Annotated in this window: 113 protein-coding genes, 4 tRNA genes and 5 pseudogenes (1 of these 122 only partly in view); 71 read left to right on the forward strand and 51 right to left on the reverse strand. The window is 37.9% G+C overall.

The features are described from left to right. Window positions 1–151 precede the first annotated feature (151 nt). Entirely contained in the window at window positions 152–1,231 is a 1,080-nt protein-coding gene (gene serC / locus FW754_RS02465) for a 3-phosphoserine/phosphohydroxythreonine transaminase (RefSeq protein ID WP_446323755.1), read from the forward strand. A 766-nt stretch (window positions 1,232–1,997) separates the two neighbouring features. Here the strand turns inward: serC and FW754_RS02470 are convergent. The 4 genes from FW754_RS02470 to pyrC all read right to left on the reverse strand — a co-directional run bounded on the left by FW754_RS02470 (window position 1,998) and on the right by pyrC (window position 4,925). Next, window positions 1,998–2,933, reverse strand: coding sequence for a hypothetical protein (locus FW754_RS02470; protein WP_446323756.1), 936 nt, complete (start codon window positions 2,931–2,933; stop codon window positions 1,998–2,000). 217 nt (window positions 2,934–3,150) lie between these two features. Next, a tRNA-Glu gene (locus tag FW754_RS02475) sits at window positions 3,151–3,226 on the reverse strand. Window positions 3,227–3,246: 20 nt separating this feature from the next. Further along, window positions 3,247–3,906 (reverse strand): ribonuclease T, encoded by a 660-nt coding sequence (gene rnt / locus FW754_RS02480; RefSeq protein WP_409512141.1) that lies wholly within the window; start codon window positions 3,904–3,906, stop codon window positions 3,247–3,249. Next, window positions 3,891–4,925: a dihydroorotase gene (pyrC, locus tag FW754_RS02485; RefSeq protein WP_446323880.1), complete on the reverse strand. Its 1,035-nt coding sequence runs from the start codon at window positions 4,923–4,925 to the stop codon at window positions 3,891–3,893. The genes rnt and pyrC overlap by 16 nt, the downstream gene beginning before the upstream one ends. Window positions 4,926–5,475: 550 nt before the next feature. On the opposite strand from pyrC, the gene FW754_RS02490 reads away from it, so the two are divergent. Then, window positions 5,476–6,537: a L,D-transpeptidase family protein gene (locus tag FW754_RS02490; RefSeq protein WP_446323757.1), complete on the forward strand. Its 1,062-nt coding sequence runs from the start codon at window positions 5,476–5,478 to the stop codon at window positions 6,535–6,537. A 360-nt stretch (window positions 6,538–6,897) separates the two neighbouring features. Here the strand turns inward: FW754_RS02490 and argG are convergent, their stop codons facing one another. From argG to lipA, 9 genes are all read right to left on the reverse strand, one after another. Then, window positions 6,898–8,238, reverse strand: a complete 1,341-nt coding sequence (argG, locus tag FW754_RS02495) for an argininosuccinate synthase (RefSeq protein ID WP_409512142.1) — start codon at window positions 8,236–8,238, stop codon at window positions 6,898–6,900. Between the two features lie 256 nt (window positions 8,239–8,494). After that, a complete protein-coding gene (locus FW754_RS02500; RefSeq protein ID WP_446323758.1) occupies window positions 8,495–8,842 on the reverse strand; it encodes a hypothetical protein in 348 nt (115 codons plus the stop codon). Window positions 8,843–9,206: 364 nt separating this feature from the next. Next, a complete protein-coding gene (locus FW754_RS02505; RefSeq protein WP_446323759.1) occupies window positions 9,207–9,722 on the reverse strand; it encodes a tetratricopeptide repeat protein in 516 nt (171 codons plus the stop codon). 122 nt (window positions 9,723–9,844) lie between these two features. Then, on the reverse strand, window positions 9,845–10,198 hold the full coding sequence (locus FW754_RS02510; RefSeq protein ID WP_409512145.1) for a DUF3325 domain-containing protein: 354 nt from the start codon (window positions 10,196–10,198) through the stop codon (window positions 9,845–9,847). Next, on the reverse strand, window positions 10,195–11,907 hold the full coding sequence (locus FW754_RS02515) for a PepSY-associated TM helix domain-containing protein (protein ID WP_446323760.1): 1,713 nt from the start codon (window positions 11,905–11,907) through the stop codon (window positions 10,195–10,197). The genes FW754_RS02510 and FW754_RS02515 overlap by 4 nt, the downstream gene beginning before the upstream one ends. A gap of 1 nt (window position 11,908) precedes the next feature. After that, window positions 11,909–12,247 (reverse strand): hypothetical protein, encoded by a 339-nt coding sequence (locus FW754_RS02520; protein ID WP_419345950.1) that lies wholly within the window; start codon window positions 12,245–12,247, stop codon window positions 11,909–11,911. A 220-nt stretch (window positions 12,248–12,467) separates the two neighbouring features. After that, window positions 12,468–13,718: an acetamidase/formamidase family protein gene (locus FW754_RS02525; RefSeq protein WP_446323761.1), complete on the reverse strand. Its 1,251-nt coding sequence runs from the start codon at window positions 13,716–13,718 to the stop codon at window positions 12,468–12,470. A 273-nt stretch (window positions 13,719–13,991) separates the two neighbouring features. After that, window positions 13,992–14,378, reverse strand: coding sequence for a carboxymuconolactone decarboxylase family protein (locus FW754_RS02530; protein ID WP_419345952.1), 387 nt, complete (start codon window positions 14,376–14,378; stop codon window positions 13,992–13,994). A gap of 196 nt (window positions 14,379–14,574) precedes the next feature. Beyond that, window positions 14,575–15,588, reverse strand: a complete 1,014-nt coding sequence (gene lipA / locus FW754_RS02535; RefSeq protein WP_409512150.1) for a lipoyl synthase — start codon at window positions 15,586–15,588, stop codon at window positions 14,575–14,577. 196 nt (window positions 15,589–15,784) lie between these two features. Between lipA and sthA the strand changes: the two genes are divergently transcribed. Next, complete coding sequence (gene sthA, locus FW754_RS02540) at window positions 15,785–17,200, forward strand: Si-specific NAD(P)(+) transhydrogenase (RefSeq protein ID WP_446323762.1); 1,416 nt, start codon at window positions 15,785–15,787, stop codon at window positions 17,198–17,200. A gap of 112 nt (window positions 17,201–17,312) precedes the next feature. On the opposite strand, the gene FW754_RS02545 is transcribed toward sthA, so the two are convergent. The 3 genes from FW754_RS02545 to map form a co-directional block, all read right to left on the reverse strand. After that, window positions 17,313–17,447, reverse strand: coding sequence for a hypothetical protein (locus FW754_RS02545; RefSeq protein ID WP_446323763.1), 135 nt, complete (start codon window positions 17,445–17,447; stop codon window positions 17,313–17,315). Then, entirely contained in the window at window positions 17,440–18,666 is a 1,227-nt protein-coding gene (locus FW754_RS02550; RefSeq protein ID WP_446323764.1) for an MFS transporter, read from the reverse strand. The genes FW754_RS02545 and FW754_RS02550 overlap by 8 nt, the downstream gene beginning before the upstream one ends. Window positions 18,667–18,906: 240 nt before the next feature. Next, window positions 18,907–19,734, reverse strand: a complete 828-nt coding sequence (gene map, locus FW754_RS02555) for a type I methionyl aminopeptidase (RefSeq protein ID WP_409512154.1) — start codon at window positions 19,732–19,734, stop codon at window positions 18,907–18,909. 223 nt (window positions 19,735–19,957) lie between these two features. On the opposite strand from map, the gene rpsB reads away from it, so the two are divergent. The 6 genes from rpsB (at window position 19,958) to FW754_RS02585 (ending at window position 24,675) form a co-directional block, all read left to right on the forward strand. After that, window positions 19,958–20,710, forward strand: coding sequence for a 30S ribosomal protein S2 (rpsB, locus tag FW754_RS02560; RefSeq protein WP_409512155.1), 753 nt, complete (start codon window positions 19,958–19,960; stop codon window positions 20,708–20,710). A 142-nt stretch (window positions 20,711–20,852) separates the two neighbouring features. Then, window positions 20,853–21,731 (forward strand): translation elongation factor Ts, encoded by an 879-nt coding sequence (gene tsf, locus FW754_RS02565; protein ID WP_409512156.1) that lies wholly within the window; start codon window positions 20,853–20,855, stop codon window positions 21,729–21,731. Window positions 21,732–21,880: 149 nt separating this feature from the next. After that, entirely contained in the window at window positions 21,881–22,480 is a 600-nt protein-coding gene (locus FW754_RS02570; protein WP_446323765.1) for a DUF3465 domain-containing protein, read from the forward strand. 118 nt (window positions 22,481–22,598) lie between these two features. Next, window positions 22,599–23,429, forward strand: a complete 831-nt coding sequence (locus tag FW754_RS02575) for an AraC family transcriptional regulator (protein ID WP_446323766.1) — start codon at window positions 22,599–22,601, stop codon at window positions 23,427–23,429. 149 nt (window positions 23,430–23,578) lie between these two features. Continuing rightward, complete coding sequence (locus tag FW754_RS02580) at window positions 23,579–24,367, forward strand: AzlC family ABC transporter permease (protein ID WP_446323767.1); 789 nt, start codon at window positions 23,579–23,581, stop codon at window positions 24,365–24,367. After that, window positions 24,364–24,675: an AzlD domain-containing protein gene (locus FW754_RS02585; RefSeq protein ID WP_419345958.1), complete on the forward strand. Its 312-nt coding sequence runs from the start codon at window positions 24,364–24,366 to the stop codon at window positions 24,673–24,675. Before FW754_RS02580 ends, FW754_RS02585 begins: the two co-directional genes overlap by 4 nt. A 53-nt stretch (window positions 24,676–24,728) precedes the next feature. Here FW754_RS02585 and FW754_RS02590 read toward each other — a convergent pair whose 3' ends face one another. The 10 genes and pseudogenes from FW754_RS02590 to FW754_RS02635 form a co-directional block, all read right to left on the reverse strand. Continuing rightward, window positions 24,729–25,175, reverse strand: a complete 447-nt coding sequence (locus tag FW754_RS02590; RefSeq protein WP_409512161.1) for an Mpo1 family 2-hydroxy fatty acid dioxygenase — start codon at window positions 25,173–25,175, stop codon at window positions 24,729–24,731. A gap of 99 nt (window positions 25,176–25,274) precedes the next feature. Continuing rightward, window positions 25,275–27,080, reverse strand: coding sequence for an amidohydrolase (locus FW754_RS02595; protein WP_446323768.1), 1,806 nt, complete (start codon window positions 27,078–27,080; stop codon window positions 25,275–25,277). Window positions 27,081–27,229: 149 nt separating this feature from the next. Then, window positions 27,230–27,475 (reverse strand): hypothetical protein, encoded by a 246-nt coding sequence (locus tag FW754_RS02600; protein WP_446323769.1) that lies wholly within the window; start codon window positions 27,473–27,475, stop codon window positions 27,230–27,232. Between the two features lie 489 nt (window positions 27,476–27,964). Next, window positions 27,965–28,576: a septal ring lytic transglycosylase RlpA family protein gene (locus tag FW754_RS02605; RefSeq protein WP_409512163.1), complete on the reverse strand. Its 612-nt coding sequence runs from the start codon at window positions 28,574–28,576 to the stop codon at window positions 27,965–27,967. A 284-nt stretch (window positions 28,577–28,860) separates the two neighbouring features. Further along, a complete protein-coding gene (gene mltB / locus FW754_RS02610; RefSeq protein WP_409512164.1) occupies window positions 28,861–29,862 on the reverse strand; it encodes a lytic murein transglycosylase B in 1,002 nt (333 codons plus the stop codon). Between the two features lie 65 nt (window positions 29,863–29,927). Beyond that, window positions 29,928–30,156: pseudogene (locus tag FW754_RS02615) on the reverse strand (FtsW/RodA/SpoVE family cell cycle protein); the annotation flags it as partial. A 348-nt stretch (window positions 30,157–30,504) separates the two neighbouring features. Then, window positions 30,505–31,155 (reverse strand): hypothetical protein, encoded by a 651-nt coding sequence (locus tag FW754_RS02620; RefSeq protein ID WP_409512165.1) that lies wholly within the window; start codon window positions 31,153–31,155, stop codon window positions 30,505–30,507. Between the two features lie 18 nt (window positions 31,156–31,173). Next, window positions 31,174–32,004 (reverse strand): NADPH-dependent 7-cyano-7-deazaguanine reductase QueF, encoded by an 831-nt coding sequence (gene queF, locus FW754_RS02625; RefSeq protein WP_419345962.1) that lies wholly within the window; start codon window positions 32,002–32,004, stop codon window positions 31,174–31,176. Then, window positions 32,004–32,777, reverse strand: a complete 774-nt coding sequence (locus FW754_RS02630) for an ABC transporter permease (protein WP_446323770.1) — start codon at window positions 32,775–32,777, stop codon at window positions 32,004–32,006. The genes queF and FW754_RS02630 overlap by 1 nt, the downstream gene beginning before the upstream one ends. Beyond that, entirely contained in the window at window positions 32,774–33,709 is a 936-nt protein-coding gene (locus tag FW754_RS02635) for an ABC transporter ATP-binding protein (protein ID WP_446323771.1), read from the reverse strand. The genes FW754_RS02630 and FW754_RS02635 overlap by 4 nt, the downstream gene beginning before the upstream one ends. Before the next feature lie 197 nt (window positions 33,710–33,906). Here FW754_RS02635 and FW754_RS02640 point away from each other — a divergent pair. After that, window positions 33,907–33,982 (forward strand) — tRNA-Arg (locus FW754_RS02640). Between the two features lie 81 nt (window positions 33,983–34,063). Here the strand turns inward: FW754_RS02640 and FW754_RS02645 are convergent. The 10 genes from FW754_RS02645 to FW754_RS02690 all read right to left on the reverse strand — a co-directional run bounded on the left by FW754_RS02645 (window position 34,064) and on the right by FW754_RS02690 (window position 40,589). Continuing rightward, window positions 34,064–34,330 (reverse strand): hypothetical protein, encoded by a 267-nt coding sequence (locus tag FW754_RS02645; RefSeq protein ID WP_446323772.1) that lies wholly within the window; start codon window positions 34,328–34,330, stop codon window positions 34,064–34,066. Between the two features lie 282 nt (window positions 34,331–34,612). Further along, complete coding sequence (locus tag FW754_RS02650) at window positions 34,613–35,845, reverse strand: hypothetical protein (protein WP_446323773.1); 1,233 nt, start codon at window positions 35,843–35,845, stop codon at window positions 34,613–34,615. Continuing rightward, window positions 35,842–36,993 (reverse strand): ATP-binding protein, encoded by a 1,152-nt coding sequence (locus tag FW754_RS02655; protein WP_446323774.1) that lies wholly within the window; start codon window positions 36,991–36,993, stop codon window positions 35,842–35,844. The genes FW754_RS02650 and FW754_RS02655 overlap by 4 nt, the downstream gene beginning before the upstream one ends. 4 nt (window positions 36,994–36,997) lie before the next feature. Then, on the reverse strand, window positions 36,998–37,279 hold the full coding sequence (locus tag FW754_RS02660) for a putative quorum-sensing-regulated virulence factor (protein WP_446323775.1): 282 nt from the start codon (window positions 37,277–37,279) through the stop codon (window positions 36,998–37,000). Beyond that, entirely contained in the window at window positions 37,280–37,738 is a 459-nt protein-coding gene (locus FW754_RS02665; RefSeq protein ID WP_446323776.1) for a hypothetical protein, read from the reverse strand. 458 nt (window positions 37,739–38,196) lie between these two features. Next, window positions 38,197–38,466 carry a hypothetical protein gene (locus FW754_RS02670; protein WP_446323777.1) on the reverse strand — a complete coding sequence of 90 codons (270 nt, stop codon included), beginning with the start codon at window positions 38,464–38,466 and terminating at the stop codon, window positions 38,197–38,199. Window positions 38,467–38,725: 259 nt separating this feature from the next. Continuing rightward, complete coding sequence (locus FW754_RS02675; protein WP_446323778.1) at window positions 38,726–39,061, reverse strand: hypothetical protein; 336 nt, start codon at window positions 39,059–39,061, stop codon at window positions 38,726–38,728. A gap of 143 nt (window positions 39,062–39,204) precedes the next feature. Next, window positions 39,205–39,420: a hypothetical protein gene (locus tag FW754_RS02680; protein ID WP_446323779.1), complete on the reverse strand. Its 216-nt coding sequence runs from the start codon at window positions 39,418–39,420 to the stop codon at window positions 39,205–39,207. 113 nt (window positions 39,421–39,533) lie between these two features. Next, entirely contained in the window at window positions 39,534–39,836 is a 303-nt protein-coding gene (locus tag FW754_RS02685) for a hypothetical protein (protein ID WP_446323780.1), read from the reverse strand. Between the two features lie 84 nt (window positions 39,837–39,920). Continuing rightward, the gene (locus FW754_RS02690) at window positions 39,921–40,589 is read right to left on the reverse strand and encodes a LexA family protein (protein WP_446323781.1); all 669 of its coding nucleotides are present in this window, start codon (window positions 40,587–40,589) and stop codon (window positions 39,921–39,923) included. Between the two features lie 104 nt (window positions 40,590–40,693). On the opposite strand from FW754_RS02690, the gene FW754_RS02695 reads away from it, so the two are divergent. The 9 genes from FW754_RS02695 (at window position 40,694) to FW754_RS02735 (ending at window position 44,437) form a co-directional block, all read left to right on the forward strand. Continuing rightward, the gene (locus tag FW754_RS02695) at window positions 40,694–40,882 is read left to right on the forward strand and encodes a hypothetical protein (RefSeq protein ID WP_446323782.1); all 189 of its coding nucleotides are present in this window, start codon (window positions 40,694–40,696) and stop codon (window positions 40,880–40,882) included. Window positions 40,883–40,892: 10 nt separating this feature from the next. Continuing rightward, the gene (locus FW754_RS02700) at window positions 40,893–41,249 is read left to right on the forward strand and encodes a transcriptional regulator (RefSeq protein WP_409510956.1); all 357 of its coding nucleotides are present in this window, start codon (window positions 40,893–40,895) and stop codon (window positions 41,247–41,249) included. Between the two features lie 59 nt (window positions 41,250–41,308). Beyond that, window positions 41,309–41,572 carry a hypothetical protein gene (locus tag FW754_RS02705; RefSeq protein WP_446323783.1) on the forward strand — a complete coding sequence of 88 codons (264 nt, stop codon included), beginning with the start codon at window positions 41,309–41,311 and terminating at the stop codon, window positions 41,570–41,572. Next, window positions 41,569–42,522, forward strand: a complete 954-nt coding sequence (locus FW754_RS02710; RefSeq protein WP_446323784.1) for a helix-turn-helix domain-containing protein — start codon at window positions 41,569–41,571, stop codon at window positions 42,520–42,522. Before FW754_RS02705 ends, FW754_RS02710 begins: the two co-directional genes overlap by 4 nt. Continuing rightward, on the forward strand, window positions 42,519–42,779 hold the full coding sequence (locus FW754_RS02715; RefSeq protein WP_446323785.1) for a hypothetical protein: 261 nt from the start codon (window positions 42,519–42,521) through the stop codon (window positions 42,777–42,779). The genes FW754_RS02710 and FW754_RS02715 overlap by 4 nt, the downstream gene beginning before the upstream one ends. Further along, on the forward strand, window positions 42,776–43,168 hold the full coding sequence (locus FW754_RS02720) for a hypothetical protein (protein WP_446323786.1): 393 nt from the start codon (window positions 42,776–42,778) through the stop codon (window positions 43,166–43,168). Before FW754_RS02715 ends, FW754_RS02720 begins: the two co-directional genes overlap by 4 nt. Window positions 43,169–43,172: 4 nt before the next feature. Beyond that, entirely contained in the window at window positions 43,173–43,607 is a 435-nt protein-coding gene (locus tag FW754_RS02725; RefSeq protein WP_446323787.1) for a hypothetical protein, read from the forward strand. 379 nt (window positions 43,608–43,986) lie between these two features. Then, window positions 43,987–44,277, forward strand: coding sequence for a hypothetical protein (locus FW754_RS02730; protein WP_419349803.1), 291 nt, complete (start codon window positions 43,987–43,989; stop codon window positions 44,275–44,277). Between the two features lie 83 nt (window positions 44,278–44,360). After that, window positions 44,361–44,437, forward strand: a tRNA-Met gene (locus FW754_RS02735). Window positions 44,438–44,605: 168 nt separating this feature from the next. On the opposite strand, the gene FW754_RS02740 is transcribed toward FW754_RS02735, so the two are convergent. Further along, window positions 44,606–44,767: a hypothetical protein gene (locus tag FW754_RS02740; protein WP_446323788.1), complete on the reverse strand. Its 162-nt coding sequence runs from the start codon at window positions 44,765–44,767 to the stop codon at window positions 44,606–44,608. Window positions 44,768–45,372: 605 nt separating this feature from the next. Here FW754_RS02740 and FW754_RS02745 point away from each other — a divergent pair. The 18 genes from FW754_RS02745 to FW754_RS02830 all read left to right on the forward strand — a co-directional run bounded on the left by FW754_RS02745 (window position 45,373) and on the right by FW754_RS02830 (window position 61,596). Further along, window positions 45,373–45,594 carry a hypothetical protein gene (locus tag FW754_RS02745; protein WP_446323789.1) on the forward strand — a complete coding sequence of 74 codons (222 nt, stop codon included), beginning with the start codon at window positions 45,373–45,375 and terminating at the stop codon, window positions 45,592–45,594. A 405-nt stretch (window positions 45,595–45,999) separates the two neighbouring features. Further along, complete coding sequence (locus FW754_RS02750; protein WP_446323790.1) at window positions 46,000–46,629, forward strand: putative metallopeptidase; 630 nt, start codon at window positions 46,000–46,002, stop codon at window positions 46,627–46,629. Between the two features lie 46 nt (window positions 46,630–46,675). Continuing rightward, the gene (locus FW754_RS02755; RefSeq protein ID WP_419348447.1) at window positions 46,676–47,140 is read left to right on the forward strand and encodes a DUF2280 domain-containing protein; all 465 of its coding nucleotides are present in this window, start codon (window positions 46,676–46,678) and stop codon (window positions 47,138–47,140) included. Then, entirely contained in the window at window positions 47,137–48,591 is a 1,455-nt protein-coding gene (locus tag FW754_RS02760) for a phage terminase large subunit family protein (protein ID WP_446323791.1), read from the forward strand. Before FW754_RS02755 ends, FW754_RS02760 begins: the two co-directional genes overlap by 4 nt. Further along, complete coding sequence (locus FW754_RS02765) at window positions 48,588–50,753, forward strand: portal protein (protein WP_446323792.1); 2,166 nt, start codon at window positions 48,588–48,590, stop codon at window positions 50,751–50,753. Before FW754_RS02760 ends, FW754_RS02765 begins: the two co-directional genes overlap by 4 nt. A 4-nt stretch (window positions 50,754–50,757) precedes the next feature. After that, entirely contained in the window at window positions 50,758–51,573 is an 816-nt protein-coding gene (locus FW754_RS02770) for a hypothetical protein (RefSeq protein ID WP_446323793.1), read from the forward strand. A gap of 7 nt (window positions 51,574–51,580) precedes the next feature. After that, window positions 51,581–52,810, forward strand: a complete 1,230-nt coding sequence (locus FW754_RS02775; RefSeq protein WP_446323794.1) for a P22 phage major capsid protein family protein — start codon at window positions 51,581–51,583, stop codon at window positions 52,808–52,810. A 67-nt stretch (window positions 52,811–52,877) separates the two neighbouring features. Beyond that, window positions 52,878–53,405 (forward strand): hypothetical protein, encoded by a 528-nt coding sequence (locus FW754_RS02780; protein ID WP_446323795.1) that lies wholly within the window; start codon window positions 52,878–52,880, stop codon window positions 53,403–53,405. 5 nt (window positions 53,406–53,410) lie between these two features. Next, window positions 53,411–54,028, forward strand: a complete 618-nt coding sequence (locus tag FW754_RS02785) for a hypothetical protein (protein ID WP_446323796.1) — start codon at window positions 53,411–53,413, stop codon at window positions 54,026–54,028. Next, entirely contained in the window at window positions 54,021–55,619 is a 1,599-nt protein-coding gene (locus FW754_RS02790; RefSeq protein ID WP_446323797.1) for a packaged DNA stabilization protein, read from the forward strand. The genes FW754_RS02785 and FW754_RS02790 overlap by 8 nt, the downstream gene beginning before the upstream one ends. A 9-nt stretch (window positions 55,620–55,628) precedes the next feature. Continuing rightward, on the forward strand, window positions 55,629–55,829 hold the full coding sequence (locus FW754_RS02795) for a hypothetical protein (protein ID WP_409510976.1): 201 nt from the start codon (window positions 55,629–55,631) through the stop codon (window positions 55,827–55,829). Further along, a complete protein-coding gene (locus FW754_RS02800) occupies window positions 55,826–56,467 on the forward strand; it encodes a hypothetical protein (RefSeq protein ID WP_446323798.1) in 642 nt (213 codons plus the stop codon). Before FW754_RS02795 ends, FW754_RS02800 begins: the two co-directional genes overlap by 4 nt. Then, window positions 56,464–57,369 (forward strand): hypothetical protein, encoded by a 906-nt coding sequence (locus tag FW754_RS02805; protein WP_446323799.1) that lies wholly within the window; start codon window positions 56,464–56,466, stop codon window positions 57,367–57,369. The genes FW754_RS02800 and FW754_RS02805 overlap by 4 nt, the downstream gene beginning before the upstream one ends. Window positions 57,370–57,378: 9 nt before the next feature. Then, a complete protein-coding gene (locus FW754_RS02810; RefSeq protein ID WP_446323800.1) occupies window positions 57,379–58,314 on the forward strand; it encodes a hypothetical protein in 936 nt (311 codons plus the stop codon). 35 nt (window positions 58,315–58,349) lie between these two features. Next, entirely contained in the window at window positions 58,350–59,480 is a 1,131-nt protein-coding gene (locus FW754_RS02815; RefSeq protein WP_446323801.1) for a hypothetical protein, read from the forward strand. A 36-nt stretch (window positions 59,481–59,516) separates the two neighbouring features. Beyond that, window positions 59,517–60,440: a phage baseplate protein gene (locus FW754_RS02820; RefSeq protein WP_446323802.1), complete on the forward strand. Its 924-nt coding sequence runs from the start codon at window positions 59,517–59,519 to the stop codon at window positions 60,438–60,440. A 44-nt stretch (window positions 60,441–60,484) separates the two neighbouring features. Continuing rightward, entirely contained in the window at window positions 60,485–60,799 is a 315-nt protein-coding gene (locus FW754_RS02825) for a hypothetical protein (RefSeq protein WP_409512515.1), read from the forward strand. 245 nt (window positions 60,800–61,044) lie between these two features. Beyond that, complete coding sequence (locus FW754_RS02830) at window positions 61,045–61,596, forward strand: lysozyme (protein ID WP_446323881.1); 552 nt, start codon at window positions 61,045–61,047, stop codon at window positions 61,594–61,596. 23 nt (window positions 61,597–61,619) lie between these two features. Here FW754_RS02830 and FW754_RS02835 read toward each other — a convergent pair whose 3' ends face one another. Both FW754_RS02835 and FW754_RS02840 read right to left on the reverse strand, forming a co-directional pair. After that, a complete protein-coding gene (locus tag FW754_RS02835; RefSeq protein ID WP_446323803.1) occupies window positions 61,620–61,961 on the reverse strand; it encodes a GrlR family regulatory protein in 342 nt (113 codons plus the stop codon). 87 nt (window positions 61,962–62,048) lie between these two features. Next, window positions 62,049–62,177, reverse strand: coding sequence for a hypothetical protein (locus FW754_RS02840; RefSeq protein WP_446323804.1), 129 nt, complete (start codon window positions 62,175–62,177; stop codon window positions 62,049–62,051). A 259-nt stretch (window positions 62,178–62,436) separates the two neighbouring features. On the opposite strand from FW754_RS02840, the gene FW754_RS02845 reads away from it, so the two are divergent. From FW754_RS02845 to FW754_RS02865, 5 genes and pseudogenes are all read left to right on the forward strand, one after another. Further along, entirely contained in the window at window positions 62,437–62,574 is a 138-nt protein-coding gene (locus FW754_RS02845; RefSeq protein ID WP_446323805.1) for a hypothetical protein, read from the forward strand. A 788-nt stretch (window positions 62,575–63,362) separates the two neighbouring features. Beyond that, window positions 63,363–63,834: pseudogene (locus tag FW754_RS02850) on the forward strand (lysozyme). Window positions 63,835–64,282: 448 nt separating this feature from the next. Next, the gene (locus tag FW754_RS02855; protein ID WP_004649268.1) at window positions 64,283–64,498 is read left to right on the forward strand and encodes a cold-shock protein; all 216 of its coding nucleotides are present in this window, start codon (window positions 64,283–64,285) and stop codon (window positions 64,496–64,498) included. Between the two features lie 94 nt (window positions 64,499–64,592). Beyond that, window positions 64,593–64,820, forward strand: a complete 228-nt coding sequence (locus FW754_RS02860; RefSeq protein WP_446323806.1) for a hypothetical protein — start codon at window positions 64,593–64,595, stop codon at window positions 64,818–64,820. 63 nt (window positions 64,821–64,883) lie between these two features. Further along, window positions 64,884–65,081: a hypothetical protein gene (locus FW754_RS02865; RefSeq protein ID WP_446323807.1), complete on the forward strand. Its 198-nt coding sequence runs from the start codon at window positions 64,884–64,886 to the stop codon at window positions 65,079–65,081. Between the two features lie 514 nt (window positions 65,082–65,595). On the opposite strand, the gene FW754_RS02870 is transcribed toward FW754_RS02865, so the two are convergent. Beyond that, complete coding sequence (locus FW754_RS02870; RefSeq protein ID WP_446323808.1) at window positions 65,596–66,582, reverse strand: site-specific integrase; 987 nt, start codon at window positions 66,580–66,582, stop codon at window positions 65,596–65,598. A 351-nt stretch (window positions 66,583–66,933) separates the two neighbouring features. Between FW754_RS02870 and FW754_RS02875 the strand changes: the two genes are divergently transcribed. Continuing rightward, a complete protein-coding gene (locus FW754_RS02875; protein WP_446323809.1) occupies window positions 66,934–67,098 on the forward strand; it encodes a hypothetical protein in 165 nt (54 codons plus the stop codon). Window positions 67,099–67,947: 849 nt separating this feature from the next. Here FW754_RS02875 and FW754_RS02880 read toward each other — a convergent pair. Then, window positions 67,948–69,429, reverse strand: a complete 1,482-nt coding sequence (locus FW754_RS02880; RefSeq protein ID WP_446323810.1) for an MFS transporter — start codon at window positions 69,427–69,429, stop codon at window positions 67,948–67,950. 112 nt (window positions 69,430–69,541) lie between these two features. Between FW754_RS02880 and FW754_RS02885 the strand changes: the two genes are divergently transcribed. The 8 genes from FW754_RS02885 to FW754_RS02920 all read left to right on the forward strand — a co-directional run bounded on the left by FW754_RS02885 (window position 69,542) and on the right by FW754_RS02920 (window position 80,428). Beyond that, entirely contained in the window at window positions 69,542–70,120 is a 579-nt protein-coding gene (locus FW754_RS02885) for a TetR family transcriptional regulator (RefSeq protein WP_446323811.1), read from the forward strand. Between the two features lie 73 nt (window positions 70,121–70,193). Then, entirely contained in the window at window positions 70,194–71,513 is a 1,320-nt protein-coding gene (locus FW754_RS02890; protein WP_446323812.1) for an NAD(P)/FAD-dependent oxidoreductase, read from the forward strand. 629 nt (window positions 71,514–72,142) lie between these two features. Further along, the gene (lldP, locus tag FW754_RS02895; RefSeq protein ID WP_409511687.1) at window positions 72,143–73,813 is read left to right on the forward strand and encodes an L-lactate permease; all 1,671 of its coding nucleotides are present in this window, start codon (window positions 72,143–72,145) and stop codon (window positions 73,811–73,813) included. A 59-nt stretch (window positions 73,814–73,872) separates the two neighbouring features. After that, on the forward strand, window positions 73,873–74,616 hold the full coding sequence (gene lldR / locus FW754_RS02900) for a transcriptional regulator LldR (protein WP_409511688.1): 744 nt from the start codon (window positions 73,873–73,875) through the stop codon (window positions 74,614–74,616). Window positions 74,617–74,619: 3 nt separating this feature from the next. Continuing rightward, window positions 74,620–75,774 (forward strand): FMN-dependent L-lactate dehydrogenase LldD, encoded by a 1,155-nt coding sequence (gene lldD, locus FW754_RS02905; RefSeq protein WP_409511689.1) that lies wholly within the window; start codon window positions 74,620–74,622, stop codon window positions 75,772–75,774. Between the two features lie 210 nt (window positions 75,775–75,984). After that, window positions 75,985–77,676: a D-lactate dehydrogenase gene (dld, locus tag FW754_RS02910; RefSeq protein WP_446323813.1), complete on the forward strand. Its 1,692-nt coding sequence runs from the start codon at window positions 75,985–75,987 to the stop codon at window positions 77,674–77,676. Between the two features lie 529 nt (window positions 77,677–78,205). Beyond that, complete coding sequence (locus FW754_RS02915) at window positions 78,206–80,242, forward strand: FAD-dependent oxidoreductase (protein ID WP_446323814.1); 2,037 nt, start codon at window positions 78,206–78,208, stop codon at window positions 80,240–80,242. Window positions 80,243–80,338: 96 nt separating this feature from the next. Further along, a tRNA-Ser gene (locus FW754_RS02920) sits at window positions 80,339–80,428 on the forward strand. Between the two features lie 764 nt (window positions 80,429–81,192). Here FW754_RS02920 and FW754_RS02925 read toward each other — a convergent pair. Continuing rightward, window positions 81,193–81,436, reverse strand: a pseudogene (locus FW754_RS02925) (IS1 family transposase); the annotation flags it as partial. 16 nt (window positions 81,437–81,452) lie between these two features. Here FW754_RS02925 and FW754_RS02930 point away from each other — a divergent pair. Next, window positions 81,453–81,630 (forward strand): annotated as a pseudogene (locus tag FW754_RS02930) (IS5/IS1182 family transposase); the annotation flags it as partial. An 83-nt stretch (window positions 81,631–81,713) separates the two neighbouring features. Here the strand turns inward: FW754_RS02930 and FW754_RS02935 are convergent. Together FW754_RS02935 and FW754_RS02940 are read right to left on the reverse strand one after the other, a co-directional pair. Continuing rightward, window positions 81,714–82,712, reverse strand: a complete 999-nt coding sequence (locus FW754_RS02935; RefSeq protein WP_446323815.1) for an ABC transporter substrate-binding protein — start codon at window positions 82,710–82,712, stop codon at window positions 81,714–81,716. 3 nt (window positions 82,713–82,715) lie between these two features. Beyond that, window positions 82,716–83,303: an ANTAR domain-containing response regulator gene (locus FW754_RS02940; protein ID WP_446323816.1), complete on the reverse strand. Its 588-nt coding sequence runs from the start codon at window positions 83,301–83,303 to the stop codon at window positions 82,716–82,718. A 522-nt stretch (window positions 83,304–83,825) separates the two neighbouring features. On the opposite strand from FW754_RS02940, the gene FW754_RS02945 reads away from it, so the two are divergent. The 13 genes from FW754_RS02945 to FW754_RS03005 all read left to right on the forward strand — a co-directional run bounded on the left by FW754_RS02945 (window position 83,826) and on the right by FW754_RS03005 (window position 99,809). Next, window positions 83,826–85,205, forward strand: coding sequence for an MFS transporter (locus tag FW754_RS02945; RefSeq protein ID WP_446323817.1), 1,380 nt, complete (start codon window positions 83,826–83,828; stop codon window positions 85,203–85,205). Window positions 85,206–85,240: 35 nt separating this feature from the next. Continuing rightward, entirely contained in the window at window positions 85,241–87,787 is a 2,547-nt protein-coding gene (gene nirB, locus FW754_RS02950) for a nitrite reductase large subunit NirB (RefSeq protein ID WP_446323818.1), read from the forward strand. 50 nt (window positions 87,788–87,837) lie between these two features. Beyond that, window positions 87,838–89,472, forward strand: a complete 1,635-nt coding sequence (gene nirD, locus FW754_RS02955; protein ID WP_446323819.1) for a nitrite reductase small subunit NirD — start codon at window positions 87,838–87,840, stop codon at window positions 89,470–89,472. A gap of 273 nt (window positions 89,473–89,745) precedes the next feature. Continuing rightward, window positions 89,746–92,538, forward strand: coding sequence for a molybdopterin-dependent oxidoreductase (locus tag FW754_RS02960; RefSeq protein WP_446323820.1), 2,793 nt, complete (start codon window positions 89,746–89,748; stop codon window positions 92,536–92,538). Window positions 92,539–92,585: 47 nt separating this feature from the next. Next, window positions 92,586–93,266: an NTP transferase domain-containing protein gene (locus FW754_RS02965; RefSeq protein ID WP_446323821.1), complete on the forward strand. Its 681-nt coding sequence runs from the start codon at window positions 92,586–92,588 to the stop codon at window positions 93,264–93,266. A 146-nt stretch (window positions 93,267–93,412) separates the two neighbouring features. Next, complete coding sequence (gene moaA / locus FW754_RS02970) at window positions 93,413–94,525, forward strand: GTP 3',8-cyclase MoaA (RefSeq protein WP_446323822.1); 1,113 nt, start codon at window positions 93,413–93,415, stop codon at window positions 94,523–94,525. A 2-nt stretch (window positions 94,526–94,527) separates the two neighbouring features. Next, the gene (locus FW754_RS02975) at window positions 94,528–94,779 is read left to right on the forward strand and encodes a MoaD/ThiS family protein (protein ID WP_409511700.1); all 252 of its coding nucleotides are present in this window, start codon (window positions 94,528–94,530) and stop codon (window positions 94,777–94,779) included. 2 nt (window positions 94,780–94,781) lie between these two features. Continuing rightward, on the forward strand, window positions 94,782–95,300 hold the full coding sequence (locus FW754_RS02980) for a molybdenum cofactor biosynthesis protein MoaE (protein ID WP_446323823.1): 519 nt from the start codon (window positions 94,782–94,784) through the stop codon (window positions 95,298–95,300). Window positions 95,301–95,396: 96 nt separating this feature from the next. After that, window positions 95,397–96,320 (forward strand): bifunctional molybdenum cofactor biosynthesis protein MoaC/MoaB, encoded by a 924-nt coding sequence (gene moaCB, locus FW754_RS02985; protein ID WP_446323824.1) that lies wholly within the window; start codon window positions 95,397–95,399, stop codon window positions 96,318–96,320. Further along, window positions 96,317–97,618, forward strand: a complete 1,302-nt coding sequence (locus FW754_RS02990; protein ID WP_446323825.1) for a molybdopterin molybdotransferase MoeA — start codon at window positions 96,317–96,319, stop codon at window positions 97,616–97,618. Before moaCB ends, FW754_RS02990 begins: the two co-directional genes overlap by 4 nt. Window positions 97,619–97,668: 50 nt before the next feature. Next, window positions 97,669–98,427: a molybdate ABC transporter substrate-binding protein gene (modA, locus tag FW754_RS02995; protein WP_446323826.1), complete on the forward strand. Its 759-nt coding sequence runs from the start codon at window positions 97,669–97,671 to the stop codon at window positions 98,425–98,427. Between the two features lie 46 nt (window positions 98,428–98,473). After that, the gene (gene modB, locus FW754_RS03000) at window positions 98,474–99,157 is read left to right on the forward strand and encodes a molybdate ABC transporter permease subunit (RefSeq protein WP_419345984.1); all 684 of its coding nucleotides are present in this window, start codon (window positions 98,474–98,476) and stop codon (window positions 99,155–99,157) included. A 4-nt stretch (window positions 99,158–99,161) separates the two neighbouring features. After that, entirely contained in the window at window positions 99,162–99,809 is a 648-nt protein-coding gene (locus tag FW754_RS03005) for an ATP-binding cassette domain-containing protein (RefSeq protein ID WP_409511706.1), read from the forward strand. 206 nt (window positions 99,810–100,015) lie between these two features. Here FW754_RS03005 and FW754_RS03010 read toward each other — a convergent pair. Together FW754_RS03010 and FW754_RS03015 are read right to left on the reverse strand one after the other, a co-directional pair. Further along, a pseudogene (locus tag FW754_RS03010) lies at window positions 100,016–100,616 on the reverse strand (IS1 family transposase). Window positions 100,617–100,687: 71 nt separating this feature from the next. After that, window positions 100,688–101,497 (reverse strand): undecaprenyl-diphosphate phosphatase, encoded by an 810-nt coding sequence (locus FW754_RS03015; RefSeq protein WP_446323882.1) that lies wholly within the window; start codon window positions 101,495–101,497, stop codon window positions 100,688–100,690. A gap of 315 nt (window positions 101,498–101,812) precedes the next feature. On the opposite strand from FW754_RS03015, the gene kdpA reads away from it, so the two are divergent. From kdpA to FW754_RS03040, 5 genes are all read left to right on the forward strand, one after another. Beyond that, on the forward strand, window positions 101,813–103,537 hold the full coding sequence (gene kdpA / locus FW754_RS03020) for a potassium-transporting ATPase subunit KdpA (protein ID WP_446323827.1): 1,725 nt from the start codon (window positions 101,813–101,815) through the stop codon (window positions 103,535–103,537). 11 nt (window positions 103,538–103,548) lie between these two features. Then, window positions 103,549–105,591: a potassium-transporting ATPase subunit KdpB gene (gene kdpB / locus FW754_RS03025; protein ID WP_446323828.1), complete on the forward strand. Its 2,043-nt coding sequence runs from the start codon at window positions 103,549–103,551 to the stop codon at window positions 105,589–105,591. Between the two features lie 73 nt (window positions 105,592–105,664). Next, entirely contained in the window at window positions 105,665–106,243 is a 579-nt protein-coding gene (gene kdpC / locus FW754_RS03030; protein ID WP_446323883.1) for a potassium-transporting ATPase subunit KdpC, read from the forward strand. Between the two features lie 164 nt (window positions 106,244–106,407). Next, window positions 106,408–109,074 (forward strand): ATP-binding protein, encoded by a 2,667-nt coding sequence (locus FW754_RS03035; RefSeq protein ID WP_446323829.1) that lies wholly within the window; start codon window positions 106,408–106,410, stop codon window positions 109,072–109,074. 31 nt (window positions 109,075–109,105) lie between these two features. Continuing rightward, on the forward strand, window positions 109,106–109,828 hold the full coding sequence (locus FW754_RS03040; RefSeq protein ID WP_419345989.1) for a response regulator: 723 nt from the start codon (window positions 109,106–109,108) through the stop codon (window positions 109,826–109,828). A gap of 148 nt (window positions 109,829–109,976) precedes the next feature. Here FW754_RS03040 and FW754_RS03045 read toward each other — a convergent pair whose 3' ends face one another. Then, window positions 109,977–110,168 carry a pirin family protein gene (locus FW754_RS03045; RefSeq protein ID WP_409511759.1) on the reverse strand — a complete coding sequence of 64 codons (192 nt, stop codon included), beginning with the start codon at window positions 110,166–110,168 and terminating at the stop codon, window positions 109,977–109,979. A 239-nt stretch (window positions 110,169–110,407) separates the two neighbouring features. Next, entirely contained in the window at window positions 110,408–110,566 is a 159-nt protein-coding gene (locus FW754_RS03050) for a pirin family protein (protein ID WP_446323830.1), read from the reverse strand. Between the two features lie 60 nt (window positions 110,567–110,626). Between FW754_RS03050 and FW754_RS03055 the strand changes: the two genes are divergently transcribed. Further along, window positions 110,627–112,384, forward strand: a complete 1,758-nt coding sequence (locus tag FW754_RS03055; protein ID WP_409511712.1) for a GspE/PulE family protein — start codon at window positions 110,627–110,629, stop codon at window positions 112,382–112,384. Window positions 112,385–112,490: 106 nt separating this feature from the next. Here the strand turns inward: FW754_RS03055 and ruvB are convergent, their stop codons facing one another. The 3 genes from ruvB to FW754_RS03070 all read right to left on the reverse strand — a co-directional run. Further along, window positions 112,491–113,495 (reverse strand): Holliday junction branch migration DNA helicase RuvB, encoded by a 1,005-nt coding sequence (gene ruvB / locus FW754_RS03060; protein ID WP_409511713.1) that lies wholly within the window; start codon window positions 113,493–113,495, stop codon window positions 112,491–112,493. A 46-nt stretch (window positions 113,496–113,541) separates the two neighbouring features. Beyond that, complete coding sequence (ruvA, locus tag FW754_RS03065; RefSeq protein ID WP_446323831.1) at window positions 113,542–114,144, reverse strand: Holliday junction branch migration protein RuvA; 603 nt, start codon at window positions 114,142–114,144, stop codon at window positions 113,542–113,544. Window positions 114,145–114,308: 164 nt separating this feature from the next. Then, window positions 114,309–115,343, reverse strand: partial view of a deoxyguanosinetriphosphate triphosphohydrolase gene (locus FW754_RS03070; RefSeq protein ID WP_409511715.1) — the 3' portion only. 306 nt of this gene lie beyond the right edge of the window; the window shows 1,035 of its 1,341 coding nt (coding positions 307–1,341); the start codon falls outside the window, past its right edge; it ends in the stop codon at window positions 114,309–114,311.

The following is a 115,343-nucleotide window of genomic DNA, read 5'->3' on the forward strand; positions in this document are numbered from 1 at the left end:
GTAGGCAGATGTAGTTAAATTTTTTTATTGAAATATCAATTCTAAATCTTTAAACACATTGAAAGTTTGACTGACAAAGCTACTGCAAGAAAAGCCAAATTGTGGTTAAATGCGCCTATTTCATTCGTTTCACTTTAAAAAGGGAAAAATCATGCGCGCGTACAATTTTTGTGCTGGTCCTGCTGCATTACCTACTGCCGTTTTAGAAAAAGCTCAGTCAGAGTTATTAGATTGGCGTGGTAAAGGCTTATCCATCATGGAAATGAGCCATCGTAGTGCAGACTATGTTGCTGTCGCTGAAAAAGCCGAGGCTGATTTACGTAAGTTGATGAATATTCCTGAGAATTATAAAGTTCTGTTCTTACAGGGTGGCGCATCGCTACAATTTTCTGCAATTCCACTTAATTTATTGGGCAAGAATAATAAAGCAGATTATATCCATACGGGTATCTGGTCAGAAAAAGCGACTCAAGAAGCACAGCGCTATGGTGAAATCAATATTATTGAAGCGGGTACAAGCATTAACGGAAAGTTGGCTATTTCAGATCAAAGCCAATGGAACTTGTCAAATGATGCTGCCTACGTACATTACGCCGATAATGAAACGATTGGTGGTATTCAATTTGCCAATATGCCTGTAACTGACAAACCATTGGTTTCAGACTTGTCTTCAAGTATTTTATCTGCACCGATTGATGTCTCTAAATTTGGTCTGATTTATGCGGGTGCGCAGAAAAATATCGGTCCTGCTGGATTAACATTAGTCATTGTACGTGATGATTTGCTTGATCAAGCGAAACCTGAAATTCCAAGTTTGTTGAAATATAGTTCACAAGCGAAAAATGAATCTATGGTAAATACACCTGCAACTTATGCATGGTATTTATCAGGTTTAGTATTTGAATGGTTACTTGAGCAAGGTGGTGTGGACGCAATGCATCAAGTGAACTTGGCAAAATCACAATTATTGTATGGTTATATCGATTCTAGTGATTTCTATGCAAATCCGATTGCAACACCAAACCGTTCAATTATGAATGTACCATTTACATTGGCAAATGCTGATTTAGATAAGTTATTCTTGAAAGAAGCGGAAGAAAATCATTTACTCAATCTTGCTGGGCACCGTTCAGTCGGTGGTATGCGTGCAAGTATTTATAATGCTGTACCACTTGAAGGTGTGCAAGCATTAGTTAACTTTATGGATGATTTTGCTAAGCGAAATGGCTAAGTCAGTCTAATTGAAAATGCATTAAAAAACCCTCTTTATGAGGGTTTTTTAATGCAAAATCGAGTGATTAGTGAAGTGATGGAAAAATACCAAGATAATTAAATATCATTGCAGTAAGAAACATCCCTAAAATAAAAAAGCAGAAACCACCCCTATCAATACGTAGCACAAATGTACGAGGGGAATGTATTAAATCGGTCGTTTGTTCTGATGTGATTTTCATTGCTAAGCCTGGATTTTGAAATTATTGTTCAATCCTGTGTTGTCACATTTTTAACATATTTCTTTGATCAATTAAAGTACAAACTTAAATAAATAACAATAATTTAAATATTTTATTAAACTGCATTAAATATATGAGGGGTGTCTTGAATTGAGAATCTAATTTTTTAGACAAAAGATTTAGGTGATTTATATACAGTAATGTTTTTAAGTTACTGATTAAATTATTTTAAGATATTATTCATTATGAATTATTGATATTTTTACTATTTTTATTTTTTAATATGTAGCTAATTATATGCTCAATAAAAATAAATAAGTGATAACAATCAGCAGAATTTTTTAAGTTAAAGAATTAAATTTATCATCTATTTTATAATCATAATGGGCAGGTGTTTCTGCTTTGATTGAAAGAGATCATTATTAAAGAGGGAAATATGCCATTATGTTCGGTGAGAATAAACATTCAAAATTCTGATTAAAAAGAGGATAAAAAATGGTATTTTATCCTCTTTCTTATTTATATCACTCAAAATTTGGCTGTTTAGGCTTTGGCTTCTGCATAGATATTCGCTTGAATCCAAAGATTGCCACGAATATATTGTCCAATTTCAAAATCTTTAAAAGCTGGATTTTGTGTGGCAATACGAATTAGTGTTGCAGGCTGATCTTCTTCTAAAATTAGTGTGACATCATAGAGTGTAAATTCAGATTGTTGAAATTCAGTCTGTGTTTTGCCGACAATTTTGCCTTGGAACCATGCTTCATCTTCCTGCCCAAGGGTTTCGCCATACAAATAAGCCACCATTTTGGAAAAATCGACAGTGACGGGTGCTTTATCATCTTCAGATTTTGGCTCCCATGCATCAATAAGTTCTTGTAAATTGGCAGGTGCAACCCCGTTATTTTCTGACAAAATTTCATTTAAAGCACGATGATGTTTAATTGAAGCTGGATCATCGACAATGATTTGCTCATGATCAGATACTTTTTCCAATTCATAAGTAAAAGCATTGAGTTGAACTTTATAGGTTTGATTTTTTTTATAATTGGCATGATTGACACTATATAAGCTGTCAAAAGCATACACTGTACTATTGGCATTGAGCTTGAGGCTTAAAACAGCTTGCGTATTTGATTTGCAGGTAATAATGCGTTCAATCTCTGCATGCATCGTATAAGGGCTTTCAAAAAATGGGAATGCTGTTTTAACCGCTTTCGGTTTCCCATCTTCAACGGCAATCACTTGTGCAATTTGAATGGTTTCCTGTTGTGGCCCTTGAATGAGCCAAATGGCTTGATCCATATCACATTCTTGTGAGCAGATGCCCATAGGCATAACAGGGGAATTGAGAGCTTCACCCATCCACTTAGGTACATCAGTTGAGGGGTGTTCTGTTAGCAGCGACCAGTGTTCTACATGGCTGCCAAAATTCTGATCTTCAATGATTATAATTTCAGGGCTGTTGTGATTATTCATGTGCACAGAGTCAATTGGGTGAACTTACATTATTAAATCGTGGGTGTTTGGTTTTTTTCAAGTGTAAATGTAAAAATTAAGCCATATAGGCTAATATTTATATATGGTTTGTTGATTAATTGAACATTAAATAAAAAAGTCGTCCAAAATCTATTCTAAGATAAGTAGAAAAAATAATAAGATAAGAGAGGTGATATTTTTACAGCGAAAAAATAGATGGCGTCCCTACGGGGATTCGAACCCCGGTTACCGCCGTGAAAGGGCGATGTCCTAGGCCTCTAGACGATAGGGACGTTTAGAAGATGACGGTATCTTAGTGATCCGTCATCAAGGTGTCAAGTAAGTGAGGTGCGAGTTTGTTCAAAATATAGCAAAACAGTTCAGCAGTCTTTTGAGTATCGTATAAAGCAGAGTGTGCTTCTTTACCATCGAACTCAATTCCAGCTTGAATGCATGATTTTGCGAGTACCGTTTGTCCAAACATCACAGCACTTAAGGTCACAGTATCAAAAACAGAAAAGCTATGAAAAGGATTCTGATTTTTAGTGCCTGTACGTGCAATTGCGGCTTTGACAAAGCCGAGGTCGAAATGAGCGTTATGACCAACAAGTACGGCATGCGTACAGTGTTGCTGTTTACGAACTTCATTGACGGCTTTGAACATGCGTTTAAGCGCTGTTTTTTCGTCTTCTGCCATTGCCATGCGCATCGGGTTAAATGGATCGACACCAATAAAATCAAGCGATCTACGATCTAGATTTGCACCTTCAAATGGATTGATATGTGCATGATGTGCTTGACCTGGAACAAATTTTCCTTCTGCATCATAAACAATAGGAATGCATGCAATTTCCAGCAATGCATCCGTATCAGAATTAAAACCTGCAGTTTCAACATCAACAACGACGGGTAAAAAACCACGGAAGCGTTGACCAATTACAGGTTGTATTTCAGTTGTCACACCTTTCTCCAATGGATGGTTTTTCCTGCATAGAGCGGGATAATTTTTTCACCATCCAAGTAGTCTAAACTTTCAGGAATTACCTGATCTTCTTTCACGAGGGTAATTGTACTCGTATTTCGTGGCAAACCATAGAAGTCTGCACCAAAGTGACTTGCAAAGCCTTCTAAACGCTCAATACGACCCATTTGATCAAATGCTTGTGCATAAAGCTCAATCGCGGTTGGTGCGCTGTAGCAACCTGCACAACCACAGGCATTTTCTTTAGCATCTTTAGAATGTGGCGCGCTGTCAGTGCCTAAGAAAAATTTAGGATTACCACTGGTTGCCACTTCAAGCAAAGTTTGCTGATGTGTTTGGCGTTTTAAAATAGGTAAACAGTAAAAATGAGGTTTTACGCCACCAACCAACATATCATTACGGTTAAATAATAAATGCTGTGGGGTAATGGTTGCTGCAACATTACGATCTTGCTCAAGAACGAAGTTTGCTGCTTCACTTGTGGTGATGTGTTCAAGTACCAATTTTAATTTCGGAAATTGTCTTAAAAGTGGGGCAAGTACTTCATCGATAAAACGTTTTTCACGGTCAAAAATATCGACATGATTATGTGTGACTTCACCATGTAATAACAATGGAACTTGATGCTCTTCAAGTTGCTCAATGACGCTATATACTTTACGAATATCGCTCACGCCATTGTCTGAATTCGTGGTTGCACCGGCAGGGTATAATTTAATTGCATTTACAAATGCAGACTCTTTGATTTTTTTGACTTCATCAGGTGTTGTGTGGTCTGTAAAATACAACACCATACGCGGGTCAAAGTGAACGCCTTCAGGGACATGTGCCATGATTCGTTCACGATAGGTATTTGCTTCTTCAACAGTTTTTACAGGAGGAACTGTATTTGGCATACAGATAGCACGGGAGAATTGACGCGCTAAGTCAGGAACAGTACGTTGCAAAGCAAGTCCATCACGGAGGTGAGCATGCCAGTCATCTGGCTGAAGCAGAGTAATCGTGTTCAAGGCAATTATTACATCAAAAAATAAAATAGATAATAATCGATTCAACACAAAAAGATAACCGCAATTTGTATTATTCGAGCCGTTTTTTTAATTTTAACCAACTGTTTTATTATGGATAATGCTTCTAATATTTATTTAGATATAAAGTATTTTATGGTTGGAAAAATTTCATATTAAAGTACGAATAATATTTGTAAAATCAATGAAATTCAGGCAGATTGAGCAAAATGTGAGTTTTATAGGATAAAAATCACTAATTATCTAAAATAATATTAAAAAAGTGTGAAATTATTCATGTTTGTGACTATAATTTTGTCAAAGGACAAGGAATGTTCTCTTGTTTAATATAAATAGCCATCTGAAATAATATCAGCCTATTCATGTGTTTTGGTATTTGAAATGCTGAATTTCTATGTTTGAGGAAAATCATCTTCTGTATAGGTGAGACAGATTTTTGAAGTCATATTGAATAAATTGTGAATGTAGGTATTTAATTTTTTAAAATTTAATTTAAGAGATACGTATTCTTTTAAATCATTAGAGAAGTTTTATGGGTATTTTTGAGTCAAAGATTAAACGATTAACAATGTGCATTATTTTTATGGCATTGCCTGTACATTCTTTTGCAAGTGTGAAAAATGAAGTAACGAAAACAGTTGTGCAAAGTATAACAACACAAAGTGCTGAAAAAGTTGCTCCGCCTGTTGCAAAGGTCAATTGGACGTTAGAGAGTATAAATAACGCTACTTGGGGTAATTTGGGGCGTGGTCAATTTCCAACCTATGCACGTGCACAAGTAATGTTGAATAATTTACATGCTTCACCTGGTGCAATCGATGCAAAAAGCGGTAAGAATTTTCTAAAAGCACTTTCAGCTTATCAGCAGATGAATGGTTTTCCTGTAACGGGCGAGTTAACTAAACAAACATGGGATAGTTTAGTTTCAAAACAAAAGACTGCGGCGTATGGAACATACACGATTACAGCACAGGATTTGAAAGGCCCTTATGCGAAAAGTATTCCACGTAATTATGCATTACAAGCCAAAATGCCAGGTTTGTATTACACCCGTGTCACCGAAATGTTAGGTGAAAAATTTCATATTGATGAAGAGTTTTTACGTCAATTAAACCCGAAAGTAAGTTTTAAAACTGTCGGTGAAAAAATTATTGTCCCGAATGTACGCAATGATTTACCTGCCGATGTGAGCCTCATTGTTGCGCATAAAGGGGCAAGACAACTTTATTTATTTAATACTCAGAACCATTTGATCGCATCATTTCCAGCGACCATTGGCGGATCAGATACGCCATCGCCAAAAGGAACGCATAAAGTCGTAAAAGTTGCACCGAATCCTTATTATGGTTATTCGCCGAAAAACTTTGTGCAAGGTGGCAATAAAAAACCGCTGACTTTACCACCAGGACCAAATGGACCTGTTGGTAATATTTGGATTGCACTGAGCAAGCCCTCTTTTGGTATTCATGGTACCCCCAATCCATCATTGATTTCAAAAACAGCATCGCATGGTTGTATTCGCTTGACGAATTGGGATGCAAATGATCTTGGTCGTAAAGTACAATCGGGCGTTGTGGTTAAATTTCTTGAATAATTCATATGCAAAGGCATCTTTTGTTGCGACATCCTTGATATGGTGGAACGCACTTGTTTTTAAAAGACTTTAAAATAATTGGAAATATCTGATACAGAATCCTAAATGAGTCATATTTATTTTTAATATTTTAAAAAAACAGCACCAGAATTATGAGGGTGTTTTAAATCAGATTCTCATCTTGATTAGAACGATCAGTCTGAGTTACTTGTATTTTGGAAAAATAAGTTAGTCAGAGGTTATGGAGTGCACGAGTTTGATGATGTGGCTTAATTAATTTTTAACGTATTATTATAAAAATGAGACATCAAAAAACCGCCATTTTGGCGGTTTTTTGTTTAATCAATTAGATTAAATGTATTAGTTTTTATCTTTAAGTTGTGGTACAGCAGAACCTGAACCAACAGCCAATAGACCAGTATTTGTATAAATACCTAATTTTGCACGAGTATCTGTAATATCCAAGTTGCGCATAGTCAATTGACCAATACGATCCATAGGAGAGAACATAGAATCGCCTTTTTCCATCGTCAAACGCTCAGCTTCATAAGTAAGGTTTTCAGATTCAGTGTTCATAATCGTATAGTCATTACCACGACGAAGTTCTAAAGTCACAGTACCAGAGATTGCTTTTGCAACCCAGCGCTGTGCAGTTTCACGAAGCATAAGCGCTTGAGAATCGAACCAACGACCTTGATAAAGTAGGCGACCTAAACGTAAACCGTTGATACGGTATTGTTCAATAGTATCTTCGTTATGAATACCTGTTACAAGACGTTCATAAGCAATATGAAGAAGCGCCATACCTGGAGCTTCATAAATACCACGAGATTTTGCTTCGATGATACGGTTTTCGATTTGATCCGACATACCTAGACCATGACGACCACCAATACGGTTGGCTTCAAGAATGAATTCAACTGGATCTTCAATGCGTTTGCCATTTAATGCAACAGGGAAGCCTTCTTCGAAAGTGATTGAAACTTCTTCAGCTTCAATTTTTACATCTTCTTTCCAAAATGCAACGCCCATGATTGGATCAACGATTTTGATACCAGCATCGAGGTATTCTAGATCTTTTGCTTCATGTGTTGCACCCAACATGTTTGAATCTGTTGAGTAGGCTTTTTCTTTTGACATTTTATAGTCAAAGCCATTATCGATAAGGAATTGTGACATTTCCGCACGACCGCCAAGCTCATCAATAAAGGTCTGGTCTAACCAAGGCTTATAGATTTTAAGTGCAGGGTTGGTCAATAAACCGTAACGGTAGAAACGCTCAATATCGTTACCTTTATAAGTAGAACCGTCACCCCAAATGTTAACGTCATCTTCTTTCATTGCAGTTACAAGCATTGTACCTGTAACAGCACGACCCAATGGAGTCGTATTGAAATAAGGTACGCCACCTGTAGAGATGTGGAATGCGCCACATTGAATTGCAGCAATACCTTCTAATGCAAGTTGTAAACGGCAATCGACTAAACGTGCAAGAACAGCACCATAAGCCTCTGCTTTACGTGGAATTGCATCATAGTCATCTTCATCAGGTTGACCTAAATTTGCTGTATAAGCATAAGGTTCTGCGCCTTTTTGTTTCATCCACAATAAAGCTGCTGAAGTATCTAGACCACCAGAAAAGGCGATACCGACTTTTTTGCCTACTGGTACATTCTGCAAAATCGTTGCATTATCAGTCATTGCTAATCCTAACTATTTCGAAATAGGCACCACACATGGGAGCCGGAGAGAATTTTATATATTCGGTATTGTAGCACTTTTAAAAGTAGATGTTTTCTTAAAAAGCTGGCGAAAACTTAAAAAATGATATTTTTGACGACCGATAAAAACGATAAATCGTGTTTTTTTGATAGCTCATCGGAGAATCTAAGATATAAAAAAACCACCGAGGCGGGTAAGGCGCTTGAACAAATTATTTTTTTTAAAATGCTATGTTTTAACTCAGTAGTTGAATATCAACATCGTAGCGTTTGAATTCGACGATAATTGTTTCTACAATTTTCAGCATCATCTCGTGTTGAAATTTAATCGTATGAAATTGCTGATTATGACTATTAAAAAAAGCTGCATTTTCAACATGCCATATGTTTTCATCGTTTGATTGATAGATTTCAATAGAGCGTGGTTGAATACTCTCTGAGAGTTGAATAGGCAATACTGAGCGAATGCTTAGTCGGATGGGTTGAGTTTTATTTTGTTCGACTGAATTTAAAAAAGTGATCACCCAATTGCCGACTTTTTTCAGGTACATAGGGTTGTCAAAAGCATCAAATTGAAGAGACAAAGACATAGCTTTTAGATGTGTAAAAGAGGTATAGAGATAGATATAAAGTGTTCTTTGTCTCTTGTGGATACATCCAAAGTCACAAAAGATTTTTAGGTAAATCAAACTTGGTTTAGAGTAAAACCATAAAATAATGATTTTTAATTAATTTTTATTTTATGATTGATTTGATCATGCGTTCTTTAAGTTTTTAAAACGATAAAAACCAATAAAATTACTCTAAATTTGGCAGCATATTTTAGAAGGTTAGGTAGAGATATCTATATCAGGATCAACTTTTTTACGATTTTAAATCAGCCTTTTGTCTCACGGTAGTGCTTTGAGATATATTTGGAGAGAGAAGGCTGATTGTATTAGGCAGAATTTATTGCAGATCAACTTGTTGAGCTTGGTCTGCCCAAAAATCAGCTTTTTCATCATCAATATCGACACCTAAACCATGTTCATAAATCGCAACAAGATCACGCATGGCTTGCACTTCACCGAGTTTTGCAGCTTGTTCGAGCATTTCGATTGATTTAGCAATGTCTTTTTCAACCACATCACCACGACGGTAAAAATTGGCTAGCTCAAAAATTGCAGCAGGGTGTTGCTGTTTGACCGCTTGCTCTAGCCAGCGATGTGCATGTTCAAAATAAGTTTTTGCTTCAGCAGGATCTTCTTCTAATAAATCTTTGGCATAGGCTGTATAGCCTTCGCCTAACCAATACATTGCCTCAACATGTCCCAATTGTGCAGCTTTTAGTGCCCATTCTTCAGCTAATTCTATGTGGTCATCATTTTCACTTTGCATATAAATTTCTGCGAGTTCAAATTGAGCTTCACGGTTGCCCGCCATTGCACGGTTATAAAGCTCGGGAGAAATTGGAAGATCAGACATAATAAAATCACAACAATAGAATCGCTATAGCGTAATGCTTTGTATAAAAAAAGCCAATCCGAAGATTGGCTTTAATGCGTAAAAATAAAAATACTTAAAATTTAAGTATTAAAGTTTAAGTATTAAAATAAGGCTGAAATCAGGCAAGCATTGGCGAGTAGAAGGGTAAATAAGCCAATTTTTTTACAAAACTGAGGGTAATAACTCAAACACAAACCACTAAAGAGCGCTGCAAAAGTGAGAGTCCCAATCCAATAACTGATATACGTACTCCAATGTCCTTGTGTCGTACATAAGACAAGGGTAAGAATAAGTAAGACCCAACCTGCAATTTTAAAAATACGAGTATGTAATGGTTTGAGTTCATGGCCAAAAATCTGTTTTTGATGTTTAGACATGCTTGCAGCAATAGAAAGTAAGCCTGCACTATTGATCGACCAAATAAATAGAAACCAAATGAAAGTTGAGTCAATCATGCTGTTCTACTCTCCTGAGTTTGGCGAGTGGGAGCTTTTACTTTTTTTGGTAGTCCTTGATGCTTTTTGACTTTATAAAAGCTAAATGCAAATAATATTGCCAATAATAAACACATCAAATCAAAAGTCGCAATCATCCATTGTTCATGAGCAATGCTGTTCCATAAAGCCTGACCACCTGTCATAACGTTAATTATTGGTAATAATAGGTAGGCAAGTGTTGCCAGTCCCAATAACTCCAACCAAGCCTGACGATGCGGTCGTAACATGGCATAAATGAGAGTAAGTAACCAAACGATAAAGAAAGTGCGAATTTCCCAATTGAGACGTAGTTCTAAATCGGCAGGAATAAAGCGATTCGCATAAAAATAGGCAGAACACGCAATCGGTAAACCAATAATGGCTGCAATATTAGTGACTTCAACTACGCGATAGCCAAACGATTTATAACCTTGTTTTTGTTGTTGTGGTGCGCGTTTTACACACCATAAGATGAGTCCTGTTGCAATCATTAATGTCCCCAGAATACCTGAGAAAAATAATAACCAACGTAATGCCAAGTCTACACCACGTGCTTCATGAAGTACTGTAATGACATTGTATATACCTGTTGGAATAGATGGATTTTTCAGTTGAGCATCATCATTGGAGATATCTTTACCTGTCACACCATTGTATTTTAAGCTTGCATACACATTACGATGAGCCACACTTTCGCCGTGTAAAGCACGTAGTTCAATCGTGGCTTTATTAGTGTTGGGTGCAACAATATTAATCGATGCAATTGGATTATTTCTCCACTTTGCTTGTGTTGCAGTAATAATGGGTTCTAGTGCTGTTAAAGGTGCAGATTGCTTTTGTTGTTGACCTTTTCCACGCCTTTCACCTCGACCTTGCTGATTTTCATTGTCAGAACGCATGTTCTGAGCATTTTGCGCACGATCAGACTGTGCTTTATTTGAACCTTGTTGAATTAGCCCAGCGCGTTGATCTTTTAAAAAGTCTTGGCGACTCTCATAAACTTGATTCACCCCCCAAGGCATAAGTGTAAACATTAGTAATAATAAACCACTTAAGGTGATCATTAAGTGGAAGGGAAGTGCAAATACTGCTGTGGCATTGTGTGCATCGAGCCATGAACGTTGCCCTTTGCCTGAGCGGAAAGTAAAGAAATCTTTAAAGATTTTTTTATGTGTGATGATACCACTGACAATAGCGACTAACATCAGCATGGTTGCAAGACCAACAATCCAGCGTGCCCAAATACGAGGCAACCCATATAATTCAAAGTGGAAGCGATATAAAAAATTTCCACCACGAGTATCACGTGTATCAATTTCAGTACCTGTTGCACTGTCAATTGTCACTCGTTCACCGCCACGTCTTGCTTGTAAATCTTCACCTTGTTTTCGAATATTTAGTTCAGTTGTGGTTTGACGATGATTTGGAAGTTGAATAGACCAACTGCCAGCATCTGGATAGTTTTTTTGCAAAAAAGCTAAAGCCACTTCTGTTTGCTTAACTTGGGATGTGTCTGGTACAGATTGATGTGTTTCTGGTTTCATCCAAACAGAGATTTCAGATTGGAAAAAACTCAACGTCCCTGTCAGGAAAATTGCATAGAGTAACCAACCTAAAATTAGACTTGCCCATGTATGTAGCCATGACATTGATTGGCGCGGTCCTTCAACTTTGTCATCTATCCGCATATTAGTTCCCTACAAATATAGTTGTTGCCCATAAAATAAGCGTAGGGAGAACAATGCCTAAAGTTGCTTTTAGTGTTTTTTTCACCATAAACACCCAAATAAATGCAGCACAATAAATACAAAAAGCGAGTAAGGTTGCACTAAGTACAGCATCGGCGCGCTGTTCTGCAAATATTTTTGCGATGACGATTGCAGAATAACTTGCTAAGGCGTAACCACCGACAATAGCGAGTAGAAAACGATAACTGATCATTAGACGATAAGTCAGTAATGGGGAAAGATACTTAAAGCGATCTGTATTAAGTACTGTACCTGCATTTAATTCGGGCTGGCTTTGCATAATGCTATGTAAATTTGTGTAAGTATTAAGGCAAATGATAACAATTATCTTTTAGATTTTAAATAGCACATTGATGTTATTAGAAAAGTAATCAAAAAATATTTAAACATATAGTCTTAAGATTCTGAAAAAAATGAACTTTAAATATTAGGATATAAAGAGTGGGATACAACATAACCAAAAACAAGTGATGTTGTATCTTACAATCTGGATATCGTAATTATTTTAAGATGGATGACTCATTTGCAAACTCTTTAAAATCAGCTTTTCTAATTTTTGCATGAATTCCTTTTGTTTTATCAACAACTTGTGAAACCTCAAAATCAGTGGCAGCGCTGAGGTAAGCATAGGCGATTGCTTCATCAATACCATATTCTTGATTTAAGAAACGGATTGCTTCGCGTGTTGATTTTTTCATGGCTTCATCTAAGTCTTCATCTAAACCAGGTGTGATCCAAAATTCAGCATTTTCTGCCAAAGGTTGTTTAATCTCTTTACCTGGAATTTTGTCTTTTCCTGCTTTTAATAAAGTGAATTTAAGCGTTGCACGGGCTGAGGCTTCTAATGCAGTCAATGCAACTTCACCATCACCTTGAGCAAAATGACTATCACCCGTATAAAATAATGCACCTTTGACTTGAATCGGATAATAGGCTGTTGAACCTGCACCGAGTTCATTTATATCAATATTACCACCATACATTGCAGGTGGAACTGAGTGAACTGGTTCAGATGTGTTTGCAGCTACCCCCATGATCCCCATAAATGGATACAGCGGAAACCGAATGGCTTTACCATTCTCAGTTTTTAAAACCCCTTCATATTCACCTTGGGTATTTTTTTCAATCGGTGTAAAAATTGAGACATTACCGAAACGTTCAGGATGTTCAGGGGATGCATTTGCTTGTTGCATTTTTTTTGGAAATTCACCAACCAAAGCTCCTTTGTCGTGTCGGTTGGAAATAACACCATAGGGAACACGTGGTTCTACTTTAATAACTTCTACTTTTAAAATATCACCAGGTTCAGCGCCCGTAATTGCAAGAGGGCCAGTGACAATATGAGGGCCATCTTTGTGAAAGTCATGTTTAAGATCCGATGCAGTAATTTTTTGAGCATCGCTGAGAATTTGCTCAGAATTTACGCCCTTTGATTTAAAATATTTTTCTACATTTCGCCCTTGGTCTTCAAGTAATCCCTCATGTGAAATGGTATCAAAGGTCACCGTGCTACCCGACGCGACAGTCAGTACTGGTTTTGCATCACGGTTGGGTAAATATCCCCATTGAATTGTTTTGAGTGTAGAAGGAACATAATAATTTCCTTTATATTCACCATCTTTTAATAAGGTCGGCTGATCAGTAATTTGATTTAAAACTTTAAAATTATCATGAGTGACATTTTTAGCGTGTGTAACTGATAAACAGAGTAAAGATAAAATTGAAGCTGAAAAGAGTTTAATTTGAGACATAAAAAAGAACCTGTAAAAAAGTAAATACACTGAGCGGTAATCTTTTTAAGCAATCCTTATGCCAAGATAATTTTTTTTTGAATATTATTTAAAAATAACTCAATGAATTTGTATGGTTAATTTTTAAAAATGTATTTTATATTTTTAATTGAGTGCCTGTTGTTATAAGGCGTATAGTTGAATTGTTCAGTGTTTTAATTCAAAAAATCAGCTATTAAGAAAAGGAAGTAAATAAAGTTTTACTTCCTCGTAAATTTAAAAATAATAACTATTTTATTTAGTTTTTTGATATTCATTAATCACTTCAAGTGCAGCTCGAAAAGCTTCTTGTGTTGCAGGTGCACCACAATACGGCAGGCTGTGTAGCAACACTTCCTGAATTTCTTCAACGGTTGCACCATTATTTAAAGCACCACGAACATGACCTTTCAGCTCAGTTGGACTTTTTTGCGCAGTTAAGAACGCGATAGTTATGAGTGAGCGATATTTACGAGGAAGTACACCTTCACGTTGCCAAGTTGAACCCCACGCATGCTCATTAATCCAATCTTGTAAAGGTTGTGTGAATGGAACGGTATTATCTTGTGCACGTTTCACAAAACTTTCACCCATAACTTCAGTGCGGACTTTTAAACCATTTTCATAATCTTGTTGTGACATTATTTGTTGCTCATTGGAAAATGCTCTAAGCATAAAACGATCATCATTCAAATCCATTGGCGAATGGTCGTACATTTTTAGACGGTACAGTACATAATTTCAGTTATATTTATTTGGAAAAATAGATTTAAAAAGTAAGAAAAAAGCCCTCAACAGGTGAGGGCTTTTTTCTTCAATGTTTGAGGCTTATTGACAATTAAGCTTCAATCGTTTGTACCGCAATTTTTTTAGCAGGATCAACTTTACGACGTACCGCAGGAACAGGTTCACCATAATATTGACGATCTGCAAAGTAACTTGAACGTACCATTGGTGCAGCCCAAATATTACGAAAACCAAGTTTTTGACCATGAGCGGTATAACGCTCAAATTCTTCAGGTGTGACAAAACGATCGATTGGCGCATGTTCTTTCGATGGCTGTAAATATTGACCAATAGTCACATAATCTACGCCGTGCGCATGTAAATCATCCAATAAAGAAATCACTTCTTCTTCAGTTTCACCAATACCGACCATCAAACCGCACTTGGTTGGCACATCAGGGCAGTATTCTTTAAACATTTTTAACAAAGTTAAAGAGTGCTGATAGTCTGAACCTGGACGCATGGCTTTATACAAACGAGGTACAGTTTCAATGTTGTGGTTAAACACATCAGGCGGGCATTCCGTCATGATACGTAAAGCTACATCCATACGACCACGGAAGTCAGGTACCAAAATTTCAAGTAAAGTTTTTGGACTTAAGCTACGAGCTTCTTTAATACAGTCAACGAAATGCTGCGCACCACCATCAAGTAGATCATCACGGTCTACAGAAGTAATGACCGCATATTTCAAACCTAAATTTGAAATGGTTTCGGCCATGTGACGTGGTTCATCTGCATCTAAAGCATTTGGGCGACCATGTGCCACATCGCAGAATGGACAACGACGCGTACAGATATCGCCCATAATCATAAAGGTTGCAGTACCACCACCAAAACATTCAGGAAGGTTCGGGCAAGCTGCTTCTTCACAAACGGTATGAAGTTTTTGCGCGCGCAGTGTTGTTTTAATGCGTTGAACTTCATCAGGCGCAGCCATTTTGACACGAATCCAATCGGGCTTTCGAGGCGTTTCAACCGTTGGAATAACTTTTACAGGTATACGGGAAACTTTTTCGGCACCACGCAGTTTGACACCCTGTTCAGGTCTACGGTTCTCTGACATATTCAACTTTTCCACTGTTTTTGACGGGGGATATTTATTGATATTATAGCTGAATTGAAAAATGATAGGGTAAAAACACTATTCATTTACGAAATGTGGTCATCACATAATATATGCAGGGTAAATACAGCAAAATACATAAACTTAGGTCATAATACTGAGGATATATAGACAGAGTTGTGATAAGGAGCTTTGAATGCCACGTAAGAAAGAAATCGTCACTGGAAGTTTTGTGAAATACGATGCGGTCGTACTTGGCTCAGGACCTGCTGGTGAAGGCGCGGCAATGAAGCTGGCTAAATCGGGCAAACGTGTTGCTATTATTGATGTACGTGAACAGTTAGGTGGTAACTGTACGCATGTGGGTACAATCCCGAGTAAAGCATTGCGTCAAACGGTGTCGAGTATTATTCGCTATCAACGTGATCCGATGTTTAAAAAAGTGGGCGACTGGAAACAGTTCACCATGAAACAAGTGTTACACAATGCACATAAAGTGATTCAGCAACAGGTCAATACGCATTCGCGTTTTTATGATCGTAATAATATAGATGTGTATCATGGTCGTGCTTATATTCAAGATCAGAACACTGTTATTATTTTTAGTGAAGATGGTATTGAAGAAACGATCGTATTTAAACAATTGGTGATTGCGACAGGTAGTCGTCCATATCATCCACAAGGTCTTGATTTTAAACATCCTCGTGTATTTGATTCAGACAAAATTTTGGATCTAGATTTTCCTATACATAAAATCATCATTTATGGTGCGGGTGTTATTGGTTGTGAATATGCCTCTATTTTCATTGGTTTAGATCATAAAGTTGACTTAATCAATACACAACATCAGCTTTTAAGCTATTTAGATGATGAAATTGCCGATGCCTTATCTTATCACTTACGTGAACAAGGCGTATTGATTCGTAACAATGAGCAAATTGATTTCCTTGAAACTTTTGATGATCACGTGGTGATGCATTTACAAAGTGGTAAAAAGATTAAAGCCGATGCAATTTTATGGTGTAATGGTCGTTCAGGAAATACAGATGGTTTAGGTCTTGAAAATGTAGGGATTAAACCGAATAGTCGCGGTCAAATTGCTGTCAATGAAAAATATCAAACCGAAGTAGAGCATATTTATGCTGCAGGTGATGTCATTGGTTGGCCATCATTAGCTTCTGCTGCATATGACCAAGGTCGTTGCGCAGGTGCGAACATGAGCGGTGAGGAAAATGTTAAACCTGTAACGGATATTCCAACAGGGATTTATACCATTCCTGAAATTTCATTCTTTGGTAAAACTGAAAGTCAGTTGACTGAAGAAAAAATTCCGTATGAAGTGGGGCAGGCATCTTTCCGTCATTTGGCACGTGCGCAAATTACTGGTGATACAGTGGGCGAGCTTAAAATCTTGTTCCATCGTGATACTTTAGAATTATTAGGTGTACATTGTTTTGGTAACAATGCCGCTGAAATTATTCACATTGGTCAAGCAGTAATGCAAAGTGGTAACAATACCATTAAGTATTTTGTTGAAACTACATTTAACTATCCAACGATGGCAGAAGCCTATCGTGTAGCGACATTAAATGGTATGAATCGTTTGTTTTAATTATAATTAGTTAATTTGATTTTCTAAGTTATATTACTTAGGTGATTAAAACAAAAACCCATAAGCAAATACTTATGGGTTTTTTAATATTTAAAATTTTATAAAAAATAAATTAATGTGCACAAAAAGCATTATTAAAATATTCAAACAGATCAGGTGTATTGAGCCATAAGCCAATAGCCAGACTAAATAAGACTATGATGCCAAACACAATACTTGTTTTTAGCCAAAGTAGTGAATCAGTCATTGACGATCGCCTCCTCATTGACAAAGAAATGTACCACGACACCTAGAGCACTTAATACAATTGAACACATCCAAATCAGGTTATAGTTTCCTGTTATATCGTGGTTTAAGCCACCTAACCATCCACCAAAAAATGATCCAATCTGATGAGTGAAAAATACGATGCCGCTGAGCATAGTGAGATATTTCACACCGAACATATTGGCAACAATACCGTTTGTAAGTGGAACAGTAGATAACCATAATAGTCCCATAATAATACCAAAAGCATAAACTGTATAAAGGCTTAACGGTAATGCAAGAAATGAAATAATGGTAATGCCACGTAAACCATAAAGCCACATAAGTAAATGTGGCTTTGAGTATTTATCACCGAGCCAACCTGCGCTATAGGTACCAATAATATTAAATAGTCCAACTAAAGCTAAAAAGACCGTACCTGTCGAGGCATCAAAACCATGATCAATTAAATAACCTGGTAAATGAATCCCTAGGAAAACGACCTGAAAACCACAGACTAAAAAGCCTAAAGCCAGCCATAAAAATGGTTTGTGATTAAACGCAATTTTTAAAATTTGTTTAAAGGACATATTTGGCTTGTTGGCTTGCTTAATGGCATTGGGTGCTACATAAGCAGGTGCTTTAAGCAGCCAAGCCAGCGGAATAACCAATGCAACTAAAATAGCACTAATCACCAATGCAGATGACCATCCAAAATGCTTAATCAGTAGTAGGGTTGTTGGCAACATGATAAATTGCCCAAATGACCCTGCTGCACTCGCAATCCCCATCGCCATACCTCGTTTAGAGGGATGTGCTGCACGACCAACGGCAGACAATAAAACGGAAAAAGATGTTGCAGACAACGCCATGCCGATAATTAAGCCAGCGCTCAAATCAAGTAGCCACACACTTGAGCTGACTGACATCAGTCCTAGACCAATACAATACAGAACACCACCAACAGCTACGACTTTTTTACTTCCGTACTTATCTGCTAACGCTCCAGTGAATGGTTGTACTGCACCCCAAAGTAGATTTTGAAATGCAATTGCCAAGCTAAAAACTTGATGGCTCCATCCAAATTCGTGACTCATTGGCACAAGGTATAAACCAAAGCCATGCCGAATGCCTAAGGAGAGTGCCAAAATAAATGCACTTCCAATGAGCATATATATGAGGGGCTTGGAGAAGCGAGTTTCATTCTGAGTGACTGACATACATCATTCCGTTGAATCGTAATATGAGAATATTAAAGTATTCACTGGCAAGTAGCGACAGAATAAATATTTATCGATTGATAAATTCTATTTATGGCATATTTGTTTTGTATTAATGATTTTATTTTGAAAAAAAATGAGAGCTAATAAAAAAGGTCATTTTAAAAATGACCTTTTTTGCGCTAAAAAATAAATCTTTTTTTGGCACTATGTTTTTATCGAAATATGACCAAAGATATATTACTGAACAAAACGGGATAAATCCTCTTCAGGACGTGCGGTAAGGATTTCAACACCATTTTTAGTCACAAGCAAGGTATGTTCATATTGTGCAGATAAACTATGATCTTTAGTTACAACTGTCCATTTATCACCAAGGAGTTTAGTTTTCCAATCACCACCATTGACCATAGGTTCAATGGTAAAAGTCATACCTTCTTCAAGTACCATGCCGCTATTGCCTTGACCATAGTGAAGTACTTGTGGTTCATCATGGAAAACCGTACCAATACCGTGACCGCAATATTCACGTACAACACCAAAACGCTCAGACTCTACATATTTTTGAATCGCAGCGCCAATATCACCAATGGTTGAGCCAGGTTTTACCGTTTCAATACCGCGGTACATCGCTTCTTGAGCAACTTTACATAAACGCTCAGCCAAAATTGTGGTTTCACCGCCCACGATATACATCATGTTGGTGTCGCCGTGGAAACCATCTTTAATGACAGTGACATCAATATTTAAAATATCGCCTTTTTTCAGAATTTTACTATCTGATGGAATGCCGTGACAGACCACATGGTTGACAGATGTGCAGATTACATGCTGAAAAGCAGGGCGACCAGGTGCGGCGCCATAACCTAGGCAAGCAGGAATAGCCTCTTGTTTATTGACAATATAGTCATGACAAATCGTATCCAATTCAAGTGTAGAAACACCTGGTTTGATATGCGGTTTGATCATATCCAAAACCTCTGCCGCTAATCGTCCTGCAATACGCATTTTCTCAATTTCATCTGCGGTTTTGATTAAACGACGTGGAGCTTCATAAGTACTGTTCATGATCTTTAAAAACTTTTGGAAATTTGTATGTGACTATGGTATAAATAGCCGCCCAATTTATCAAATGCTTTCTGTTACTTTCTTTCTTTGAGAAAGACGGATGGTTATTTAGATAAGAGGCATTTAAAAATCCGCACATATGTCGTCACATTACTCTGGGTGCCTGAATAAGGTGGAGAATGCGGACATATGGAGGCCTAACCCAAACTTTAAGGTAAAGAAAATGGCAGATTACAACGTAAGCATGCGCGACCTTCTAACAGCTGGCGCACACTTTGGTCACCAAACTCGCTTCTGGAACCCAAAAATGAGTCAATACATTTTTGGTGCGCGTAACAAAATTCACATCATTAACCTTGAGCACACTGTTCCTGCGTTAAACGATGCTTTGAACTTTGTTAACAAACTTGCTAGCAAGAAAAACAAAGTGTTATTCGTTGGTACTAAACGTGCTGCTTCTAACATCATCCGTGAACAAGCTCAACGCGCAGGTCAACCATATGTTGATCACCGCTGGTTGGGTGGTATGTTGACTAACTGGAAAACTCTTCGTCAGTCAATCAACCGTTTAAAAGACCTTCAAACTCAATCACAAGACGGTACTTTTGCTAAACTTACTAAACGTGAAGCATTAGAACGTACTCGTGAAATGGAAAAACTTGAACGTGGTCTTGGTGGTGTTAAGAACATGGGCGGTTTACCTGACGCATTGTTCATCATTGACGTTGATCACGAAGCGATTGCAATTAAAGAAGCTAAGAACCTTGGTATTCCTGTAATTGGTATCGTTGATACAAACTCTAACCCAGATAACGTAGATTTCGTTATTCCTGGTAATGATGATGCGATTCGTGCTGTTACTCTTTATGCTTCTGCTATGGCTGATGCTATTCTTGCTGGTAAAGAATTTGCTCAAACTCAAGCAAATGCACAAGCTAAAGGCGAAGAAGCTGCGAAAGAAGCTCCTGAAGCTTAATGCGTTTTTGATGCAACCTTGTCACTTTTGCGACATGTAAGGGTGGCAATTAAGCGTCAAACAGGCAGAAACGGCTCAGATTTAAGGTTTGGGCCGTTTTTGTTCAACAGATTCATTTTTCTACCGTATTTAGGAGAACAACATGACTGCAGTTACTGCGAGCATGGTAAAAGAATTACGTGACCGTACTGGTCTTGCGATGATGGAATGCAAAAAAGCATTGACAGAAGCAGACGGTGATATTGAGTTAGCGATTGATAACCTTCGTAAATCAGGTCAAGCAAAAGCTGCTAAAAAAGCAGGTAATATTGCTGCTGATGGCGCAATTACAATTGTTCAAGATGGCAACAAAGCAATTATTCTTGAAGTAAACTGTCAAACTGACTTCGTTGCTAAAGACGAAAACTTTGCTGGTTTCTCTACTAAAGTTGCTACTGCTGCGCTTGCTGCAAACGAAACTGATGCTGCTAAAATTGTTGAACTTAAACTTGAAGATGGTCTTACTGTAGAAGAAGCGCGTATTGCACTTGTTCAAAAAATCGGTGAAAATATTCAAGTGCGTCGTGCAAAAATTGTTGAAGGCGAAAACCTTGCAGTTTATAAACACGGTTTACGTATTGGTGTTGTTGTGTCTTACACAGGTTCTGCGGAAACTGGTAAAGGTGTTGCAATGCACGTTGCTGCGTTCAACCCAGTTGCTGTAACTGCTGAAGATGTTCCTGCTGAGCTTGTTGCTAAAGAGAAAGAAATTGCTGAAGCTAAAGCAATCGAATCTGGTAAGCCTGCAAATATCGTTGAAAAAATGGTTTCTGGTTCAGTTGACAAATACTTGAACGAAGTTGTTCTTGAGCGTCAAATGTACGTAATCGACAACGATAAGAAAGTTGCTGAAATCCTTAAATCAACTGCGACAACAATCGTTGAGTTTGTTCGTTTCGAAGTTGGTGAAGGTATTGAGAAGAAAGCTGAAATGAGCTTTGCTGATGAAGTTGCTGCTGCTCAAGCTGCTGCTGCTCAATAAGTTTTATTGATTCAGTTTTTCTGAATCGGTGAAATAAAAAACCCTCAAATATTTTTGAGGGTTTTTTATTTGTTTAAATTTCAAGACTGATTACATTTATATAAGATGAAACATCTTATAATACTAAAAATTAATTTAAATCTATTGTTATGGCAAATAAAATAAATTTGGGTATTGGTGTGGTTATTATACTGCTTGTTACAGTGTATTTTGGTGTGGATCTTAATCAAAATCAGCGTGAAACAGCAAAGCCTCAAATACTACAGCAATCAAGTGAACGATCACAGTCACAAGAAAAATTACCATCTTCGCTTGAGCAGTTAGATCAACCATTGCATGCAGATCAGCATTCAAATACATCATCGGATGATGAAAAAACACAGCATGGTACATCGAATAGCAGTCAGAATCGTCATGGTTTAGAGGTTATTCGTCAATCATTTGACCGTAAAATTAGTAATGTTCAGGTGCAGTCTGAAGGTTGGGTAAAAGCAATTTTACGAGTTGATAATGAGGGTTCACGCCATCAAAAATTTATTTTGTCTTTGAATAATGGTTTGACGATTTTAGTGGCACACAATATAGATTTATCACCACGAATTGAAAATTTGAAAAAAGGCGATGTTGTTGAGTTTTTTGGCGAGTATGAATATAGCCCGCAAGGTGGTGTAATGCATTGGACACATCATGATCCACGGGGTCATCATACCGATGGTTGGTTAAAGCATCAGGGTAAAACTTATAAATAATTTTTGTTAAAGAAATTAGATGTGCTTTTTGTGAAATGATGAATTAAAAATAGCAATTTTGTTCTATATTACACAAAGTATTGATTTTAAAATAAAGCTGTATATGTAGGAATATCATATGAGCATTATAAAGGAACATGCTGATTTTATTCATCTTAAAGAATTTGGTGGTTTAGAATTACTTAAAGCACGTTATCATCACAAGCAGTTTTCGCGTCATGTTCATGAAGGATATTGTATAGGTGTGATTGAGGAAGGGGCGCAAAGTTTCTTTCGTACAGGTCAGCTACATACAGCACCGAAAGGTGACATTATTTTGGTCAATGCTGATGAGATTCATACAGGCTCTTCTGCTGTGGAATCGGGTTGGGGTTATCGGGCGATTTATCCAACCTATGAAATGTTACATGATGTCAGTCAAGATTTTTTTACTGTAAAGAACAGTGTGCCATGGTTTCCTCAGGCTGTAGTGCATGATGTCGGTTTAGCACAACAACTGATTTTACTATTTGATTTATTAGAACAAAAAGAAAATACTCTATTGAAAGAAAGTATGTATTTATCGACTTTGGCACGCTTATTTCAATTGTATGGTCGTGCCAAATTGAGCCAAGCGGAATTGCCCGAAGCACAGCATAAAGTGGAGCTAATCAAAGATTTACTGAGTACATTTCCTGCACATGATTTTTCTTTAACTGAGCTTGCAGCGCATGTTGGTTTAAGTCCATGGCATTTTTTAAGAGAATTTAAAAAACATACAGGATTACCTCCGCATAGTTGGCTAATTCAGATTCGTTTACGTTATGCACGGCAATTGCTCAAACAAGGCGAGAGCATTGCGCAAACAGCACAAAATAGTGGTTTCTCTGATCAAAGCCATTTAAATCGTCATTTTAAAAAAGCGATGGGTGTAACACCTGCACAATATTTATTAAATTTTAAGCATTAATTTATAGTTGTAGTGGCAAGTGAGTGATTTAATTTCAAAATAAGGCTTTATTTATTATTCATTTGCTGCAAATAGCAATTTTGTTCAAGGCAAACTTATTTAATTGGAAGATATTGAAGGGTATTCAAAAAGTAAATTCAGGATGTTGAATGTCGGATTTTAATGAAATAAATGCGGAATCAATACGATCAGAACATATTGCTCAAGCCAATTCAAATCAAATCCATTTAAGTAAAACCCATTTAAGTAAAACAAGTAACACTGCATTATTTCGTCAGGGTGTATTAGATATTTTACCTTTATCGATTGCAGTTTTACCTTGGGGGATTTTGGCGGGCTCAATGGCAATTAATGCAGGATTATCAACTGCACAGGCTTTTGCTATGTCATCGGTGATTTTTGCAGGTGCCGCACAGTTGGTGAGCTTGGGCTTGGTCATGTCAGATGCATCGGCATTGACAATACTACTGACGGTTTTCTTTTTGACATCACAACATTTAATTTATGCATTGAATATGCGTGCAGATATTCAACATTTTTCTTGGCAGAAAAGATTGGTGATGGGCTTTTTGTTGACTGATGAATTATTTGCAGTCAGTCAACGTGAAAAAGCATCTAAAAAGTTTGCGTATTTATTTGGCGCAGGGCTATGTTTTTATTTGAGTTGGTGTGTTTTTAGTATACTCGGTATGTTGCTTGCACGTTCAATTCCAAATTTGGACAGTTTGCATTTAGATTTTTCTATTGCAGCATTGTTTATCTTAATTATTGTGCCATTAATTAAGAATTTAGCATCTTTGGTTGGTGTATTGGTAACAGTTATTTTCGTGTGCATATTTAAATATTTTGCAATTGAAGCAGGTATTGTTTTGGCAGCCCTTACGGGAATGCTGAGTGCGGTTTGTATGCAAAAAGCTCAAAAAGGAGCGCAAAAATGACTTGGTTGCTCTTATGTAGTTTAGCGTTGATTGTATTTATTAATCGTTATGTTTTTCTTGAACCTAAAGTTGTAATTCGCTTGCCTGTATTTTTCCAACAAATGTTGCAATATTCTGCACCATGTCTATTGGTTGCAATTTGTGCGCCGATTATCTTTTTTCAAGGTGATCAATTGCGAGTGAATATTTTTGATCCCTATATTTTAAGTGCGACTTTGTGTGTGATTTTGGCACTTTTGAATCAACGGATTTTGCTGAATTTGAGTCTTGCTTTAGTGTGTTTTTATACACTCAATTATTTATTATAGCACGCTTAAATGGGTCAGATTTTCTAAAAAATACCGACCCATGCTAATTTGCGCTAAAAAGCCTCTTTTTGGCGTGTTTTCCATTTAGGTGCTACTTTGCCTAAATAGGCATCCATGCACCATAGAGGTCCAATTAGGAGGAATTGGAGGTCTTTAAAGAATGAAGGCTTTTTACCTTCCACTTTGTGACCATAGAATTGTCCAATCCAAGCCACGACAAAGAGCCCGATATAGAATCCTGCTCCGACTGGTAGAATCACAATGAGCCATGCCATGACAAATAATAAGGCTGCCATTGCAACTGCTAAAACAAGATCAAGTCGTGCATAAAAAACCAAAGTTAAAACGAGAATGAGTGCTGTGAGCATTGCACTAAATTGTGCGAGGATGCCAATAATTGAAAACAAGATGGCAGGTACACAGAGCCAGTGAATGACTTTGTTGGTTTTATTTTGGTGGCTTTCGCTATATTCATCTAACCATTCCGTTACGGTTTTCATTGTTGCAATCCTCGCTCAATCATTTGATTTTTTATTGAGAGAAATATAACCTGAAAATTGACATGGGTCAAAATTCAGGTCATCACCACATACAACAATTTATTTTTCAAGTGCTTGATAAACTGATTGTCCTTCTTTGTAGGTCGCTAAAATTTTGATGTTTTTAATCTGTTGTGGCTCAATAGTGATTGGGTTGTCACTGAGGATGACAAAATCGGCGAGTTTACCTGCGGTCAGTGTACCTTTACGATCTTCTTCAAAGTATTGATATGCAGCCCAATCCGTCATACTTTTAAGTCCAATATAAGGACTGACTTTTTGGTCTTGACCTAAAAGCTTACCACTGCGTGTGGTTCGGTTTACCGTTGCATCCAAGGTCATCATGCTGTTTGGTGGAATGACAGGGGCATCATGATGTTCTGTAAATATCATACCACGTCGAAGTGCAGATCCTGTTGGTGAGATACGATCAGCTCGTTCAAGACCTAAAGTCTCTTGAACATGCCAATCTCCCCAATAATACGTATGTAATGAAAAGAACGATGGAATTAGTTTTAATTTCTTCGCTGTATCTAATTGATCTTCTCGCATAGTTTGCGCATGAATAATCACATTACGGCGGTCAGCTTCTGGAAATTTTTGTTCTGATTTTTGAATGACTCTTAGATATTGATCAATTGCTGCATCACCGTTGGCGTGTGCAAGAACCTGCCAGTGATTTTTAAAAGCTAGATCAATGGCATCTTGAACAGTTTTTTCTTGAGGGTAAGCAGGATAGCCACGATATGATTTTGATTGCCCTTCAGGTGGAATTAGATACGGTTTTGTTAGCCAAGCTGTTTTTCCTTGTGGTGATCCATCTAAGCTGATTTTTACACCGCCTATTCGATAATGGTTTTGATACTGCACGCTACTGCCATTTTTCAGCATATAGTCTTTTTCAGAAATGAGGTCAGGATAGACCACAACATCGATTGGTAGTCTTTTCTGTAGAGCCAAGTTTCGCCATAATTGAGCAGTACCTGCATCTGCACGACCCTCTTGAACGGTGGTATAGCCATTTTTTATATACGTTTTCAAGGCAGTCTGTGCCATTTGAAGCATCACATCGGGTGGAACATTTTTAAATGCTTGCAACATAGAACTAAAGACAACGCTTTCTTCAAGTACACCATTTGGAATTTGTGTATTTTTAACACGACGGATGACACCGCCATCAGGATCGGGAGTATTCTGATTAATTTTGAGTAATTCTAGCGCTTTATGATTTGCTGAGGCGAGGTGTCCAGACTGATGCAAAATTAGAATGGGTTGATCTTTGGAAACTTGATCGAGATCATCTGCAGTGGGATGACGCTTTTCTTTTAGCTGAGCATCATCATAGCCATTGCCTATAATCCAACCCGAAGTTGCACGAATAAATTCAGGATTATCTTTTTGCCATTGTTTAAGTGATGCAATCAGAGAGGGGATATCTGTGACATTGCCATCGGGTGGTGCATATAAATTAGCAACGGTTTGCTGCATACCAACGGAGTTAACGTGGCTATGTGCATCAATTAGTCCGGGAATGGCAGTGCGCTGATGTAAATTAAGCTCTTTCGCATTTGGGGCACGTTTTTTGGCTTCAGCTAAAGAGCCATTGAACTGGATGATGCCATTTTCAATTAGCAGTGCTTCACTATACTGCGGTGTATCTCCTTGCATGGTTAAAATAGGTCCGCCAAATATAATAAGATTTGAAGATGTTGGGATCTGTTGTTGTTGAGCGAATTGAATGGGTTGTGTACAAGCAATAAGTAATGGCGTGAGAGCAAATAATGTTGAAAAATTGACGCTTTTTTTGAAAAAATGTCTCAATGTTTTTGAGGACTGGGTGTGAGCTGGTTGTAAGTTATTTGTCATCATCTTCCCCTGAATATCCACTTCATGTGAATTTTTTAAATAGCTGATTCTAAAATAACAAACAAGCATGTATTTAAGCTAGGGACTGATACACAGTTTTCTGAGGAATTTGTTTAAAAATGTATTTGAAACTAATACTTAAAATACCATCAAAAGCAGAAAGTAGATAATAATTCTATGCCAAGCTTGTCAAAGGTAGCACCATGACCAATTGGAATTGGAATTGGAATTGGAATTGGAATTGGAATTGGAATTGGAATTGGAATAGATAATAAACCCACCGTGGTAGTTCCTAAAATTGCACCACCATAGTTAAAAATATTAATTCGTGTAAGAATTTTATCACGACGGTTTGGAACAAGCTTTACTGCTACTGAGAAAATGAGTGATGCCAAAGCACCAATAACAATACAAAATTGTTGGCTAGCACTATAGAGTAGGTAGACTAAACGCCAACAAGTGTTATTGATACTGCGGATTTAGCCAGTAATAGAGATGTCAGCAAAATACTCATTTGATAGGTAGCATAGCCTAAGGTTGTGATAGTTACAGATGCTATCAAAGTATCTTCAAGATATATCGTATTTCATGTACGGATGGCAGAATCTACAGTAAAGGTAATTAGAATAATTAAACCGTAGGAAAAAATAATTTTAAAGATGAAATTGTTGTTGTATGCATGGATTGTTTTGCTTTGTATGAATAATTACTTAAAACTGAGTCTACAATTACTACTACGGTAGTTAATGCTACTGTTGAACCAAACCTTGTCGATACAGGAGCAGGGCGTGAAAATTTCACCAAAAAATGCAGTAGCGGTAAAGCAATTAAAAAGCCACTTTTTAAAGTGGCTTTTTATTCATGAGCAATGCAGTGCACATGAATTACGAATTTGGACCATCGACACGTTCGATACTGACACGGCCAGTACCTGAGTTAGTCATACCTAACTGTTTCGCAGCACCGTAAGAAAGATCAAGTACGCGATTACCATGGAATGGACCACGATCATTCACTTTCACCACAACACTTTTGCCATTATCTTTGTTGGTTACACGGATGTAACAGTTCAAAGGTAGGCTACGGTGAGCTGCAGTTAATGCATTCATGTTGAATGTATCGCCACTTGCAGTTTTACGACCATGAAACTGACGACCATACCATGACGCAACGCCTGTTTGGCTAAATTTGCGGACAGTGCTAGAAGCAACTGTATTCAATTTATCAATAACTGAAGGTTCATCTTTTGGGATTTCGATTTTAGCAGCAATCGTTTCACGACGAATCTTATCACCAGAGCGTTCAGTGATTGTTAAACTGTTTAAGTTTGAAAAGTGCGAATTAAAGTTATTCGCGTCTTTGCTGATCACACGGGAAGCAAGACTTGAGCTGTCTGAATCATTGTTTAGGTATGATGACTGAACCATTTCTGAGTTCACCTGAGTCATACTTAAACCCATCGTCAGGGCAGCAATATATTTAAGTGAAGCATGCATCGTTTAACTCCTTGGAACCTCGGATTACTTTCATAAGTCGCTGAAAATTAACCACTGAGGTCTGTAAATTCACTTGTGCAACTGCATTTAGCGGTAGGCGATAATATTCATGCAGTCACAAAGCTGTCTACTAAAAAGTGAAAAACAGTTACAAAAAGGACAAAAACTTACGCAATACGGTTGAAAAACAATCAATATTGTAACAATTTATAAAAAAAGTCTGTTTTGTGCACTATTTTGCATAAATATTTATTGACTTTTTTTAATTGCTAAAATTACAAGTCTTAACGACTTGCAATTTCAGTGCCTAAAAGCCATAACGCTGTTGCGTACATACGGCTCTTATTATAGGTTGTAATGACTTGGAAATTTGGGTAGGTGATGTAGTAAATAGGACCATAATCATCTTGTAGTTGTATGACATTGACCATATCCAAATCGTCAAATTTAACGATTGGATTCATTGGAGAAATTCCTTGTTTCTTCAAAATTCCATATGGTGTTGGTTGGGTTAAATCTTTGGCAATTACTGATTCTGGATTGTTCCCTGTGTAGCGTGCTGGAAATGCGATAGGTTGGTTGCGCTGCCACCCATGTTGTGACAGATAATTTGCAATAGAGCCAATTGCATCGACAGCAGAATTTCGAAGGTCTACATGACCATTACCATCATAGTCCACCCCAAATTTTGGAATGTTGCTTGGCATAAACTGAGGGTAGCCCACAGCTCCTGCATAAGATCCAACAACTGAATTGGTCGGTACACCATCTTTATAAGACCATGCAATGAGTGCAGACAGTTCATCTTGGAAATATGCAGCACGGCGTTCATAGCCAAAGCCGAGTGTTGCAAGGGCATCACGGGTAATAAAATTGCCTTTGTTAGAGCCAAAACCAGTTTCTACACCCAAAATACCCAAAATAATGGCTTGAGGTACACCGTATTGTTGTTCCGCACGATTTAGCGTTTCGGCATATTGATTTTTAAAACGCACACCGCGTTGAATTGTACCTTCTGATAAAAAATTGGTCTTATATTCATACCACGGCTTACTTTCACCAGGTCGATTCATAATATTGATAATACTTGGTATGTTTTTTGAACCATTCATTGCCCAGTCGACTTGTTGTTCGCTTAAACCATAGGTTTGCATTGTCTTGGTTTTGAAGTTGTTATAATTTGGATTACTCGCAAAATCATTGGCTTGGCAAAAGCTAGATAGCGGTAAAGCGATAGCACAGAGACTCAGATTTCTTAACTTATGAAAAATCCCAGATTTAAACATGTGTTCTATTTTCCTAATGATTAATATAAAAATATGCATAAAAACATCGATAACGATGTATAAAATTAACGGTGAGTATGAATAGATATCACAATACCAAAAGTTGCCATTAACGTAATAATCACAGTACTGCCATAACGCATAAATGGTAGTGGCACACCGACTACATGTAAAATACCATTGACCATGCTTGTATTTACAAATTTATACACAAAAATGATCATCCAAAGGTATCAAAACAAGACATCCATAATTGCAAAGACAATTCAGGTTGATTTGGAAAGATCTAAAAAGAGTGATGAAATTAAAGGATGATCAATAAACGCATGTAGATGCTAACACAATCAATCTGGAGCAGATGCTCATCAAATGTGTACATGAACTTTAAGGCGTTTGATGCTGTATTAAATGCTGTTAGATTGAACAAATAAGCCGATTTTTAATACTGTATTTAGCGTTGGTTTTTCTATTGAATGTGACTGAATTGAAGTACAGAAAAATGACTATATATAGTAGAAGAGTAATAGCGTTAGTAAATGAAAAAAGCCACGAACAATGAGAACGTGACTTTTATATGAAAGATTAAATATTGAGAATCAAACTTGAGTCTTATGAAACTTAATTTTTAATCAAATTTTTAGATTAATTAAAAAATAATGTGTCGTGATATTCAGCAATTGCACTGATTTCAATTTTATTTAAATTTGGAATCAGTTTATCTACAGCAATATGCACCGCCTTAGTGACTGCTGCTGCACCAATATCAGACGCTTTGCGTTTAATCATACCCAAATCAAGTGTTTTGTTGAAATCACGCATGAAGTGGTTAATGGTGGCATCGGCGAACTGCTTGTACTGTTCAGATAAAACAGCACGATTGATATCACCATTTTCTTTGATTTCAGCAAAACTATTTTTTAAGTTGGTTACGAGTGAAGAACTAAGTTCTACACCAACTACGCTATGTCCTGCAGGCGTTTTAAATAAGCTACGTTCAGAAAATTCAATCGATTGGCGTACCACATCATTATCAGCTTTACTGAGTAATTGTTTGAGAAGTACGGCAACTGTTGACTTTACATAACCTGCTAATTTTTCAGCAGTATCACGCTTATCACTTGCAGGAAAACGACGTACAAGTTCAATTAAAACCGCATCAAGGATTTCGTCATTAATTAATAATGCAGTTTGATCACGTAATGGGTAAAGCGGTTCATTAGAATTTTTTTTCTCAATTCCAGTCTGAATGTTCTTTAACAGTTCTTCAGAAGGAACAAAACCAAAAAAGGGCATTGTAAAAACCTCAATGTTTTATTGTCGCGCCAATCGAATTGGGCTTGGCATCCATGATTCATCCGATACACGTACAGGGTTAATATCCAATCCACCACGACGTGTATATGTTGCATACACCATCAGCTTTTCTGGTTGTAGTATTTGCCAAATATCAGCAAAAATTTGTTCCACACATTGTTCGTGGAAACCATTATGTTGACGGTAAGAAATAATATAAGCTAAAAGATTACGATAACAAGGTTTTTTACCTTGATAACGAATAAAAACTGTTCCCCAATCGGGCTGACCCGTTACAGGGCAATTACTTCGAAGTAGATGTGAATATAGCTCTACTTCGATGGACTCTACATTTTCCTGATTTGTATCAGTTTGCTCAAGACGAAGTAAAGTTGCATCAGGATGATTAGATAAACGTTCAGGCACTTGATCATCAATACAAGTACCAGATGGTTTGGTAATATCTAACTCATCTGCTTGAAATAAAGTTAATGTCACAGGTGCTTGTGCAACATGTGACAAATCTTTTTCAACAGTCGCAATAAAAGCATCTTTAGATTCAAATTGGGTGAAGTTCATACTATTGAAGTAGAGCTTTAATGATTTTGACTCGATCAAGTTTGGCGATGAAGCGGGTAATGTAATACGCCCAATAGCCACTTGTGGAATTCCATGTACATTTAGCCATGAAATTTCAAAGACATGCCACCAATCCTTGCCTTTGTAGATTCCATCTACATGCGCATATTTTTCACGTGGCTGAGCACGTGAAATTGGGAAAAGAATATCGGGCTGATAAGTAGTCGGGTAGTCGGTTTCTTTACCCAAAAGAGAGAGTTCAACAGTCATTATTCACGCATTCCTGCACCACGAGAAAGTAAATAGTAGGCAATACCATAAAGTAGTCCACAGCATAAGGTCACAACAGAAAGTGATAAAGAGACATTCACATCACTATGACCTAAGATGCCGTAACGGAAGGCATTAACCATATATACAATCGGGTTAATTAAAGAGAGATTTTGCCAAAAAGGGCTGAGAGCACTAATTGAATAGAATACACCACCTAAATAAGTTAGGGGAGTTAGTACAAAGGTAGGGATGATTGAAATATCATCAAAAGATTTTGCATATACAGCGTTAATTAAACCACCCAATGAAAACAATAGGGAGGTGATAACGACTGTATATATAGTCACGAAAATATTATGAATAGCTAAATCGGTGAAAAATAGGCTCATTACTGTGACAATAGCACCGACTAAGATACCTCGACTTAAACCACCAATCACAAAGCCGAGTAAAACCAAATGTAAAGGTACAGGACTCATAATTAGTTCTTCAATGCTTTTTTGAAATTTGGCACTGAAGTAACTTGAAGAGACATTGGCATAACTATTGGTAATTACGGCCATCATAATAAGACCAGGAACAATGAACTGCATATAGGTGAAACCACCCATTTGTCCAATACGTGAACCGACCAAATTACCAAAAATCACAAAGTACAAACTCATCGTAATTGCGGGTGGTAGTAATGTTTGTGGCCAAATTCGCATAAAACGACGAATTTCTTTATAGACGAGGGTATAAAGTGCAACTCTCATTTGGCTAAAATTCATTGAGCAGCTCCTTCAAGATTTTTTTCCACCATTTTGACAAATAACTCTTCTAGACGGTTGGATTTGTTACGCATACTTCGTACTTGAATACCTTTTGCTTCAAAAAGTTGGAATAAATCATTCATGGAATGCATTTTATCCATGGTTACTTCTAAAGTTACAGAGTCAATAAAGCTAAATTTGAGCCCAATAATATCAATGTTGAATGGTTCAATCGGATGATCTAAGTCAAAAATAAAAGACTCTTCATTGAGCTGATTTAAAAAGGCTTTCATGGTGGTATCTTCTTTGATTACACCGCGGTCAATAATGGCAATACGACGTGCCAACAATTCGGCTTCTTCTAAATAGTGCGTTGTTAAAATAATAGATGTGCCATTTTCATTCATTTCAGTGAGAAAGTCCCACATTGATCGGCGTAGCTCAATGTCTACACCTGCGGTCGGCTCATCTAAAATAAGTAGTTTAGGTTCATGCATCATGGCACGGGCAATCATGAGGCGACGTTTCATCCCTCCTGAGAGCATACGACCTTGAATATTGCGTTTTTCCCATAAGCCTAATTTTTCTAAATAATGTTCAGCCCGTTGTTCAGCAGTTTTCTTTGGAATGCCATAATAGCCTGCTTGAGTGACCAAAATATCAAAGGTCTTTTCAAATTGACCAAAGTTAAACTCTTGTGGCACAACACCTAAATTCTGTTTCGCTGCAGATGGATGAGTATCTAAGCTGTGTCCAAAAATTTCAACGGTGCCTGAAGTTTTTTTGGTCAATGAGCTGATGATGCTGATCGTTGTCGATTTACCTGCGCCATTTGGCCCCAATAATGCATAAAATTCACCTTCGGGGACGGTTAAATCGATGCCTTTTAATGCTTGAAAACCATTTTTATAGGTTTTGGATAAATCTCTTAACGTCAATGCATCAGTCATGAAATTCTCATAGATTGAAATAAAGTCATATTGTGAGTGATCTTGTTGAATAAACCAAGCTTGATACATGGAATAGTGCGTTGCGTTTAATGAGTATTGTATAAAGTGTGAACAGCAATGCCTGCTATTTGGGTTAAAGCATTGATATAAGCTTTACCTTGTCATTTTTTTTGTTATGATGTGCGCATTCTACAAAAGCGCTCATAGCTCAACTGGATAGAGTACAGGTCTCCGAAGCCTGTGGCGTGGGTTCGAGTCCCGCTGAGCGCACCATAACAACTAATAAGATCAGTATTTTATATGTTGTTTGGCGTATTTTTGGCGTAATCCATATTTTATTTAAGAAAAACCCCGCTATATTTTGCGGGGTCTGCCTACTACTTTTTTTAAGTCCTCTGGTCGCTCACTTAGCCATTTTGAAAGCCTACCAAGATTCCATCGCCTACCTTTTACTGTTTCTGTAATGTATTTAGGTTTTGGAAAATCTTTTAAGCAAATAATAGAGGCTTTAAAATAACCTTTTTCATAACTTAAAAATTCTGCTGCTTGTTCATCAGTCAGCCAAATATCTGATGGTGGTAGTGCAACAATAAAATTACCCATACTTGCTATTGCCGTCATGACACCTCCTTCAAACTCTGAACAACTTCTTTCCTTTGAAACATTTCAAAAGACGAGCCCATTATTGTTTTTACCTTGTGTTCAGTACGCTCACATGTAGGGCATGGACCAAGCCAAGTGATTTGTAAGTTTTGAATATGCATCACACTCTCCAATTCGCTTCTTTAAATTTCGCGTCAATAATCAATTCTTCAATTTCACCAACACTGACGTTCTGAAAAATATGGTCCATTTTCACCCCGAACACAGTGAGTGTTCGGGTGATAGAGGAATAGTTGAATTTCATGAAGCCACCTGTGAACCTTGATTTACCAATTCAAAGCGACGCTTTTTCACAAGATCCATCAGCTTAGGTTGGATATCCACGTGACGAGAACGAATTTCAGGTAATAGTTCATTTAACTCACGTTCATTTTGAGTATTTTGAATCTGTACCATTAATGAAGGTGGTTCTGTCACTGCTTTTTCTTTTTGTTCATTCAATTCGATCAACCGTTTATTCATAGCCTGAATAACTGGTTTTCGCTGTTCCTCATTCCAAGATTTTGTATAGCGAATTTGTGCATTAACTTCGATTGGTGTTTGAGCATTAGCTACTGCGCCAAGGATTGCGTCTAAATGCTCTTGATGTTCAGGGGCAGGCTCGCCTTGCTCAACAGTTTCATTTATCAAGCTGTCTTCAGAAGTGGTCACATTCTCTTGAGAGATAATCTCAATCTTGGGTGCATATTGCTCAGGATCTAGTTCAAGCAATTTTTCTTCAGTTAATTTGCATAACTGTTGAGTATGCTCACGCTCTAAATGACCATTGGCAAAAAACACCGGGCGTAATAACAGAACAGCTTTTGTTGTTGTACATGCATTGATTTGTGCTGTGAATTTTTCAACAATTTTCAGAGGATCTTCTTCAATTGCTTCAACTTCATCTACCGTAAAAGCGTGTTTGGTTTTCGGCTTAGGTGTAGTATCAACCTCCCAAGGCGTATCTTCGCTTTCTACACCTGAAGGCTCAACGTCAGCAATGGTCACAGAGGTATCAGTAGTCTTTTTCCTTGATTGGCGTTTTTTAGGTTCAACGGGTTGTTCACTGTCTTTTTCTACTGCATAACCTTTTTGAAGATAGATCGTATTTTCAAAACCTAAAACCTTTTGGATCGCCTCGAGCTGTTTGCTTGCATTCTCACGATCACGTTGTGCAAATCCTGCTTTAACATTTTCTACGAGCTGAGTATTGCTACTATAGAACTGAGTTAAAGTAACTTGGTTGAAGTTCTCTACAATACAAACCTCTTGGCCATCTACCAATTCATCGAGAGAAAAGGGCTTTAGGAATGTTATGCCTGCTAATTCAATAGAATCAATTTTGATAGAGAACTCATAACCAGGCATTGCAAAAATAGTGGCAGGGAATTGATCCAAGTCATCAAAATCAACCAATTCACCCACAGCACGGCATAAGATCTTTTTGCCGGCCATTAATGCTGAAAAAGCTTCATTACCATTTAGAATATTCATGCTTGAGTTCCTTCTTTTGCTAACTTATCAATTTCAGCTTTGACAGCATTTAACTGACTTGAATCAATTTGAGTTAAAGCATCTACACCAAAATGTTCACATATAGTTTTTACATCGAGGCCACGCTCGGAAATAAATGCCTGTAGATCGTCACGTTGCTGATCAGTGATACCAAAGAATTCGGCAGGGTTAATCCATCGATTCGAATTTGTATCGAAAGTGAACCCCATTTCTTTGGCTTTTTTAAGCATGATTTGACGCATAGATTGATAGTACATATGCGACTTATCTAGGGATTCAGTGAGTTGAGTTAAATCACCAGTATGCTGAATTTCAGAACAGCTTTGCTCCCAATTCTGCAAATCCTCCTGAGCTTTCATTGTTTTGAGTTGATCGGGAGTAAGCGTATTAATATGGTCTTTGGCTTGCTTGATTAAATCTGCCAAGAAAGTTGGTGTAGTTTTTAAGTCAGGAACCCAAACCTCTCCGGTCTGAATCTCAACACCTTTATCATTGGTAATTTTAAGACCTAAATCACCAGCATTTTTAGCATGATGGGTTGGGCAGGGACTAAAACTAATGACGCGAGCATTCTTACCCTCACCCGTGGTAACTGTCGTTAAATAACCCATAATGTCAGCAATACGGTATAACTCATTGCGGTTTTTACCGCCAAGGTCGGGGCGATATATTACCTGATCGCCATTTTGATCCTCAGAAGCATGAGCAATAAAAACAACATCTTTACCTGATGCAATAAAGCTATTCACATACTGTTTGAAAATATTGTTTGCTAAACCTTGCGCTTTTAATTTAAGTGAACCATCTTTCTGCTTATTGGTGTTGTTTAGCATAAGATGAGTTTTGATGCTTTCAAGCATTGCGCCGACTGTGTCAATTACAATGGTGTTATAGGGTTTGAGATCATCAACAGTTAAGTTAGCAACATCAGACCACTGATTTACTTGAACAACAGCACCACGACGTAGCTCACCTGTACGATGTGAACCTTTATCAAAGTCGAATGAAATCGCTTTATCACCAGTAAAGCCAATGGAAGTTTTACCCAAACCTGGATCAGCATATAAGTAAACAATAATAGCTTGAACCAATAATGCTTGATCAGCAGGGATAATATTTAATGACATATGACTAAACCCCTTTGTTGTATTTAGCGTTGTTATAAGCAATCCGCTGATTTTTGCTGTAATGATTATCACGTTGAAAACATGGCTTGCTGAACATGATTGCATCAGCTTGGCGTCTCTTAAATTCAGGAATACCTGGTAATGATTCCAAGCTTTTACGCAAGTTTTCATTCAAAGTTTTAAGTTCCAACACCCAAACAACATAGCTAATTTTTAGCTTTGTTAATGCTGTACCCTTATATTTGCCAAAGGGCATAACTTCCACTTTTTGAATAGATGTAGTCATTTAAACGCCCTCCAACATACGGTTTTGAAGCATGTGAGCCACCAACATTGCATTGATAGTCAAATGGTCATTGAAGTCGGTGAAGTCAGAAATTTTATTGCCTGAGTTGTCGTAAGCTTGATCTACCGCAAGATCTAGGATTTCAGCATTCATGAAATCACTACCTGGTACACCGTAGTCATCTTCAACAGTGTTGTATTTGAAATTTACATCGAGTGTGAAACCATCTAAGCGAACGACTGCAGTACCTGTATTTTCTTGAAGAGCCATAGCCGCTACAGCATTTTGAGCAGGAGCGTGTACAGGAACTGATAATTTGTACTCAGTAAATTGAGGATCATAAGCAAGTGCGAGTGCACCTGTAGTGAATATACCGCTGAGAGCAACGGCTTTAATAAACCCGAAGCGCTGTACACGATGTGTAACGGCAGGGTTGATTGATGTTGGTTTTAGATTCATAATTGCCTCGTTGAGTAAATAAGCCCTAGATGTCGAGTCGGAGGGCTTTTTTATTTCTTGGTGATATGTATATTCGGATAACCGAACAAATTAGTCAATACTTTTGTTCGGTTTATTTTGATTTTAATTCTATTAATAGAACAATATATTTTAATGGGCAAAAGAAAACCCATCACAGGGATGGGTTAGAAGTTGAAAAACTAAGAGTCATTTTTTCTTTTTGTAGAAAACCACTAGTAAGATGAAGACTATGACTAATATCACAACAATTACATATCTTTCCATGTTGGTTTCCAATAAACCGTATGCAGATATGAGTCTATCACTTAATCAGTAAAATTTTATGATTATAATTTGATCTAAATTTAAATCAGATGAAAGGCAGGGATTCTTTTGACTAGCAATAATTATAAAAATATAATCACAAGAAATGGTACATGTATTCTTCATAATGTGCCTTAAAAATAGCTTTCTAGCCATTCTCTGCATTCACGATTAAGTGACTTAGTCCAAGCAGCCTCTCTACGTAGTTTGATTACTATTAATTTGTCATTAACTCCTATGTAGGCTCCAAGATGATTTCTTATGTCAGAAGCTTTACCTTTATGCTTGATTATCCATGTTGATCCTAATAGTTTTGCACTGCCATTTGAGATGAAAAGAATCTCATTAGATATTCTTTCAATGTTGTCATTTTCTAAGAGGTCATAACTGACTATGTAGTTCATATAGTATCCCTTTAATTAATAAAAGGGGCGTTGGTAAATAAAACAACCTACTAGAGATGTAAGCAGTAGAATGCTTGCGCCCTTGTTCTTAAAATATAAATAATATTTCATGATTTTCGGTGGGCTGAGGATGAGAGGAACTATGTATTGTTAGCACACTTATTGAATATATATCTGTTTTTCAGATGGATGTATGATTAAATTTAAAATAGTTGAATTAGAAAAGTAATAAAATTCTTAGATTGAATATTTATCTAGTTTATTTACAAACTATATTATCTTTCTTCTTATAGTAATCTAAAGCCATATCCATATCAGCTAACAGTTTTTCCTCAGAATAAGTATTACCTTCAGATTGAAGCATAGCCGGTACATAGTTAGTTTTGTACTCTGCAACAAAGTCGATACAAGCGATCTGCTTCTTTTCAACAATGGGAGTAGTAGGCGAGTCCAATTTATCAAAGAATGTAGTAATGGCTGCATCAGTCTTTTCGAATTGGGTGCTTAGTTTGGATTGATCTTCGGGCGGTGGTTTAAGTTTCTTATCACATCCAGAAATGATGATGACGAGGAGTAGGAGAGTGATTATTTTCATTGTTTGACTTTGAATTATGGGTTGATAAATTATAGTGAATTTTAGGTAAAAGAAAACCCACACTAGGTGGGTTGAATCAAGTTTTATTGTTCTACATCGCTATTGCAACCCTTATTAAATTACACCCGATCTGTAGTTTTAATTCACCCAAAAAGCTGAATCCGTTTAAATTGTTTATTTGCATTAATCTGACTTTTATAAAATTTATCTTTATCTGTTGAATCAGAAAATTCATTGAAGGTATGTACTTCCAAAAGCCTATAAATAAACTTCTCGCCTGTCTTTAGCACTACAGTTAATAAGAGGTGCTGGTAACGCACATGGCTAATATTACGGGAATTAACTTCAATTATTTGCATATCGTGATTCCCTTCCCGAAATTGCGTCGGGTTCGAAGATTATAAAACCATTGAAGCCCAACAAAGGGCTACCACCGCAAGGAGCAACCCTAGCTGTATGTAGTCGAATTTATTCATATATCTGAATACTTTTCTACAAACGCATCCACCCAGCCTTGTGCCACTTCCAGATTGGTTATGTCAGCAAGCTTTAGATTGGTTTCTTCTGCTTCGTTAAAGCCCTCGATGATTGCTTCAAAAATATTGGCTTCGTTAATAACTTCCCGTGCCATTTCCGCAGTGTCATAGCTTTGTTTTGCTTTTTTAAGCGAGACTATTTGTTTATCAATTCCTGCGCCAATTTTTTCTAATGCCAATTTAAATTCTTGACGATTAATTGTTAGCGTAGTTTTAGACTTATTAAGCGTTGCAATCATTATTTTCTCTTTTCTTTTAGAAATTTTAATTAACTGGCTCGCCAATTTTGACGAGCCAACGGGCTCACAGTTATAAAATCTTTATTACTTCCCAAAAGATCGTAAATGCTCCACAACAACTCCAATAATTCTAATTTCTTGTTGTGTTGAATTCATGATCGGGAAGTCTGGATTCAAAGGAACCAATTCAAAAGTTTCACGTCCGTGCTCATCGTAACCAATCGCTCTGTACTTTTTAAAGGTTGCTTCATGGCTACCATTCTGTGCAATCACATAACAGCCCGGATACGGCTCTTTTGCTGCATCAACCACAAGTTTGTCACCTGGAGTAAACTCGGGAATCATACTTAAACCAGATACTTCAAGTGAAAATACACTTTCAGGTTTACAACCTATATAGGTTGTAAACGTTTCGCCTTTCGGGTGAATACCATCATAACCCGACTCATAAAAGCTTCCTGCTTGAACAAAATCTAGAATCGGGATTCTACGCAGAGGACTTTCATTTATGACCACGTTGGAGAAATTGGGGTCATTTTTATCGGAAGTAGGTATGCCTTCACCTGTTAATAGCCAACTAGTAGTTGTCTTAAGTGTTTTAGCTAGGTTATCAAGATGTTTTGCACTAGGGTTATTTGTGCCATTAACCCATCCGGACACAGTTGCGCGCCCAGCGCCTGTTCCACGAATAAGGTCAGCTTGCGAAAGGTTGTGCTCTGTCATTTTTTGATTAATGCGATCAGTAATTTGCATAAACAGAACTCCATGGATATATGTTCGGAATTATGAACGTATTAATTGACGATTACCCGAACATGTGATTCAATAAACCGAACACAATGGTTCGGAATTAGCGCGTGAATGTTCAAGACTTAAGAAATCACTACAAGGTGGAATCAAACCCACAGTTAGCAAAAATAATGAGGGTAGGTCGTACTACCGTATGGGACTGGGAGAAAAAAGGCATTCCACTTGATACACAAGCAAGATTACAAATTCTCACCAACGGTAAATTAAAAGCAAACCTGCAAGCACTTTCTGCTTAGGAGCCATCATATGAGCAAAGTATTAATAGAATTATCTGCAAGCGCTAGAAATGGCACATCAAGAATATTGCATGGACTTGATTCAGGGAATCAAAAAGAGATTGCTGAACACTTGGGGGTAGATCCGAGTACAGTCACAAGAATGAAAACAGATAGAAAAAACAATGAGTTGACAGAAATTGAAACTTTTTGTGAGTTGTTGAGTTGCCTTGGATTAAAGATTGTTCCAAAGGAATATCAGAGCATTGATAAATCAAGAGTTGAAGCTTTATTGGTTATGTCAAAAAGTTGGATGAGTCGTATTGATACCGTTGATGATCTATTTCATGACGAGATCAGTGGACAAAAAGAAAAACTTGGATATTAAAAAACCACTTTCTGCGCGAACAGTAAGTGGTCGTTATTCACAAATTTAGGAACCCATGAATGAAATCAAATTTAGCACAAGAAGCAACACCTTACAACGACTGCGATTTTCTAATTGGTGATGCCGTTGTAATTGATCAAGCAATGATGAACTTCAACGAAATCTATCAAATTACAGAAGTTTATGAAAACACGGTCAATGTTTATATCGGTATTGGCATTTTGACTTTAAATAAAAAGTTTGTACGTGGTGCATCAATTACTGAGCTTAATGCCAACCGCCGTCTAACCGAAGCTGAACAAGCTTTAGAGGAGGTTTCATGAGCTTAGATGCAACTATTTGGGCTTGGAAAGTTCGCCAAAAGCAAAAGAAAGGTGGCAGTCTAAAACCCCTTAAAAAGCTCGTTTTGCTCTCACTTGCCGACCGTGCAAGTGAGGATCATTGTGCCTATCCGAGTGTCGCGAGATTGGTTGAAGATACCGATATGGATCGTAAAACAGTCTTAAAAATTATCGATGAGCTGATTGACGATGGCTTAATTATGGATACAGGTGAGCGAAAAGGACGAACAAAACAGGTCAAAGTTTACAAATTAATGGGGGTAAATGGGCGAGAAACAGTCCCAATGACGGTACTGTTTGATGCCGAAAATGATGATTTAAACAGTCCCAACTGTGGAACAGTTCCAACAACGGAACAGTACCAACAATTCCATGAAAGAGTCCCAACAATTCCGTTAAACAGTCCCAACGTTGGGACACGGAATCTTTCAAAGAATCTATCATTAGAATCTAAAAATAAAAAAACATGGTTTTGTTCTAAAAAACTTCGTGAAGAAATTAATTTGACCGATGAGGGAATCGATTTTGAATCTATCCTGAATTCAACATGGCTCGAACGCGAAGTACGTGCCTTTGAAAATTACAACGCTGAAAAAACCATGAGCGATGATCTGATGATTTATCACTTCACGGATTGGCTGATCAACGCTTACCGAACCAAGTACTCGAATAATCAAAATTCAACTTCTGGAAAACCTGCAGGTACAGGATCTAAATCTCAACAGCTTTCTGAAAAACAGATTCACGCTTTCGCATTGAAACTTGCTCACCATCCTGAGTTCTCAGGCAAGTTCTCTGAACCAGGGGAGTCTTACGAAAAACTTGCAGCACGAATTGCGGTGAAACTTGAAAATCCAGTTCAGGCGAAAAAATGGGAATCTTATTTGAAACAGGTTGGATACAACGGGACTTTAGACGGGGTAGCAGCATGACCAATGCAGATCGAACTTACCTGAACCTGATGATCTTCAGAGCAATATCCAAAACCAAAGGGCGTGTTTCAATAAATCAAATCCACGAAGATATTCAACCGAACATGGGGATTTCAAAACGAAGCTTACAGCGTTATTTGAACGGCTTAGCAAATTGGGGATTGGTCTTCAAGGATGGAGAAACACCACAGGGATTTAATCTGACTGAACATGCAAAAAATCTTTTTCAAGACTTAGCTAAGGGAAGTGATGAATGAGCAGTATTTCACTTGCTGAATACAAAAAGCTCTATGCACCAAAGAAGCAAGTTAAACGCCGCATCACGGTTAAAGCAGAGCGGACTGTCAGCGGGGGAGAGGCAAAATTATCTCAGCAATTGAAGGGGTACAAGATCGAATTTGAGCAGGAGTTTAGATTTGATCCGAAAAGGAAATGGAGAGCTGATTTCCACCTGGTAGGCAAAATGATTTTGATCGAGGTTGAAGGTGGGATTTGGAGTAATGGGAGGCATACAAGGGCAAAGGGATATTTAGGAGATATGGAGAAATATAACTCGGCTCAATTGTTGGGTTATTCAGTGTATCGGTATAGCACTGAGCAAGTTAAAAGCGGTTTGGCGATTGAAGAAATTAGACGGTTAGGGTGATGGGATGAATGCGATGGTTAAAGTGATGGATTGGTCTAAGTTCACAGCTGAAGAATGGTTTAAGCAGTACGGGGCATATATTCAGACCTGTCGCATGAAATCAGGGAATGAGCCAGATAGCTTAGGCGTGAATCAAATTTATTGGTTGATTTGTGAAAACAATAAAGGAGTGGCATCTAGAAAAAATCATTTGATTTGTGAAATTGATGATTTTGAGGCGGATGAAGTGCGAAAACTTATTATTGATTTAAAATACTCAAGTCGTATTTGTGATTCAGCTAAAGTGGCCGTTAATCTATTTATTGAGAAAAATGTACGTGGTTTATCTGACAGAAAAATGGAGGATGAGTTTAAGCTGGGGCGTAATTGCTTAAAGAGCATGGTTACATGTGGTGGGTTTTATATAGCGGGTCACGATAAAAGATTGAGAATTAAATAGCATTTGACTGGCATGCCAGTATATGGCATATTTCTGTTATAGTGGGCGAAGTTATAGTAATCCACACAGTTTAGTTTTCCATGCCTACTTCTAGAAAGTGGGTATTTTTTTGCTCATCGAAAAGGTGGCTTTTAGTAAATAATTTTGACTTGAGTCACATTATTTAGTAAAACTTTAAAAGTTATTTAAAATAAATAGCAAAACAATAATCCTTAATCAGCGCAAATGAATAAGGGGAAGCTCATCGAAAGGTGGGCTTTTTTAATGCCTATAGAAAATATCCACTGCATTTGAATGTTTAATGATTTAATTAAGGGTAGGTCAATAGAGTAGGCATATAAGATGGTACAATGAGACTATCTATTAGATCCTTTGATTTATGTCTGAAATTTATAAATACCTTTACATGCAAATTGGTATATTTGGCTCACTTCCAACACATAAAGTTTTTACCATTAGTGGTGGTATTGATAATAAGGCAAAATGGATTTTTGCTGATAATACGTTTATTTATGGAGGTATTTCAGATTGGGCTTTAAGGCATTCAGGTCTTGATTCAGGAAAACCAACATGGTCAGAAGAGTCTAAATTATTTGTAGAGAATGAAAAAAGAAAATTAGCCTTGTATAAGGCTTCTCATCCTGAATTTATAACCGAAACGGGCATTTAGGTTCATTCTGCTATAATAAATAGTTATATTTGATATAAAATTTGCTTTGTTACTCTGTAGGGCGTATAAAGGCACCTCGTTGATGCGGGATGGAGCAGTCTGGTAGCTCGTCGGGCTCATAACCCGAAGGTCGTTGGTTCAAATCCAGCTCCCGCTACCAACGAAAAAAATTCAAAGTTTAATACCCTAATTCGCTTCGTGCTTATTAGGGTTTTTTTATTATACATTACCCATAATGTTATTTTTTAAATAAAAAACCCACTTATTTTAAGTGGGTTCAGGCGTTAAATAATCTGCGTCTTTAATCATTTAACCCCTTATTTAAAAATTATTTTGTTTCTGGCTTTTCTTTATTTGGCTCAACCGTTTTCTCAGGTTCGGCTGATGGTGTGGTTTCGGTTTCAGTGCTTTGATTGGCAGCATTGGTTGTGGGGGCATTTGATTTTGTTTTGTTTTCAAATGCTTTAAATCCAGTAATAGTATCAGGCATTTTCTTTTCCATTGGTTGAATTACTGAATAGCCATAATGTGCTCTTTAATTAATAACACTAAGGTGTTTGTGAGAGTTATGTGTAGTGATATGTTCGACGTAGACGGTTTATATCGACAAAATATATTAAGAATAGCTTAAAAATATCACTCGACCTTTGTTATCGTTGAACTTTAAAATTTAAATTTTATTTAATGACTTACATGAACAAGACAAATATAAAATAATGGGGTTGCATTAATCTAATTTTAATTATTTTTAATTAAATATTAATAATTTACACAGAATCGATGGAACTGTGTTATATTGTACTTGATCGAATCCGTATGCGAAACGGTAGTGTTTGAGTTGTTATAGGAATAGCGCATTCCCTTCAAAAGTTTTGAAGCTTAAACAGTTAACGCTGAGCATGAGATCGCAACATGCCGATCTACGAAGCCCACTACTATTTGTGGGCTTTTTATTGCCTGAATTTTAATTGGTACGAATTTAATACTTTTAAACTTTTCTAAATGGATACCTTTAATTGTGTGATTAGAGTTAGATTGATGAGTTCCTTAAATTAGTATAAATTTAAAGCACTTTTTGTAACTGAGGCGCAAATAATGGGGACTCCAAAAATATCTATAGATGATGTAGTTACTCATAAAGCCAAAAATAGTGTAGAAATGCTAGTAATTAAGACGAATGGGAATTGGGTAACAAGTGAATATGCTGATGTAGATGGTGAAAGAGTTGAGAAAGTTTATGATAAAGAATTTCTTGTTGTTGTCCGTGAAAAATCAACCACAAAACGTAATCCACTTTCTTTAAGGACGGGTTATTGAATATCAAACTAAAACCCCTTTCGAGGGGTTTTTTAACGACTAGAGGAGGTGAAAATGCAAAATCAACGCCAAGAAATCAAATGTTATCGTGACTTTTATCTCAAGAAGAAATTGATTTAATTAATATTGTTAACAGTCTAATTATTAGGATCTATTACCTTGATATTTGATCGCTTTCTGACCATGTAGAAGTTGATCGAGTTGAAGTCAATAGGGGAAATTGCCCTATACAATACAGTAGTAGTGAAAACCCATTGGGGTATGGTCAATCGGTTCGATATATCTTGAACTGTGATCCACATAACGTAAGAGAAGTTAAAGTATATTTACAAGATGGTCGAGAGCTATTGATGTCACCAAAGTAAATGCATGCCACCTTCGGGTGGTTTTTTATGGACACAATTTATGAAAAGACCAATGCCACCAAAAACCCTACTTGATATAAATCCTTTTGATGCTGTTAGTTTTGAGCCTGCACAAGAGTTAAAAGAATGGATATTAAATACATTCATTGATGACGAAGGCGCACTTCATAATCCAGATCACGCGCATATATCGCCTTGGGATGATGATTTATTTAAAGTGTTATGGGCTTCCAATGCATTTATTAAAGCAGACAAAGTTGTATTGGGACAGACAGAGAAGTTTGCACCGATGGCAGTTGGATGGCGCAAGCTCAGACAAGAAAAGCAAATGCTTGATTGGTTTGGATGTATCCCTGACTTTGTTATCACAATTGATGCTCAATATGCTTCACAGGCAAGTGATACTGACTTTTGTGCATTGATAGAACATGAGTTGTATCACCTAGGTGCAAAGCGGGATGAAGATGGAAATTACTTAATAAGTCCATCAACAGGTGAATATAAGTATTACTTGCGCCCACACGATGTCGAAGAATTCTATGGCGTAGTTCAGCGTTACGGTGCATCCGAGTCAGTCCAAAAAATGGTAGATCTTGCAAATAATGGTCCAACAATCAGAAAGGCAAATATTGCACATGCATGTGGTACGTGTTTATTGAAGTTGGCTTAAATTTTTTTGCCTATCTTGCTATACGTAGCTATACAGAGAGGTGGTTATGGCAACCCTTAAAGAGCCTGTAAAAATCTTTATAGTTCAGTCTCTTGCTTGCCGTGATACCCCTCAAGAAGTAGCAGAGCTTGTTAAGCAAGAATATGGGCTAAAAATAGAACGCTCACAGGTAGCACTATACGATCCAACAAAAGTTGCAGGAAGAAACTTGAGTAAGAAATTCAAAGATCTTTTTGAGGAAACTCGAAAGAAATTTGATGAAGGCTTAATTGATATTCCTGTGACTCAAAAGTTCTATCGCATGCGTCAGTATCAAAAGCATCTTGAGAAGAATGCAAAAAATACCGTGATGTCGCTCAACATCATGAAACAAGCTGCACAAGATTTAGGTGGTCAGTTTACAAATCGCCAAGAGCTTACAGGTAAGAATGGTGAGCCATTAATGGGTGTGTCTGATACTGAATTAGACAAGCGCATTAAAGAAGCTGAGGCTAAAGCGAGAGAATCATGACTAGAGAAGAAAAGATTGCATATCTCGCTTTACTTGAGGAGCGTAACCGTCGAAGTGATACTTATCAGTATCGTAGTTTTGGTGACAAGCTCTATCCATTTCAGCGTGAGCTGATTTCAGCTTCAAAATCATATTCTCAAGTGATGCTGATGGCAGCTAACCGTGTCGGCAAAACCATGACGGGAACCTATGTCGATACGATACATGCGCTTGGTCATTACCCTGATTGGTGGGATGGTCATGTATTTAATCATGGACCTTTAATTTGGCTATTAGGCTACTCGGGTGAAAAGTGCCGAGACCTATTGCAAACGCCTATATTTGGTCGTCGTGTTGAAAATAAATGGGTTGGAGGATTAATACCACCTGAATTTATTCTTGAGCATGAGTCAATGACAGGGACAACCAATGCGATGCGCTCTGTATATGTACGTCATGGTGGTGGCGGTGATGTCCAGTATCAAACCTCAAAAGTACAATTTTGGTCATACTCGCAAGGACAACACGCTTTAATGGGTGACTCTGTTGATTGGTACCACATTGATGAAGAACCAAGAGATCAGACTATTTTCCCACAGGTCTTAACGCGAACAGCAACAGGTGATCAAGGGCAAGGTGGTCGAGGCATTTTGACGTTCACTCCTGAAAATGGTCGGACTGAGTTGGTTGTCCAATTCATGGATACACCATCCAAAGGACAATACTTGATTCGTGCAGGTTGGGATGATGTAACGCACTTGACGGAACAGACCAAAGAAACCCTTTTAGCCTCCTTCCCACCGCATCAACGTGAAATGCGAACCAAGGGTATTCCAATGCTCGGTCATGGTCGTATCTATGACTTGAGTGAAGAATTTATCACCTGTGATCCGTTTGAGATTCCTGATCATTGGATGATCATCAATGGAATGGACTTTGGTTGGGATCATCCTCAAGCTCAAGTACGACTTGCGATAGATATGGATAATCATACGATCTATGTCACACACGCATGGAAACAGCGTCAAGTTTCTCCAAATGATGCGTGGGGAGCTGTTAAGCATTGGGCGACTGATGTTCCAACTGCATGGCCTTTAGATGGTTTACAAACTGAAAAAGGCTCAGGTAAGCAACAAAAGTCATATTACAAAGAAGCAGGTTTTAAAATGTTAGCAGAACATGCGACATGGCCTGATGGGTCGAATGGAGTTGAGGCAGGTCTATTTGAGATTCTAGACTTGATGCGTAAAGGACAATTTAAGGTGTTTCGTGGTCTGCGGGTATTTTTGGAAGAGTTTTTGCAGTATCACCGAGATGATAAGGGCAGAATTGTTAAAACTCACGACGACGTTTTGGATGCAGTACGTTATGCATACATGATGCGTCGTTTTGCTGTACGTAAAGGTTTAATCGGTAAATCAAAACCTAAATCACCACCGCCACCACTTGCCATGAGGACAACATTGTCATGACCGACAACAAAGAAAAAGACGAGGATATTTTGACTCGCGTTCGTCAGCTTTGTGATGATGCACAAGATTACTGGCAAGAGAACTATAAACGTGGTGAAGAAGATCGTCGCTTTGTCACGTTGGATGATGCCCAGTGGAGTGATAAAGATCGTGAAGCGCGTGTAACTGCAGGTATACCGACATTAACCATCAATAAGCTACGGACATACTGCAAACAGCAAATTAACAGTGCCAAAATGAATAAACAGCAAATTAAAGCTGAGCCTGTAGATGATGTTGCTGATCCTGCGGTGGCACGTATTTTTAACGGCTTATTGCGCGATACTGAAATTTCAAGCAGTGCGGATAATGCTTATGATGCTGCCATGGAAAACGTCGTCTACAGTGGCTTTGGCGCGATTCGCATTCATGTTGACTATGTTTCTCCTGATAGTTTTCAGCAAGAGCCGAAAATTATGTCGATTCATAACGCTGATTCTGTGTACTTCGATCCAAACTCAAAGGAGCTTGATGGCTCAGATGCACGTTATGTTGTGCTTAAAACATGGGTGCCTAAAGAGGACATTGCAGATCAGTATGGCGATGATGCGACGACAGACTTTGAAAGTGATGCTCAAAGCACGTGGTCAAATCATGATGATAAAACGGTCTGTGTTGCTGAGTTGTTTGAGATGCAACGAGAATCCAAGACTTTATATCTATTGGTCGATGGCACAACAACATTCGAGGAGCCAATTGATAAAGACTCGATTCACGATCAACGTAAAAGCTATATTGAGAAGTGTTGGTGGTACAAACTGACAGGCTCAAAGGTGCTTGAGGATCGTGAATTTGTCGTTCCGATGTTGCCGATTGTACCGGTATATGGTGATGTGACTTGGGATGGAGAAGATCGTTATATCTTTTCACTGATCCATTTCGCCCGTGATCCGCAGAAATTGTACAACTATTGGAAATCGTCAGAAGCACAACAGATTGCAGAAGGTTTACGTAAGCAGTTTTTAGTGCCTGAACGTGCATCACGAGATTTGACAGAATGGGCGAATCCAAATGCTTATCAAGCCTTACGTTGGAATGATGTAGACGATCAAGGTCAGCCGATTGCACCGCCTCAACAATTGCCTGCGTTAACTGCATTATCAGGGATTTTGAATGCCGCCAATGGAGCCAAGGAAAGTATTGAGGAAATTCTCAATATGCAACCTGCAGCAATGGGTCAAAACGTCAATCAACAGTCAGGTAAGGCAATCAGTCTTCTGCAACAACGAGCGGATGTCAGTCATTTTCATATTACAGATAACCTGAATAAATCCCTGGCTCAAATTGGACGGATCTTGATTGCGATTTATCAAAAGGTGTATTCAGTCCCTTTGATTAAACGGATTACAGGTGAAGATGCTAAAACTGAACGTGTAAAGCTGAATGAACCCACTGATCAGCAAGGTGAGGGCATTATTGATGGAATCTTGAATAATCTCACCATCGGACGCTATGACATTCGTATGACGACAGGTGCAAGCTATATCAGCCAACGGCAAGAGAATAAAGAAGCCCTGGTACAGCTATTACAGTTTGTACCGCAAATTGGTCAAGCCGCTCCTGATCTACTGCTCAAAGCCTTTGATGATGGCAATATGCTTGAGGATATTGTGGAGCGTATTAAGAAATCATTGAATCCTGCATTAACGCAAGAGGGTGAAGGTGATCCACAAGTACAAGCCGTATTGCAACAGTATCAACAACAAATGCAACAGCTACAAATGCAGTTACAGCAAGCAATGGCACAGGTTGACGATAAGAATGCTGAACGTGATGCACGCTATCAAATTGCTGAGCTTCAGGCGCAAACCACGATTGAAGTTGCTCAACTCAATAATGCCGCCAAAGCTGAGATTGAGGAATTGAAAGGGGCAATCAGTATGATCCTGCAACATATGCAACCGCCTGAAGCATGGGTAGATACGGGCATGCAAGATCAACCACCACAACAACAACCACCGAATGAAGAACCGCCACTTGAGGGCGGTTTTTTAATGCCTGAACAAATGCAACAGCAACAACCATTCGTACCTGATGACGGCCAGATCGGGATTGATACGCACAATATGGCTGCACCGCAACAAGACCCCGCACTTGACGGTAATCAAGGCTTAAGTGAGTAGGACTATGGAAAACACAGAGAATCCCATCGTAGATGATGTTGATACAACAGACGGTGCTGAACAGGATCAAGAGATTGATCAGGAACAGGGTCAGCAGGTTGCGTCAGAACCGACGGATGAGCAGAAAGCCGAAGCTGATAAACAGGCTGTAGCTGAACGTGAATCCAAACGCCAAACTGCGATTGATCAACGTATTGCGAAATTAACATGGGAGAAAAACGAAGCACTGCGATCGGCTCAAACCTTACGTGAAAAATATGCATCTCAGGAGCAGGTCAATTTAAAAGAACCTGATTTGTATGATTTCGAATCTGTCGATGACTACGCTAAAGCGATGTCGGAGTATCAGCATAAGAAATCTGAGCAAGACGTTAATTCTCGTTTTGAGCAACAGCGTAATGATCAAGCACGACAAGCACAGTCTATGCAGATTGAGTCTGCAGAAGCTGAGTTTGGAAAGACTCATCCTGATTATCTGCAAACGGTGAGTAAATTGATCAGTCTCAGTGGCGGGCAATTGCCTGAACAGCTCAGTGAAGCCGTGCTTGAGTTGGGGGCTGATGCGCCCGCGATTCTGTATGAGCTTGGCAAAGACCCGATGGATTATGTTGAGCTTTTAGGTCTACCCCCATCTTTGCAATTGATGAAACTCGGTGAAGTCCGTGCCTCACTTAAAAATAAACCGCAAGCTCCCAAAGTTCCAAATGCACCCCCTCCGGTAAATCCGCCTTCAGGCAAAGCCAATGTGAAGAAGAACCCGCTTGATATGAAGGATGGGGATGCTGTGAGCTATTTAAAAAGTCTACGAAATAAAAGGTAAATAAAATATGCCAAATGTTATTAATACAGCTCAAGTTTTTGCGCAGGAAGCTGCAGCCATTATTGAAGAAAGTTGTCCATTTCTGATGGGGATTAACCGCTCTCGTGAAAAAGAGTTTGATAAAACCGTGAACGGCTATCAAGTTGGTGATGATGTCTCAATCACGATTCCAGGTATTAGCCGTATCTATGACGGTAATGTACTGGCTGAAGGTGGACAAATTGATTCATGGAAAGAGCGTAAAGTCAGTTTAAAAGTGGACAATCATGTGCATGCTGCCTTTCAGTCTTCTCATGTTGAAAATGTCTTTAAGCTTGATGCCAGTGATCCGCGTCGTCGTGATTATGTCGATCGTATTTTTAAGCCTCAGATCCAAACCTTATGCTCAACGATCGAAGCACGTTTGATTAAAAATGCGGTGATGAAAACGCCTTATTTGGTAGGTACACCAGGTACGGTACCAAACTCAATTCGTACGCTGAATCAAGCACGGGCAAAGCTACAAAAAGCGCTTGCACCTGAAGGTAATCGTAGTGGCTTGATCAGTACGGATTTGAACCTTGAATTGGTTGATACCAGTAAGGCGTTGTTCAATCCGGGCAAGCAAGTTTCAGAACAGTATCGTGAAACGAATCTTGGTCGTGCCTCAGGTGCCGATTGGGATGAAGTGATTAACCTGCCAACTTTATACAATGGTAATAAGGTGGCAGGGGTCATTATCTCAGGGGCAAGTCAAACAGGTGAGACATTGGTATTTGGTGGTCTTGCCAATGGTGATACGTTCAAAGCAGGTCAGGTCTTTACTATTGCAGGCGTATTCAAAACTCATCCATTGACGGGTGAATTAATGCGTGACCTACAACAATTTGTTGTACTTGCCGATGTCATGGCTTCTGCTACAACAGCACAAGTATCAATCTATCCGTCATTAACGCCTGCAATGCCAAACAAGACAGTGAATGCAAGTCCTGCGAATGGTGCGGTGGTTAATTTTTATGGTGAAGCCGAGCAAGGCTTTGTGCAAAACCTATTGTTCCAAGAATCTGCATTTACTGCAGCATTTGTACCTGCAAAGATCGTAACGCCGAAAGAGTTTGGCTATTCATATTCTTCGAAAGGTGTGCGTTTTACAGTACAAAGCGCGGGTGATTTTAAAGACCTGTCTACAGCTACCCGTATTGATTTGATGTGGGGCTTTACTCGTGTTCGTGATTTTGCTTGCCGTATCACTGAATAATTTTAATCACAATCAATGACAACATATGCCCCTTAATTGGGGCGTTGTCATTTCTGGAGTAATGAAAATGGAATATCCAAAAATGCTGTACTTGGGGTCGACCACTTCACACCAAAATGAAATTGCTCAAAATGCAGAGCATGAAGCAGAGCTACGTGAGCTTGGCTTTGTGGACTTTGCTGACTTAGAAGATGAAGTCAATCAAATGATGGGCAGTGCTGTTGGTGGTGCATCAAGCGAAGACTTTAAAAATGCTTATGTGCCTGTTGAGCAGTTTGATGCAGTTAGCGAAGACTTAGTTCAAAAAGAATTACAGCTCAGTGTTGCTCAAACTGAACGTGACCAATTCAAAGCTGAGAATGATGAGCTCAAAGCGCAATTAAACATTGAGCGTGAAGCAAATCTACAGTTACAACAGATCATTGATTCTTTTGAGCCTGAGCCAACACAAGCCCAAACGATTGCACCCGATTACAACGCACTAACGGCAGATCAACTTCGTACTTTGCTTGATGAAAAGGGCATTAAGTATTTAGCCCGTGATGATAAACCGACTTTGATTGGCTTGTTAACTCAACCTGCTAAGAAGGAATAATAACAATGAAAGTCCGTGATCTTATCCATGCCTCAGCACGTATTATCGGTATTGTTGCTTCAGGTGAAAACATGACAGATGCCGAAATGAGTGATGCTGTATCTGCTTTGAATATGTTGTTGGGGCAATGGTCAGCATCACGTGACTATGTATATCAATCACAAGACATTGAGGTGCAACTTAAGGCAGGGCAAACGCATTATTTTGTTGATGCTCGCCTTATCTCAGAAGATGCAGTACTTGATGGGCAAGACATCCGTTTGTATCGTGATACGGCATTGAATGTACCTGCAGATGCTTTGCGTTATAGACGGTTTGTAGAGGGGATTGAGGTTATTGTGGCGAATCCTCAGTCTGCAAAATTGTTTATTCATTCGTTAATCAGCCCTGAGTTTCCACTTAAAGCCACAGATGATATTTATGTGCCCGTTGAGTATTTACGAGCTATTAAATATGCCTTGGCGATTGAGTTAGCACCCGAATATCAATTGCCGATTACTGCAGATGTACAGATGCAATATCAACAAGCGATGCGCATTATGCATCGAGCACAATCTACGCCAATTCCAGTAAAACCTGATCAGACATTGATGGGTATTAGTTATCGAGGTCGTTATGGTTAAGCTTCCTTTGGTTGGCCCTGCATACAAATTGCGGGCTCAAAGTATGAGTTGTCAAAACTGCATTAATTGGTATCCCCAAACGATTGAATATCCTAACGGTTCACGCGTTGCTGCACTCATACCTACACCCGGACTAAAACGTATTTTTGAGGGAGATCAAGCTTCAGTACGGTGCTTGCATGTTTTGTCTAATGGAGATTTGATCGCTGTAATTGGTAAAAGGCTCTATCACAGCAAAGCATCTAAATTTGAACTTGTTGAGATGAGTCAGATTAGTGCGCTTGGTACGGTGCGTATTGCCGATAACGGTCAAGTCGCTTTGATTGTAAATGGTACATATACCTATGCATTGGATATGTTAACGCTCACGATTGAGCGATTGTCAGGCTCAACGATTCCTAGATCGACACATGTATTGTTCTTGGATGGTCGTTTTGTTCTAAATAAGTTTGGGACAGGACAGTTCTATTGGTCCAATTTGTACAGTACAAAAATAGATGCATTGTCTTATGCAACGGCTGAGTCTACACCGGACAACATCACAGCAAGCATTACCTTTAACCGAGAGCTTTGGTTATTTGGGGCGCAAAGCGTAGAGCGATACTACGGTACAGGTTCAAGCAATGCACCTTTTGCTCGTTTGTCGGGTGGTGCGATGGCATTTGGTTGTGTTGCTCCGGATAGTATTGTGTCTTTATCTACAGGTGTGATTTGGCTAGGTGTGAGCGAATTTGGTGGCCATCAAATTGTAATGAGTGCGGGCGGTGTTCCTGAGCGAATTTCGACTCATGCGATTGAAGAGGCAATCTCTGTTTATAGCAAAACAACAGATGCAATGGCTTATGCCTATCAGCAAGAGGGACATGTTTTTTATGTTATTTCGTTCCCATCTGCGAATGCAACATTTTGCTTTGATGTATCTACAGGTCTGTGGCATCAACGCTCTTTTGCCAATGCTCAAGGTTTACATGAGCGCCATCGTTCACAGCATCATGCATTTTTTAGGAATATGCATATTGTTGGCGATTATCGAAATGGCAAATTATACGATTTAGACAATCGCACTTTCACAGACGATGGTGAGCTGATTTTACGTGAACGTACCGCGCAGGCAGTCAATACTGAAGGTGCATTAACGCGTTTCAATAAGTTAGAAATTGTGTGTGAAACAGGGTTTGGGATTGAAAAGAAAGAGATTCCTGATCCTAAACCTCCTGAACCTATTGGCTGTGAGGGTGCTATTGATTCTTGCACACTTGGATACATATCAGCTTATGGATTTTATGGCTTAGCCATTAATGGTGTAGAAATTACTGAATCTACTTCTTTTTATAACAATCAAGACGGTAGAGATTTACAAGCAATATTAAAAAAGGATTTTGAAGTAGATCTAATTCCTTTTGATATTAATATGAATCCAACCACAAACTTGAATTTAATTGAAATAAGTCGCTTTAAAAATATGACAAAACAGTTTGTCAAAATTGAAATCACAATACTTGATGCAAATGATATTGATCAAGTATATGAGCCCATCAATCCTACCTTTGAGCCTTCTTCTTATACCTTTTGTTTGGCACCTGCAGATTGAGGATTAATTATGGAACCAAAGCTAATGCTGAATTGGTCAGATGATAATGGTCATACATGGTCTGATACTCGTTTGATTCCACTTGGTAAAAAAGGGGAATATCGTAAACGGATTATTGCTAGACGTTTAGGCGCAGGGCGTGATCGGGTATTTCGTATTCGCTGTTCTGAACCCATCAATATTGTGATTATCGAGGGGCGCTTGGAATGAGTCAGGGCATCCCTGCACGGGACATCATTGTCGATCGAAATGGCCAGATTACAACAATCTGGCTTATTTTTTTTGAGCAGTTATATGGTTTGTACTCAAATACGAGTCAAAGTAATACAGAATCGATTGCACAAATACAAAAGATCGCTGATCAAGCTTTAGAGCTTGCACAGCAAAATAAGCATGGAAATGATCAACAACAAAAGCAGATCGTATCTTTAGCAAAATCGATATCAGAATTGAAAGATCAAAATGTTTCACAAGATCAGATCAACCAACTCATGCATGCTGATGAGGATTTACAACATATCGATCAGCAACAGCAATCCGCAATTGATGCATTGAGTAAATCTTTGCAGACATTGAAGAAAGAAACAGGGAGTCAGCTTGAAGAATTAGAGCATGAAATATCAATTCTCTTTCGAAGTAGCGAGAACAATTTGAGTGATGCCCCTGAGGATGATCTGATCTATGGGCGTAAAAATGCAGAATGGGTAGAAGTTGTGGCAGTGAATTTATCACTGCCATTTTTTTTAAAGAACGGTATTCGACAAGATGTAGAGCTAAGTTCTGATTATCAACTGCCTTTTTTCTTGGCAGACGGTACTCAGCAAAATATTCAGATGGTGACAACATGAATCAGACCGTACCCCTTAAAAGAAGAACTGAAGGCTTAGGTGAGTTTGAACCCAACGATGTGATTCCTATCGAACATGGTGGGACAGGAGCATCCACGCTTTTAGATGCACAAGATCAATTAGGAATCTCGGGAAAGCTCGATAAAATTGATTTTGTTCAGCATTTCCGAGGTGTATTTAGTAGCTATTCTGCGTTAATGACTGCACTACCGACTGCTCTAGATGGGGATTATGCACATATTGATAGTGGTGCAGGGTTTGATCGTCTTGCTGCAGTGTGGGATTCATCAGATTCAAAATGGGCGATTGCGCAAGCGAATGTTGGTGCAAATACGGATGAAGTCCCTGAGGGAAGTCAGAATCTATATTTTAAAAGTCAGCGTGTCCTAGATACGCCACTCACAGGTTTGGCGGTTGTGCCTGCTCATGGAATCTTAGCAACTGATGAAATATTGATGGCACTCGCAAAGTTACAGGCACAAATTAATGCAAATAGCATTAAGCCTGTGAACTGGATTGATGTCAGAACCATTGCCACATTTAATAATAAAGTTCATTTACCTGGTGTAACTCTCAAAATAGCCAATATTAATGGTGAGTTTTGGATGAAAGGTTCTTTTCAAGTTACAGCGCAGATTTCAGCCAATACTGATCCAATTTTCACAATTAATAATAAAGATTGGTTTGTTTTCGCATCAGCGGGAGCCGTCAATGTTGGTTTAGTTCAAACCTTTGATACATATGGCTCTACGTTGGCCACTTATATTTTTGGTTTTATACAAACACAGGCGATCAACGTTTCACGTTTTTATTGTGTTCAAAGTACGCCCTCAAGTGCGGTGTTTAATTTTGCGCCATTTAACATTGGTACATTATTAAATCCTGCGGTTGGATTGGTATAGGAGTTAATTATGGGTTTATTAGGTTCGTTAACTGGTTCGAGTGCAGCGAAAGCTGCAAAAAAAGCTGCAGGACTACAAGCGCAAGCTGCGCAACAAGCAGGCGGTATTTTAAATACGGCCTATACAAATGCAGGGCAAACACAATCTGATGCAGCGCTGAAAGGTTCAGGCATATTGAGTCAAGGTTATCTTGATTCAAATGCAAACTTAAATACCGGCTTTACCGATGCAAATAACACCTTAAATGGTGGATTGAGTTCAGCACTGGGGTATCAACAGCCCTATGCGAACTTGGGTACACAAGCAGGTGGATTGTTATCCCAAGGTTTAGCGGATGGAAGTTTGACACGTAGTTTTGGCGCATCGGATTTTAATGCTGATCCGGGTTATGCATTTCGCAAACAGCAAGGTATGGATGGAATTGAGTCGAGTGCGGCGGCAAGTGGTGGATTGCTCAGTGGTGCAACACTTAAAGCGTTAAATGGTTATAACAGTGATTTGGCATCGCAAGAGTATCAAAACGCGTATAACCGTTTCGGCAATGATCAAGCGAATGCTTTCAATCGATTATCGGCAACGACTCAAATGGGGCAAAGCGCTGCCAATAATATGAGCAACATGTCTTATAACAATGCGTCGAATATTGCCAATAATCAAACATCACTATCGCAATTGATTTCACAAGGTTTACTTGGATCTGCTCAAGCCAATGCAGGCGGTGTACTCGGCTCTGCTGATGCTTTAGCGAATGCCGGAATCAATGGTGCAACTGCTCAAGCAAATGCGTTGACGGGTAGTGCGAATGCCAATGCTAGTGGGATCGTTGGATCAGCGAATGCTCGTAGTCAGGGCTTGGGTGGCTTACTCAGCCTAGGAAGAATGAGCAAGTTCCTTTCTTTGGCACAGCATCTTTTCGTGAGGCTCAACAGCAACAAGCTAAAGTAGCTGCAAATAAGGTGGTTGAAAAACTTCATGGGAAAATGTCAGAAGTTGATTATAAAAGCATAAATAAGATTCAAAAAGCAGCCAGTAATGGGGATAAAAATGCAATTCGTATCATGGGAGTAGTGAACGAAGCAGGTGAAGATTCAGGAAAAATTTTACAAGCTGCAGCTGAAATAAAAAATTGGCGTGGACAAAAAGTAGCATCAAGCATGTATGACCGAGTAAGTCAGCAAGCAGGAAGCACAACGGTTTCACCGACAAAAACGATTCAAGCCATTGATGATGTGATTGCTAGCGACTCCAAAGTTGTTCCAAACAAGGATCTATTAAAAGAAATTTCAGGTATTAAGGACAATTTAACCAACCCTGCTATTAACACGCATTTTGGAGAATTACGAGCTGCCCGGTCGCGCTTGGGTGAGTTAGTGGATGAGTGGGGAAGACAAGGTAAAAGCACAAGTGGCTTAACCAAGATCCGCACAGCCATTGATGATGATACTGCTGATTTTGCACTTAATTCAGGAAAGCCTAGTCTGATTAATGAGTATAAAAGAGCAGATGCTTTTTATCGAGACTTACAAAAGAGTCGGGATAAAGCTTTGGCCAACTCAATGAGTAGTAAAACCCCTGATGAGATCTTTAATAATTTCGTTAAGGTCGGTAAAGGTGATAAAGCTGCCAATTTTTATCAAAATCTAGATCCTAAAGGTCAAGCTGCTTTGCGTTTTGAAATGGCAAATCAAGCACTGGGCAAGGCAACAAATACGAGTACGGATGTTTTTAGTCCAGCAAATTATGCGCGCGAGTTTGAAAAACTTTATGAGCCTTATCAAAATATCTTTAAGGGTGCTGATCGGACTGAAATGGACGGTTTTGTGAAGCTCATGCGACATGTGGAGCGAGCGGGTCAGTATGCTGAGAACCCACCAACAGGTAATAGATTAGTTTTTGGTGCGATAAGTATGGCGAGCCTACCTGTTGCAGCTAAAGTTGCCCTTCAAGCATCTTTAGTTAAAGTACTTTTCACAACAAAGGCAGGCAGACAAATTTTACTTGCATCAAAAGACTTACCACCAAACTCTCAAAAGCTTGCAAATTTATTAAAGATGGCACAAAAACTTGCTGTGACTTCTTCCGCTACAGCTACAGCGACATCAAACCAATAACCACCCTAAGGTGGTTTTTCTATTTAAGGGGGTTATATGTCCGCATATCCACTTACGCCTATACGTTATCGGGCTTTCGATAAAAATGGACAACCTTTGATTGGTGGTCAAGTTTTTGCGTATGAAGCAGGCGGGACAACGTATGAGAAAGATACATACTCTGACAAGGGGATGCAGAATTTTAATACATGGCCTGTGATTCTTGATGATATGGGGAGTGCTTCGATCTATATCTCAGGTGATTATTTTATTCAGGTTTTTGATGTAGATGGCAACTTGATTGAAGAGGCTGATGGGATTGCTGATGCTGAATCAGTGGCTCAAGCACTACTCGATGGAAGTTCAGGTGGTGCATCTGATCTTGGTCAACGTGTAACGGATTTAGAAGATGCACGAGATGAGCATACTGATCAGATCAATGAACTGAATGACACGGTTTTAGATCTTCAAGAGCAAATCACGAAAGAAGTTAAAACAGATCGTGATGCTGCAATTAAAACGGCAGTAGATACGCTTAAAACAGCATTAACTGAAGAGTTTGAAACTCAATTGGCGGATGTGATTCTTAAATTTAACGAAGCCTTGGAGAATGTCAAAATCAAAGTCGGAGGAGTTTATATCTCGACTGAATCAACGAGTCCCGCAACAACGCTTGGATACGGAACATGGCAATTAACCTCAAAAGGTAAAGCGCTAGTAGGGTACTCAGATGTTGCGAATGATCCGAACTGGACAAAAACCGTGGGAAGTACTTTCGGAGCATATGACCATACTTTAACGGTTGATGAGATTCCTGAACATGATCATAAAGGCGTTGTAAAGGCATCGAATCAAACGTATGCGGGAGGTAATGGCTCTCGGTTTACATCTGATGGCACTACAGATAAAGCAGGCGGAGGGCAGGCACATAACAATGTACAGCCATCCATGGTCTTCGCCATTTGGAAAAGAACAGCATAAGCACCGAAAGGTGCTTTTTTATTGCCATAAATAAGGGGGCGTATGTGAATGAGCCAAGTGCATCACTGTGGAAAAAGTTAAATGAGGTCGCTGATAAACTGCAAAAAGTATCTGAGCAGTTGGTGGAAACAAACGCAATTAATAAAGGGTATCACCAGGCACTTGATCAGCAACGGGTAAAAGTAGAAGCGCTTGAGCAACAGAATCACAAAGCACAAGGTGCAATTGCGATGCTGAAGTGGGGGCTTGGTATCGTGCTTGGGGTGGCTATTTCAGGTGGAACATGGACCATCAATTCAATTAATCAACTTAAACAAGATATGGCAATTATTCAAAGTCATAGAGAGGACAGTAAATGAAATTAATCAATGAAAGTGCATTCAAGCACTTATCCGTAAAGCTCCCAATGTTGGGGGCTTTTTTATTGCTTGTGCTTATTCCAGCATTGCAATGGGCTTTAGATTTTGAATTGGTACCGAAAGCGTATGAGCCAATTATTATTGGTACAGTACTGCCACTTTTAGCCTTTATCGGTCGTAAAATTTACCAGCCACAACTACATCAGATCCAAAGTTTCGCAGCTGTTCCGAATACGGATGATAATTTGGCGAATCTCTTTAGTAATTTTCGGAAATTAGCGGGTGGATCTTTATCGCAAGTGCAAGTTGATCAGATTAATCACTTGGTTGCAGGCTTTCAACAAAAAGCAAAATCAGTCAGTACTTCGGGTATTACTTTAATTTGCAGTTTTGAAGGTTTAAAACTCAAAGCATACGATGATGGTGTTGGTGTATGGACCATAGGATTCGGTACTACAATTTATCCCAATGGCATCAAGGTTAAAAAAGGGGATACTTGCACTGAAGCACAAGCCAAAGCGTATATGGCGCATGATTTAAAGAAATTTGAATCCGCTGTGAATAGTGCTGTAACAGTTTCAATCAATCAGAATCAGTTCGATGCATTAGTTTCATTGGCTTACAACATTGGTACAGGAGCTTTTAAAGAATCCACGTTGCTTCAAAAGTTGAATGAATCAGATTATAAGAGTGCATCTGCTCAATTTGTTGTTTGGAATAAAGGTGGTGGCAAGGTGATGCAGGGGCTTATGAATCGTCGGGCTGTAGAGCGGAAATTGTTTGAGAAAGCCCTCTGAAGAGGGCTTTCCAATTATAAATTTCATTCAGAAGAATCCATAGTTTCATTAAAATGCCCAATAAACTTAGCTTTAATGACTAGTGGTACAGTTTGAAGGTTCTCAACTTTTCCTTTCAATAGATATCCTTCAGGTTCTGGATTGCAAAGTAAATTAAGCCTAAGTTTACCCAAATTACCGAAAAATGAATGTACTTCACTATTGTGTTTGATCAGATCAATAATAACTTGATTATCTTTTATTGACCCTGAATATGAATATATAGTGTCACCACCATTTAAAACACAATGGTTTACAGTCAAAATTCCTGTACCAAAATCAATATTTTTACTTTTGAAAGTAAGTAAATAAATTCCGTTATTCATGAGTATTCTCGATATGAATAATAATTTGATGATAATGGTATGATTTAAATATTTTAAAAATCAATCAATAGGTTTTTGATTAATAATTTATTCAGGTGTTTTTTCCTGTTTATTTAAGTCATTTTCAGAGGGTTGTTGATTTTTTTTCTTGGCTTTAGTTATTTTATATAAACAACCTGCCAAAACACCAGCACCAATTAATTTTAAAATTTTCATTTTTGCACCTCAATGGTATTATGTGGATTTAAATTAATATCATGCAATACATTTAATTGTTGCAATTTTTTGTAATTAATTATTTTAATAAATATTAAATTAGATATATTTTTTTGTAGGTTTATATTTTATATGATATTAAAGTTTACCATTAATTATATAATATTTTTTGATACATATACTTAGTATATATCGATACATAATAGGTTCAAGATATATGTTCCATTAATAATAATGGCAAACAAAGGAAGAAATAGTTATGTCAAATTCAACCAAGCAACCAGATAGCGATCAAGGCAATCAATCCCAACCTCAACCGAAACCGCAACAACCGAAGCCACAACAACCGAAGCAAGATAGTCCTAGTCAGTCTGAAAAAAAGCCAAATCAACACTAGGCTGAAAAATGATTAAACTGCTTTATAGTTTTGAAACCTAGGTTAAAGGGTATTAAAAAAAAGCCCTTTAACTTTGAAATAAATATGTTTTTATCGAATATTAATCGTTATTAATAGGTGATTATTATGTATACTAAGACATTTATTGAAGTAAGTAAATTGAATTTCAAACAAGTGTTGTTGGAGAATGAGCTCAAGCAAAACTACTATGATCTTCAACATCGAAATAAATATGAAAAATATTGTTATCATTTGGTTTTAAGTTCAAGTGGTAGACGAGATTACCTCAAAGGATTTTTATATTTTTATTGATAGGATTAAATAATTTCAAATAGAACTAAAATAATTTAGGTATTATAACTTAATTTACATTTTATCTGGATTGAGCATATCTTATTTTTTCTCAGATATAGTGATTACTAATCGATATATAGTGGTTTTAATTGATTTCAATTGTTATATAATTAGTTTTTTGTGACTAATATCATAATATTTGAAAAATGAAGTGCTAGTTGCTTATATTTTGGGTTTTAGTTTTTTTCAGTGTGTGATTTTAAAATTTAGTATTTAAAATAAACTAATAGATTGAAAAAAAAATCTCCATACTCCTCTTAAGCTGGCATAGTAAGCTCTTAATTCAATTTATCAATCCATGTTTTAAGAAAAATGGATGATAATTTCTATAGTACATTCGAAGTGAAAATAGATCGGGCCTTCCATTTTTGTCACTCTTGGATTGTGTTTGTGTTGAATTGTACAAATATGTGAACATAAAAAATAATTGAAAAATTATTCTAATAAAATGGCGACTTACTCAAAAGCAAGTTGATGCTACAGATCTGCTAATTGTCACTGCTTCAGATACAGTTGCTGATATGTTGGACATTACAGTCGATTCGGTAAAGCAGGTCAGTACTCCAGGTATTGCTTTAATTTGCAGTTTTGAGGCTTAAAACTCAAAGCATATGATAATGGTGTTGGCGTATGGACCATCGGATTTGCTACCATGACTTATCCCAATGGCATTAAGGTTAAAAGGGGATACTTGTACTGAAGTACAAGCTAAAGCGTATTTAGCATATGATTTAAAGAAATTTGAATCTTGGTGATTATAAAGCTGCGGCTGCTTAGTTTGCTGTTTGGAATAAAGGTGGTGGCAAGGTGATGCAGGGGCTTGTAAATAGACGAGTTGATGAACGAAAGTTATTATTTCTTCAAAAAAACCGCTTTTTGGGCGGTTTTTTATTAAATATTTGCTAATTAGTAATATTCAAAACGGTAAAATTTGGCGGTTGATATATGATTTGCGTATGGGAAAAAATCATCATTCCCGAAATTAAAAACATTAATATTGTTATTACAGAATTATATAATCGCATTCATTGCTTATCAGGCTAACTAGATCAGTATGTTAGCGTTATATTATTACATTTACAATAAGAAAATGATTTTATTATATTTTTTTATTGATATCTCTTTTTTATAAGTTTAATAAATATATATATAAGAAAACTTGATTTTTACTATTTTTAGTGTATAGTTACCTTAGCTAGAAAAAAGTCTTGTTCCGGTAAATTTTCTTTAAGTGTCGCAGTTTTAGTTATAATTCTTCGTTTTTTCAGATTTTAAGTCGCTTCTTTATTATTTTCAAAGTTACATCCAGTCAGTAAAATGATTAAAAATTATTAAAAAATTAGTAGGATATATTATGTCAAACTCAAATGTTGTTAAAGGTACTGTAAAGTGGTTCAACGAAACTAAAGGTTTCGGTTTCATTCAACAAGAATCAGGTCCAGACGTTTTTGCTCATTTCAGCGAAATTGCAAGTTCAGGTTTTAAAACCTTACTTGAAGGCCAAATGGTTGAATTTAGTGTAGCTCAAGGTCAAAAAGGACCGAATGCTGTAAATATTGTTGCTATCTAAGCAATAATAGGCAGTAATAAAAAAGCACTGACAAGTGCTTTTTTATACTTTAATTTTTTCAAAATTGAAAAATCTCTAAAATATAGGATATAAGTTGTTAAAAATAAATGATTTAATTGCAAAATCTAAAAATGGTACTGAAATTATTGTTTCGTTAATTCCCCTCAATAAAATGCAAAATACACGTCAAGGTTTTAAACAAATAGAAGTCGGTAAAAGAGTTCTACTGGAATCTGGAATCGAAGTTGATTTAAATTTGGATGGTCGTACATTTTACACTTCTCCAAATCAGTTATTTAAATTAAATTATAAAGTTATTTAATTATAAAATAAAACATATCAATAACTTAGCTTTTTTTATTACATTTTTATTAAAGGTATATATATGCTTAAGCACAGTCTAAGTGTGAAAGATCAGTTTGGGGTTAAACACTCTATTCAAGCAACAGTAGACCATCTGTTTGCTAACACGCAATCTCATTCGAATATAAAACATATCACCGTTGATGGTGAGGATATTCGACCAAGTTTTGAAATGTTTTTTCAAAGTACATTAAGTGGAAAAATATTTAAAATTGTATAAATAGTCATAACTTTTTCGCTATTAGTACCGCTTCTGTTTGTGGTTATAAGGTAAAAATTATTCATGATATTTGTGCAACGCTAGATCTAGAATTTAATGGCATCAAAGTACCTGTTGGCCATGTCCATGCAACTTTAATGACCACTTTTGAATTTGCATATGCTCAAGTTATATTAACTAAAGATTATGTTAGATTAATATTTTATAACATTAACATAACACACCTTATGCGAAATACTTGAACTTTATCTATAAGCATCAATATTTTATATGAAACCATGATAGGGTTCAGCGCACTATCATGGTTTCTTTATGATTTTTCACGTTTAACGACTCTAATTTATAAATTTTTTATATCTATAGGTAAAGGCCCGTAAATAGACGAGCTCTAGAACGTAAGTTATTTGAAAAAGCCCTCAGTTGAGGGCTTTTTGGTTAAAACTAATAAAAAACTTGCGAATCATGTGTATAAAATTGATTTTACAAAAGCAGAGATGATTCATTTTTCTTTCTACTAATCCAATCTATTCGCAATTTCACTTGCAGTCGCATTGTAGTAGATCATTAGACTTCTTAAATCTTTGTGTCCGATCATTCTAGCCAAATCCAACACTTCTAATTTTTGAGCAAGTCTTGTGCAAGCTTCATGTCTTGAATCATGAAAATGTAAATCTTCAATTTCACACTTATCTCTTAATTTTCTCCAAAGAGTATCAAAACTCGAATCCTTAACAGTGAATACTTGATGAGTGCTTAAACCTTTCATCAACTCCAGCAATTCAACTGCACGTTTTGAAAGAGGTACATGTCGTTTGGTACCATTCTTAGTTTCATTTAAAGTGACATATCTATTTTTTATATATACACGATCCCAAGTTAAACCACGAATTTCACCTGCACGCATTGCAGTTTCAATTGCTAATAAAAAAGCAATCATAATTTGCTGAGAGAAAGTTTCAGGTGCTTGGTTATTAAAATCCGTAGCAAGGCACAATCGATTTATTTCATCCTCACTTATACGCCTATCGCGATGTGCTGGCGGTGGTGGCATTTTTAGATCGCTCATAGGTGAGTTATAAACCCACTTCCATTCTGTGCGAGCAACAGTGAATAGGGCGGACAGTATATTTCCTTCACGACGTACCGAGGCAGGCTTTATAGACTTAAGTCTTTTATCGCGCCACACAACGAAATCATCGGTAGTAATTTTAGCAATATGCTTTTTGCATAATTGTGGAAAGTTTTTTTTAAAAGCTTTGAATCTTTTAATTTCAGATTCACATCCTTTGTGCTTAGGGCACACTTCTTCTATATATCTATCAATTGCACAATTTAATGTATAATCAGGAAGCTTTCCGCGTGATAACTCTCTTAATTCAGTTTCACGTTTTGATGCCCATGCGCGAGCCTGAGTCTTAGTATCGAATGTCGCACTTTCCCGAGTACCATTCACACTAATCTCAACTCGCCAAGCATCACCCCTTTGTCGAAAGGTGGCCATAAATTTCTCTCTAAAATGTCGTGGCGTAAATTTGGCGTAATCTATTTAGAGGGAATAATAAGGAATAATGAGGTAATATGTAACTAGCTAAATAATTATTGAATATTAAATAATTAATAATAAAGAAAAAATTAGGTAAAATTAGATAAAGTGAGAAAACACGAAATTAATGAAAGTGCCCGCTGAGCGCACCAAATACTATGTATAAAGTTGTACAAACCTGTTGTATATAATAGACATAACAATAAAAACCCGTATTAAGTTGTATAGAGTAATTTAAAGCTGTAACGCAAAAAATGCCAAAACAAGTAATTTCGCTTAAAGACTCAAAAATAAAAGCATTCTTTTTCAATGCCTTCAAGTTCTGTTATATCTAGCCGTAGTCAATATCCAATGAACGTTAATATTGAATATATTGCTCGAGAGTTTGATGAAGCAACATTATTGAATATTGCAGTGGCATTTGAAAAAGTAAATCCTGCACGTCAAGTCCCGACCCATACACCGGCACTGTAAGATTACTTTGATCTAAAACTGAAAGAATTTAGAGCTAATTTCTGTCTTATAAATAATAAAAGTCCAACACCATGTTGGGCTTTTTGTATTTGTTATTTTAGGTACCACTCCTGTTATTCCTCCTAATGTTTTATAAGTTTTTAAGTGTAATTTGAAGTTTTAATAATTTTAAAGCTAGCTCAAACTCAGTTTCCTCTCCAGCTTGAGCACTTACTAAAGGTCTCATTGTTGATACATGCAGAAATCAAGTGTAAATCCCATGTTTTAAAAGGCTTTCAGGCATATTAAATAATTGATTTTGATGCAAAGTGATGAGATTTGATGTAAAGAGTAAGGGAATTGAATAATGTGAGGTATTTTACTGTTTTTTTATGAGTCCTTAAATAAAAATCAAATTTAGATTGCCAAGTTTTAAATTTAAATTATTAATGTTTAATAAAATAGTTGGTGGTTTTATAAGATTGCTAAGATATTCATAAATTTAATTAGTTATTAAAAAAATCATGATGTTAATGGCTTAATGTTGATAACTCGAAAGTAACTTTTTTATAATCTAAAATATTAGGGTAACAGAAGTAATGTATTTAAAATTTTAATAAATAAGGATTATTTTTATCTGTTCATCAATGTATGAATGAACAGATAGAGTGGGGTCTATCTGAAAAGTCATTCGTATTGTTTGTGCTCTTTAAAAATGGGATTGGAACCTAAAATAATTATAGTTTAGTGGTTTACTTAGATGTATAGGCTGAATTTTTTATATATAAAACAATGACTTAAATTGGTAATCTTTTACGCGCTGAGCGCTATAGATACGTTGTATAAAGCTGTTGCATATAATAAGAAAACTTACTTTTTTTCTTTCCAAAAAAAACCAATGACAATACTCAATATAAATAGAATCCATGCAGAAACAACTAATACAGACTCGTGTGACATGACAAAGGCAGAATTAGCCGATGCTATAACTTGCTCGACATTCTCAGGTTTGATTTCAGACATAATTTGGTATGTTTCACCGATAGAACTCTTAGCAATATCAAACTGTTCTGAGGTTAAATATTGCTTAAAATCTATATTTTTCATATAGAAATATGATGCTAATAGACCAAATATAGTGACGCCTAAACCTGTACCTAGTTCATACGACATCCCTTCAATTGCTCCTGCAGAAGCGGCTTGCTCTATTGGTGCTCCTGATAAAATTGCAGATGTAGCAGCTAAAAAAGCACATAATATACTTAGCCCTAACAATATCATCCAAAATACGACATTTAGATATGTTGAATTCAGACTAATATTTGATAGGAAGTACATTGATATCGCGCTTAGTAATAAACTTACAACGGCAACTTTTTTCGGCCCAAATTTGTTTAATAATGGTGAGCTAACCAATGCTCCAACGCTGACAGAAATCATAAAGGGAAAAATATACAGCCCTGCCTGAAGAGGACTATATTGATAAACATATTGAAGTTTTTGAGAAATTAATAATTCAAATCCTACTAATGCGATCATTGCAACAACAGAGATCATGAAGCCAAATTTCACCGAATCTGAAGCAAATAACTTAATATCAAATAAAGGATAAGAACTATTTATTTGTTTTCTAGTAAATACTATTCCAAGAACAACCCCTATAAATCCTAACAATAGATGGTATATTTCAAAATCTCTTAACCCAGATTTTAAGCTATAAATCACAAACAGAATTGACGATATTAATATTGCTGCATCCATTAAATTCAATGGATTCTTAGCTATTGGTTGTTGTTTAGGTATTAGATATAAGATACTGACTATAACAACTAAAATAATGGGTAAGTTAATTAGAAAAACTGAACCCCAGAAGAAATATTCTAATAATAATCCTCCAACTAAAGGACCAAATGCAGCACCAGCGCTGCCTGCCATTACCCACATACCTAGTGCAAAATTACGTTCTTTTTCATCAACAAAGGTATAGCGTAAACAAGCTAAAGTACCTGGTAAAATCATCGATGCACCCAGGGCTAATAAGGCTCTAGCAAGAATAAGAATTTCAGCATTTGGAGCGAATGCAGCAAATGCCGACGCTATACCAAAAATAATGCTTCCTATTAGCATTAACTTACGATAGCCAATTCTATCTCCTAGTGCACCCATTACTAAAATTAAACCCGCCATAAGCAATGGATATATATCGATAATCCATAATAATTCCGACATATTGGCTTGCAGCTCATTACTCAAGGTCGGTACAGCAATATGTAAAACTGTTGCATCAATAGCGATAGGTAAATACAACCCTACCACTACAGCCAATATTAGCCACTTAGGATGAAAAGTCATAATAAAAGTAAAAATACAATAAAATTGAACGGATGTTCAATTCTATTGTATTTTTACTTTTATTGGCAACTCCTATATTCTTTGTCGTGTTGTAAAAGGGTATATTTAGTAAATGAGTTATTTAAGTAAGTCTGAGAGAAGAAATCTGATTTTACAGGTTGCCAAGTCAATAGCTCTTGAAGAGGGACTAAGTACACTGACTGTTCGTAATATTGCAAAAAAAGCTTGTTTATCAGTAGGTTTAATTCATCATCACTATGCATCAATTCAAGAGTTAAAGTCAGAAGTATTTATTCAGCTTGCTTACGAAAATTTAGATACTAGTACGCTTTCAGAAGATATATGTTGGGAAAGTAGATTGCTAGATATTTTGGGATTTTCAGAAAGCAATAATGAACTTGCTTATATACGTCTTTGGAACGAGGCAGAGCAAATTAGTTGCTCAAACCCTGAATTTTCCAAAGTTTATTGGACGGCAATCGAAGCTTGGAAAAACAAAATTATAGAAGTATTAAAGCTAAAAAAATTCATAAATCCTAATGAAAATATGGAAGATTTAGCATGGCAATTCATAGGAATAACTTTAGGTTTTGAACGATTAATTCAATTTAAAGGTGAGAAGCTTTCTTTGAAATATCTGAATTTTTTAGTTCTACAACTTATTGAATGTAAGATATCTCACGACAAATAGTTGTTATTTAAATGACAGCCTATTATGTTAATTTTAGGTCGTCTTAACTTTAATGAGGAATCATCGAAAATTTATGCAAAATAATAGCGATATTAATTTACCCATTCTTATTATTGGCGCAGGGATAGCAGGAATAGGATGTGCTAAAAAACTACAAGAAAAGGGTGAAAAAGTTATCGTATTAGAAGCTAAACCTCGTATTGGCGGACGTATAAATTCTAAAAAGATTGATTCGGATATCTTTGATTTGGGTGCATCATGGATTCATGGAATTGATGATAATCCTATATGGGCTATTACCCAAGAAAGTGATATAGAAACTACGATATTCAATTATGATAACTCACAATATTTCCATGAAAATGGACAATTATTTTCAGAAAAAGAAGTTGAAGAATTTGAGTTTTATATAGATAAAATAGAAAAATTACTTGATCAGACACAAAAAGTATCTGCTCTTGATGCGATTAAAGAAATAATATTTTCTTTACCTTATTTAGGTAATACATTTTCAGAAAATTATCTTAAAAAATTATTATTGAGCTTTTTTGAACGAATAGCCAATGATCCATTTGCTACAAGTCTAGATCAACTTTGTTCAAATTATCGAAATTATGAGGGATACTTTCAAGGGAATGAAGTTGTATTTCCACAAGGGTACTATCAGGTTGTTGAAAGTATTTCCAAAAATATAGAAATTAAATTAAATATAGATATTAAAAAAATTACTTATCAGAATGATTGTGTTCAACTTATCGATTCCAATGATAATGTTTACATAGGTTCTCGCGTAGTGGTTACCGTACCACTTGGTATTCTAAAAAAAAATCACATTGAGTTTCACCCGCCATTATCTAGTGATTATATTCATTCTATTCAAGCGCTCGGATTTGGATCTTTCAATAAAGTATTTTTTGAATTAAAACAACCACTTCTTTTTCGCTTGAAAAGTTCAGGAGAGAAAATTAGTGATTTTTATTGGAACGATACCGATTGTTTTAACATTTTAGATTTATCTCAAATCTATCAAAAACCAACTTATTTAATGCTCTTTGGAGGAGATAAATCAAATTTTATAGACAATTCAACGGATAGAGAAGTATCAGATTTTATCTTTAGTAGCTTACAAAAACAATTTGCTGGAATTCCCGATAAACCAGAAAAAATAATAGTTACACGTTGGGGAGCAGACCCTTATAGTTACGGTTCTTTTAGTTTTCCGTCACTAAATCACACTGATGATCTTGTTAAGGTATTACACAAGCCAATCAGCCAACTTATTTTCTTCGCGGGTGAACATTGTAGCTTGAAATATGCTGGTACTGTTCATGGCGCATATTTAAGTGGCTGTGAAATAGCTGAAAAAATCTTAAAGAAAATACCCATGATTTAATATAATGAATATTTATTATACGAAATTTAATTGTGATCCCAATTTCAAGTATCTAAATTTTCACCAATAAAAATGTCTAGTTTATGATGATTTTCAGCATCATGGGCTAGATATATAGTGAGCCAATAAAATAGATCGATTTAAGATACTTTAGATAGAGTATTTAAATTTATGTAGCTTATATTTTACATCTAGCTATACCGCTAAAAATAAGAACAAAGTAAAGCATCATTGTGAACAAATATAAATTGAATAGGCTAGATTTAGTTAAAACAACAATTTTATCGTTCTGAAATGCTGTTAAGGTTGTATGAAAGTTGTTTTCTTTGTATTCACCTAAGACTAAAGTCGTATAAATTTTTCAAATTTTAATAAAAATCAATAAAAACAGTTTTTTATGAATTAGAAATTAATTGAAAGTTTTAAAATAGGTGATTGATTAGACAAAATAGTGGATTTTATTGGTCATACCAATTTTAAATTTAAAATCACTTATTGATCTTTAATTCAGCAGAAATTATTATTATTGGGAAATATACGTATTTTTTTTATTTTAAATTAATATTGGTCATACCAATTACACGTAAATGCAATGTTCTGTTTATCCATTAAGCTAGCATTTCAAGGAGATGACAATGCTACAACATTGGCAACAAATTTATGATCCGATGGGAAATATTTGGATATCAAGTGCGATCGCTCTTATTCCAATCATATTTTTCTTTTTAGCATTAGCTGTATTCCGCATGAAGGGAAGTGTTGCGGGTACGATCACAGTGGTATTGGCATTACTTGTTTCATTATTTGCCTATCAAATGCCTGCGACAATGGCATTTGCATCGATGATTTATGGTTTTTTGTATGGCTTATGGCCGATTGCATGGATCATTATCGGGGCAGTGTTCCTGTATAAAATTTCTGTGAAAACAGGGCAGTTCGATATTATTCGTTCTTCAATTTTATCCATTACTGAAGATCAGCGTTTACAAATGCTTTTCGTTGGTTTTGCCTTTGGTACCTTCCTTGAGGGTGCTGCAGGTTTTGGTGCCCCCGTTGCAATTACAGCTGCATTACTTGTAGGTCTTGGCTTTAAGCCACTTTATGCTGCAGGTCTGTGTTTGATTGTAAATACTGCACCTGTTGCTTTTGGTGCGATGGGTATTCCAATCATTGTGGCGGGTCAGGTTTCGGGTGTAGAAACCATGGAAATCAGTCAGATGGTGGGTCGTCAGTTACCATTTATGGTGATCATCGTGCTGTTCTGGATCATGGCGATTATGGACGGTTGGCGTGGTGTGAAAGAAACATGGCCTGCGGTCATTGTTGGTGGTGGTTCTTTTGCGATTGCACAATATTTGACATCGAATTTCGTCGGTCCTGAATTACCTGATATTACAGCGGCGATTGCAGCGTTAGTGTCACTTACAATTTTATTGAAATACTGGCAGCCAAAACATATTTTCCGCTTTGAAAATGAAGAAGGCGTTCAAAATATTGATTTAGCAGCAGAGCGTAAGAAGAAATACACGATTGCCCAAATTGCTAAAGCATGGTCACCATTTGCAATTTTAACGGCAATGGTCACCATTTGGAGTGTCAAACCTTTCAAGGATTTATTTACGAAAGATGGCGCACTGCATGACATGGTTTTTTCAATCAAAGTACCTTATTTGCATCAAATGATTCAAAAAATGCCACCTGTCGTTCCTGAAATTAAGGACTATGATGCCATTTATAAGTTTGATTGGTTCTCTGCAACGGGTACTGCAATTATGTTCGCTGCGATCATTACCATCATTTACTTAAAAATGAAGCCGAAAGATGCAATTGTGACTTTTGCTGAAACGGTGAATGAATTGAAAATTCCAATTTATTCAATTGGTATGGTGTTGGCTTTCGCATTTATTGCGAACTATTCAGGAATGTCAGCAACTTTAGCATTGGCACTTGCGCATACAGGTCAAGCCTTCACATTCTTCTCACCATTCTTGGGTTGGTTAGGGGTATTCCTCACAGGTTCAGATACTTCTGCAAATGCCTTGTTTGCAGCACTTCAAGCGACTACTGCACAGCAAATTGGTGTGCCTGAAGTATTATTGGTTGCTGCGAATACGAGTGGTGGCGTAACAGGAAAAATGATTTCTCCGCAATCGATTGCGATTGCTTGTGCTGCGGTAGGTTTAGTGGGTAAAGAGTCTGATTTATTCCGTTTTACGGTGAAACACAGTATCTCATTTACTGTGATGATTGGTATTATCATTACACTACAAGCCTATGTGTTCCCTTGGATGATTCCATGATTATAACGATCACATATCATTTTAGGGATACTCAACCGATGCACGTCTAAGGAAAGCAGATGAAAGTCTCCGACAAAGTGGTACAAAACCTACGCATGTTAATTGAACAAAATAATATGCAAGTCGGAGCTCGTCTGCCTGCTGAACGTAAGTTGTGTGAACAACTCGGTGTATCTCGCTCCACTTTGAGAGAGGCCATTTCGCAACTGAGCAGTATGGGCATGCTGGTCAGCAAAGTTGGAGCGGGGACTTTTTTGCAACAGTTACCAGTCAATTGGTCGCACAATCAGATTGTTGAACCTTTAAGTAATTTAATCGATGAAGATCCTGCCTATCGTTTTGATGTGCAGGAAGCTCGAATGGTACTTGAGGGAGGAACAGCATGGTATGCAGCCAAGCGGGCAACTGAGCAAGATCTTGAGAAAATTCGTTATTGTTATGATCAAATCACCCATTTTCAAGAGTTGGGAGATGATCATCTTGCTGCCAGAGCAGATTCTGAATTTCACTTGGCGATTGCAGAGGCATCGCACAATTTGGTGTTGATTCAGATGATGCGTGGTTTAGTAGATTTGTTGCAATACAACGTGGTTTTGGGTAGGCGTAAAGTGTATACCGAAGCCCATCGTTATGATCAATTGCGTGATCAACACTTTCAGGTGATGGATGCAATTGAACGTCGTGATCCAGAGGCTGCCCGAGAGGCAGTCTGTGGACATATCGAATTTGTGGTACAGCAAGTACGTATGATTGATGAGGAAGAAGCCCGTCGTCAGCGTTCAAGCCGATTAAATAGGACATAAAATATGATTATTTCTTCTGCAAATGACTATCGTGAAGCCGCGCGTCGTCGTTTACCGCCATTTTTGTTTCACTACATTGATGGTGGGGCAAATGCGGAATATACCTTAAAACGTAATGTGGAAGATTTATCAAAGATTGCGTTAAGACAGCGTGTGTTAAATGACATGTCGCAACTTAGCCTTGAAACAAAACTGTTTAATGAAACCTTGTCGATGCCAGTTGCATTATCACCTGTGGGTTTAACAGGTATGTATGCACGTCGTGGTGAAGTTCAAGCGGCTGTTGCTGCCGATAAAAAGGGTATTCCTTTTACTTTATCTACCGTGTCAGTGTGTCCGATTGAAGAAGTTGTACCTGCTATTAACCGTCCAATGTGGTTTCAGTTATATGTACTTCGTGACCGTGGGTTTATGAAAGATGCTTTGGAACGTGCCAAAGCTGCAGGCTGTTCAACCTTAGTATTTACAGTAGACATGCCTGTTCCAGGTGCACGTTACCGTGATGCCCATTCAGGTATGAGCGGGCCAAATGCAGCAATGCGTCGTTATATGCAATCATGTTTCCATCCGCATTGGGCATGGAATGTCGGCATGATGGGTCGCCCGCATGATTTGGGTAACATCTCAAAATATTTAGGTAAACCGACAGGTCTAGAAGATTATATTGGTTGGTTAGGCAATAACTTCGATCCATCTATTTCTTGGAAAGACCTTGAGTGGATTCGTGAATTTTGGGATGGTCCAATGGTCATCAAAGGTATTCTCGATCCTGAAGATGCTAAAGATGCAGTACGTTTCGGTGCAGATGGTATCGTGGTATCAAATCATGGTGGTCGTCAGTTGGATGGCGTATTGTCTTCTGCTCGTGCTTTACCACCAATTGCAGATGCTGTGAAAGGTGATATTAAAATCCTAGCCGATTCGGGTATTCGTAATGGTTTAGATGTCGTGCGTATGCTTGCGCTTGGTGCAGATACTTGTATGCTAGGACGTGCTTTTATCTATGCATTGGGTGCGGCAGGTGGAGCAGGTGTTTCTAATCTTCTTGATTTGATTGATAAAGAAATGCGTGTGGCGATGACATTGACGGGTGCAAACACGATTGCTGATATTACTTCAGATTGTTTGGTGAGATTAGAAAAAGAGCTGGCAGGGTGATTTAATTATCACTCATTATGATTATTCAAATCGTATAAATCTCCCTTAACCCCTCTTTGAAAAAGAGGGGAGTTTTTCTCAAACTCAATCAAATTTAGTGGACAGAAGGCCCCTCCTTTGGAAAAGGAGTGGTGGGGGAAGATTTAAAGAATCCTTAACTGACTGGTCTTAGGGATTTAGAGGGGATTCTTATAATTGGAAATAACAAATATGCAAACTCAATCATTACAAACCATCCAAGACCTCATTCATATCGTTGGTAAACAACACGTATTAACCGATGCCAATGACACACGCCTTTATCGTCAAGGTCGTCGTTATGGTGCAGGTCAAGTCTTGGCGGTTGTTGTGCCAGGAACTTTACTTGAACAATGGCAAGTATTAAAAGTGGCTGTGAACGCCAATTGCATTGTGATTATGCAAGCTGCCAACACAGGTTTGACAGGTGGTTCAACGCCATTTGGTGATGATTATGATCGTCCTGTAATTTTAATGAATACGCGTCGTTTAGCAGGTATTCAAGTAATTAATGATGGTCAGCAAGTCATTTGTTTGCCAGGTGCAACGCTTGATCGTTTAGAAAAAGATTTAGCGCCATTTAATCGTGAACCACATTCAGTGATTGGTTCTTCATGTATTGGTGCATCAGTTTTAGGTGGTGTGTGCAATAACTCAGGTGGTGCATTAGTTCGTCGTGGGCCTGCCTATACAGAGTTAGCACTTTATGCACGAGTCAATGAGTCTGGTGAATTAGAACTGGTCAATCATTTGGGTGTGAATTTAGGGCGAACACCTGAAGAAATCCTCACGAAACTTGAAAATAAAAACTATCAAATTGATGACATCATTAACAATTCAAGTTGCTGTGCTTCTGATCAACATTATTCACATGATGTAAAACAGGTCGATGAAAATACGCCTGCACGTTTTAATGCCGATCCAAGTCGTTTATTTGAAGCTTCAGGTTCAGCAGGTAAAGTTTGTGTTTTTGCAGTACGTTTAGATACCTTTGAAAAAATTCCAAGTCAGGTGTTTTATGTAGGTACAAATTCACATGATGATTTGACTGAAATTCGCCGTTTCTTGTTGAAAGATTTGCCACGTTTGCCAATTGCAGGTGAATACATTCACCGTATTGCCTATGATATTGGTGCGGAATACGGCAAAGACAGTTTCATGTTTATTGAAAAATTTGGTACAGCAAAAGTGCCTGCTGCATTTGCAATGAAAGATAAAGTGGATGGTTATTTAGAAAAAGTTGGCTTGCGTGGTTTGTCGGATAAAGTTCTGCAACTCGTGACCAAACTCATGCCAAACCATTTACCTAAACGAATGAATGAATTTCGTGATTTATATGAACATCACTTAATGATTCGTATTGAAAATCAGGATGTTGCTCAGGTTCATGACTTTTTAAAAGATTACTTTAGTCATCAAACATCAGGTAATTATTTTAAATGTACCGATGAAGAAGGGCGTAAAGCATTTTTACATCGTTTTGCTGTGGCAGGTGCTGCGATTCGTTACCGTGATACGCATCGTTCAGAAGTGGAAGATATTGTGGCACTGGATATTGCGCTGCGTCGTAATGACCGTGAATGGGTAGAAACTTTACCACAAGAAATGGATGAAAAAATCATTCATAAATTGTATTACGGACATTTCCTTTGCCATGTTTTTCATCAAGATTATATTGTTAAAAAAGGCGTAGATCCTTTGGCAATGGAACATGAAATGTGGCATTTACTTGATGATCGTGGGGCAGAATATCCTGCTGAACATAATGTGGGGCATTTATATGTGGCAAAGCCTGCTTTGAAAAACCATTATCAAAAGCTTGATCCAAGTAATAGCTTTAACGTCGGTATTGGGCAAACAAGTAAATTAAAATATTGGAAATAAATATTTTAAAATATTTATGAATAAATCAGTCATTCTTAAGAGTGGCTGATTTTTTTGGTCTTTTCAGTGTAAGTGTAAAAGGAGAAGTCTGTTCCGAAAATTGTTGAAATAATATCGCTTATAAATATGAGTTTATGTGCAAGTTAAATCAAAATTATCAATCTATCTTGCTTGTTAAATATTCTCCTAGTTAAACAAAAGATTTCAAAATAAAGGAAACGTATTTTCAAAAATAAAATTTTGTGCCTAATTTAAATCTTATACTTATTGTAAGGGTATTATTGGGCATATGATCATAAACATAGTTACCCAAACATATATGTATACTTATTTTTATTAAACTTTTTGGTTTATTTTATGCTGCTTATTTGACTGATATCGCAAAGCTAGGCTAAATGAAGCTAATAAACGGAATTGGCTGAATTGACATTATTAACATAGAAAAACCAAAAAGAAGTCATCCTAAAAAATTAAAAAATCGCTACAGTAGTATGCAACAAGTTGCAAAGCCAAAGATAAAAGGATCAACATGACAACGAATAGCTATGCACATATTTTACAGCCATTAAATTTAGGTTTTACGACACTAAAAAACCGTGTCGTGATGGGCTCTATGCACACGGGTTTAGAAGATCGTTTTTATAATTATCCAAAGCTTGCGGCTTATTTTGGTGAGCGAGCGAAAGGCGGTGTGGGACTACTGATTACTGGTGGAATTTCACCGAATCGGCAGGGGTGGTTATTGCCTGCTGGCGGAACCATGAATACGCTTGGTGATATTGCACCACATCGTTTAGTAACGCATGCTGTGCATAAGCATGGTGCAAAAATTTTGATGCAGATTCTACATTCTGGACGTTATGGTTATCAGCCTTTTGTAGTATCTGCAAGCCCGATCAAATCACCTATTTCTATGTTTAAACCACGTCAAATGAGTGAAAAAAATATTCTCAGCACGATTGACGATTTTGCTCATACCGCAAGCCTTGCGAAAAAGGCAGGTTATGATGGCGTAGAAGTGATGGGCTCAGAGGGCTATTTACTCAATCAATTTTTAAGTCGCCATGTCAATCAACGTGAAGACCAATGGGGTGGAGCAATTGAAAATCGTATGCGTTTTGCGGTTGAAATTGTCAAAGCCATTCGTGCGAAGGTCGGTGATAAATTTATTATTTGTTTCCGTTTGTCGATGCTCGATCTTGTGCATGATGGCAATACTATGGATGAAGTGATTACCGTTGCCAAAGCTTTAGAAAAAGCAGGGATAACGTTGTTGAATACTGGAATTGGTTGGCATGAAGCACGTGTTCCAACGATTGTCACTTCTGTACCGCGTGCAGCTTTTGTTGACTATACAGCGGAAGTAAAAAAGCATGTTGCAGTGCCTGTTATAGCATCGAATCGTATTAATATGCCTGAAACTGCAGAAGAAATTTTGGCGGCAGGTAAAGCAGATATGGTGCAAATGGCTCGTCCATTACTTGCTGATGCTTTTTGGGTGAATAAAGTTGCAACCAATCGTGTTGATGAAATTAATACTTGTATTGCATGTAACCAAGCCTGTTTAGATCATAGTTTTCAAAATAAACGTGCAAGTTGTCTAGTGAATCCTCGTGCGGCACATGAAACAGAATTGGTCTATTTAAAAACCAAAAAAGCCAAAAAAATTGCAGTTGTGGGTGGTGGTGTTGCAGGAATGTCTGCGGCAACGGTTGCTGCTGAACGTGGTCACAATGTCACGTTATTTGAAGCAGCAAAAGAAGTCGGTGGTCAGTTCAACCTTGCTAAAGTAGTACCAGGAAAAGAAGAATTTCATGAAACTATCCGTTACTTTAAAGTTCAGCTTGAAAAGACTGGTGTTGAGGTACGCTTAAATACCAAAGTGAACCGTGAGCAACTTGAACGTGAAGGCTTTGATGATGTGATTATTGCCACAGGTGTTGTGCCTCGTGGTCTTAAAATTGAAGGTAGTGATGCACCAAATGTACTATCTTATGCTGAAGTGTTACGTGGTGCGCCAGTAGGCGATAAAGTTGCGGTGATTGGTGCAGGCGGTATTGGTTTTGATATTTCAGAGTATTTGTTGAAACCTGAGCATCAGCCACAACCACAGCCTTTGGCAGAATGGCAACGTGAATGGGGTGTTGATCCAAATCCAAATTATATGACTGAAGGGGGTCATGTGCCTGCTGAAGTTGAAGCGCCCATTCGCCAGATTTATCTGATGCAACGTAAAACTACACCACTCGGAATTGGCTTGGGTAAAACTTCGGGTTGGGTACATCGTGCGCAATTGAAAAAGCATGCTGTATGTATGATGCGTGGTGTGCAATATAAATCTGTATCAAATGAAGGTTTGTGGGTTGAAGTGAATGGTCATGATCAACTCTTACGTGTCAATACCATTGTGGTTTGTGCAGGGCAAGAATCTGTTAAAGAATTGATGCCGAAAGAAGGTGAATCGACGTTATCAAGTTACCATATTATTGGTGGTGCAAAACTTGCAGGCGAGCTTGATGCGAAGCGTGCGATTCGTGAAGGTGCTGAAATCGCTGCAATATTATGATTTTTTATAGTATTTGGTGAAAGTATATGCACTTGTATGCTTTGACTGTATTTTTCACTTGTCAGATGTATAAAAGCTCCGTATGATGGCGCACATGGAAGCGTGGCAGAGCGGTTGAATGCACCGGTCTTGAAAACCGACGAGGGTGTGAGTCCTCCGTGAGTTCGAATCTCACCGCTTCCGCCAAATATCTAAAAAGCCCTTGTTATTACAAGGGCTTTTTTCTTGCTCGTGTTTTATCCCACATTGCAACCCACATAAAATTTTGGCTTCAATTAATCTTAATGAGCGTTTATAGAGTGTGTTAGGAACCTCATCAGAATTTCTAAGCGAATTATTAAACAGAATTGTTGCTACTCTAGATCGCAAATGATTATGTTAAATTTATTTTTCAACTCTATAAATATAAAATAGCATGATTAAAGTCATGCTGTTTATTTAAAGGTTTTAACTACCAATGATATTGATTTTGAACTCGGTCAATATTCAAAGTACATGAATCATCACCAATTCTAAACAAGCTGTTTGGAATCGAGAGTTAAGCTTTTAATATATTTAAACGGTTGTCTACATAAATCTGTTTTAATTCATAACAATTTTGCTCTTGCCCTGAAATAGAGATGCAATTCTAAAATTAATTGTATCGACATTACCTAAAGTAATACGTTCGTGGTTGAGTTCAATGAAATGCGTTCGAGTATTTCGTAAATCCACCAAGTGGAGGAACTAGTTGGTTATGTTATTGACATATTATAGTGCTGAAACTTCATCAAAATATTTTGTAAAAAATAAAGGTTATTAAATATGAGAAAAGTTCATTTAAATAATACTGATTTTCTTAAAGTATTATTTTAAACGTATATAAAATAAGTTTTAGAAGAATTTTTTATGAAAAAAATATAATGCATACATATTGTAACTTTGGTGGCATTTCAGAAAGCATGCTGGTATTAAATAAATCTATTATTAATATAGAAGAAAGTTAAATCAAAAGTTTTGAAATGATTTTTAAGCTTTTTTGAAAAGTTGCAACCTCTCCTTAATCCACGTCTGATCCGATGCCGAATGCTACAATTATTTCCCTTCAATTCCTTCTGTGAAAACTTACGAATTAATTTTTTACAGCACTTAAAAGCATAAATAAAACTATCTCAATAAATCACTCGAAATTCGTGCATAGTGAAAACCAATTTCCTAAAGTCTAGCCTTAAAGTGGTCTGAGTACCATCATCAAAGCTTGATAGAAACCAAAACGTATTGCATCAAATTATATGACGATAAACTTAGTGCAAGGGCGTTCTAGGTCAAGTTAATAAGATTCATACACCTTGCGCAGTGCTACTCAAGTGTTAAATAAATTTACAGAGTTAGGTCAACCCCATACTTGAGTTGCATGTTAAATTTGAGTGACTTAGAGGATTTTTATGTTTGAAAGGCTTTATGCAACAAAGTTGTATTTAATGCTCAAAGTTTATGTTTTATATAACGGAAAGTAACAACTTTCAGCAATTCGTGCTATATCAGCAGGTTTTAGTGTAATTTTATCCCATTTGATCATTTGTTCAATGAGCCAATAAAAATCATCTATTTTTGGTGTTGTAGAGTCTTTGACTAAATGACGAATGATATTTTGAATGGAATAATATTTCTCTACATGAAGACTTTCTGAGCATTGGAATTGAATAATATTAAATTTAATTAATAGCTCCCAGACTTCATCAAAATTAACCATATTTTTTAACTCTTGTTGAGCTTTAACAATTGCTAGAGTAATCGCTTTAAGCGTATTGGGATATTGTATGGCCCAGTCTTGAGTGAAAGCTAAAACTTTATCTGCGATGTCAGGGATAATTTCCTGACTTGAAATGACGGGTTGGCTGATACCTGCTAATTCTCCTTGAGTGTTCCAAGGTTCTCCAACACAAAAACCATCAATTAAGTTTTTAGAAATGGCTTCGACCATATAGGGTGGGGGAAGTGTTAGAAGATTACATTGTTGGGCGGTTTCATGATCTGCAAGTGCGAGCCATTGTCGTAGACAATAGTGGTGTATAGATTGCTTAAATACATTTGCCAAACGTATTTTCTGCCCATTTTGTAGGGCGAGAACAATTTTTTGAGCAGATTGTTCAGCAGAATCTTGGTGAGAAATATTGAGTTGATGGCAAAGCTTTTGGCTGAGTGAAATAAAAGCACGATTTTGGCTCAAGACCAAATTGGTTTGTAGCGGAATACCGAGCTGATCCTCACCTAAAGCTGCTGCAGGAAGCATGGCTGAGAGGCAATGAGCGACATCTAAAACACCAAAAGCCAAACGATCTCTTAGGCTCGCCCAAGAGGCTTCTTTGATTAAATTAACGTCTAGACCTTGTTCATCAAAAAAACCACGCTGTTTTGCCCAAAGTATTGCAACGCAATCGAGTAAAGGAATATAGCCAATTTGGATTTTAGTTTTTTCTAAATCTGTCATCATCTAATCCTTCAATTGATTTTGTAAAAGTTGTTGAGCGTCTAGTAACCGACGAGCCATTTCACCAATGGTCATACGGTGGCTCATGGCATTCTTACGCAATAGCTGAAAAGCATATTCTTCTTTTAAACCATGCAATTGCATCAGTAAAACTTTAGCTTTTTCTACATCTTTGCGGTCAGCTAGTTTATTTTTAGTATCTTTAAGATCAGTCATTAATTTTTTATGTTTTTTAAATTGTTCGATGGAAATTTCTAAAATACTTTCCAGTTTACTTGGATCAATACCATCCACAATATATGCCGTGACTCCTGCATCTATAGCATTTTTAATTGTATCTTTATGGCTATTCTTAGTGAATAAGACAGTAGGTAAATCAAATTGACTGACACAGCTTTCAATGATGTCTCGATGTGGATGATCCATGTCCAGTAAAATTACATCTGCATGTAATTGTTGCAGATCGAACATAGTTAAATGATCAATCATCAGGCATGCCACGACTTCGAAGTCATGTTCGATCAGTGATTTTTTGATGTACTGCGCCCGATCCAAATCGTCATCAATTAAGGCTATTTTTAGTTTTGGCATTTGAAAATGGCTGAAACTTAAAAAGTTATAGTGATAAATAAGCAAATAAGATGCCAGTAATACTATTTTTTATGACCTTATACATTTATTTTTGATAAAGACATTATTCGTTATATATTTCAATCATGTAAAGCCTAAATAAAAAGATTTTTATACAAAATTTATAAATAGATAAAGTTATGAAAAATAATGGCTTATGGGGTATGCATCATCATGATGCACTTGATTAGCGCAAGATGAACATTAACAAAGCATTTTAAAAGTCTTCATTATTTTAATTTAAGTATATTGAATAACTGTAGAATAGCGTTTAAGAAAATAAAAAATTAATAAATATATAAAAATCAAATGATTAAAATATATTTTAAAGCATTGGCACACTAAGTGCATTATCCATTTCGAGTCAAAGACGACTCTCATAAAAAATTTGTAAGACGGCCAACGATGTCCGCTCTGATCGCTCTGAGATGCAATGCCTGCATCACAGAAAACCCACACGTTCAGTTCAGGTAGGAAAAGGTTATGTCTTCAAATTTAGATGCTAAGAAAGCTACAAAAATAAGTCTTTTAAACTTTAACAGCGCAGCGATGCGAGCCTTCCACATGAGTTGGCTCGCTTTTTTTGTCTGTTTCTTTGCGTGGTTTGCCTGTGCACCACTCATGCCTGTGATTGCAGGTGAATTTCATCTGACTAAAGATCAAATTGCCAATATTAATATTGCAGCAGTTGCGATTACCATTTTAGTTCGTCTGATTGTTGGCCCACTTTGTGACAAATACGGCCCACGTAAAACTTATACCGCACTACTAATCATCGGCAGTATTCCTGTGTTTGGTGTGGCATCTGCCAACAGTTATGAATCCTTCTTATTTTTTCGCTTACTCATTGGTGCAATTGGTGCCAGTTTTGTGATCACGCAATATCACACCAGTATTATGTTTGCACCGAATGTCGTAGGAACAGCAAATGCAACCACAGCAGGTTGGGGAAATGCAGGTGGTGGTGCGACACAGGCTTTAATGCCCTTAATGTTAGCGGCTTTAGTGATGTTTGGTGTTGAACAGGCAGTGGGTTGGAGAATTGCGCTGATTGTGCCGGGCGTATTGATGCTAATTGTTGGTGTGATGTATTGGAAATTTACGCAAGATTGCCCACAAGGCGATTTTAAAGAATTACGTGCACAAGGTATTCAAGTCGGCAGTGATAAAAAAGGTGGCATTGCGATTTTAATGCACGCTGCACGTAACTACCGCGTTTGGATTCTCTTTGGGGCGTATGCGGCATGTTTTGGTATTGAAATTTTTATTCATAACATTATTGCGCTGTACTACGTCGATAATTTTCAGTTTGGTTTAAAAGAAGCAGGATTGGCAGCAGGAATTTTCGGTTTACTTGCTTTATTTGCTCGTGCTTTAGGTGGCATTGTCTCAGATAAAGTCGCAACAAAAAAAGGTTTGGATGGTCGTACCAAAGTACTTTTCCTGATGATCTTGATGGAAGGTGTATTTTTGGTGGTCTTCTCTCAAATGAATACTGCAGTTTTTGCCGTCCTCGCAATGACAATATTTGCTTTATTCACTCACATGGCATGTGGTGCAACTTATGCACTGGTACCTTTCATAGATCGTGATGCTCTAGGTGGTGTGGCAGGCATTATTGGTGCAGGTGGGAACGTCGGAGCAGTGGCAGCAGGTTTCTTATTGAAAGGTATGCTTGATATTCAAACTACACTGATGGTGTTGGGTGGTTTGGTGGTGATCGCTGCAAGTTGTGTCTTAATGATTCGTTTTTCGGTTGAACATAAAGAAAAAGAACAAAAATTGTTTGAAGCCGCTGTTCTTGAGCGCCACGATCTTGAACAAACCCTTGCACAAAGCACTAAACAAAATCACGCAGCTTAATCGCAAAAAAATAAGAAAATTTGAGGAGAATTGAAATGAAATTAGTCATGATTGGTCACGGTATGGTGGGTCACAAATTTATCGAATCGGTGCTTGAGCATGCAGGCGATGAAGTGGAAATCACCATCCTTGCTGAAGAATCTCGTTTAGCCTATGACCGCGTGCATTTAACTGAATATTTCTCAGGAAAATCTGTCAAAGATTTAACCTTATGCCGTAGTGATTTTGCAGATGCTTATGGAATTGATTTGCATTTAAGTACCAAAGCGGTTGCCATTGATCGTATTAATAAAAGAATTACGACCAATCATGGTGATGTGATTGCTTATGATAAATTGATTCTAGCAACAGGTTCTTATGCTTTTGTTCCACCAATTCCGGGCAATGAACGTAAAAATTGCTTTGTGTATCGTACAATTGATGACCTTGATGCCATTCGTGCTGCAAGTTTAAATGCTAAAACAGGTGTGGTCATCGGTGGTGGTCTGCTTGGATTAGAAGCAGCCAAAGCATTAAGAGATTTAGATTTAGACACCCATGTGGTGGAATTTGCGCCCCGTTTAATGGCGGTACAAATTGATGATTTGGGCGGTAAAGTTTTACGTTCAAAAATTGAAAATTTAGGCGTGAAAGTCCATACCCAAAAAGCAACATCATCCATTGAAGAGGGTACATCAACCACACATGTGATGAAGTTTGGTGATGGTTCGGAGCTTGAAACAGACATCATTCTCTTCTCCGCAGGCATTCGCCCACGTGATGAATTGGCGCGTCAAAGTGGTTTGAAGATGGGTGAGCGTGGCGGAATTAGTATTAATGATTATTGCCAAACCTCAGATGAAGACATTTACGCCATTGGTGAATGTGCATTATGGCAAAATAAAATTTATGGTTTAGTTGCACCTGGCTATGAAATGGCACGTATTGTAGCCAAGCATGTGATGTCACAAACAAGTACTGCATTTTTAGGTTCAGACATGAGCACCAAGCTGAAACTAATGGGTGTTGATGTGGCATCAGTTGGTGATGCACACGCCCTGACACCGAATGCACTCAGTTATTTTTATGCAGATGAAGATGCCATGATTTATAAAAAAATCGTGGTGAATGCAGAAAAAACTAAACTTTTGGGTGCTGTATTGGTTGGTTGTGCCAAAGAATACAACGATCTTTTGCAAATGATGTTGAATGGTTTAGCAGTTCCTGAAAGTCCTGAAAGTTTGATTATGCCGGGTTATGCCAATGCACCATCTAAAAGTGGGGGCAGTGGTGTTGATTTACTGCCCGACAGTGCAACGATTTGTTCATGTAATAATGTGTCTAAAGCAGATATTTGTTCGGCAATTGCAGAGGGTTCCACCTCATTGGGTGCACTAAAAAAATGCACTAAAGCCGCAACGGCATGTGGCGGTTGTTCAGCCTTGGTAACACAGGTTTTAAAATCTGAATTACAGCGTCAGGGGGTGACGGTTAATAATCATCTATGTGAGCATTTTGCCTATTCACGTCAAGAGCTGTATCACTTGGTGCGAGTCAATGAAATTAAAACCTTTGATGATTTAATCCATCAACATGGGCATGGTTTAGGTTGTGATATTTGTAAACCAACAGTCGCGAATATTTTAGCATCTTGTTGGAACGATTTTGTTTTAAAACCCACTCATGCAGGTCTACAGGACAGTAATGATTATTACTTGGGCAATATTCAAAAGGATGGTTCTTATTCGGTTGTGCCACGAATTGCTGGAGGTGAAATTACCCCCGAAGGATTAATTACCATTGGGCAAGTGGCGAAAGATTATGGCTTGTATACCAAAATCACAGGTGGGCAACGCATTGATTTATTTGGGGCGCAAGTGCATCAATTGCCTGATATTTGGGAAAAACTCATCAATGCAGGCTTTGAATCAGGTCATGCCTACGGTAAATCACTACGTACTGTTAAATCTTGCGTGGGTCGTACATGGTGTCGTTATGGTGTAGATGATTCTATGGGCTTAGCGATCTTTTTAGAGAATCGCTATAAGGGCTTACGCTCACCGCATAAACTTAAAATGGCGGTTTCAGGCTGTACCCGTGAGTGTGCTGAAGCACAAAGTAAAGATGTCGGTGTGATTGCTACAGAACGAGGTTGGAATTTATACGTCTGTGGTAATGGTGGAATGAAACCTCGTCATGCAGAATTACTGGCTTCCGACTTGGATACAGAAACTTTAATTCGCTATATCGACCGTTTCTTTATGTTCTATGTGCAAACAGCAGACCGTTTACAACGAACTTCAGTATGGCGTGACAACATGGAAGGGGGCTTGGATTATCTAAAAGCCGTCGTGATTGATGATTCTTTAGACATAGCGGATGAATTGGAACGCCGTATGTCGCACGTGGTTGGCACTTATCAGGATGAATGGCGTACTGCGATTGAAGACCCTGAAGTACGTAAACGCTTTATTACCTTTATTAATGCAAAAGCTGAACAACAAAATGATCCACATATTCAGTTTGCCTCTGAACGTGGGCAAATCCGTCCAATAACCACAGCAGAACGTGATGTGAGTCGTATTGTGATGGTTGAAGCTTAAGCGGTTGAAAGTTTAAGTATTTGCACTGAATAAGATCAAGGAGAATTTGCATGACTATTTTAAAAAGCGTTAATACAACTGATGAGATGGAATGGGTTGAAGTGTGTAAACTTGCCGATATCATGCCAAATACAGGTGTGGGTGCAATCATCCATCAACAACAAATTGCATTGTTCCGTGTCGGGAATGAAAAACGGGTCTATGCCTTAAGCAATCAAGATCCATTTAGTCAGGCTTTTGTGATGTCACGGGGGATTGTTGGGGATCTACAGGGCGAACGTGTGGTCGCATCCCCTATTTATAAACAACATTTCAGCCTTGCGACCGGGCGTTGCTTAGAAGATAAAGAACAAAAACTCTTGGTTTTTCCAAGCAAGATTGAAAATGGTTGTGTTTTTGTCTGCCCGATAGCACAAAAAACTTATATTACCAACAATTCATCTTCACAGGAAAAAACCAAACTTGTTTTGGTTGGTAATGGTTTGGCAGGTATGCGTTGCTTGGAAGATTTATTGGATATGGCACCTGACCGCTATGATATTACCGTGATTGGTGAAGAGCCATGGGGTAACTATAACCGCATTATGTTGTCGCCTGTTTTGTCAGGTGAAAAAACCATTGAAGATATTATGTTGCATCCACATTCATGGTATCAGTCGAAAAATATCAATTTTATTGCTGATGATCCTGCTGTGAAAATTGATCGTCCACGGAAGAAAGTCTATACCCAAAAAGGTCAGGTAGTAGATTATGACCGTTTGATTTTAGCTACAGGTTCAAAACCCTTTATTCCGCCTATTTCAGGTGCAGATTTAACAGGCGTGATTAGCTTTCGTGATATTTACGCTGTGAATATCATGCTTGATTATTGCAAAAACAAAAAAAATGCGGTGGTGATTGGTGGTGGATTGTTAGGGCTTGAAGCAGCCTATGGCTTAAAGCAACGAGGAATGAATGTCACCGTATTGCATTTGATGGATCGAATTATGGAGCGTCAGCTTGACAGTAGAGCAAGTGTAATGTTGCGTCACAGTATTGAAGCGAAAGGTATTTCCATCATCACCGAAGCCAATACCCAAGAATTGATTGGTCAGGATGGGCATGTTAGTCAGATTAAACTGAAAGATGGCACAATCCTCGATGCAGATTTAGTCGTATTTGCTGTTGGTATCCGCCCTAACATTACTTTGGCACAAAGTGCAGGCTTGCGTTGCAATCGTGGTGTGATGGTAAATGACACCATGCAGACTTTTGATCCAAGTATTTATGCGGTCGGTGAATGTATTGAACATCGTAATCAAACTTTTGGATTAGTTGAGCCATTGTGGGGGCAAGCTTTTATTTGTGCGACTCATTTGGCAGAGCATGGCAGTTTAACTTTTAAAGCGCCAACCGTACCCACGCAGTTAAAAGTCAGTGGCTGTGATGTGTTTTCCGCAGGTCGAATTGATTTAGAAAATAGTGAATCAGCCGAAGATTATGAAGACATCATCCTGAATGATGAAAAACGTCAGATTTACAAACGCATCATTATTCAAAAAGACAAAATGATTGGTGCTGTGTTGTTTGGTGACACTGAAGACGGTGCTTGGTATGCAGAATTGATTGCAGATCAAAGCTCAATTTCAAGTATTCGCAATAAATTACTGTTTGGTCGAGATTTTGCATTAAAACAAGCAGGGTGATTCATTATTTATCAGGAAAATAGAAGCCACGACCTCATATTTTCATTTTAAGTTAAATTTTATTTGCGTAGGTGTAGCCTCACTTTTGAGAGATCAAAAGTGACAAAAATCCTTTGTTGTGCGAGGAGTACGCCCTGTACCCCCGTCCAACGATGGCATCCATGCCACTATACGATAGTTTATATCATCGTGAATTTAGATATTTGGGTTGATTCTAGAAAATGAAAGCAACGCCCAAATAAGTTTGATTGGGAATAAGGAGCACAGCAGGAAATGAAGAGTATCCCTATGATGGAACTGCATGGCTCCACAGAAAGTCATACAGACAATAATATTAAAACTACAGATTCTACGTGCCCATACTGTGGTGTGGGTTGTGGCGTGACGGCTAAGGTACAAACGGGAACTTTGGGGCAAAAAGTAACGATCACAGGAAATATTCATCATCCTGCCAATTTTGGAAAATTGTGTATTAAAGGCAGTAATTTAGCCGATACGCTTGGTTTGGAAAGTCGTGTTTTACAGCCGATGCTTGGACGTAAGGCACAACGTAAAATAAGTGATTGGGGTACGGTCACAACAAAAATTGCAGAGCAATTTCAACATTGTATTGATCAGTATGGGCGTGAAAGTGTTGCTTTTTATGTGTCGGGGCAATTGCTGACTGAAGATTATTATGTCGTCAATAAATTTGTGAAAGGTTATTTGGGTACAGCTAATATCGACACCAATTCACGACTGTGCATGTCTTCCGCCGTAGCAGCGCATAAACGGGCTTTTGGTGAAGATATTGTTCCTGCAAGTTATGAAGATTTTGAACATACCAATATGGTGGTTTTGGTTGGCTCAAATACCGCATGGTGTCATCCTGTTTTATATCAACGGATTATGAAAGCCAAAGAAGAGCGAGATTTATTCGTGGTGGTCATAGACCCACGTTTTACGGCAACCTGTGAAGCCGCAGACTTACATCTACCAATTTTACCCGGACAGGATGTCGCACTGTTTAATGGTCTATTGCAATATTTGCATCAAAATGGCGCAGTCGATACTGATTTCGTTACAGCACATACTGAATGCTTAACAGTGGCTTTGGACAGTAGCCACAGTGAATCCTCCATTTACGATGTGGCACAAAAAACAGGAATCTCTCTCGAGAAATTAGAATTGTTTTATCAAAAGTTTACTCATACTGAAAAAGTTATGAGTTTATTTTCGATGGGGGTTAATCAATCTTCACAAGGGGTGAATAAAGCCAACAGTATTATCAACTGTCATCTGTTAACTGGCAAAATTGGCAAACTTGGTGCTGCGCCATTTTCTATGACAGGACAGCCGAATGCGATGGGTGGGCGTGAAGTCGGTGGACTAGCTAATATGTTGGCAGCACATATGGAAATTGAAAATTCTCAACATCAAAAATTGGTACAGGAATTTTGGAAAAGCCCACATATTGCGCAAAAATCAGGTTTAAAAGCTGTTGATCTATTTGAAGCTGTAGAAAGTGGGCAAGTCAAAGCCATTTGGATTATGGCGACCAATCCCGTGGTGAGTTTACCCAATGCTGATCAGGTTAAACGTGCTTTGGAAAAATGTGAATTCGTAGTGGTGTCTGATATTTGTCATGATACAGATACTACACAGTACGCTGATGTACTTTTACCTGCGCTTGCATGGGGTGAAAAAGAAGGAACCGTCACTAATTCGGAGCGACGGATTTCCCGTCAGAATGCTTTTTTAGCCGTACCTGAACAATGTAAAGCCGATTGGTGGTCAATTTCGCAAGTCGCAAAAAAGATGGGTTTTGATGGGTTTGAATTTGCCAATAGTCATGAGATTTTTACAGAACATGCGCAATTATCTGCCTATCAAAATGTACAACCTATAGATCGAACAGATGATTCTATTTTCCGTTATTTTAATTTAAGTGGTTTAACCGATTTAAGCATTACCGATTATCAAAATTTAGCACCGATTCAATGGCCTGTATGGTCAAGCGAACAAAAAGAAGATGCTGTGGTGCGTTTGTATGCCGATGGTCATTTCAGCCATACCGATGGGAAAGCCAAATTTATTGCCACATCCGTCGTTAATCCTGTACATCAAACCGACAGTGAATACCCCTTGATTTTAAATACAGGTCGAATTCGTGATCAGTGGCATACCATGACTCGTACAGGTCTTTCTGCCAACTTGAGTACCCATAAAGCTGAACCCTATTGCGAGGTTCATCCTCAAGATGCTTTGAAATTTGGTCTAAAAGATACTGAATTGGTTGAAGTGAAGTCAGCATGGGGAAGTTGTGTCTTACGTGTCGTGCTAAGCGATAAAATCCGCCGTGGTCAGGTTTTTGCCCCTATCCATTGGACAGAAAAAACAGCATCCGATGCGAGAATTGGTAAAGTGGTCAATCCTGTGGTGGATGCAATTTCGGGCGAGCCTGAATTTAAACATACACCTGTCATGATTCAGCCTTTTTATACGCAGTGGCAAGGCGTGTTATATGTTCGTCAAGGTTTTGAACATTATACAAAAAATGCAGTGGATAAAATGGTGTGGTGGACCAAAATTACCACAGCAAAAGCCACCCGTTATGAGTTGGCAGATCGTCGAAAAATGTCTGCGACCACTGAAAAACTCAAAGAACTTTTAGCTTTTGAGGATGAAAGTTTTGAGTGGCTGAATGTAGAAGATCCATCGGCATATATCAATCATAACATTGTGCTTAGAAATGGCATTTTAATTGCAAGTTTATATATTGCACCTAAAGCTTTATTGCCTGATCGGGATTGGGTTGCAAGTTTGTTTAAGCGGGAACGCTTGAGTGCGATGCATCGTAAAGCCTTACTTGCAGGGCAACCGATGTCAATGGGGAACAGTGAGGGGGCTTTAGTTTGTAGTTGTTTTAAAGTCGGGAAAAACCGCATGATTGAAACCATCAAAGCCAAAAATATCACCGATGAAAAACAAGTCACAGCGTGTTTAAAAGCGGGTGGAAATTGTGGTTCATGTCTACCTGAAATTCGTGGTTTGATTAAAATTTGTCAGATGGAGGCACTGTTATGAACATGAAAATAAAGGCGTTTAATCTAAAATCAATGAATATAAAGGCTATGAAAGAAGACAAATTTAAAAAAATAGACTTGCGTAACACAGTAAAAAGAATCTATTGGAAAGTGAGTTTGAAGGTGGATTATCCTGCCACTGATTTGGTCATTCTTGCAGGTGGTCAGGCTCGGCGTATGAATGGCATGAATAAACTTTTGCAGAAATTTGATGATCAAATTCAACTCATTAAAATCCATCAACAACTTAAATCTACTGTAACGACTGTGTGGATTAACAGCCATCGTGATGATTCAATTTATCAGAAAATTATTCCGAGTTTGCATTGTTATCAGGATGATGAACGTGGCTTTTTAGGCCCTTTGATGGGAATGAAAAGTGCATGGTCGCATGTGCAATCTGATTATGTGCTGTTTGTACCTTGTGATGTAACTTATATTCCGTCCAATATCGTGGCAATGTTGCATCAGACTTTGGCTAAAAATCCGAAGGCAGAAGTGGCTTATGTGGAAATTAATCAAACTGCTTTATATCCATTTTGTTTGTTAAAGCGCAGCAGTTTTCCCACATTAGTGGCACAGCTTGAGCAAAAACAGCGCAGTTTAAAGCAATGTTTTGAATCTTTGCACGCTCAGGTGGCATGTTTTAAAAATCATGCACTCTTTTTCCACAGTATTAATTCATTGGATGAGTTGCAACAATATCAACAACTGAAATTCCTCCATTAATTCAGGCAAATTGCTACTTTGGCATAAAGTTGGAACACTTATTGCTACCTCTCATAACAATAAGTCATCAGGATGGATTGGGCCTTTTTAAGTTGAAGCATAAATAGAGTGCAAAATTTAAATACCCAAAGAGGTGAGTGCTCAGAATGAATGCGATGATGCCATTGGAAACACAAGCTGTATTTGCTGATCAATTTGGTCGTCAAAAGCGCAAACTCAGAATTTCAGTGACTGATCGCTGTAATTTTAAATGTGCCTATTGTATGCCTGAACATCCTGAGTGGGTAAAAAAACACGATTTACTCAGTTTTGAAGAACTTTATCAATTTTGCCATTTTATGGTGCAACAAGGTATCGAACATATTCGCATTACAGGTGGTGAACCTTTAATGCGCCAAGGAGTGGTACATTTTATTGAACAATTACAACAACTCAAAAAAATCGGTCTAAAACGTATTTCGATGACCACCAATGCGCATTATTTAAAAAAATATGCTGAAGCACTGAAGAATGCAGGTTTGGATGATCTGAATATAAGTTTGGATAGTTTGGATGCAGAACAATTTAAGCAACTGACCCAAAAAGAGTTGGCACCTGTATTGGCAGGGATTTCTGCGGCACTAGAAGTTGGATTGCCGATTAAAATTAATACGGTTTTAATGCAAGGTCTGAATGATAATCAGATTTTACCTTTGGCAAAATGGTCGATTCAGCAGGATATTGTGCTACGTTTTATTGAGTTTATGCCACTTGATGGTGATCAAAAATGGTCGGTTGCGGATGTGGTGAGTGAGCAACAGATTCTAGCGATATTGGCGACTGAATTTGATGTACAAATTCAGGTACAACCATCGGATAAATTTCGAGCCAATCCTGCACGGCAATATTTAATCAACAGTCATTTAGGCGTCAGTCATCTTATCAAAAAACATACGATTGGTATTATTTCCACTATCAGTCATTCATTTTGCGGTGATTGTGATCGTATTCGTTTAACGGCACAAGGCGAATTGTATAACTGTTTGTTTGCGCCAAAAGGCTTAGCACTGAAAACAGAAATTAAAGCGCTATTGTTAGCTTCACGACAAGTTGCTTTATCAACCGTTGAAAAAATGCCTGAAAAGAACCCTGATAAGTTAGCATTATTGCAAAAAGTTGGTGCTTATATTTGGAAAAAAGAACAAGGGTATGATGCTATTCAAGCCCGAACAGTACAGCAGACATCCCGAAAAATCAGTATGCATATGCTTGGAGGTTAAAGATGTCAAATATTCTAGTTAAAATTGAAGCCTTTGGTGCAATTGAACGGCAATTACCGAGTGATTTAATCCTACAGTGTGATGCTTCAAGCTGCATTGCAGATGTTTTAGCACAAGTGGAACTGTTATATCCGCATACGCAAAAAATGCTAGAACGCTGTGCCTGCGCTATTGGTGAAGATATTGTGTCACGGCAAATGCTACTCAATCATGATAGTACCCTTGTCATGCTGTCACCTGTTGCAGGAGGTTGATTATGCAAGCTCTAAAACATTTTGCACGGATTCAAACCCACGCATTTTCACAGGATATTTTTGATGGCATTCAACATTTTCCTGAATGTGGGGGCATTGGTATATTTATTGGCACGGTGCGCAATCATCATGAAGGTAAAGCTGTTCAAGCATTAAAATATACTGCTTATACACCTGTTGCGGAAAAAATGATTCGTCAAATTGAACAGGATATTCAACAAAAATACGGCGTGTCTTATGTACGAGTTGTTCATAGAGTTGGAGCTTTGGGTATTGGTGAAACGGCGATTATTGCCATTGCCTATGCAGCGCATCGCCGTGAAGCATTTCAGGCGTGTGAAGAAGCAGTGGAACGGGTCAAACATGAAGTGCCCGTGTGGAAAGAAGAGTTTTACTGTGATGGGACAAGTCAATATGTGGAAGGTTGTTGTATTCGTCAGGATTTAGATCAAAGTTTAGATCAGCATCACTCACATAGTCATCGTCACATGCATGAACATTGTCATGATACAGCACATTAATAAAGTGATGAATTACATCAACAGCATTCACTTCAACCCTGATTTAAGTGAATGCTCTAAACCTATAAAGTTGTATCAGCACTGAAGGATATTGTCATGAAAAATGTAGGTATGAAGGCGGAAAGCTATCGGACTGCAATTGCATCGGGTATTTTGTACGCACCGCCACATTGCATTGAATTGCTTCGCAATGGCAATACCGAAAAAGGCGATGCGCTTAAAACAGCACGTATAGCAGGCATTTTAGCGGCAAAACGAACCGATGAGCTGATTCCATTGTGTCATCCATTGCCAATTTATCGTGCAGATGTGGATTTCGAACTATTTGAAAATCATGTAAAAATTATTGCAACTGTTGAAACGATTGGCCCAACGGGCGTAGAAATGGAGGCATTGACAGCAGTCAGCCTTGCAGGTCTAACTCTCTATGACATGCTGAAACCACATTGTGAGCCTGAAGATTTAAGTTTGGATCAGTGCAAATTAGACAAGAAAAAAGGCGGTAAGTCGCATTTTACCCGTGCGCTGAAAGAGGCGTTATCTGCATCGGTGATTGTGCTGTCAGATACAGTCGCTGCGGGTAAAAAAACCGATACCGCAGGACAAAATGTTTTGGAAATTTTACAGGAAGCGAATTTTAGCAATATCAGCTATCAAGTGATTGCAGATAGCCATGAACAATTATTGGCTTTAATTGAACAGCAAAAAAATCAATATCCGCTAATTTTAACTGTGGGTGGTACTGGTTTAGGGCCAAAAGATTTAACCGTGGAAACTATTCAACCCTTATTGAAGCGTGAAATTCCCGGTTTAATGGAAGCTTCTCGTAGTTTTGGACAGAAACGCACGCCTTATGCTGCACTCAGTCGCGGAGTTGCAGGTTATATTGATAACAGTTTAGTGATTACTTTGCCGGGAAGTCGTCAGGGCGCCAAAGAGTCCTTAATCGCAATTTTACCTGCGTTGGTTCATTTATTTGATGTGCAAAAAAATATTCCACATCAAGGTGGTTATGAATGAGTGAAAGCATCAATGAAATAATTTCGTTTCAAGCAGAGTCTGCCACACATTCTAGCTGTGGAACGGAATCAGGACTGATTTCGATTGATCAGGCTTTAGCTTTGATTTTGGAAAAAATACAACCTTTAGGTACTGAAACACTTGCATTGAATACTGCCTTAAACCGTTATTTAGCCGAAGATATTTTTTCAACTATACAGTTACCTTTATTTTCACAAAGTGCTGTCGATGGCTATGCGCTTAATTCAGCTGATCCTTTAGAAACTCATTTAGAAGATGTTATACAAGCGAATAGCCAATTTACATTAATCGGTGAAATTCGTGCAGGGCAAAGCGCAGAATTAACTTTACAGGCTGGGCAGGCGCTACGGATTTTCACAGGTGCTGAAATTCCACAGGGAACAACGACTGTGGCAAGGCAGGAAATTATTCAAATTATTAATCCTGAATCCATCGAAATAACAGAACATTTAAAAATTCATGCCGATATTCGGGATGCAGGTGAAGAAATTACTGTTGGGCAACTTTTGGCACAAGCAGGACAACAATTATCAGTCGGTGCCGTTGCTTCACTGAGTATGGCAGGCGTGCAACAGGTTCAAGTCTATCAATATCCTAAAATCGCAGTGGTGATTACAGGGGATGAAGTCGCAAAAAGCAGTTCAGATTTTGAAGCAGGGAAAATTTTTGATGCCAATGCACCGCTTATTCAAGCATGGTTTCAACAACAGAATCAAAAAGTTGATATTTTTCATGTCGCAGATACGGCTGAGGTCGTAAACAATTTATTAGGTGATTTAAATCAAAAATACGATCTGATCCTAACCACAGGTGGTGTATCTGTCGGTGACTATGATTTTATTCGACCTGTCGCTTTGGATTTAGGTTTTCAGCAAATATTTTGGAAAGTGAAACAAAAACCTGGCAAGCCGATGTTGTTTGCAGAATTTATCAGAACAGATGGGTCTGTTTGTTCTTTATTAGGTTTACCAGGAAACCCTGCTGCGGTCTATGTTGGAATGCACATTTATACTCAAACGATTTTAAATGCATTGCAGGGGCATCGACACATCCCCAATGGTTTTAAAGCAACATTGACCCACGACTTAAAAGCCGATGCACGAGAACGCATTTTACGCATGAGCGTCAGTTTTGCTCAGGTAACATTAAAAGTCAGTAGTTTGTCCAATCAACAATCACATATGTTGAGCAATTTGATGCACGCCAATGCTTTGGTTCGCATTCCTGCTAGGGAGAAAATACATGCAGGGCAAATTGTGGATGGATTTTTCATCTAATTTAAATCATTTATTACGCTAAATATCAATAATTTGTAATTGGAGAACGCATGAAAAATTTAATGATTGGAGTAGCATTATTCAGTCTATGCAATTTAACTCAAGCTGAAACTGTCAAGGTATATGCCGCTGCGAGTTTGACCAATGTAATTTCAGATATTGCTGTAGTTTATAAAAAGCAACATCCTCAGACCGATATTGTACCTGTTTTCGGTGCATCATCCGCATTGGCTAAACAGATTGAAGCGGGGGCAAAAAGTGATCTTTTCTTTTCTGCGGATGTCGATTGGATGAATTATTTAATTAGAAAACAAATGATTACTGAAAATAAAAGCAAAGCTTTATTGTCAAATCAATTGGTTCTGATTAGCCCAAAAAAATTAAATATTGCATTTAAAGCACAACCCAATTTTAATTTTGCACAATCCTTTAAAGGACATGTGTGTACAGGACAAATGGAATCTGTTCCTGCGGGTAAATATGCCAAACAAAGTTTAATCAAACTCAATTGGCTCGACAGTTTGAAAGGGAGAATTGTCGGTACAGATGATGTTCGTTCTGCTTTAGCATTTGTAGAACGTGGTGAATGTGATGTTGGTATTGTTTATAAAACTGATGCACTCATCAGCAAAAAGGTAAAAGTGATTGGGACGTTCCCTGAAAACTCACATCATCCGATTCTTTATCCTTTGGCTTTAACCAAACAGGGTGAAAAGAATGGGGATGCTGTACAGTTTGAAAAATTTGTAAAAAGCAGCCCACAAGCTAAAATTATCTTTAAAAAATATGGTTTTAGCATTAACCAATAAGATCAAAAAAATTAATAAAATAGGCAAAGAGTGAGAGGGATGTAAGATGCTAAGCCCTGAAGAACTAAGTGCACTCTACCTTTCGGCAAAAGTTGCCTGCTTTGCAACACTGTTTTGTATTCCCTTTGCGATTGCATTGGCGTGGTGTTTAGCACGTTATGAATTCAGACTTAAATTTTTAGTTGAGGCGATTTTACAATTACCCATGGTATTGCCACCTGTGGTTTTAGGTTATTTACTTTTGATCTTATTTGGCAATAAAGGTTGGATTGGACAATATTTACATCAAATGGGTATTGAATTGGCATTTAATTGGAAAGGAGCAGTATTGGCCTCCATGATTGTGGCTTTTCCTTTAATGGTGCAGCCCATCAGACTGTCTTTTCAAATGATGAATCAACAACTTGAACACATTGCAGGCTCTTTAGGAGCAAGTCCAATCAAAGTTTTTTTCAGTATTAATTTGCCTTTGGCACTGCCAGGGATTTTGATTGGTAGTATTTTATGTTTTAGCCGTAGTCTAGGCGAGTTTGGTGCAACCATGACATTTGTTGGCAATATCCCTGATGAAACTAGGACGATACCCATCGCTATTTATTCCTTTTTACAACAACCTGATGGTGAACAGATGGCGATGCGTTTGGTCACTCTTTCTTTAATTCTTGCCTTTTCTGCACTGATAGCCAATTACTTTATCTTACAGAAATATCAAAGTAAATTAATGGGATAAGCGTATGCTACGTTGCGATTTTCAATATCAGAGGGCAGATTTTAAGTTAAATATTCAGCTTGAAATGCAAGATCAACTATTGGGCATCGTCGGTGCATCGGGTAGTGGAAAAAGTACATTTTTAAAAAATCTTGTCGGTTTATTACATCCAACACAGGGCTCTATTCAGTTTAATCAACAGGTTTTATTTGACCAGCAGAAAAACATTCATGTGCCCATGCATCAACGAAAAATTGCGATGATTTTTCAAAATGCACTATTGTTCCCGCACATGAATGTACAGCAAAATTTAATGTATGCAGTAAAACAGGTTAATCAAGAAAATCCCAAATTTCATTTTAATGAGATTGTTGATTTACTCGAATTAATGCCTTTAATTCATCGTAAAGCACATCAGCTTTCTGGTGGAGAAGCACAACGGGTATCAATTGGCCGTGCCCTGTTGTCTTCACCCCATTTATTACTGCTTGATGAACCACTGACAGGGTTTGATCATCAACTAAAACAGCAAATTTTACCATTCTTCAAAAGATTAAAAGAGGAGATTGATTTGCCGATGATTTATGTGACGCACCATGTAGATGAGTTAGTATTTTTACACGCTGAAATATTGATGTTAGAACAAGGAAAATTAATGTCTGCAACTTATTAATTTTCATCATAGACAAGTGGTCTTTGATATGTGTGATGAATTAACAGCAGAGTTACACATTGGAAACTCTAGATGGTGGATATTTAAAAGCTCTACGGTTTTCGTTTAATTTTAATTAAAACTATTCTATTTATAATTTTTTTTTTATTGCCCGTGTTTCTACTCCATATACAATTTTGGATGGTGTTTCAAAAAGTATGCTGGCATTAAATAAATCCATTATTGATATAAAAGAAGGTTAAATCGAAGGTTCTAAAATGATTTTCAAGCTTTTTTGAAAAACAATAGGTTTTAGGTTTTTCTAACAACTTATTTTATTCAATGCCTTACACGACAAATAGGTTGGGAAGTAAACATATTTAAATTGTATGAAACTTCCCTAGCAAAGTGAACTTAAAGGCTTTAATAATACGTTTCCAACGGTCACTAGCAATAAAGATAAGTAATATTTAAGTTTTCAATTCGATCCTTTAACTTTTGTGCTGTAATGGTGTTTCTATCGCCACATACAAAAGCTACCATTTCTACGCTGCTTCTTTCAAAGGCATACGGCAACCAACGCTTACTTTTCTTATTACTAACAAACGTCCAAAATTCATCTACTTCTAAATCTTTATAGTGTGATTGCTTTGGAGTAAGCTCATCATTTGACTCTGTTAACGTTTTCAGGATATTCCCAATACTAACCTTTATGATCTTTGAAATATCCCGAATTTCGCAACATTAGGCAAGCATAAGTAAAGTCAATTTACATCCTTTACAACGGTAATTCTGCTTATCATCGTGTTTGATACCATTCTTCTTTATATAGGTCTTTCAGTGCTTCTCATTATTCACAACATACAATTTAGAGTAACACCAATTTTTTCTTCCTTAGATTATTGGAGGGAGTGTAATAGGATTAGTATGAGTATACCCAATATAATCCGATACCAAGCAAATACTCTTAATGTATGTTTTTCTACAAATTTAACCAAAGCTTTGACCACAAATAATGCCGCTATAAATGCAGCGATAAAACCGACTGCAATATTCATCATATTGTCTGTAGTTAATACATTTGCGTTGCGTATAAGATCATAAGTTGCCGCCCCAAGCATGGTTGGCATGGCAAGGAAAAACGAAAACTCCGTAGCCGCTTTACGTGATAAACCCGATAACATACCACCAATAATGGTTGCACCTGAACGAGATGTACCTGGAATCATCGCAAGGCATTGTGCAAAGCCAATCAAAATAGCTTGTTTCAAGTTAATGTCCGTTGCTTCTATTGTCTTGGGTTCAAACTTTCTACCTTCTACCGCAAAAATAATAAAACCACCAATAATTAAAGCAAAGGCGACCACCAGTGGGCTAAACAAGATTTGCTTAATAAAGTCGACTGCTAAAACGCCAATAACCACAGCGGGAAGAAAAGCGATAAATACATTGATGGCAAAGCGTCGGGCATGTACATCACCCGAGAAAAAGCCTTTGACTAAATTGATAATTTTTTGACGGTAGAGCCAGCACACAGCAAGAATAGCACCAAGCTGAATGACAACTTCAAAAACACGTCCTGTATCTGAATGAAAATCAATTAGATGCCCAAATAAAATTAAATGTCCTGTACTTGAAATCGGTAAAAACTCGGTTAACCCTTCAATAAGCCCTAAAAACAAGGCTTTAAGCAGTTCAAAATTTTCCATAAGTAAACGAACAACGTCATAAAAATAGGCATCTGTTGTAAGGTATTTCACATGATTTATAAATGGTAAAAGACAAATTTTTACGTAATTTTTACGTCTTATACTGTTTCGTGAATAGAGAGTTTACGCATACTTTTCTCATACTAAATCGTGGAATATCCCAAAGTTTAGGATGAAAAAGATGAGTGCTACATTCATAGCGCATCAAAAAGTACAGCATTCCCAAATGTGCCTCGTACAAACACTTAAAAATCAAAAATGTATCAATATCAAAAATAGATTTATTGCTCACTGTTTAACGGGGAGTGAGATGCCATGTTAATGCTTATTTTACTCTTGGTCATGGTGACCATTTTGGCATATCCCTTAGGGAAATATCTCGCTGCGATTATGCAAAATCGTGAGATGAAAATTGACCCAGTATTTAATTGGATCGAAAAACCAATTTACGCCATTTTAGGGACAAACCCAAAAATTGGCATGAACGTGAAGACCTATACACTGAGTTTTGTGTTGAGCTGTTTAGTACTTGGTTTAGTGACTTGGCTTTTATTCATGACACAAGCCAGTTTGCCACTGAATCCAAACAATGCACCGAATATGTCATGGGATTTGGCATTGCATACCATGATTTCGTTCTTGACCAATACCAATCAGCAACATTATTCAGGGCAAGCTCAACTGTCTTATTTGTCGCAAATGGTCGGGATTGTGGGTCTGCAAATTATTACCCCAATGATGGGTTTGGCGATGGTTGTCGCAACGATTCGTGCACTATTTTATCAGCAATCGAATGTTGTGTCAGAAGCAGATCAATATGCAAGTTTTAGCACCAAAGTTAAAAAGATTAATATCGGAAACTATTGGGCAGATGTTATTCGTCCAACTTTTCGCTTTCTAATACCGTTGTGTATGGTGTGGTCGCTCTTACTCACTAGCCAAGGTGTGCCATCTACTTTTCAAGGTGGTCCTGAAGTTCAAGTCCGCGACCAAACTGCCGAATTACACACGCAAAAAATTCCTTTAGGTCCTGTTGCACCGATGGTGGCAATCAAGCAATTAGGTAGTAATGGTGGTGGTTGGTATGGACCAAACAGTAGTGTGCCATTGGAAAATCCAACGCCTTTATCTAATTTTTTAGAAATGTTGGCAATTTTACTGATCCCTGTTTCTGTCATTTTTATGTTGGGCTTTTTCACTAAACGTGCCAAATTTGCAGGCTTTGTTTTTGGTTCAATGTTGCTGATGTCAGTGGTTTCCGCAAGCAGTGCGATTTGGTCTGAAAGCCTTTCTTCTACAGCATCACAGATTTATGCAATGGAAGGAAAGGAGGTTCGTTTTGGTGAGTATTCTTCGGCACTTTGGTCTGCACTGACGACACAAGTCAACAACGGCTCTGTCAATATGATGCATGATTCATCCGCACCACTGACAGGCTTGGTTCAGTTTTCTAATATGCTGATCAATGCCATTTGGGGAGGAATTGGTTGTGGCTTACAGCAATTCATTATCTACCTATTTTTGGCTGTATTTATTGCAGGTTTAATGACAGGACGTACACCTGAGTTGTTTGGTCGAAAAATTGAAGCAGGAGAAATTAAATTACTTGCCGTGGTTATTCTTATACAGCCAATTGTGATTTTAACTTTAACCGCTATAACTTTATTTTTCCCAGAATTGACAGGCAATAGTAATCCGCAATATCACGGCGTTTCCCAAGTGCTATATGAATATGTTTCTGCATTTGCCAACAATGGTTCAGGTTTTGAGGGATTGGCAGATAACACCGTATGGTGGAATGTGACCTGTGGTTTAGCTTTGTTATTGGGACGCTTCCCAACCTTAATTATTCCATTATGGATTGCAACACGTTTAGCAGCTAAACGTCAGGCACCTGAAAGTAGCGGAAGCCTAAAAGTTGAAACACCAACCTTTGCATTAACTTTAATTGCCATCGTGATGATGTTGACCTTATTACAATTTATGCCAGTCCTCGTCTTGGGGCCAATCGCTGACCATTTGTTATTGGTTCAAGGTTAAGGGTGAGTACCATGAAGCATTCAAAACAATCTATTGAAGTACAACAAAACACATTATCTTCGACTTTATTTCAAGCTGAAGCGTGGAAAAATGCCTGTGTTAAATTATTACCGCAACATATGATTAAGAATCCTGTGATGGCGATTGTTTGGCTTGGAACAATCATTACATTTATTAGTACTTTAATAGGTGAAGCTAGTTTGGTATTTGGTTTATCGGTGACGTTTATTTTATTGATCACTGTTTTATTTGCCAATTATGCAGAAGCGGTTGCAGAAGCCAAAGGTCGTGGTCAAGCGTCTTCTTTAAGACAAGCACGGCAGAATTTAACTGCCCGTCGACTCAGTTCTAAGGATAATTTAGAGGGCGTGCAAGTCGCTGCAACAGAGTTACAAATGAATGATTTGATTGAAGTCCGTGCAGGCGAGCTGATTCCTGCTGACGGTGAAATTATTCAAGGTTTTGCCACCATTAATGAAGCGGCTGTTACGGGTGAATCTGCACCTGTATTACGTGAAGCAGGTACAGACAAATCAGGTGTGATTGGCGGTACTAAAGTGCTTACCGATCGTATAGTCGTACAAGTGACTGCTGAAGCTGGAAATAGCTTCCTTGATCGAATGATTGCTTTGGTCGAAGGTTCGAACCGCCAAAAAACGCCGAATGAAATTGCATTGGGTATTTTACTGACTGTCATGACCGTGACGTTTATTGTCGTGGTGGTGAGTTTGCCTTTTATTGGACATTTCCTGAATATTGAAATTAATCCAATTGTCTTGGTAGCGTTGTTGGTGTGTTTAATTCCAACCACAATTGGTGGCTTATTACCTGCAATTGGGATTGCGGGAATGAATAGAGCTTTAAAAGCCAATATTATTGCCAAATCAGGTAAAGCGGTTGAGGTCGCAGGGGATGTCGATGTATTGCTCCTCGATAAAACAGGAACTATTACCTATGGTGATCGTCAGGCAACGGCATTTTATCCGCTTTCAGGCGTTACCGAGTCTGAACTTCGTCAAGCAGCAGTGTTGACCTCACTTGCAGATCCGACCCCTGAAGGTAAGTCTGTGGTGGCTTTGGCAAAAGATCAAGGTGAGCGAGTCGTAGAACCTGAACATGCTGAATTTATTGTTTTTAATGCTTCAACTCGTATTTCAGGGATTAATTTGTCCGATGGTCATCAAATCCGAAAAGGTGCTTTAGATGCGATTTTGAAATTCGCAACACAAAGTATTGAAAATCATAGTGAGCTTAAAACTCGTGTTAAACAGGTTGCATCGAAAGGGGCTACACCTTTAGTGGTTACAAAAGACCAAAACATTCTTGGTGTAATTGAGCTTTCTGACGTGATTAAACAAGGTATTAAAGAAAAGTTTGCTCGTTTACGTGAAATGGGCATTAAAACGGTCATGGTGACGGGAGATAATCCTTTAACGGCAGCGGCAATTGCAGCAGAAGCAGGGGTCGATGACTATATTGCTGAAGCAAGACCCGAAGATAAACTGAATTGTATTCGTGATGAACAGAATAAAGGGCATTTGGTGGCAATGGTCGGTGATGGCACCAATGATGCACCTGCTTTAGCACAAGCCGATATTGGTTTAGCCATGAATTCAGGTACGCAAGCGGCTAAAGAAGCAGGCAATATGGTGGATTTAGATTCTGATCCAACTAAATTATTGGCTGTGGTTGAAATTGGTAAACAACAGTTGATTACCCGTGGCGCATTGACCACGTTCTCATTGGCAAATGATGTGTCGAAATACTTTGCAATTTTACCTGCATTATTCGTGGTTAGCATTCCACAAATGAGTGTTTTAAATGTGATGCAATTGGGTAGTTCTGAAAGTGCAATTCTTTCAGCCTTGATTTTTAACGCCATTATTATTCCCTTACTGATTCCAATTGCCTTACGTGGTGTGAAATTTAAACCCTCTACCTCTACTCAATTGTTGCGCCGTAATATGTTGATTTATGGTGTGGGTGGGGTGTTATTGCCTTTCGTTGCAATCAAAGTGATTGATCTGATGATTAGTCCATTACTGTCACTTTAATTTTTTGAGGATGATAAAAATGAACATTGAACATTATGCAGATAAGAACGATTCATTGGAAAATCAGCTACTCATGGATTCATCATGGGCAGATTTAACACGTGCATCTGTAGGCTTAAGTATTGTTGCTTTAACACTTTGCGGTTATGTATACAGTTCAGTTGCCACAGGGCTTGGTCAGGTCATCTTTCCAGATCAAGCCAATGGCAGTTTAATTTTGGAAAATGATCGGGTTGTGGGGTCACGTCTAGTTGCACAACCTTTTATTCAGACCCAATATTTTCAGCCACGTCCATCGGCTGCACATTATGACCCAATGGCAATGGCAGGGAGTAATATGGCAGTCACCAATCCTGCTTTACATCAAGCCATAGATACGCGGTTGAATAAAATTGCTGTACAGGAACAGATTGAAAAATCAAAAATTCCAGCGGATTTGGTGACCGCTTCTGGCAGTGGAATTGACCCTGAAATCTCTGTGCAGTCTGCATTTATTCAGGTGAAACGTGTTGCGCAACTAAGGCAGATCTCTGAGCAAGAAGTAACTAAATTGGTACAACAATATACAGTGCAGCCGACTTTTGGGATATTGGGAGAGGCGCGTGTGAATGTACTTGAATTAAATTTAGCTTTGGATCACATTGGAAAGTGATTTTGAGATTTGAATAAGTTAATTATTCCTTCTCCCTTTGAGGGGCAAGGCTAGAAGAGGTAATTTTAAATAAAAAATCTTTCCCTAGCCCGCTCTTAAAGGGAGGATTAGCTCGAATTTAAGATTCCGATTGTTTAAAATTCAACATACATAAGCAGACATCGATGACCGATCAACGAACGAATAAAGTAGATGTTTTGTTGCAACATACGCAGCGCTATCAATCTGGACGTTTAACAATATTTTTAGGGGCAGCGCCAGGTGTCGGGAAGACTTTTGCGATGCTCGTTCGCGCACATGAATTGGCTTTGCAAGGCAACAACATTGTCATTGGTTATGTCGAAACACATGCGCGCGCAGAAACCGAAAATTTGGTTTCAGGTCTTGCTATTATTCCCCGTAAAACTATTGCATACCAAGGGCATCAACTGGAAGAAATGGATTTGGATGCGGTGCTGGATAAAAAGCCAAGCATTGTTCTTGTTGATGAGTTTGCCCATACCAACATGCCAAGCAGTCGTCATGAAAAGCGTTGGCAAGACATCAATGAATTATTAGATGCGGGTATAGATGTTTTTACTACCATGAACATTCAGCACTTGGAAAGTTTGAATGATGTGGTGTATCAAATTACAGGCATTCGTGTGACAGAAACTGTGCCAGATTGTGTGTTTGAAAGGATTCGTGATATTCGCTTAATTGACTTGCCTGTCAATGAGTTGTTGGAGCGTTTAAATCAAGGCAAAGTTTATGTGCCTGAGCAAGCAGAACAGGCTTTGCAACGTTTTTTTAATCATTCTAACTTGACTGCTTTACGTGAGTTAGCAATGCAAACCGTTGCAAGTTATGTCGATAGTGACGTGCGTGAAAATTTTGCGATTCAAGGGATTGCGCAAATTCCATTGAAAAATCATATTTTAATTATGGTGGATGGCTATGGACATTCTGAGGCTTTGGTGCGTGCAGGCTGTCGAATTGCAGAACATCGTTTGGCGAATTGGACAGTAGTTGCATTTTCACATGATTCTCAAAGCGTTAAAAATAAAGACTATTCGCAAAATCAGTCACAAAGTCGAGAAATCGAACGTGCATTAAATTTAACAAGACAATTGGGTGGAATGACAGAAATCTTACATGGTAAACAGCATGCAAAGACCTTGTTTGATTATGTGATGGATCGAGGTATTTCCACTTTGGTTTTGGCGCAAACTGTTCAGAAAAAATATGCGACTGCTTTTTATTTCAAGCCGAATTTGATTGAACCACTGTTGAGAAATCAACCGAGTTTTGAACTCAGTATTGTGCCTATTTTTTCTGAAAATAAACCATTATTTATTCTCAACCAAAGTGCTTTTCTGTCACTGCGAGAAATATGGTATGTACTTGCAACAGTCGTTGTGAGTATTGTGATTGCCAGTTTCGGGGAAAAATATCTGGGTATTGAAGAACTTTCTGTTATTTTTATTACCGCCGTGGTTTTTGTGGCATCAAAAACAAGAATGCTCGCTGCAGTGCTTTCGGCACTTTTATTCTTCTTGGCGTATAACTTCTTTTTTATTTCCCCAAAATTTACGTTGCAAATTTCGGCACATCAAGGGGTGATCACTGTAGTTGCTTTCTTAGGTGCAGCCTTAATTTCTAGTCGTTTGGCTTCTCGACTCAAAGAGCAAGTCACGGCACTAAAAACGGCAAATAGCTATAATAGTATCATGCAAGATTTAGGGCAGAAGTTGTCTACAGCAGTCGATTTAAAACAGGTGCAAGAAATTGCAGAAAATAGCCTAAGCAAAAATTTAAATGCACACGTTTGGATTTATTTTCCTGAAACTTTATCTAGGGAAAACTCACAAAATGCAATTAATCAGAAAGATAAAATTTCAGCAGATTGGACATTTAAAAATCACCTACCTTCAGGGCGATTTACTCAAACTTTAACTAAAAATGAATGGTGGTTTTTACCGTTATTAGCCTCAAAGCAATGTTTAGGTGTGATTGGTTTGAAATTTCCACCTACACAATCTATTTTGAATACTGAACAAAAACAATTAGCTGAAACAATGGTGGAATATATTGCCCAAGCGATTTCTCGTACTCAACTCACCAAAGCCTTAGAAATAGCCAATGTGAATTCTGAAACTGAAAAATTACGTTTAGCATTACTCTCATCTGTTTCGCATGACTTACGATCGCCTTTGGCTTCAATTATTGGTGCTGCAGACACTTTAAGCAATTATCGTCATTCGATGGATGAAAAAGACCAAGATGATTTATTGGAAGCGATTCATCTGGAGGGTGAGCGTTTAGATCGATATATTCAGAACTTGTTAGATATGACACGTTTAGGGCATGAGGGTTTAAGCCTAAAACGGGATTGGATTGGTGTAGATGAGTTGGTTGGTTCAGCGGTACGTCGTTTAAAACGTTATATGCCACAAGCCATTGTCAATGTAAAAATGCCTGCAGAAAGTTTGACCTTATTTGTGCATGCTGCTTTGATTGAACAGGCGATTTTTAATGTATTGGAAAATGCAGCCAAGTTTTCACCTGAACTTCAGGCAGTCATTATTGATGTTGCAAAATTCAGTGAAAATGAAATCGAAATTGCCATTACTGATCAAGGTCAGGGTATCCCTGAAGATGAAAGAGACCGTATTTTTGATATGTTTTATACCATGCAACGTGGTGATCGTGGGCAGTATGGGACTGGTTTGGGTTTAACTATTGTCAAGGCCATTATTGGTGCGCATATGGGGGAAATCGTGGCATCATCAGCTAAGAAGAATCAAGGGACGTGTATTCGAATGCGGTTGCCGATTCATCAAATTGCTTAACTCGTTCTATTATCAATGTTTTGAGGGAAAAATGTCAGAGCAAAATGTATCGACCAGTTCTATGACCAATATACTGATCATTGATGATGAAAATCAGATTCGTAAGTTTTTAGACATTGCACTTCGTGCACAAGGTTATAAAACACTTTTGGCTGAAAATGGTCAAAAAGGCTTGGAACTGTTGGCATTACAAGGCGCAGATTTAGTTATTCTAGATTTAGGTTTACCAGATTTAGATGGATTTGAGGTTTTATCTGAGCTTCGTGAGTGGTCAAATGTTCCTGTCATTGTATTATCTGTGCGTTCCGATGAGCTTGAAAAAGTGAAACTTTTAGATGCAGGTGCAAATGATTATGTGACCAAGCCATTTAGCATACAAGAGCTTATGGCTCGAATACGTGTATTGTTACGGCAGTTTCAAAATACGGTCATTGAATCTACAATTTATGATGATGGCTTATTGAAAATCGATTTTTCACACAGGCGAGTATTTTTAAATCAGAAACTTATTTCACTTACACGTAAAGAATATCAGTTGTTGAGTTTGTTGGCACAACACAAAGGGCAATTGATTACACAGCCACAAATTTTGAAAGATTTATGGGGACCTACGCATCAGGAGGATACGCATTATTTAAGGATTCTTGTCGCAAAATTACGAGCGAAATTGAATGATAATGCGATACAACCCAAATATATTATTACGGAACCAGGGGTTGGATTACGGTTTCTTAATATAAACGAGATCTATTAATGAGGTTATTCTGTATCGAATTAGGATTGATATTTGCTGATAGACACAGAAATTTTAATTTGGTCAGCGATATATCCTCATGAGGCATTTTTATTGTCTAAAGTTTTAAAGTATCTTTTTAAATAAGCGCTAAAACATTTTTGGAATTTTAATGAATTTGCATTTCAAAAATTAAAACTTCGGCATAATCGACAGAGCAAAAATGTATATTGCCACAGTCAAGGATACGAGCAGCATCACCTATATTCAAAAATTGCTCATTGACCTGAATATGACCTTTAGCAATATGTAAATAAACATAATACTTTTCAGGAATGGTGGAATTTGCAGTTTCCTCAATATGGAATTAACCAGTATAAATATTGATATCTTACTGAATAAATAATCTTTTTTTAATAGTATGTTTGGAAATAATCAATTAATTTTCAAAAATTTATCTTCAGTTGAAATATGGATTTGTTGATGTGTAGACGTCGCATCAGCAATATTCAATACCATCCAAATTTGTAAAAGATAAACGTCTTCAGTAGCTGAAGGGTTAAATTCGCAATCTATTACTCCACTGACTGTATTCATTAGCTAAACGTCACCCGAAATAATGACAGAGCCATTGTTCATGGAGTCTTTATCTTCAAGTGATCCTTCGAGTAAATAGGTCATGATTTCCATATTACGATGTGAATGTGTACGCACACCATTAGAGGGTTTAGTCACATCTTCATTAGTAAGATGGCTCAAACAGCATCATTTTATGTCTGTAAATTTGCTATAGTGTTGATAGAGTTGGGGACATAACAAATGCATTTTAATTTCGAAATTGATACCACATGGTGTTTAGAACAATTATTTAAAGATGGAAGAATCTCTGAACGAGACAAATTATTGGTTCAAACCACGCATAGACAGCGTGAACAATTGCGATGGCATCCACTACAATGGATTGCAAACTTTAATCTCAGTGATTTAGAAAAACCGCAAAATCGAATGACACTCACGGCATTGAGTCAATGGTTATCTGCCAAAGCTGAGTTGCCTTTCTATGTGATTGATCCACTCAAAGCCGATGTATCGGCATTGACTGGCGTGATGTCACAAGAGTTTGCACTTCGCAATAAAATTCTTGCTGTGGAATGTGGCGCAGATAAAATTCTCATCGGTTCAGATCAGCCTTTTGTCACCGATTGGGTGCATAACTTAGAACGTAGTTTAAGCCCGAAAAAAATTGAACGGGTTTTTTTAAGTCCTGAGCAACTACAGCGCTATTTAACTGAATATTATCAAGTGAGTCGTGCAGTTAGCTCTTCACAGAAATCAGGCTTACATGGTAATGAAAATAAAGGTGTAGAAGCACTTTTACAATTAGGTGATACGCAAAGCCCCGATGCCAATGATCAACATATTGTCAAATTAGTCGATTGGGTTTTACAGTTTGCCTTTGAACAGGGTGCAAGTGATATTCATCTTGAGCCACGTAAGGAAAATGGTAAGGTTCGGTTTCGTATCGATGGTGTATTGCACACTATTTATAACATGCCTGCAAATACGCTGACGGCAGTAATTTCACGTATTAAAATTTTAGGTCGCATGAATGTTGCTGAAAAACGTAAACCGCAAGATGGGCGTTTAAAAACTCGCACACCGAAAGGGCTTGAAACAGAATTACGTTTATCGACTTTGCCAACGGCTTTTGGTGAAAAGTTAGTGATGCGTATTTTTGATCCTGAAGTTTTGGTCAGAAGTTTTCAGCAGTTGGGTTTTGATGAGCGTTTACTTAATTCTTGGCATGCACTCACTGCGCACAGTCACGGTATTATTTTGGTCACAGGGCCAACAGGTTCAGGGAAAACCACGACGCTATATTCATCTTTAAAAGCATTGGCAACGGAACAGGTAAACGTCTGTACCATTGAAGACCCGATTGAAATGTTAGAGCCAAGTTTTAACCAAATGCAGGTCAATCAAGGTATTGACCTTGGTTTCGCTGACGGTGTACGTGCCTTAATGCGCCAAGACCCTGACATTATTATGGTTGGGGAAATTCGTGACCATGACACAGCAAACATGGCAATTCAGGCGGCACTTACAGGGCATTTGGTGCTTTCAACGCTACATACCAATGATGCACCATCAAGCTTGACACGTTTACATGATTTAGGAATTCAACCTTTCCTAACTTCAGCAACGATTTTGGGTGTATTGGCACAGCGTTTGGTGCGTAAGTTGTGTCCACAGTGTAAAAAACAAAGTTTGATTAATTCACAAGAATGGGAACATTTAACCTTTGATTATATTATGGAAATGCCTGAGCAAGTCTATATGCCAGTAGGCTGTGAAGCATGTCGACAAACTGGTTATAAAGGACGTGTTGGGATTTATGAGTTTATGCCAATCAGCCTAGAAGCCAAACAAAAAATTAGTGCGGAATGTACCTTAGATGAACTTCGAGCACAGACGAAGAAAGAGGGTATTGAACCGTTGAGGATTGCAGGTGCTCGTAAAGTCATGGAAGGTGTGACCACTTTAGAAGAAGTATTACGTGTTGTGCCACTGACTTAATATTTTTTAATGAATGATTGTTTGAAGATAAAAAAACGGTGATGGATAACATCACCGTTTTTTTAATACATGCAACTAAAAATACAATGCATTTGTTTTGAATGAATTAATTCTTAGGTTCAGGCGGTGTCATACCAAACTGTAAATATGCTTGATTGGTGGCAATACGTCCACGGGCGGTGCGCATTGCATAACCTTGTTGAATTAAGTAAGGCTCAATCACATCTTCTAATGTTCCTGAGTCTTCTGCCATAGCAGCAGCTAAAGCCTCAACACCCGCAGGACCACCATCAAAGCGTTCGAGTAACATCGTTAAATAACGACGATCGAGTGTGTCCAAACCATCTTTATCAACATTGAGCATATCCAAAGCACGCTGTGCCATTTCTTTGGTTACTTCACCTGTACCTTTGACTTGTGCATAGTCACGTACACGACGTAGCAAGCGGTTGACAATACGAGGCGTACCACGAGCACGATGGGCAATTTCAATTGCACCTTCATCGGTCATAAGAACATCCATTAACGATGCTGAACGAGCGACAATATGCGTTAAATCTTCAACTGAATAAAATTCAAGGCGTTGCACAATCCCAAAACGATCACGCAGTGGAGACGTCAGTAAACCTGCACGAGTTGTAGCGGCAACTAAGGTAAATGGGGGTAAATCGAGTTTAATTGAGCGAGCCGCAGGACCTTCGCCAATCATAATATCGAGTTGGTAGTCCTCCATCGCAGGGTAAAGAATTTCTTCAATTACTGGGGAAAGTCGATGAATCTCATCAATAAAGAGCACATCGCCCTCTTCGAGATTGGTTAGCATGGCCGCCAAATCGCCTGCACGTTCGAGTACAGGGCCAGAGGTAGATTTTAAATTCCCACCCATTTCACGGGCAATAATGTTTGCCAATGTCGTTTTACCCAAACCTGGCGGACCAAAGATCAGTGTGTGATCAAGTGCTTCACCACGACCTCGTGCTGCGCCAATAAAAATTTCCATTTGCTCTCGTACCACAGGCTGACCAATATAGTCATCGAGGGAAGTTGGGCGGATTGCACGATCAAAATGATCTTCGGGTTTTTCAGAACCACTGATTAAACGGTCTTGCATTGGATGATTGATCTAACTCTTATAGCGGTAATTTATCAGGATTGGCTTATTTATTCATTGACTTCAAAGCAGCACGAATAATATCACCTGCTTCAGTAAATTCGCCTTTGGCAGCATTTACTAGCTTCTGTGCTTCGGCAGGTTTATAGCCTAAAGATTGTAAAGCGGCTTCCGCTTCAGCCACCGCAGAATTACCCATAAATTGGATTTGTGTTGAAGTTGAACCACTTGCCACAGCACTTGTAGTAAAGGCTTTGAAGCGATCACGTAATTCAATCATCAAGCGTTCAGCTGTTTTCGTACCAACACCTGGAACTTTGACTAATGTTTTTACATCGCCATGTTCAACGGTATGTACCAACATTTCTACACTTAAAGTTGAAAGAATGCCTAAAGCCATTTTAGGACCAACGCCGTTGACTTTAAGGAGTGTACGGAAAATATTTTTTTCTTGTGGGTTTAAAAAACCATACAAAAGTTGGGCATCTTCACGGACGGCTAAATGTGTCCATAGTGTGACTTTTTGTCCTTTTTGCAGTTGGCAAAAGGTTGACAATGGGGTATCGACTTCATAACCCACACCATTTACATTTAAAAGTACAGTTGGCGCTTCCAACGCTAAAACTTCACCAATGAGACATCCGATCATTATGTTTGTTCACTTCTATGTTTAGCTTACTTTTTATTTAAGTGAGCTTTTATTGCGGTTTATTACGATACTTTTAAATGAATGTGTATCGTATTGATATCCAAATTCGTTGAGAGAGTATAACGAAGCAAGGGAAATTACCAATCTTTCAAATATTAAATGGATTAAAAGAAACCAACCTTATTGCCTTGTAACTCTTGTGCCAATTGATAGGCCTGATGATCTGAAAATTTACTGACAATATCTAAAACTTGCATAATATTGTCGTAGTGATCATCACTAAAACGTGCACCAAAACGTTCTATTATTGACAATAAACGGCCATCTTTAAAACTCAAAGTTTTGTTTGGTGTTGTAAGCGGAATAAAGGCATCTAAAATATGTTGTAAACTTTGATGTGCAATAATTTCTAAACCTGACTTTTGTGGATGTTCAAAAATTTTATCACGGGCTAAATTCTTTGCTCGGTCAATACCCATCTCGATATCTTCAGCGCAATATTGCAATAAAGAGCCTTTGAGTTGCCCTGAGATAATTTGCCAATGATGTTTGGCAAATGCTGTAGTTACCTCGTCTACAAGTCGTTTCATCACTCGACCACGTAATGCCGCAATTTTTTGTTGCCATGTGGTATAGGGCATACTGAGTTCGGCAGGAATACTGAACTCACCCAATAGATCTAAGAAAATGGGTTCCACTTCTTCATAAGAGAGCATGTTTAAAATAATGCCATCTTCAAGATCTATCAGCGCATAACAAATATCATCGGCAGCTTCGAGTAAATAAGTGAGCGGATGACGACACCAATGATACTCACCCAACTGAATTAAACCGAGTTGATCAGCAATTTGTTTGAGTATGTCTTTTTCAGCTTGGTAACAACCAAACTTAGCACGCTTACTTGCAGGTGTATCACCTTGAGATTCGATGGTTTTAGATAGCCATGGGTACTTTAAGTAAGCCCCTAAGGTTGCGTAAGTAAGACGCATGCCACCATCATTTGGATGATAATCAATTTTAGTGAGTAGTCTTAATCCTTGTGCATTGCCTTCAAACTGACGGACATCGGCTTGTTGTTCTAGACTTAAATCTTTTAAAAAATCGGTATGGGAGGCATCGTCAAACCATTCCCGAATCGCATATTCACCTGCATGACCAAACGGTGGATTACCAATGTCGTGCGCCAAGCATGCTGCTTG

It is taken from the genome of Acinetobacter sp. 1207_04, from assembly GCF_052850415.1.

Coding starts and splice junctions, on each gene's coding strand:
- serC (WP_446323755.1), top strand. CDS start 152: ATGCGCGCGTACAATTTTTGTGCTGGTCCTGCTGCATTACCTACTGCC.
- FW754_RS02470 (WP_446323756.1), bottom strand. CDS start 2,933: ATGAATAATCACAACAGCCCTGAAATTATAATCATTGAAGATCAGAAT.
- FW754_RS02490 (WP_446323757.1), top strand. CDS start 5,476: ATGGGTATTTTTGAGTCAAAGATTAAACGATTAACAATGTGCATTATT.
- argG (WP_409512142.1), bottom strand. CDS start 8,238: ATGACTGATAATGCAACGATTTTGCAGAATGTACCAGTAGGCAAAAAA.
- FW754_RS02505 (WP_446323759.1), bottom strand. CDS start 9,722: ATGTCTGATCTTCCAATTTCTCCCGAGCTTTATAACCGTGCAATGGCG.
- FW754_RS02510 (WP_409512145.1), bottom strand. CDS start 10,198: ATGATTGACTCAACTTTCATTTGGTTTCTATTTATTTGGTCGATCAAT.
- FW754_RS02515 (WP_446323760.1), bottom strand. CDS start 11,907: ATGCGGATAGATGACAAAGTTGAAGGACCGCGCCAATCAATGTCATGG.
- FW754_RS02520 (WP_419345950.1), bottom strand. CDS start 12,247: ATGCAAAGCCAGCCCGAATTAAATGCAGGTACAGTACTTAATACAGAT.
- FW754_RS02525 (WP_446323761.1), bottom strand. CDS start 13,718: ATGTCTCAAATTAAACTCTTTTCAGCTTCAATTTTATCTTTACTCTGT.
- FW754_RS02530 (WP_419345952.1), bottom strand. CDS start 14,378: ATGTCACAACAAGATTATGAAAATGGTTTAAAAGTCCGCACTGAAGTT.
- lipA (WP_409512150.1), bottom strand. CDS start 15,588: ATGTCAGAGAACCGTAGACCTGAACAGGGTGTCAAACTGCGTGGTGCC.
- sthA (WP_446323762.1), top strand. CDS start 15,785: ATGCCACGTAAGAAAGAAATCGTCACTGGAAGTTTTGTGAAATACGAT.
- FW754_RS02545 (WP_446323763.1), bottom strand. CDS start 17,447: ATGACTGATTCACTACTTTGGCTAAAAACAAGTATTGTGTTTGGCATC.
- FW754_RS02550 (WP_446323764.1), bottom strand. CDS start 18,666: ATGTCAGTCACTCAGAATGAAACTCGCTTCTCCAAGCCCCTCATATAT.
- map (WP_409512154.1), bottom strand. CDS start 19,734: ATGAACAGTACTTATGAAGCTCCACGTCGTTTAATCAAAACCGCAGAT.
- rpsB (WP_409512155.1), top strand. CDS start 19,958: ATGGCAGATTACAACGTAAGCATGCGCGACCTTCTAACAGCTGGCGCA.
- tsf (WP_409512156.1), top strand. CDS start 20,853: ATGACTGCAGTTACTGCGAGCATGGTAAAAGAATTACGTGACCGTACT.
- FW754_RS02570 (WP_446323765.1), top strand. CDS start 21,881: ATGGCAAATAAAATAAATTTGGGTATTGGTGTGGTTATTATACTGCTT.
- FW754_RS02575 (WP_446323766.1), top strand. CDS start 22,599: ATGAGCATTATAAAGGAACATGCTGATTTTATTCATCTTAAAGAATTT.
- FW754_RS02580 (WP_446323767.1), top strand. CDS start 23,579: ATGTCGGATTTTAATGAAATAAATGCGGAATCAATACGATCAGAACAT.
- FW754_RS02585 (WP_419345958.1), top strand. CDS start 24,364: ATGACTTGGTTGCTCTTATGTAGTTTAGCGTTGATTGTATTTATTAAT.
- FW754_RS02590 (WP_409512161.1), bottom strand. CDS start 25,175: ATGAAAACCGTAACGGAATGGTTAGATGAATATAGCGAAAGCCACCAA.
- FW754_RS02595 (WP_446323768.1), bottom strand. CDS start 27,080: ATGACAAATAACTTACAACCAGCTCACACCCAGTCCTCAAAAACATTG.
- FW754_RS02605 (WP_409512163.1), bottom strand. CDS start 28,576: ATGCATGCTTCACTTAAATATATTGCTGCCCTGACGATGGGTTTAAGT.
- mltB (WP_409512164.1), bottom strand. CDS start 29,862: ATGTTTAAATCTGGGATTTTTCATAAGTTAAGAAATCTGAGTCTCTGT.
- FW754_RS02620 (WP_409512165.1), bottom strand. CDS start 31,155: ATGCCCTTTTTTGGTTTTGTTCCTTCTGAAGAACTGTTAAAGAACATT.
- queF (WP_419345962.1), bottom strand. CDS start 32,004: ATGACTGTTGAACTCTCTCTTTTGGGTAAAGAAACCGACTACCCGACT.
- FW754_RS02630 (WP_446323770.1), bottom strand. CDS start 32,777: ATGAATTTTAGCCAAATGAGAGTTGCACTTTATACCCTCGTCTATAAA.
- FW754_RS02635 (WP_446323771.1), bottom strand. CDS start 33,709: ATGACTGATGCATTGACGTTAAGAGATTTATCCAAAACCTATAAAAAT.
- FW754_RS02645 (WP_446323772.1), bottom strand. CDS start 34,330: ATGACGGCAATAGCAAGTATGGGTAATTTTATTGTTGCACTACCACCA.
- FW754_RS02650 (WP_446323773.1), bottom strand. CDS start 35,845: ATGAATATTCTAAATGGTAATGAAGCTTTTTCAGCATTAATGGCCGGC.
- FW754_RS02655 (WP_446323774.1), bottom strand. CDS start 36,993: ATGTCATTAAATATTATCCCTGCTGATCAAGCATTATTGGTTCAAGCT.
- FW754_RS02660 (WP_446323775.1), bottom strand. CDS start 37,279: ATGACTACATCTATTCAAAAAGTGGAAGTTATGCCCTTTGGCAAATAT.
- FW754_RS02665 (WP_446323776.1), bottom strand. CDS start 37,738: ATGAATCTAAAACCAACATCAATCAACCCTGCCGTTACACATCGTGTA.
- FW754_RS02670 (WP_446323777.1), bottom strand. CDS start 38,466: ATGAACTACATAGTCAGTTATGACCTCTTAGAAAATGACAACATTGAA.
- FW754_RS02675 (WP_446323778.1), bottom strand. CDS start 39,061: ATGAAAATAATCACTCTCCTACTCCTCGTCATCATCATTTCTGGATGT.
- FW754_RS02680 (WP_446323779.1), bottom strand. CDS start 39,420: ATGCAAATAATTGAAGTTAATTCCCGTAATATTAGCCATGTGCGTTAC.
- FW754_RS02685 (WP_446323780.1), bottom strand. CDS start 39,836: ATGATTGCAACGCTTAATAAGTCTAAAACTACGCTAACAATTAATCGT.
- FW754_RS02690 (WP_446323781.1), bottom strand. CDS start 40,589: ATGCAAATTACTGATCGCATTAATCAAAAAATGACAGAGCACAACCTT.
- FW754_RS02700 (WP_409510956.1), top strand. CDS start 40,893: ATGAGCAAAGTATTAATAGAATTATCTGCAAGCGCTAGAAATGGCACA.
- FW754_RS02705 (WP_446323783.1), top strand. CDS start 41,309: ATGAAATCAAATTTAGCACAAGAAGCAACACCTTACAACGACTGCGAT.
- FW754_RS02710 (WP_446323784.1), top strand. CDS start 41,569: ATGAGCTTAGATGCAACTATTTGGGCTTGGAAAGTTCGCCAAAAGCAA.
- FW754_RS02715 (WP_446323785.1), top strand. CDS start 42,519: ATGACCAATGCAGATCGAACTTACCTGAACCTGATGATCTTCAGAGCA.
- FW754_RS02720 (WP_446323786.1), top strand. CDS start 42,776: ATGAGCAGTATTTCACTTGCTGAATACAAAAAGCTCTATGCACCAAAG.
- FW754_RS02725 (WP_446323787.1), top strand. CDS start 43,173: ATGAATGCGATGGTTAAAGTGATGGATTGGTCTAAGTTCACAGCTGAA.
- FW754_RS02730 (WP_419349803.1), top strand. CDS start 43,987: ATGTCTGAAATTTATAAATACCTTTACATGCAAATTGGTATATTTGGC.
- FW754_RS02740 (WP_446323788.1), bottom strand. CDS start 44,767: ATGCCTGATACTATTACTGGATTTAAAGCATTTGAAAACAAAACAAAA.
- FW754_RS02745 (WP_446323789.1), top strand. CDS start 45,373: ATGGGGACTCCAAAAATATCTATAGATGATGTAGTTACTCATAAAGCC.
- FW754_RS02750 (WP_446323790.1), top strand. CDS start 46,000: ATGAAAAGACCAATGCCACCAAAAACCCTACTTGATATAAATCCTTTT.
- FW754_RS02755 (WP_419348447.1), top strand. CDS start 46,676: ATGGCAACCCTTAAAGAGCCTGTAAAAATCTTTATAGTTCAGTCTCTT.
- FW754_RS02760 (WP_446323791.1), top strand. CDS start 47,137: ATGACTAGAGAAGAAAAGATTGCATATCTCGCTTTACTTGAGGAGCGT.
- FW754_RS02765 (WP_446323792.1), top strand. CDS start 48,588: ATGACCGACAACAAAGAAAAAGACGAGGATATTTTGACTCGCGTTCGT.
- FW754_RS02770 (WP_446323793.1), top strand. CDS start 50,758: ATGGAAAACACAGAGAATCCCATCGTAGATGATGTTGATACAACAGAC.
- FW754_RS02775 (WP_446323794.1), top strand. CDS start 51,581: ATGCCAAATGTTATTAATACAGCTCAAGTTTTTGCGCAGGAAGCTGCA.
- FW754_RS02780 (WP_446323795.1), top strand. CDS start 52,878: ATGGAATATCCAAAAATGCTGTACTTGGGGTCGACCACTTCACACCAA.
- FW754_RS02785 (WP_446323796.1), top strand. CDS start 53,411: ATGAAAGTCCGTGATCTTATCCATGCCTCAGCACGTATTATCGGTATT.
- FW754_RS02790 (WP_446323797.1), top strand. CDS start 54,021: ATGGTTAAGCTTCCTTTGGTTGGCCCTGCATACAAATTGCGGGCTCAA.
- FW754_RS02795 (WP_409510976.1), top strand. CDS start 55,629: ATGGAACCAAAGCTAATGCTGAATTGGTCAGATGATAATGGTCATACA.
- FW754_RS02800 (WP_446323798.1), top strand. CDS start 55,826: ATGAGTCAGGGCATCCCTGCACGGGACATCATTGTCGATCGAAATGGC.
- FW754_RS02805 (WP_446323799.1), top strand. CDS start 56,464: ATGAATCAGACCGTACCCCTTAAAAGAAGAACTGAAGGCTTAGGTGAG.
- FW754_RS02810 (WP_446323800.1), top strand. CDS start 57,379: ATGGGTTTATTAGGTTCGTTAACTGGTTCGAGTGCAGCGAAAGCTGCA.
- FW754_RS02815 (WP_446323801.1), top strand. CDS start 58,350: ATGTCAGAAGTTGATTATAAAAGCATAAATAAGATTCAAAAAGCAGCC.
- FW754_RS02820 (WP_446323802.1), top strand. CDS start 59,517: ATGTCCGCATATCCACTTACGCCTATACGTTATCGGGCTTTCGATAAA.
- FW754_RS02835 (WP_446323803.1), bottom strand. CDS start 61,961: ATGAATAACGGAATTTATTTACTTACTTTCAAAAGTAAAAATATTGAT.
- FW754_RS02840 (WP_446323804.1), bottom strand. CDS start 62,177: ATGAAAATTTTAAAATTAATTGGTGCTGGTGTTTTGGCAGGTTGTTTA.
- FW754_RS02845 (WP_446323805.1), top strand. CDS start 62,437: ATGTCAAATTCAACCAAGCAACCAGATAGCGATCAAGGCAATCAATCC.
- FW754_RS02855 (WP_004649268.1), top strand. CDS start 64,283: ATGTCAAACTCAAATGTTGTTAAAGGTACTGTAAAGTGGTTCAACGAA.
- FW754_RS02865 (WP_446323807.1), top strand. CDS start 64,884: ATGCTTAAGCACAGTCTAAGTGTGAAAGATCAGTTTGGGGTTAAACAC.
- FW754_RS02870 (WP_446323808.1), bottom strand. CDS start 66,582: ATGGCCACCTTTCGACAAAGGGGTGATGCTTGGCGAGTTGAGATTAGT.
- FW754_RS02875 (WP_446323809.1), top strand. CDS start 66,934: ATGCCTTCAAGTTCTGTTATATCTAGCCGTAGTCAATATCCAATGAAC.
- FW754_RS02880 (WP_446323810.1), bottom strand. CDS start 69,429: ATGACTTTTCATCCTAAGTGGCTAATATTGGCTGTAGTGGTAGGGTTG.
- FW754_RS02885 (WP_446323811.1), top strand. CDS start 69,542: ATGAGTTATTTAAGTAAGTCTGAGAGAAGAAATCTGATTTTACAGGTT.
- FW754_RS02890 (WP_446323812.1), top strand. CDS start 70,194: ATGCAAAATAATAGCGATATTAATTTACCCATTCTTATTATTGGCGCA.
- lldP (WP_409511687.1), top strand. CDS start 72,143: ATGACAATGCTACAACATTGGCAACAAATTTATGATCCGATGGGAAAT.
- lldR (WP_409511688.1), top strand. CDS start 73,873: ATGAAAGTCTCCGACAAAGTGGTACAAAACCTACGCATGTTAATTGAA.
- lldD (WP_409511689.1), top strand. CDS start 74,620: ATGATTATTTCTTCTGCAAATGACTATCGTGAAGCCGCGCGTCGTCGT.
- dld (WP_446323813.1), top strand. CDS start 75,985: ATGCAAACTCAATCATTACAAACCATCCAAGACCTCATTCATATCGTT.
- FW754_RS02915 (WP_446323814.1), top strand. CDS start 78,206: ATGACAACGAATAGCTATGCACATATTTTACAGCCATTAAATTTAGGT.
- FW754_RS02935 (WP_446323815.1), bottom strand. CDS start 82,712: ATGACAGATTTAGAAAAAACTAAAATCCAAATTGGCTATATTCCTTTA.
- FW754_RS02940 (WP_446323816.1), bottom strand. CDS start 83,303: ATGCCAAAACTAAAAATAGCCTTAATTGATGACGATTTGGATCGGGCG.
- FW754_RS02945 (WP_446323817.1), top strand. CDS start 83,826: ATGTCTTCAAATTTAGATGCTAAGAAAGCTACAAAAATAAGTCTTTTA.
- nirB (WP_446323818.1), top strand. CDS start 85,241: ATGAAATTAGTCATGATTGGTCACGGTATGGTGGGTCACAAATTTATC.
- nirD (WP_446323819.1), top strand. CDS start 87,838: ATGACTATTTTAAAAAGCGTTAATACAACTGATGAGATGGAATGGGTT.
- FW754_RS02960 (WP_446323820.1), top strand. CDS start 89,746: ATGAAGAGTATCCCTATGATGGAACTGCATGGCTCCACAGAAAGTCAT.
- FW754_RS02965 (WP_446323821.1), top strand. CDS start 92,586: ATGAAAGAAGACAAATTTAAAAAAATAGACTTGCGTAACACAGTAAAA.
- moaA (WP_446323822.1), top strand. CDS start 93,413: ATGAATGCGATGATGCCATTGGAAACACAAGCTGTATTTGCTGATCAA.
- FW754_RS02975 (WP_409511700.1), top strand. CDS start 94,528: ATGTCAAATATTCTAGTTAAAATTGAAGCCTTTGGTGCAATTGAACGG.
- FW754_RS02980 (WP_446323823.1), top strand. CDS start 94,782: ATGCAAGCTCTAAAACATTTTGCACGGATTCAAACCCACGCATTTTCA.
- moaCB (WP_446323824.1), top strand. CDS start 95,397: ATGAAAAATGTAGGTATGAAGGCGGAAAGCTATCGGACTGCAATTGCA.
- FW754_RS02990 (WP_446323825.1), top strand. CDS start 96,317: ATGAGTGAAAGCATCAATGAAATAATTTCGTTTCAAGCAGAGTCTGCC.
- modA (WP_446323826.1), top strand. CDS start 97,669: ATGAAAAATTTAATGATTGGAGTAGCATTATTCAGTCTATGCAATTTA.
- modB (WP_419345984.1), top strand. CDS start 98,474: ATGCTAAGCCCTGAAGAACTAAGTGCACTCTACCTTTCGGCAAAAGTT.
- FW754_RS03005 (WP_409511706.1), top strand. CDS start 99,162: ATGCTACGTTGCGATTTTCAATATCAGAGGGCAGATTTTAAGTTAAAT.
- FW754_RS03015 (WP_446323882.1), bottom strand. CDS start 101,497: ATGGAAAATTTTGAACTGCTTAAAGCCTTGTTTTTAGGGCTTATTGAA.
- kdpA (WP_446323827.1), top strand. CDS start 101,813: ATGTTAATGCTTATTTTACTCTTGGTCATGGTGACCATTTTGGCATAT.
- kdpB (WP_446323828.1), top strand. CDS start 103,549: ATGAAGCATTCAAAACAATCTATTGAAGTACAACAAAACACATTATCT.
- kdpC (WP_446323883.1), top strand. CDS start 105,665: ATGGATTCATCATGGGCAGATTTAACACGTGCATCTGTAGGCTTAAGT.
- FW754_RS03035 (WP_446323829.1), top strand. CDS start 106,408: ATGACCGATCAACGAACGAATAAAGTAGATGTTTTGTTGCAACATACG.
- FW754_RS03040 (WP_419345989.1), top strand. CDS start 109,106: ATGTCAGAGCAAAATGTATCGACCAGTTCTATGACCAATATACTGATC.
- FW754_RS03055 (WP_409511712.1), top strand. CDS start 110,627: ATGCATTTTAATTTCGAAATTGATACCACATGGTGTTTAGAACAATTA.
- ruvB (WP_409511713.1), bottom strand. CDS start 113,495: ATGCAAGACCGTTTAATCAGTGGTTCTGAAAAACCCGAAGATCATTTT.
- ruvA (WP_446323831.1), bottom strand. CDS start 114,144: ATGATCGGATGTCTCATTGGTGAAGTTTTAGCGTTGGAAGCGCCAACT.